The 115,343-nt window shown below is 30.4% G+C and carries 125 protein-coding genes, 1 tRNA gene, 1 riboswitch and 1 other annotated feature (1 of these 128 running past the window's edge); of the genes, 14 read left to right on the top strand and 112 right to left on the bottom strand.

Translation table 11 applies throughout. The features are described from left to right. On the bottom strand, positions 1-296 hold a 296-nt coding region (locus C7U55_RS05515; protein WP_146139611.1), incomplete at its 3' end, for a pyridoxal-phosphate dependent enzyme. 165 nt (positions 297-461) lie between these two features. Between C7U55_RS05515 and C7U55_RS05520 the strand changes: the two genes are divergently transcribed. Further along, positions 462-1,367, top strand: coding sequence for a serine O-acetyltransferase (locus C7U55_RS05520; protein WP_106987713.1), 906 nt, complete (start codon positions 462-464; stop codon positions 1,365-1,367). 44 nt (positions 1,368-1,411) lie between these two features. Here the strand turns inward: C7U55_RS05520 and C7U55_RS05525 are convergent, their stop codons facing one another. The 9 genes from C7U55_RS05525 to C7U55_RS05565 all read right to left on the bottom strand — a co-directional run bounded on the left by C7U55_RS05525 (position 1,412) and on the right by C7U55_RS05565 (position 9,414). Next, a complete protein-coding gene (locus C7U55_RS05525) occupies positions 1,412-2,362 on the bottom strand; it encodes an Rpn family recombination-promoting nuclease/putative transposase (RefSeq protein ID WP_162297418.1) in 951 nt (316 codons plus the stop codon). Between the two features lie 277 nt (positions 2,363-2,639). Continuing rightward, positions 2,640-3,800, bottom strand: coding sequence for a phosphoglycerate dehydrogenase (locus tag C7U55_RS05530; protein ID WP_106987715.1), 1,161 nt, complete (start codon positions 3,798-3,800; stop codon positions 2,640-2,642). A gap of 10 nt (positions 3,801-3,810) precedes the next feature. After that, positions 3,811-4,896 (bottom strand): 3-phosphoserine/phosphohydroxythreonine transaminase, encoded by a 1,086-nt coding sequence (serC, locus tag C7U55_RS05535; protein ID WP_106987716.1) that lies wholly within the window; start codon positions 4,894-4,896, stop codon positions 3,811-3,813. A gap of 138 nt (positions 4,897-5,034) precedes the next feature. Beyond that, a complete protein-coding gene (locus C7U55_RS05540; RefSeq protein WP_106987717.1) occupies positions 5,035-5,811 on the bottom strand; it encodes a hypothetical protein in 777 nt (258 codons plus the stop codon). Positions 5,812-5,862: 51 nt separating this feature from the next. Continuing rightward, positions 5,863-6,405: a DNA-3-methyladenine glycosylase I gene (locus C7U55_RS05545; RefSeq protein ID WP_106987718.1), complete on the bottom strand. Its 543-nt coding sequence runs from the start codon at positions 6,403-6,405 to the stop codon at positions 5,863-5,865. Beyond that, entirely contained in the window at positions 6,398-7,156 is a 759-nt protein-coding gene (locus C7U55_RS05550; protein ID WP_106987719.1) for a ChbG/HpnK family deacetylase, read from the bottom strand. Before C7U55_RS05550 ends, C7U55_RS05545 begins: the two co-directional genes overlap by 8 nt. Then, positions 7,134-7,910 carry an SseB family protein gene (locus C7U55_RS05555; protein ID WP_162297419.1) on the bottom strand — a complete coding sequence of 259 codons (777 nt, stop codon included), beginning with the start codon at positions 7,908-7,910 and terminating at the stop codon, positions 7,134-7,136. Before C7U55_RS05555 ends, C7U55_RS05550 begins: the two co-directional genes overlap by 23 nt. A 38-nt stretch (positions 7,911-7,948) precedes the next feature. Beyond that, positions 7,949-8,965 (bottom strand): A/G-specific adenine glycosylase, encoded by a 1,017-nt coding sequence (mutY, locus tag C7U55_RS05560; protein WP_106987721.1) that lies wholly within the window; start codon positions 8,963-8,965, stop codon positions 7,949-7,951. A 35-nt stretch (positions 8,966-9,000) separates the two neighbouring features. Beyond that, a complete protein-coding gene (locus C7U55_RS05565; RefSeq protein WP_106987722.1) occupies positions 9,001-9,414 on the bottom strand; it encodes an EamA family transporter in 414 nt (137 codons plus the stop codon). A 134-nt stretch (positions 9,415-9,548) separates the two neighbouring features. On the opposite strand from C7U55_RS05565, the gene tnpA reads away from it, so the two are divergent. Genes tnpA through C7U55_RS13775 form a run of 3 tightly spaced genes read left to right on the top strand, consistent with a single transcriptional unit; the run spans position 9,549 to position 11,032 of the window. Then, positions 9,549-9,941 (top strand): IS200/IS605 family transposase, encoded by a 393-nt coding sequence (tnpA, locus tag C7U55_RS05570; RefSeq protein ID WP_106987723.1) that lies wholly within the window; start codon positions 9,549-9,551, stop codon positions 9,939-9,941. A gap of 9 nt (positions 9,942-9,950) precedes the next feature. Next, positions 9,951-10,277, top strand: coding sequence for a hypothetical protein (locus tag C7U55_RS13770; RefSeq protein WP_204638404.1), 327 nt, complete (start codon positions 9,951-9,953; stop codon positions 10,275-10,277). A gap of 11 nt (positions 10,278-10,288) precedes the next feature. Continuing rightward, positions 10,289-11,032, top strand: coding sequence for an RNA-guided endonuclease TnpB family protein (locus C7U55_RS13775; RefSeq protein ID WP_239985170.1), 744 nt, complete (start codon positions 10,289-10,291; stop codon positions 11,030-11,032). 194 nt (positions 11,033-11,226) lie between these two features. On the opposite strand, the gene C7U55_RS05580 is transcribed toward C7U55_RS13775, so the two are convergent. From C7U55_RS05580 to C7U55_RS05600, 5 genes are all read right to left on the bottom strand, one after another. Beyond that, positions 11,227-11,625 (bottom strand): hypothetical protein, encoded by a 399-nt coding sequence (locus C7U55_RS05580; protein WP_106987724.1) that lies wholly within the window; start codon positions 11,623-11,625, stop codon positions 11,227-11,229. A gap of 19 nt (positions 11,626-11,644) precedes the next feature. Beyond that, the gene (locus tag C7U55_RS05585; protein ID WP_227279950.1) at positions 11,645-12,403 is read right to left on the bottom strand and encodes an ABC transporter ATP-binding protein; all 759 of its coding nucleotides are present in this window, start codon (positions 12,401-12,403) and stop codon (positions 11,645-11,647) included. Further along, positions 12,400-13,704 (bottom strand): hypothetical protein, encoded by a 1,305-nt coding sequence (locus C7U55_RS05590; protein WP_106987726.1) that lies wholly within the window; start codon positions 13,702-13,704, stop codon positions 12,400-12,402. The genes C7U55_RS05585 and C7U55_RS05590 overlap by 4 nt, the downstream gene beginning before the upstream one ends. 135 nt (positions 13,705-13,839) lie before the next feature. Further along, positions 13,840-14,580: an ABC transporter ATP-binding protein gene (locus tag C7U55_RS05595; RefSeq protein ID WP_106987727.1), complete on the bottom strand. Its 741-nt coding sequence runs from the start codon at positions 14,578-14,580 to the stop codon at positions 13,840-13,842. After that, positions 14,565-15,833, bottom strand: coding sequence for a hypothetical protein (locus tag C7U55_RS05600; RefSeq protein ID WP_106987728.1), 1,269 nt, complete (start codon positions 15,831-15,833; stop codon positions 14,565-14,567). Before C7U55_RS05600 ends, C7U55_RS05595 begins: the two co-directional genes overlap by 16 nt. A gap of 194 nt (positions 15,834-16,027) precedes the next feature. On the opposite strand from C7U55_RS05600, the gene C7U55_RS05605 reads away from it, so the two are divergent. Together C7U55_RS05605 and C7U55_RS05610 are read left to right on the top strand one after the other, a co-directional pair. Continuing rightward, complete coding sequence (locus tag C7U55_RS05605) at positions 16,028-16,657, top strand: hypothetical protein (RefSeq protein WP_106987729.1); 630 nt, start codon at positions 16,028-16,030, stop codon at positions 16,655-16,657. Further along, entirely contained in the window at positions 16,650-17,294 is a 645-nt protein-coding gene (locus C7U55_RS05610) for a LytR/AlgR family response regulator transcription factor (protein WP_106987730.1), read from the top strand. The genes C7U55_RS05605 and C7U55_RS05610 overlap by 8 nt, the downstream gene beginning before the upstream one ends. A gap of 148 nt (positions 17,295-17,442) precedes the next feature. Here the strand turns inward: C7U55_RS05610 and C7U55_RS05615 are convergent, their stop codons facing one another. Continuing rightward, complete coding sequence (locus C7U55_RS05615; RefSeq protein WP_106987731.1) at positions 17,443-18,729, bottom strand: DUF2812 domain-containing protein; 1,287 nt, start codon at positions 18,727-18,729, stop codon at positions 17,443-17,445. Then, the gene (locus C7U55_RS05620; RefSeq protein ID WP_106987732.1) at positions 18,719-19,039 is read right to left on the bottom strand and encodes a PadR family transcriptional regulator; all 321 of its coding nucleotides are present in this window, start codon (positions 19,037-19,039) and stop codon (positions 18,719-18,721) included. The genes C7U55_RS05615 and C7U55_RS05620 overlap by 11 nt, the downstream gene beginning before the upstream one ends. A gap of 179 nt (positions 19,040-19,218) precedes the next feature. Here C7U55_RS05620 and C7U55_RS05625 point away from each other — a divergent pair, with 179 nt between their 5' ends. Continuing rightward, complete coding sequence (locus C7U55_RS05625) at positions 19,219-20,382, top strand: EAL domain-containing protein (protein WP_106987733.1); 1,164 nt, start codon at positions 19,219-19,221, stop codon at positions 20,380-20,382. Positions 20,383-20,485: 103 nt separating this feature from the next. Further along, entirely contained in the window at positions 20,486-21,013 is a 528-nt protein-coding gene (locus C7U55_RS05630) for a GNAT family N-acetyltransferase (protein WP_106987734.1), read from the top strand. A gap of 304 nt (positions 21,014-21,317) precedes the next feature. Here the strand turns inward: C7U55_RS05630 and C7U55_RS05635 are convergent, their stop codons facing one another. The 13 genes from C7U55_RS05635 to C7U55_RS05690 all read right to left on the bottom strand — a co-directional run bounded on the left by C7U55_RS05635 (position 21,318) and on the right by C7U55_RS05690 (position 29,605). Next, entirely contained in the window at positions 21,318-21,995 is a 678-nt protein-coding gene (locus tag C7U55_RS05635) for a carboxymuconolactone decarboxylase family protein (protein WP_106987735.1), read from the bottom strand. A gap of 15 nt (positions 21,996-22,010) precedes the next feature. Continuing rightward, positions 22,011-22,466 (bottom strand): flavodoxin, encoded by a 456-nt coding sequence (locus C7U55_RS05640; protein WP_106987736.1) that lies wholly within the window; start codon positions 22,464-22,466, stop codon positions 22,011-22,013. 133 nt (positions 22,467-22,599) lie between these two features. Beyond that, complete coding sequence (locus C7U55_RS05645; RefSeq protein ID WP_106987737.1) at positions 22,600-22,947, bottom strand: MerR family transcriptional regulator; 348 nt, start codon at positions 22,945-22,947, stop codon at positions 22,600-22,602. Positions 22,948-23,057: 110 nt separating this feature from the next. Continuing rightward, on the bottom strand, positions 23,058-23,198 hold the full coding sequence (locus C7U55_RS13530) for a hypothetical protein (protein WP_155522378.1): 141 nt from the start codon (positions 23,196-23,198) through the stop codon (positions 23,058-23,060). 239 nt (positions 23,199-23,437) lie between these two features. Next, a complete protein-coding gene (locus C7U55_RS05650) occupies positions 23,438-24,244 on the bottom strand; it encodes an MBL fold metallo-hydrolase (RefSeq protein WP_106987738.1) in 807 nt (268 codons plus the stop codon). 160 nt (positions 24,245-24,404) lie between these two features. Next, a complete protein-coding gene (locus tag C7U55_RS05655; RefSeq protein WP_106987739.1) occupies positions 24,405-24,797 on the bottom strand; it encodes a pyridoxamine 5'-phosphate oxidase family protein in 393 nt (130 codons plus the stop codon). 63 nt (positions 24,798-24,860) lie between these two features. Then, a complete protein-coding gene (locus tag C7U55_RS05660) occupies positions 24,861-25,844 on the bottom strand; it encodes a Gfo/Idh/MocA family protein (protein WP_106987740.1) in 984 nt (327 codons plus the stop codon). Positions 25,845-26,082: 238 nt separating this feature from the next. Beyond that, positions 26,083-26,445 (bottom strand): hypothetical protein, encoded by a 363-nt coding sequence (locus C7U55_RS05665; protein ID WP_106987741.1) that lies wholly within the window; start codon positions 26,443-26,445, stop codon positions 26,083-26,085. 153 nt (positions 26,446-26,598) lie between these two features. Beyond that, positions 26,599-26,675, bottom strand: a tRNA-Arg gene (locus C7U55_RS05670). 42 nt (positions 26,676-26,717) lie between these two features. Then, positions 26,718-27,815, bottom strand: a complete 1,098-nt coding sequence (locus C7U55_RS05675) for an AI-2E family transporter (RefSeq protein WP_162297420.1) — start codon at positions 27,813-27,815, stop codon at positions 26,718-26,720. A 26-nt stretch (positions 27,816-27,841) separates the two neighbouring features. Then, complete coding sequence (locus C7U55_RS05680) at positions 27,842-28,024, bottom strand: hypothetical protein (protein ID WP_106987743.1); 183 nt, start codon at positions 28,022-28,024, stop codon at positions 27,842-27,844. A 23-nt stretch (positions 28,025-28,047) separates the two neighbouring features. Beyond that, complete coding sequence (locus C7U55_RS05685) at positions 28,048-28,632, bottom strand: phosphatase PAP2 family protein (protein WP_106987744.1); 585 nt, start codon at positions 28,630-28,632, stop codon at positions 28,048-28,050. A gap of 1 nt (position 28,633) precedes the next feature. Then, positions 28,634-29,605 (bottom strand): glycosyltransferase family 2 protein, encoded by a 972-nt coding sequence (locus tag C7U55_RS05690; RefSeq protein WP_048925072.1) that lies wholly within the window; start codon positions 29,603-29,605, stop codon positions 28,634-28,636. A 111-nt stretch (positions 29,606-29,716) separates the two neighbouring features. Between C7U55_RS05690 and C7U55_RS05695 the strand changes: the two genes are divergently transcribed. Continuing rightward, positions 29,717-29,998: a hypothetical protein gene (locus C7U55_RS05695; RefSeq protein ID WP_106987745.1), complete on the top strand. Its 282-nt coding sequence runs from the start codon at positions 29,717-29,719 to the stop codon at positions 29,996-29,998. 9 nt (positions 29,999-30,007) lie between these two features. Here C7U55_RS05695 and C7U55_RS05700 read toward each other — a convergent pair whose 3' ends face one another. Further along, positions 30,008-30,601: a ribonuclease H1 domain-containing protein gene (locus C7U55_RS05700; protein ID WP_048925074.1), complete on the bottom strand. Its 594-nt coding sequence runs from the start codon at positions 30,599-30,601 to the stop codon at positions 30,008-30,010. Positions 30,602-30,715: 114 nt separating this feature from the next. Between C7U55_RS05700 and C7U55_RS05705 the strand changes: the two genes are divergently transcribed. Continuing rightward, a complete protein-coding gene (locus C7U55_RS05705; protein WP_106987746.1) occupies positions 30,716-31,615 on the top strand; it encodes a diacylglycerol/lipid kinase family protein in 900 nt (299 codons plus the stop codon). Between the two features lie 54 nt (positions 31,616-31,669). Here C7U55_RS05705 and C7U55_RS05710 read toward each other — a convergent pair whose 3' ends face one another. From C7U55_RS05710 to C7U55_RS05725, 4 genes are all read right to left on the bottom strand, one after another. Further along, the gene (locus C7U55_RS05710; protein ID WP_162297421.1) at positions 31,670-32,584 is read right to left on the bottom strand and encodes an Rpn family recombination-promoting nuclease/putative transposase; all 915 of its coding nucleotides are present in this window, start codon (positions 32,582-32,584) and stop codon (positions 31,670-31,672) included. 249 nt (positions 32,585-32,833) lie between these two features. Further along, the gene (locus C7U55_RS05715; protein ID WP_106987748.1) at positions 32,834-34,684 is read right to left on the bottom strand and encodes an ABC transporter ATP-binding protein; all 1,851 of its coding nucleotides are present in this window, start codon (positions 34,682-34,684) and stop codon (positions 32,834-32,836) included. Further along, entirely contained in the window at positions 34,684-36,414 is a 1,731-nt protein-coding gene (locus C7U55_RS05720; RefSeq protein ID WP_106987749.1) for an ABC transporter ATP-binding protein, read from the bottom strand. Before C7U55_RS05720 ends, C7U55_RS05715 begins: the two co-directional genes overlap by 1 nt. A 43-nt stretch (positions 36,415-36,457) precedes the next feature. Continuing rightward, positions 36,458-36,901 carry a MarR family winged helix-turn-helix transcriptional regulator gene (locus C7U55_RS05725; RefSeq protein ID WP_106987750.1) on the bottom strand — a complete coding sequence of 148 codons (444 nt, stop codon included), beginning with the start codon at positions 36,899-36,901 and terminating at the stop codon, positions 36,458-36,460. 124 nt (positions 36,902-37,025) lie between these two features. On the opposite strand from C7U55_RS05725, the gene pepT reads away from it, so the two are divergent. Beyond that, positions 37,026-38,249, top strand: coding sequence for a peptidase T (gene pepT / locus C7U55_RS05730; protein WP_106987751.1), 1,224 nt, complete (start codon positions 37,026-37,028; stop codon positions 38,247-38,249). Positions 38,250-38,397: 148 nt separating this feature from the next. Here the strand turns inward: pepT and C7U55_RS05735 are convergent, their stop codons facing one another. The 15 genes from C7U55_RS05735 to pflB all read right to left on the bottom strand — a co-directional run bounded on the left by C7U55_RS05735 (position 38,398) and on the right by pflB (position 55,859). After that, positions 38,398-39,687, bottom strand: a complete 1,290-nt coding sequence (locus C7U55_RS05735; RefSeq protein WP_106987752.1) for a PTS sugar transporter subunit IIC — start codon at positions 39,685-39,687, stop codon at positions 38,398-38,400. Positions 39,688-39,699: 12 nt separating this feature from the next. Further along, positions 39,700-41,103 (bottom strand): 6-phospho-beta-glucosidase, encoded by a 1,404-nt coding sequence (locus C7U55_RS05740; protein ID WP_204638406.1) that lies wholly within the window; start codon positions 41,101-41,103, stop codon positions 39,700-39,702. Continuing rightward, positions 41,100-41,945, bottom strand: coding sequence for a MurR/RpiR family transcriptional regulator (locus C7U55_RS05745; RefSeq protein ID WP_162297422.1), 846 nt, complete (start codon positions 41,943-41,945; stop codon positions 41,100-41,102). The genes C7U55_RS05740 and C7U55_RS05745 overlap by 4 nt, the downstream gene beginning before the upstream one ends. Positions 41,946-42,285: 340 nt before the next feature. After that, positions 42,286-43,215, bottom strand: a complete 930-nt coding sequence (locus C7U55_RS05750) for an ABC transporter ATP-binding protein (RefSeq protein WP_106987755.1) — start codon at positions 43,213-43,215, stop codon at positions 42,286-42,288. Continuing rightward, on the bottom strand, positions 43,215-44,300 hold the full coding sequence (locus C7U55_RS05755) for an ABC transporter ATP-binding protein (RefSeq protein ID WP_048925083.1): 1,086 nt from the start codon (positions 44,298-44,300) through the stop codon (positions 43,215-43,217). The genes C7U55_RS05750 and C7U55_RS05755 overlap by 1 nt, the downstream gene beginning before the upstream one ends. 2 nt (positions 44,301-44,302) lie before the next feature. Beyond that, the gene (locus tag C7U55_RS05760; RefSeq protein ID WP_048925084.1) at positions 44,303-45,235 is read right to left on the bottom strand and encodes an ABC transporter permease; all 933 of its coding nucleotides are present in this window, start codon (positions 45,233-45,235) and stop codon (positions 44,303-44,305) included. Positions 45,236-45,237: 2 nt separating this feature from the next. Then, positions 45,238-46,182, bottom strand: coding sequence for an ABC transporter permease (locus C7U55_RS05765; RefSeq protein ID WP_048925085.1), 945 nt, complete (start codon positions 46,180-46,182; stop codon positions 45,238-45,240). A 90-nt stretch (positions 46,183-46,272) separates the two neighbouring features. Then, positions 46,273-47,892, bottom strand: a complete 1,620-nt coding sequence (locus tag C7U55_RS05770; protein WP_106987756.1) for a peptide ABC transporter substrate-binding protein — start codon at positions 47,890-47,892, stop codon at positions 46,273-46,275. Positions 47,893-48,196: 304 nt separating this feature from the next. Then, positions 48,197-49,819 carry a peptide ABC transporter substrate-binding protein gene (locus C7U55_RS05775; RefSeq protein ID WP_106987757.1) on the bottom strand — a complete coding sequence of 541 codons (1,623 nt, stop codon included), beginning with the start codon at positions 49,817-49,819 and terminating at the stop codon, positions 48,197-48,199. Between the two features lie 149 nt (positions 49,820-49,968). Further along, entirely contained in the window at positions 49,969-50,325 is a 357-nt protein-coding gene (locus tag C7U55_RS13935) for a hypothetical protein (protein WP_239985171.1), read from the bottom strand. A gap of 11 nt (positions 50,326-50,336) precedes the next feature. Further along, positions 50,337-51,407, bottom strand: coding sequence for a peptide ABC transporter substrate-binding protein (locus tag C7U55_RS13940; RefSeq protein ID WP_239985172.1), 1,071 nt, complete (start codon positions 51,405-51,407; stop codon positions 50,337-50,339). A 23-nt stretch (positions 51,408-51,430) separates the two neighbouring features. Further along, entirely contained in the window at positions 51,431-51,649 is a 219-nt protein-coding gene (locus tag C7U55_RS13945) for a lipoprotein (protein WP_239985173.1), read from the bottom strand. A gap of 120 nt (positions 51,650-51,769) precedes the next feature. Continuing rightward, positions 51,770-52,645: an ROK family protein gene (locus C7U55_RS05785; RefSeq protein WP_106987758.1), complete on the bottom strand. Its 876-nt coding sequence runs from the start codon at positions 52,643-52,645 to the stop codon at positions 51,770-51,772. Positions 52,646-52,773: 128 nt separating this feature from the next. Next, the gene (gene pflA, locus C7U55_RS05790; protein WP_106987759.1) at positions 52,774-53,529 is read right to left on the bottom strand and encodes a pyruvate formate-lyase-activating protein; all 756 of its coding nucleotides are present in this window, start codon (positions 53,527-53,529) and stop codon (positions 52,774-52,776) included. A gap of 65 nt (positions 53,530-53,594) precedes the next feature. Further along, positions 53,595-55,859: a formate C-acetyltransferase gene (gene pflB, locus C7U55_RS05795; RefSeq protein ID WP_106987760.1), complete on the bottom strand. Its 2,265-nt coding sequence runs from the start codon at positions 55,857-55,859 to the stop codon at positions 53,595-53,597. A 237-nt stretch (positions 55,860-56,096) separates the two neighbouring features. Between pflB and C7U55_RS05800 the strand changes: the two genes are divergently transcribed. After that, a complete protein-coding gene (locus tag C7U55_RS05800; RefSeq protein WP_106987761.1) occupies positions 56,097-56,786 on the top strand; it encodes a BglG family transcription antiterminator in 690 nt (229 codons plus the stop codon). Between the two features lie 28 nt (positions 56,787-56,814). On the opposite strand, the gene C7U55_RS14110 is transcribed toward C7U55_RS05800, so the two are convergent. The 22 genes from C7U55_RS14110 to gltB form a co-directional block, all read right to left on the bottom strand. Next, a complete protein-coding gene (locus tag C7U55_RS14110) occupies positions 56,815-56,943 on the bottom strand; it encodes a hypothetical protein (RefSeq protein ID WP_256276257.1) in 129 nt (42 codons plus the stop codon). A 57-nt stretch (positions 56,944-57,000) separates the two neighbouring features. Then, entirely contained in the window at positions 57,001-57,642 is a 642-nt protein-coding gene (gene deoC / locus C7U55_RS05805; protein WP_106987762.1) for a deoxyribose-phosphate aldolase, read from the bottom strand. Next, positions 57,629-59,086, bottom strand: a complete 1,458-nt coding sequence (locus C7U55_RS05810) for a UDP-N-acetylmuramoyl-L-alanyl-D-glutamate--2,6-diaminopimelate ligase (RefSeq protein WP_106987763.1) — start codon at positions 59,084-59,086, stop codon at positions 57,629-57,631. Before C7U55_RS05810 ends, deoC begins: the two co-directional genes overlap by 14 nt. Continuing rightward, positions 59,086-60,366 (bottom strand): tRNA (N(6)-L-threonylcarbamoyladenosine(37)-C(2))-methylthiotransferase MtaB, encoded by a 1,281-nt coding sequence (gene mtaB, locus C7U55_RS05815; RefSeq protein ID WP_106987764.1) that lies wholly within the window; start codon positions 60,364-60,366, stop codon positions 59,086-59,088. The genes C7U55_RS05810 and mtaB overlap by 1 nt, the downstream gene beginning before the upstream one ends. Before the next feature lie 8 nt (positions 60,367-60,374). Beyond that, positions 60,375-61,127, bottom strand: coding sequence for a hypothetical protein (locus C7U55_RS05820; RefSeq protein ID WP_106987765.1), 753 nt, complete (start codon positions 61,125-61,127; stop codon positions 60,375-60,377). After that, positions 61,124-61,864 carry an RsmE family RNA methyltransferase gene (locus C7U55_RS05825; protein ID WP_106987766.1) on the bottom strand — a complete coding sequence of 247 codons (741 nt, stop codon included), beginning with the start codon at positions 61,862-61,864 and terminating at the stop codon, positions 61,124-61,126. The genes C7U55_RS05820 and C7U55_RS05825 overlap by 4 nt, the downstream gene beginning before the upstream one ends. A gap of 117 nt (positions 61,865-61,981) precedes the next feature. Continuing rightward, entirely contained in the window at positions 61,982-62,593 is a 612-nt protein-coding gene (locus tag C7U55_RS05830) for an ECF transporter S component (RefSeq protein ID WP_106987767.1), read from the bottom strand. A 130-nt stretch (positions 62,594-62,723) separates the two neighbouring features. Further along, positions 62,724-63,692, bottom strand: coding sequence for a P1 family peptidase (locus tag C7U55_RS05835; RefSeq protein WP_106987768.1), 969 nt, complete (start codon positions 63,690-63,692; stop codon positions 62,724-62,726). A 16-nt stretch (positions 63,693-63,708) separates the two neighbouring features. Then, on the bottom strand, positions 63,709-64,332 hold the full coding sequence (locus C7U55_RS05840; RefSeq protein WP_106987769.1) for a pentapeptide repeat-containing protein: 624 nt from the start codon (positions 64,330-64,332) through the stop codon (positions 63,709-63,711). Continuing rightward, positions 64,307-64,831 (bottom strand): GNAT family N-acetyltransferase, encoded by a 525-nt coding sequence (locus tag C7U55_RS05845; protein WP_106987770.1) that lies wholly within the window; start codon positions 64,829-64,831, stop codon positions 64,307-64,309. The genes C7U55_RS05840 and C7U55_RS05845 overlap by 26 nt, the downstream gene beginning before the upstream one ends. A 28-nt stretch (positions 64,832-64,859) precedes the next feature. After that, positions 64,860-65,675, bottom strand: a complete 816-nt coding sequence (locus tag C7U55_RS05850; RefSeq protein ID WP_106987771.1) for a Cof-type HAD-IIB family hydrolase — start codon at positions 65,673-65,675, stop codon at positions 64,860-64,862. A gap of 111 nt (positions 65,676-65,786) precedes the next feature. Next, positions 65,787-66,653 carry a shikimate dehydrogenase gene (locus C7U55_RS05855; protein WP_106987772.1) on the bottom strand — a complete coding sequence of 289 codons (867 nt, stop codon included), beginning with the start codon at positions 66,651-66,653 and terminating at the stop codon, positions 65,787-65,789. A 43-nt stretch (positions 66,654-66,696) separates the two neighbouring features. Beyond that, positions 66,697-66,930 (bottom strand) — a binding site (T-box leader). Between the two features lie 86 nt (positions 66,931-67,016). Beyond that, a complete protein-coding gene (locus tag C7U55_RS05860) occupies positions 67,017-69,053 on the bottom strand; it encodes a hypothetical protein (protein ID WP_106987773.1) in 2,037 nt (678 codons plus the stop codon). A gap of 218 nt (positions 69,054-69,271) precedes the next feature. Next, positions 69,272-71,407, bottom strand: a complete 2,136-nt coding sequence (locus C7U55_RS05865; protein WP_106987774.1) for a hypothetical protein — start codon at positions 71,405-71,407, stop codon at positions 69,272-69,274. Between the two features lie 222 nt (positions 71,408-71,629). Continuing rightward, positions 71,630-72,028, bottom strand: a complete 399-nt coding sequence (locus C7U55_RS05870) for a GNAT family N-acetyltransferase (protein ID WP_106987775.1) — start codon at positions 72,026-72,028, stop codon at positions 71,630-71,632. A 9-nt stretch (positions 72,029-72,037) separates the two neighbouring features. Beyond that, positions 72,038-72,961 (bottom strand): AEC family transporter, encoded by a 924-nt coding sequence (locus C7U55_RS05875; protein WP_106987776.1) that lies wholly within the window; start codon positions 72,959-72,961, stop codon positions 72,038-72,040. A gap of 164 nt (positions 72,962-73,125) precedes the next feature. After that, positions 73,126-73,800 (bottom strand): Pr6Pr family membrane protein, encoded by a 675-nt coding sequence (locus C7U55_RS05880; RefSeq protein ID WP_106987777.1) that lies wholly within the window; start codon positions 73,798-73,800, stop codon positions 73,126-73,128. Between the two features lie 51 nt (positions 73,801-73,851). After that, positions 73,852-75,348 (bottom strand): Na+/H+ antiporter NhaC family protein, encoded by a 1,497-nt coding sequence (locus C7U55_RS05885; RefSeq protein WP_106987778.1) that lies wholly within the window; start codon positions 75,346-75,348, stop codon positions 73,852-73,854. A 46-nt stretch (positions 75,349-75,394) separates the two neighbouring features. Next, positions 75,395-75,563: riboswitch (Lysine riboswitch) on the bottom strand. A gap of 108 nt (positions 75,564-75,671) precedes the next feature. Continuing rightward, on the bottom strand, positions 75,672-79,922 hold the full coding sequence (locus C7U55_RS05890) for a family 16 glycosylhydrolase (protein WP_106987779.1): 4,251 nt from the start codon (positions 79,920-79,922) through the stop codon (positions 75,672-75,674). 245 nt (positions 79,923-80,167) lie between these two features. Then, the gene (locus C7U55_RS05895; RefSeq protein ID WP_106987780.1) at positions 80,168-81,601 is read right to left on the bottom strand and encodes a 6-phospho-beta-glucosidase; all 1,434 of its coding nucleotides are present in this window, start codon (positions 81,599-81,601) and stop codon (positions 80,168-80,170) included. A gap of 190 nt (positions 81,602-81,791) precedes the next feature. Further along, complete coding sequence (locus C7U55_RS05900) at positions 81,792-83,264, bottom strand: glutamate synthase subunit beta (protein ID WP_106987781.1); 1,473 nt, start codon at positions 83,262-83,264, stop codon at positions 81,792-81,794. Positions 83,265-83,267: 3 nt separating this feature from the next. Next, on the bottom strand, positions 83,268-87,773 hold the full coding sequence (gene gltB, locus C7U55_RS05905) for a glutamate synthase large subunit (RefSeq protein ID WP_106987782.1): 4,506 nt from the start codon (positions 87,771-87,773) through the stop codon (positions 83,268-83,270). 270 nt (positions 87,774-88,043) lie between these two features. On the opposite strand from gltB, the gene C7U55_RS05910 reads away from it, so the two are divergent. Both C7U55_RS05910 and C7U55_RS05915 read left to right on the top strand, forming a co-directional pair. Beyond that, on the top strand, positions 88,044-88,616 hold the full coding sequence (locus tag C7U55_RS05910; protein ID WP_106987783.1) for a PduL/EutD family phosphate acyltransferase: 573 nt from the start codon (positions 88,044-88,046) through the stop codon (positions 88,614-88,616). 68 nt (positions 88,617-88,684) lie between these two features. Continuing rightward, positions 88,685-89,320, top strand: a complete 636-nt coding sequence (locus C7U55_RS05915) for a DUF4230 domain-containing protein (RefSeq protein WP_106987784.1) — start codon at positions 88,685-88,687, stop codon at positions 89,318-89,320. A 28-nt stretch (positions 89,321-89,348) separates the two neighbouring features. Here C7U55_RS05915 and C7U55_RS05920 read toward each other — a convergent pair whose 3' ends face one another. From C7U55_RS05920 to rpoC, 40 genes are all read right to left on the bottom strand, one after another. Beyond that, complete coding sequence (locus tag C7U55_RS05920; RefSeq protein ID WP_048925113.1) at positions 89,349-89,624, bottom strand: HU family DNA-binding protein; 276 nt, start codon at positions 89,622-89,624, stop codon at positions 89,349-89,351. Between the two features lie 89 nt (positions 89,625-89,713). Continuing rightward, positions 89,714-90,730, bottom strand: a complete 1,017-nt coding sequence (locus C7U55_RS05925) for a threonine aldolase family protein (protein WP_106987785.1) — start codon at positions 90,728-90,730, stop codon at positions 89,714-89,716. Between the two features lie 35 nt (positions 90,731-90,765). Continuing rightward, a complete protein-coding gene (locus tag C7U55_RS05930; RefSeq protein ID WP_106987786.1) occupies positions 90,766-92,214 on the bottom strand; it encodes a glycoside hydrolase family 1 protein in 1,449 nt (482 codons plus the stop codon). Between the two features lie 11 nt (positions 92,215-92,225). Next, the gene (locus C7U55_RS05935) at positions 92,226-93,128 is read right to left on the bottom strand and encodes an alpha/beta hydrolase (protein WP_106987787.1); all 903 of its coding nucleotides are present in this window, start codon (positions 93,126-93,128) and stop codon (positions 92,226-92,228) included. After that, complete coding sequence (locus tag C7U55_RS05940; RefSeq protein WP_106987788.1) at positions 93,115-94,320, bottom strand: hypothetical protein; 1,206 nt, start codon at positions 94,318-94,320, stop codon at positions 93,115-93,117. Before C7U55_RS05940 ends, C7U55_RS05935 begins: the two co-directional genes overlap by 14 nt. Positions 94,321-94,392: 72 nt before the next feature. After that, positions 94,393-95,271, bottom strand: coding sequence for a histidinol-phosphatase (locus C7U55_RS05945; RefSeq protein ID WP_106987789.1), 879 nt, complete (start codon positions 95,269-95,271; stop codon positions 94,393-94,395). Further along, complete coding sequence (gene truA, locus C7U55_RS05950) at positions 95,264-95,998, bottom strand: tRNA pseudouridine(38-40) synthase TruA (protein ID WP_106987790.1); 735 nt, start codon at positions 95,996-95,998, stop codon at positions 95,264-95,266. The genes C7U55_RS05945 and truA overlap by 8 nt, the downstream gene beginning before the upstream one ends. Continuing rightward, positions 95,998-96,795: an energy-coupling factor transporter transmembrane component T family protein gene (locus C7U55_RS05955; RefSeq protein WP_106987791.1), complete on the bottom strand. Its 798-nt coding sequence runs from the start codon at positions 96,793-96,795 to the stop codon at positions 95,998-96,000. Before C7U55_RS05955 ends, truA begins: the two co-directional genes overlap by 1 nt. Continuing rightward, complete coding sequence (locus tag C7U55_RS05960; protein ID WP_106987792.1) at positions 96,788-97,639, bottom strand: energy-coupling factor transporter ATPase; 852 nt, start codon at positions 97,637-97,639, stop codon at positions 96,788-96,790. The genes C7U55_RS05955 and C7U55_RS05960 overlap by 8 nt, the downstream gene beginning before the upstream one ends. Next, entirely contained in the window at positions 97,615-98,445 is an 831-nt protein-coding gene (locus C7U55_RS05965) for an energy-coupling factor transporter ATPase (protein WP_106987793.1), read from the bottom strand. The genes C7U55_RS05960 and C7U55_RS05965 overlap by 25 nt, the downstream gene beginning before the upstream one ends. A gap of 95 nt (positions 98,446-98,540) precedes the next feature. Beyond that, positions 98,541-98,906: a 50S ribosomal protein L17 gene (rplQ, locus tag C7U55_RS05970; RefSeq protein ID WP_022001373.1), complete on the bottom strand. Its 366-nt coding sequence runs from the start codon at positions 98,904-98,906 to the stop codon at positions 98,541-98,543. A 32-nt stretch (positions 98,907-98,938) separates the two neighbouring features. Then, entirely contained in the window at positions 98,939-99,883 is a 945-nt protein-coding gene (locus C7U55_RS05975) for a DNA-directed RNA polymerase subunit alpha (RefSeq protein ID WP_106987794.1), read from the bottom strand. 52 nt (positions 99,884-99,935) lie between these two features. Next, positions 99,936-100,328, bottom strand: coding sequence for a 30S ribosomal protein S11 (gene rpsK / locus C7U55_RS05980; protein ID WP_048925122.1), 393 nt, complete (start codon positions 100,326-100,328; stop codon positions 99,936-99,938). A gap of 17 nt (positions 100,329-100,345) precedes the next feature. Next, positions 100,346-100,711: a 30S ribosomal protein S13 gene (gene rpsM, locus C7U55_RS05985; protein WP_048925123.1), complete on the bottom strand. Its 366-nt coding sequence runs from the start codon at positions 100,709-100,711 to the stop codon at positions 100,346-100,348. An 18-nt stretch (positions 100,712-100,729) separates the two neighbouring features. Beyond that, positions 100,730-100,843: a 50S ribosomal protein L36 gene (rpmJ, locus tag C7U55_RS05990; RefSeq protein ID WP_022001369.1), complete on the bottom strand. Its 114-nt coding sequence runs from the start codon at positions 100,841-100,843 to the stop codon at positions 100,730-100,732. 27 nt (positions 100,844-100,870) lie between these two features. Beyond that, on the bottom strand, positions 100,871-101,092 hold the full coding sequence (infA, locus tag C7U55_RS05995; protein ID WP_022001368.1) for a translation initiation factor IF-1: 222 nt from the start codon (positions 101,090-101,092) through the stop codon (positions 100,871-100,873). 19 nt (positions 101,093-101,111) lie between these two features. Further along, positions 101,112-101,858 carry a type I methionyl aminopeptidase gene (gene map / locus C7U55_RS06000; protein WP_048925124.1) on the bottom strand — a complete coding sequence of 249 codons (747 nt, stop codon included), beginning with the start codon at positions 101,856-101,858 and terminating at the stop codon, positions 101,112-101,114. A gap of 127 nt (positions 101,859-101,985) precedes the next feature. Further along, a complete protein-coding gene (gene secY, locus C7U55_RS06005) occupies positions 101,986-103,278 on the bottom strand; it encodes a preprotein translocase subunit SecY (RefSeq protein WP_106987795.1) in 1,293 nt (430 codons plus the stop codon). Position 103,279: 1 nt separating this feature from the next. After that, positions 103,280-103,720, bottom strand: coding sequence for a 50S ribosomal protein L15 (gene rplO / locus C7U55_RS06010; protein WP_048925126.1), 441 nt, complete (start codon positions 103,718-103,720; stop codon positions 103,280-103,282). Positions 103,721-103,734: 14 nt separating this feature from the next. After that, positions 103,735-103,914, bottom strand: a complete 180-nt coding sequence (rpmD, locus tag C7U55_RS06015; RefSeq protein WP_048925127.1) for a 50S ribosomal protein L30 — start codon at positions 103,912-103,914, stop codon at positions 103,735-103,737. 12 nt (positions 103,915-103,926) lie between these two features. Further along, a complete protein-coding gene (rpsE, locus tag C7U55_RS06020) occupies positions 103,927-104,487 on the bottom strand; it encodes a 30S ribosomal protein S5 (protein ID WP_022001363.1) in 561 nt (186 codons plus the stop codon). 12 nt (positions 104,488-104,499) lie between these two features. Then, entirely contained in the window at positions 104,500-104,856 is a 357-nt protein-coding gene (rplR, locus tag C7U55_RS06025; protein WP_022001362.1) for a 50S ribosomal protein L18, read from the bottom strand. A gap of 27 nt (positions 104,857-104,883) precedes the next feature. Continuing rightward, positions 104,884-105,429, bottom strand: coding sequence for a 50S ribosomal protein L6 (gene rplF / locus C7U55_RS06030; RefSeq protein WP_032089446.1), 546 nt, complete (start codon positions 105,427-105,429; stop codon positions 104,884-104,886). 28 nt (positions 105,430-105,457) lie between these two features. Next, on the bottom strand, positions 105,458-105,853 hold the full coding sequence (gene rpsH, locus C7U55_RS06035; protein WP_022001360.1) for a 30S ribosomal protein S8: 396 nt from the start codon (positions 105,851-105,853) through the stop codon (positions 105,458-105,460). 36 nt (positions 105,854-105,889) lie between these two features. Continuing rightward, a complete protein-coding gene (locus tag C7U55_RS06040) occupies positions 105,890-106,075 on the bottom strand; it encodes a type Z 30S ribosomal protein S14 (protein ID WP_003536834.1) in 186 nt (61 codons plus the stop codon). 14 nt (positions 106,076-106,089) lie between these two features. Beyond that, complete coding sequence (gene rplE, locus C7U55_RS06045; protein WP_022001359.1) at positions 106,090-106,629, bottom strand: 50S ribosomal protein L5; 540 nt, start codon at positions 106,627-106,629, stop codon at positions 106,090-106,092. Between the two features lie 17 nt (positions 106,630-106,646). Then, positions 106,647-106,985 (bottom strand): 50S ribosomal protein L24, encoded by a 339-nt coding sequence (rplX, locus tag C7U55_RS06050; RefSeq protein ID WP_048925129.1) that lies wholly within the window; start codon positions 106,983-106,985, stop codon positions 106,647-106,649. A gap of 13 nt (positions 106,986-106,998) precedes the next feature. After that, positions 106,999-107,367, bottom strand: coding sequence for a 50S ribosomal protein L14 (gene rplN / locus C7U55_RS06055; protein WP_022001357.1), 369 nt, complete (start codon positions 107,365-107,367; stop codon positions 106,999-107,001). Between the two features lie 25 nt (positions 107,368-107,392). After that, entirely contained in the window at positions 107,393-107,653 is a 261-nt protein-coding gene (gene rpsQ, locus C7U55_RS06060) for a 30S ribosomal protein S17 (RefSeq protein ID WP_048925130.1), read from the bottom strand. A 12-nt stretch (positions 107,654-107,665) separates the two neighbouring features. Next, positions 107,666-107,860, bottom strand: coding sequence for a 50S ribosomal protein L29 (rpmC, locus tag C7U55_RS06065; RefSeq protein ID WP_048925131.1), 195 nt, complete (start codon positions 107,858-107,860; stop codon positions 107,666-107,668). 2 nt (positions 107,861-107,862) lie between these two features. After that, positions 107,863-108,273 (bottom strand): 50S ribosomal protein L16, encoded by a 411-nt coding sequence (gene rplP, locus C7U55_RS06070; RefSeq protein WP_022001354.1) that lies wholly within the window; start codon positions 108,271-108,273, stop codon positions 107,863-107,865. A 2-nt stretch (positions 108,274-108,275) separates the two neighbouring features. Next, a complete protein-coding gene (gene rpsC, locus C7U55_RS06075) occupies positions 108,276-108,929 on the bottom strand; it encodes a 30S ribosomal protein S3 (RefSeq protein ID WP_048925132.1) in 654 nt (217 codons plus the stop codon). Positions 108,930-108,940: 11 nt separating this feature from the next. After that, positions 108,941-109,273 carry a 50S ribosomal protein L22 gene (rplV, locus tag C7U55_RS06080; protein ID WP_022001352.1) on the bottom strand — a complete coding sequence of 111 codons (333 nt, stop codon included), beginning with the start codon at positions 109,271-109,273 and terminating at the stop codon, positions 108,941-108,943. Positions 109,274-109,288: 15 nt separating this feature from the next. Continuing rightward, complete coding sequence (gene rpsS / locus C7U55_RS06085) at positions 109,289-109,567, bottom strand: 30S ribosomal protein S19 (protein WP_022001351.1); 279 nt, start codon at positions 109,565-109,567, stop codon at positions 109,289-109,291. 17 nt (positions 109,568-109,584) lie between these two features. After that, complete coding sequence (gene rplB, locus C7U55_RS06090; RefSeq protein WP_106987796.1) at positions 109,585-110,418, bottom strand: 50S ribosomal protein L2; 834 nt, start codon at positions 110,416-110,418, stop codon at positions 109,585-109,587. A 54-nt stretch (positions 110,419-110,472) separates the two neighbouring features. Beyond that, the gene (gene rplW, locus C7U55_RS06095) at positions 110,473-110,763 is read right to left on the bottom strand and encodes a 50S ribosomal protein L23 (RefSeq protein ID WP_106987797.1); all 291 of its coding nucleotides are present in this window, start codon (positions 110,761-110,763) and stop codon (positions 110,473-110,475) included. Beyond that, positions 110,763-111,386 carry a 50S ribosomal protein L4 gene (gene rplD, locus C7U55_RS06100; RefSeq protein ID WP_048925135.1) on the bottom strand — a complete coding sequence of 208 codons (624 nt, stop codon included), beginning with the start codon at positions 111,384-111,386 and terminating at the stop codon, positions 110,763-110,765. Before rplD ends, rplW begins: the two co-directional genes overlap by 1 nt. A gap of 22 nt (positions 111,387-111,408) precedes the next feature. Then, entirely contained in the window at positions 111,409-112,131 is a 723-nt protein-coding gene (gene rplC / locus C7U55_RS06105; protein WP_048925136.1) for a 50S ribosomal protein L3, read from the bottom strand. Positions 112,132-112,152: 21 nt separating this feature from the next. Then, a complete protein-coding gene (gene rpsJ / locus C7U55_RS06110; RefSeq protein WP_048925137.1) occupies positions 112,153-112,461 on the bottom strand; it encodes a 30S ribosomal protein S10 in 309 nt (102 codons plus the stop codon). A gap of 296 nt (positions 112,462-112,757) precedes the next feature. Next, positions 112,758-115,343: the 3' portion of a DNA-directed RNA polymerase subunit beta' gene (gene rpoC, locus C7U55_RS06115; RefSeq protein WP_106987798.1), read on the bottom strand. 1,065 nt of this gene lie beyond the right edge of the window; the window shows 2,586 of its 3,651 coding nt (coding positions 1,066-3,651); its start codon lies beyond the right edge, outside the window; the stop codon is at positions 112,758-112,760.

Genomic DNA, 115,343 nt, shown 5'->3' on the forward strand with positions numbered 1-115,343 from the left:
TCTGGCATAGTAATAATGATCTTTAGATTCAATGATGTCGCTACCGCTGAAAGTCCAATCCCTGTATTTCCACTTGTTGGTTCAATCAATGTTGTATTTTCATTGATCAATCCTTTTTCCATAGCATCTAGGATCATTTCTTTTGCAATTCTGTCTTTTACAGATCCTGCAGGATTGAAGTATTCTAGTTTTGCGAGTACATCTGCTTCTAATCCTTCTTTTTTAATTAAGTTATTTAATCTGACTAATGGTGTTTGACCTACAAGATCTAAAAAACCGTTTTTAATTTCGCTCATATTCACTACCCCTTTATTCCTATGGATTTAGTATGATTTAACTATAAACTAATTCATTTTGCTTGTCAATAAAAATTGTATACATTTTTCATAAATTATTATCCTTAAATTTGAACATAATCTCATTTTTTGATACTATAATGGTAATAAATTGGGAGGTTTATAATGAAATTAGATACTGTTATAGATGATATTGTTGAAAGTTATCAAACACATAATGAAATATCTAAAGTAGATGCTATCAGACAACCAGATAAGGCGGTTATTATAGATTTATTAGAACGTTTACAAGATATTATTTTCCCTGGTTTTTTTGGCAGAAAAGGTTTAAAGAGTGATTATGTTAAATATTATTTGGGAGATCAAATCCAAATTATTTATAATGATTTGAAAAATCAAATTTTACTCGCTTTTGATTATTGTGAAAACTGCAAAGACTCTTGTAAGGAAGAAGAAGCACGTGATAAAACACTTACCTTCTTAAAAACTATTCCACAAATTAGAGAATATCTTGCAACCGATGCTCAAGCAACGTTCGATGGTGATCCAGCAGCGATTTCAATTTCTGAAATTGTTTTATCTTATCCTGGATATTATGCAATTATGGTCAATCGTATTGCTCATGAGCTTTATAAATTGAATATTCCTCTAATACCACGTATTATGACTGAACATGCGCATAGTTTAACAGGAATTGATATTCACCCAGGAGCAACTCTTGGGAAATATTTGATGATTGATCATGGAACTGGAATTGTTATCGGTGAAACAACAGTAATTGGTGAACATGTTCAAATCTATCAAGGGGTTACGTTAGGTGCACTTTCTACTCATGGAGGACAAAGTTTAAAAAATGTAAAAAGACACCCTACCATTGAAGATAATGTAACCATTTATTCAAATGCAAGTGTTTTAGGTGGCGATACCGTTGTTGGTGAAGGTTCTATTATTGGCGGAAATACTTTTATCATTAAATCTGTTCCTAGTGGAACCATCGTTAATAATAAAGCAGTTATGAGATTTAAGTACTCAGATACAGCTGAGGATTTTAATCAAAATGAATTTAAATAGAAAAAAGTTGTTGCAAATGAAAATCATCTGTAACAACTTCTTTTTTAATTAATAATTCTTAAAACATCTTCTTCACTTGTTACATTAAATATATTTAATGTAAGTTCATTTAGTTTTTCTAGCGATGTATTTGTAAGTTGTTTTTCTAAAGGTCTTGATAAGGTCCCTAGTTTTACTTTAAGTAGGTCTTTTAAAGTGTCTGATTTTCCTTTTTCAATTCCAGAACGTTCACCTTTTTCAAATCCAATTGTTTCTCCTTTTTCCATTCCTTGATTTTCAAATCTTTGAAATAATCTGTCCATTGCTTCGCACATGTTGATTTCATCTCCTTCTGGTAAGTCTTCTCTTTTAATTTTCGTACGTGTAAATATTGCCGCCATCATGAAGCTTTCTGTTTCGATTTTACGATTTTCACTTAATTCATCATAATTTCCTGCAAACATACTTTGACTGATTTCTACAACTTCTTTTAATCGTTGATTGGTAAGTTTTCTTGCATCCATTGTTTTAAGTTCGACAACAGGTAACCTCCAATCATTGATATAAGGTTCCATCTCTGGTGGAATATTTTTCAATGTTTCTTTCAATGTTTCTGGTGATTTCCATTCTTTATCTCCCGTATAGAACACAAAGCTTCCTACTGGATAGACTTCTTGTTTGCTTTCAACCTGATTGATATAAATCGTTGCATCATAGTTGAGTATACGAAAGATCATTTTTTCATCAAAAGTACTTTGATGTTCAACTCCAATAATCACATATTCTCCATGAATACTTGCCTTTCTTACCACATCTCGATATCTTTTGATCTCTGTTGGCTTGTCGACCTTTCCTATCAGGGTCGACAGATCATTTTCTCTTGAAACAAGTTCTTCAGGTTGAATGACCTGTCTTCCTTGAAAAAAAGCATAATTACAAAGATCCGCAAAGCATCCTTTATCTCTGAGTAGTTTTTTACAGGTACTGTCACTAGGATTTCTTTCTTTAATGCACATCATCTTTCCTCCTTATATAATTTTTTTATATTAAGGTTTCATACATCGCTTTTTGTTTGTATTGTTTATCATATTTATAAGGAGTTTTTCTGATGTTATTGTACCATGTTATCAAAGATAATTTGTCTCAAATTTGTGTCAAATTTGTGCGTTTTCTGACCATGGCGACTTAACTTTTATCTATCATTATTTTAGCTTTCCTTTTTTTCTTCTTCAATGGACGTTTAGTCCAAAAAAAAGAAGTCCATTTAGGACCTCTTTAAATCACATATGAGTTCTATTTAATAACTCTTACATTAATAATTCCTTCAGCGGCTTCAATACGTTCAATGATATCCTGGCGTACATCATCATTTGTATCAATAAGTGTATAAGCATAATCTCCACGAGAACGGTTAACCATATTTTCTATGTTTAAATTGTGATCCGCGAACAGTTTAGAAATACGTGCCAAAATATTTGGCATATTTTTATTGGTAATACATAGTCTTACTTTTGATTCTCTTGGTTGATTAACAGCTGGGAAGTTCACTGAATTTTTAATATTTCCATTTTCTAAGAAATCTTTTAATTCTTGAACTGCCATTCTTGCACAGTTATCTTCACTTTCAGGAGTAGACGCTCCTAAATGTGGTAATACAATAATATTATCTTTTCCAATAAATTCTTGAGCAGCAAAATCTGTAATATATTTACTTAATTTTCCTGTTTCAACCGCTTCTAATAGATCCTCGTTTACAACTAAGTCCCCTCTTGCAAAGTTTAATAAACGTGCTCCATCTTTCATTAGTGCAAATTTTTCTTTATTTAACATACCCTTTGTATCTTTTGTACTTGGTACATGAACCGTAATATAATCACATGTTTTAAAGATTTCATCCATATCTTTTGCTTTACGCACATGTTTTGATAAAGCCCATGCTGAATTAACAGACATGAATGGATCATAGCCATAAACTTCCATACCAAGTTTATTTGCAGCATTTGCGACTAAAACTCCAATAGCTCCTAAACCGATAACCCCTAGTTTTTTTCCTTCAATTTCAGGACCTACAAAGTTTGATTTTCCTTTTTCTGCTGTTTTTCCAATATTTTCATCATCCTTTAAAGTATTGACCCATTCAATACTTTCAACAATCTTACGGCTCGATAAAAATAAAGCACATAAGACTAGTTCTTTTACGGCATTGGCATTTGCACCTGGTGTATTAAAAACAACAATTCCTTTTTCTGAACATTTTTCAACAGGAATATTATTGACCCCCGCACCAGCTCTCGCAATTGCTTTTACATTGTTTGTAAATTCATATTCATGTAAAGATGCACTTCTAAGTAAAATGGCATCTTCATTTTCTAACGTTTCCCCATATTCATAATCTTCATTAAAATAATCTAATCCTTCAGAAGATATCTTATTCATTAATTTTACTTTATACATAGTTGTCCCCTTACTGATTGTTTTGTTCAAATTCTTTCATAAATGCGACAAGTTTTTCAACACCTTCATAAGGCATTGCATTGTAAATAGAAGCACGAATTCCCCCTACAGAACGATGACCTTTTAAATTCGTCATACCTGCTTCAATACTTTCTTTTACAAACTTCGCATCTAAATCTTTATTTGGTGTCGTAAAAGTCACATTCATAAGTGATCTATTTTCTTTATCACTATGTGCTTTATAGAAAGTCGATTGATCTAAATAGTCATAAACTAATTTAGCTTTCTTTTCATTTCTTTCTTTCATGACTTCTAAACCACCTAAAGAATCAATCCATTCAAGAACAAGTCCTAAAACATAAATAGCATAAGCTGGTGGTGTGTTATACATTGAATCATTTTTAATCATCAATTTATAGTCTAATAAAACAGGTGTTGTTTCAGCTACATCTTGAAGTAAATCTTCACGAATAATCGCTACCCCTAATCCAGCGATTCCCATATTCTTTTGAGCACCAGCATAAATCATCCCATATTTACTTACATCTACTGGTTTAGATAAAATATTTGATGACATATCCGCAATAATTGGTGCACCATATGTTTCAGGAACATATTTCCATTCTGTTCCATAAATTGTGTTATTGGCGCAGATGTGTAAATAAGATGCATCTTTCGATAAATCTAATTCATCTTGTGTTGGAATGTGTTTAAAATCATTGCTACTACCATCATAAACAATATGAATATCCCCATATTTTTTTGCTTCTGCAGCTGCTTTTTTACTAAAAGCACCTGTAATTGCATAATCAGCTTTCCCATTCTTTAAAAGATTTAAAGGAACCATTGAAAATTGTTGAGTTGCTCCCCCTTGAATGAAAACAATTTTATAATTGTCAGGAACATTCATCACTTTCTTTAATAATCCTTTTGTTTTTTCAAAGATATCTAAGTAGGAAGAGGATCTATGACTCATCTCCATTACAGACATACCACTGTTTTCATAATTCAACATTTGTTTTGCTGCTTTTTCAAGTACAGCAACAGGCAACATTGAAGGACCTGCTGAGAAATTGTAAACTCTTTTTTCGGTCATATATAAAACCTTCCTTTCTTATTTGTATTGCTAACATTATATTGTATACAATCTTGTTTGTCTAGTGAAACGTGATGCGTTTATACAATTTATAAATAGTTATTAATTTAATAATTTTTTTATAAACAAAAAGATAGGTTACCCTGTCTTCAATATATGTCCTATCAATAAAAACATACCTACTGTTAAACATATAGTTGCAATCAACAAATAAGAACTTGTTTCAATCGAAGTAATAGGAATATTTAGCATCTTAATATAAAAAGTCTTAGATAATTCAATTGATAAAATCATTAAATAATCCACCAAACTCTTTACAATAAAAATAACTGTTAAAAATAATGAAAAAGCTTTTTTATTTAAAGCATAAATCTTTATAAACAATACTAAAATAAGAAGAATTAAAATCATCTTAAAGATTAAAGATTCAACCATTGAATAAATAAAAATAAACGCTTGAGAAAATGATTTCATTTTCTTTTTCATATTATGTGTTAATTTTTTCCAAAAATGATTCTCTTTAACAATTTTAGAAATATCAGATACTTTTACGTTTGTATCATGATTTTCTTTAATAATTGTATAACATGATTTAGAGAATTGATTTATTTTCTTTTGATCTAATTGGATTTTTTCATCATTTATATGACGTATCGTATAATCAAAAGCATAGCAATTAAAATTATAGAGTTCTTTATTCATTCTTAAATCTATTTGAAGTTGTTGTAATTGTTTAAATTGTATATTTTCATCTTGGTCAATAACCAAATCAACAATTTGATTGATTGTTAAAGCATCAAGATAATTATCACCAAGTGTTTTAACACATATTGTTTGAAAAGTGCTTGAAATTGTAAGTAAACACATCAAAACAATGGTAAGTGAACATAATAGTATTGGTCTCTTTTTTTTCATTTTTTTCACCTATTTTTATTATACCTAATAATACAAAAAAAGAAACTGTTCTTAAGGATGTAAGAAACAATTTCTTTGATGATGATTATAAATACCGATTGCTTCTAAATAAGAATAAATGGTAATACTTCCAACAAATGACATACCTCTTTTCTTTAAATCCTTCGATATTTTATCAGAAAGTGGACTTGTTGTAGCAAGTTCCTCATCTTCTAAATAGATAATTTTGTGATTTGTATAAGACCAAAGATAGTTAGAAAAAGAGCCAAATTCTTTTTGGATTTCAATAAAAATTTGTGCGTTTTTGATAGCCGCTTTGATTTTTCTTGAGTTACGAATAATTCTTGAATTATTCATTAACTCATTTACTTTCTTTTCATCATAGTAAGCAACTTTAAAAACATCAAAGTCATCAAAAGCTTCTTTAAAAGCCTCTCTTTTATGTAAAATCGTAATCCATGAAAGACCAGCTTGAAATGTTTCTAATAAAAACATTTCATAAAGCTTTTGATCATCATAAACAGGTTTTCCCCACTCATAATCATGATATTCTTGATAAAGAGGATCATCACTGACCCAAGAACATCTATCCATTTTTTACCTTTCTAAAATCCGTTAGTTCAATCTTATTATTCTTTAACCAATCTTTTAACCACTTTGAACATAGAAAATCACATTCCATCGCTCTAATGAGGGTAAATGATGAATGTTCTAAAATATATTGATCTAAATAACCAGGATGAAAGACCATAACGGATATATCATGATTTTTGATAAAATCTAAATTATTTTCTACATATTCCTTTGGATCATAAAGCATTTTTTCATTGAGTTTTGCCATGGTAATTCCATAAATATTGTTTTCTTTTTCAAATTCTTGATCAAAAAGAATATTTTCATAAAAGAGTCCATATTTTTTAGCAACATTTTTTAAAGCAGTAAAAAAGTTTTGAGAAATCACTGCATGACATTCAAAATAATCTGGATCTCTTCCCGTCATTTCTTTAAAGCGTAAATATTGAGCTTCAATTTCTCTTTCAGCTTCTTCGACAACAACAGTGTCTACCTGACGATTTCTTATTTCTCTTGAACTATAAAATTCACCATTTTCTTGTACTAATGAAGGAATAAGTTTTGGATCTGTAAGAGGTCTTCCTGCACAAATGTTGGTATGTTGTCCTAAAGCAATATCAAAATCTTTAAGAAGTTCATAGCCTGCATACGCCTGTTCCATGTTTGTCATAATTCCAACACTGGTAATGACACCATCTTTAACTGCTTTATAAATTCCTAAATTGACTGCTTCACTAAAACCTAAATCATCAGCTCTCATGATTAATTTCATATTTATGTCTCCTTTTTTTATCTTTTAAATAATTTTTTGCTTGAACATAAGTTTTCATATTTTTATTTTTTACCTGATCGATATATTGAATAACATCTTTATTTAAAGCAATACTACGTTCTTTATGATACGGATTTATGATGATTCCATCTATTTTCTCTTGATTTAAAAACATTCTGGAATAATCATCAAAACTATAAACAGAGCTTTTTTTATTTTGACATTTTTGATCTTTTTCCATTTCTAAAGTGCTTGTATAAATGGGATAATACTTTTTATCTCCTATTTGATAAATTGATAAATCTTGATAATCAAATACCGATAAAAAATAAGATCGTGTAGCCAATTGTTCAAATAAGATATCTAAATATTCATAATGTTGATGATTCACTTTTTCTAAAAGAAAATGAAGATAAGGATTAAAAACATCCTCTCTAGAATTCGCTAAATGATTATTTTTATTTGTGAAAATATAACCCTCATCTATGATTCCTGATAGTTTTTGATCAACAAGAAGTGCATAGAAATTATTTTGTGGATCAACTTCTATCCATTGGTTCACTTCTATTCTTTCTTCAAAGCCATAGGGACCTATTAAATACATCGATTCTTGTTCTTGTATTTTTCCATCAACTGTTCCTAAAACAAAGAGTTCTCCTTGTTTATGAGGATAAATTTGTTCAACGCAAAAAGAAAAGAACATTTCCTTTTCTTCATGATTTTCAATTTTATGTTCTCTATGAAATAATTTCATCTTATCACCCATCTTTATCTTATTCTTTTTATTTGTCTTTAAAATGAACTTAGATACGCTTTTAACACCTTCATATGTGCCGTTGATAAAGGTAATTGATTAATTTCTTCTAACGTATACATATTTTCTATTTCTTTATCTAAAATAAAATGATACACATGCATCCGCCATGTGCGATGACTAAAAACATGTTTAATATCTTTAATGTGTGCTTGAATTATTAAATTTTGTTGATATTCTTCTTGAAATGAAGAAACAAAACTATAAGGACTTTCAACGTCATATTGAACAAAACCATAAAGATTTTCTAAAAGCCCACCTGGTGGATTTTGTATCAAGAAATATTTATTTTGATATGTGATAATGCCTGTAATATAGCTTATTTCTTGTTTTTTGATCTTTTTTATATTAATTGGTAAAACATCCATTTGTTTCTTTTTAAAAGCTAAACAGCCTTTTTGAATAGGACATTCTAAGCATAAGGGATGAACAGGTTTACAAATCGTAGCACCTAAATCCATCATTCCTTGATTATAAGCAGAAGCATCATGATTTAAAATTAGCTCTTGTACAATTTGATAGATCTTCTTTTGAACTTTTGTTTCCGCAATATTTTCTTTTATTAAATAATAACGACTAATAATCCTCAAAACATTGCCATCAACAGCAGGAACTTGCTTTCCATAAGCAATAGAGCTAATCGCACCTGCTGTATATTCACCAATTCCTTTTAAAGATAAAATAGCATCATATTCATAAGGAAAAACACCTTGATACTTTTCTAAAATAATTTGTGCACTTTCATGTATATGCTTAGCACGACGATAATAACCTAATCCTTCCCACATTTTATAAACTTCTTCTAAAGAAGCACTCGCTAGTGCTTCTACATTTGGAAAGTTTTTTAAAAAACGATTATAGTAAGGAATAACCGTTTCTGTCGTCGTTTGTTGAAGCATAATTTCACTGATCCATATATGATAAGGATCTTGATCTTTACGCCATGGAAAATCTCTTTTATTTTCTTGATACCATTTAATTAATTGTTTTTGCATAATGTAACCTCAAAAATGAGTATACCATTAAATCCTTATAAAAGCATTAAAAGTGTCCCAGCAATTAAACAAATAAATCCACATAGAGATTTCTTATTAAGTTTTTCATGAAAAACAAAATAAGAGAAAATAACCGTTACTACTAAACTTAATTTATCAATTGGAACAACCACACTTGCTGGTCCCATTTGTAATGCCTTGTAGTAACAAAGCCATGAAGCTCCTGTTGAAAGTCCTGAAACAATCAAAAAGAACCATGTTCTCGTTGAAATTGATGATAAAGATTGATGACTTCCTCCAACCAATACCATTAACCATGAAAAAAATAACACGACAATTGTACGTAACGCTGTAACCACATGTGAATCTGTTTTTTTAATACCGCATTTAGCTAAAATAGATGTAATTTCTACAAAGAACGCAGAACCAAATGCACATAATACCCACATATAATCATCTCCCCTCAATGATTATAATACTTTTTACCAAATGTTGCCGTAAAGCTCCCAGCTTTACGGCAACTTTTTTAAGCTTTTATCAATAATATATATCATTAGATATCTTTTAGTAGTATAATGTATTCATGAAGTACAAATCGAATAATAATGTGATCTATTCCTGCAAATATCATGTTGTATTCTGTCCAAAATATCGACGTCCCGTTCTTGTAGATGGTGTTGATGATTGCTTAAAGGAGTTGATTAAAGAAACCTGCGATCAATTGAATGTCGAAATCATTGAAATGGAAATCATGCCCGATCATGTACATTTGCTTATGGGAGTAGATCCACAATATGGTATTCACAAAGCAGTTAAAAGAATCAAGGGTTACTCTTCCAGAGTGTTGAGACAGGAGTTTCCCTGGCTGAAATCAAGAATCCCAACACTATGGACCAATAGCTATTTTGTATCTACTGTAGGTGGTGCACCACTTTCTGTAATTAAGCAGTATATTGAAGATCAAAAAAACGTTTAGGTGATATCTATGCAATTAACAGAAACAGTCAAGCTTTATCCAAATAAATATCAAACAGAATTAATCAAGGCAACGATGTCGGAATATATTTCTACAGTCAATAAGCTTGTTTTTGATGCTGCTAATGGAAGATCTATTACAAAGATGACAACGGCAGATGTAAAGGCTGATCTTCCAAGTGCCTTATGTAATCAATGTATCCGAGATGCCAAGTCCATCATAAGAAAATATAATAAGGCTTTAAGAAATTCAAATACTAAAGTAAGACTTCCTGTTTTGAAAAAATGTGCTGTTATATCAACAATCAAAATTTTAGAATCAATGATGATTGTATAAGCTTTCCAGTAATGATCAATGGAAAGTCAAAACGTATATCAGTCAAAACAAAAATATCCAAAAGACAGAGATTGATATTTCCATCCAGTAAATTAGGAACGATGCGCATTGTTGTAAAAGGACATGATCTCGTAGCACAGATCGTTTATGATGCAAAAGAAGATGATGCTTTTTCAAATGACAATGTCATGGGCGTTGATCTTGGAATCAAATGTCCTGCTGTAAGCTATTGTCCAGATGGAAGTGTTAAGTTTTATGGAAATGGGAGAAAAAACAAATATATAAGAAGACACTACAATAATCTTCGAAAAAGATTTCAAAAAGCTAAGAAGCCAAAGGCAGTTGTTAAAATCAACAACAAAGAACAACGTATCCTGAAAGATATAGATCATAAACTAAGTCGCGAAATCGTAAATACGGCAAAAGCTCATGACATATCAGTAATCAAATTAGAGCGACTTCAAAACATACGCTCTACGACAAGAACAAGTCGAAAAAACAATCATAGCCTGCATACATGGTCGTTCTATAGACTTGCTACATTTATAGAATACAAAGCAAAACTGGCAGGCATAGAAGTTGAGTATGTAGATCCAGCGTATACAAGTCAGATCTGTCCAATATGTGGAAGTGTTCATCATGCAAATGACAGAAAATATACGTGCAGATGTGGATTTCATACACATAGGGATCTGCTAGGAGCAATAAATATATGCAACTCAACTGAGTATATTGGTAACAGATATACTGCCTAGAGAACTATAGGTTCTGCTCTAGGAGGGGTAATGGCATACCCCTATCTTGCACTGCGACCTATCAGAAATGAACTGGTCAGCCAACGATGTTGGCAGGTAGCAAGAATCCCCTGTCTTTAGACATGGGGAGTGTCAAAAATAATGCTTACAAATAACAAAAATTAAAAAAAATACTCCTCAATTGGAGCATTCTTTTACCAACTCATTTCTAATATTTCTTCATGTTTTTCTTTTAATTGTTTTAAACCTTGATAAGTCTTAACTATTTTATGATTTTTAATATAAAGTAAATTTGTTGGTTGTATAGTTTGCTTTTTAATCTTTATCTCCTTATCTTTCATTTCTACAAAATAAACACTATCTGTTGCTTTAGTTAAAGAACCGATTCCATTATCACTATTAATACTGTCCTTATTTTCTAGTGAATAAAAATAAACCCAATATTCATGTTGATTTTCTTTTAAAACTTCACTTACTTGGATATGATTGTACTTTTTATAAGGGTCTTTATTATTAAAACTATAAAATCCTATCACAATAAATACAACTAAAAATATAACTACGATCATTAATTTTTGTTTTGTCTTTTTCATAATCTTTTCTCCTCGTCTTTTAAACATGTGCTAAATCCATTTTTGTCGTTATCGCAATAATATCTCGATAATATTCTTCTTGTGTTTTATTATTTTTTTCTAAACATTTCGATATTTTTCCATCTTCTAAATAAAGTAATCTATTCGAATAAGAAGCAACAAGACTATCATGCGTTACCATTACAATGGTCGTATGATTTTCTTTGTTTATTTTTTTAAATAATTCCATTAGTTCTTTCGCATTTTCACAATCAAGATTTCCTGTGGGTTCATCCGCAAAAATGATTTTTGGTTTCATAATCAACGCTCTTGCGATAGCGGCTCTTTGTTGTTGACCTCCTGAACATTGAAGTGGATATTTATCAAGTATTTCTTCAATATTTAATTGTTTTGTTAATTGATTTAATCTTTCTTGTTGAATTTTTGGATCAATATTATTAATTCTAAGCGAAAATAAAATATTATCTTTGATTCTTAATGATTCTATTAAATTATAGTTTTGGAAAATAAAACCTATTTCTTTTTTTCTTAAAAGTGCTTTTTCGTTTTCTGACATTGTCATTAAATTATGAAGATTTATTTGTATTTTACCATTTGTTGCTTCATCAATCGTTGATAAAACATTTATCAATGTGGTTTTTCCTGAACCAGAAGTTCCCATAATACAAATAAATTCACTTTCTTCTACTTCTAAACTTACATCTTTTAAAGCCACTTTAGAAAAAGCACTATAAGGATTATAGACTTTCTTTAAGTTTTCCACTTTTATTGCTTTCATAATGTATTCCTCCTTTTACTCATATAAACAACAATTTGTGAAATTAAATAAGGAATCATGTATTCCAAAACAAGGCATAAAATGATTGATAGGCTGATTTGTATTTTCAAATAAAAGACACTTATTATACAAAACATATAAATCAAAGTAAAAATCCAAAATAAACCATAAAAATAATTTCCTTGTTGTGTAGAAACCTGTATAACTTCTTTTCTGTTTAATCCTATTTTAAATAAATTAGAATAATGATTTTTCTTTTCATATAAATCAATAAAGAAACGATTCATCAAACTTGTACTTAATAAAATATTAATTAAAATAAACGCAATTTGTAAGATCATAAAAATGAATGGTCTTTGAGTCGTTACAAGAATAAACGTAGGAAATAAAATAATTGATAACATAATATAAACTATTAAAGATTTTGATTGTTGCATAAAAATAGAAACATCTCCTAAAGATACATATTTTTCTCCTGATAATTTCAAATGATCAAACATATCTAATATTGTATGGGGAATAAAATAATAAAACATCCCATAAGCACCTATCGCTCCAATACAGGCCGCAATAGAAAATCCTGCATTTAATTCATAAGAAGAATACATGGTAAGGATTCCTAACATATAAGCAATAATATAAACGGTATCTGGTATTTTTAAGATGCGTTTATCTTCTTTATAGTGATTCATTGTATGATTTGTAAGAAGTTCACAAATATTTGTAGAAAGCGCATATCTTGTTTCTAAAAATACAATAAATATAAAGAGGATTCCTACAATCATAAAGAGAAATTCATAGAGTTCTTTATTGAGTAATATTAAAGGCATTTCTATTTTTAAATAGGATTTTATAAAATATAAAAACAATGGATTTAAAAATAAATAAACAAGATTTGAAATCAATAAGGAAATACTCATTACAACAACCATTTGAATCATCTTATAACCTATAATTTGTATTAGGTTATAACCTGATAATTTTAATAAACCTATCTCTCTTGAAGTCATTAAACAATGATAATAACAGCTATAACTTATAAGTGAGATGCAAATAACGAGTAAAACAAAAGATAATAGAATAACAATAAAATTATCATTGAGTTTGACTACATCCTCTGGTAAAGCATAAGCTGCATCAAAAACAACTTTATGGCCTATTTTAATGATCTTTTTAAGATAAGGATTTGTAAAAAACTGTATAAACAATAAACAAACAACGAATGTTGCACTCAAAGAATAAATAAAACTCATCAATTTTTTCTTTTCGACAAACAACATATGAATTGCCATCTTAATCATAAACATCACCTTCCCTTGTTCTTTACAATTTCATCATAGTCTTATTTTTTTTAATGTTTAGAAAAGAGGCACCAACAACCAAGATTACGTCATCAACAACAAAAAAGCTCCACATAAATGGAACTTTGTTTTCTTTTATAACTCCATAGATATTTTAACAATCTTAGAAAAATAAGTATCAAATGAATCATCATTTTTCATTAGATGATCTTTTATTTTTCCATCTTCAATGTAATACATTTGTGAAGAATAGGCTGCATCTAAAGGATCATGGGTTACCATAATAACCGTTATCTTATCTTCTTGATTTACTTTTTCTAAGTATTGCATGAGTTGTTTTGAACGAACGCCGTCAAGATTTCCTGTCGGTTCATCAGCGAAGATAATCTTTGGATGCATAATGAGTGTTCTAGCAACCGCTACTCTTTGGGTTTGTCCTCCTGAACATTCAAAGGGATATTTATCTAAAATATCGGTAATTTCCAATTCACCAACAATACGATCAAAATCATCTTGATCTATTTTTTTCTTAGAGAGTTTTAATGGTAATTGGATATTTTCTCTAATAGTAAGTGTATCTAATAAATTAAAGTTTTGAAAAATAAAACCGATGTTTTCTTTTCTAAAATGTGCTTTTTCACTATCAGACATTTCAAATATATTTTTACCATAAATAAATAATTTACCCTTTGTAAGATCATCAATTGTCGATAAAATATTCAACAATGTAGTTTTTCCTGAACCACTCTTTCCCATAATCGTAATAAATTCGCCTTCTTTAATACTTAAAGAAATTTGATCTAAAGCTAATTTAGGATTTTGACTTAAAGGATTATAAATTTTTGTAAGCATTTCTGTTTTTATGATTTCTTCCATGATAATACACTTCTCCCTTCTTTATAATCTGTGATAAGATACATCACAGTCATTGGAATAATATAAGCTAAACAAATAAATAGTGCTTTTAATGGTAATACTTCTTTGAGAATCAATGAAATAGATAACGTTAAAAGATAAATGCTGATACACATAAATAAAGTAAGATAGAATAAGAATATTTCTTTTTTACTATATTTTTTTATAGACTTTAAATCATACCCTAATGTGAATAACTTTTTATAAGAGTTTTTATTTTCTAATCTTCTGATATTAAGTCTTTGATAAATAATATAGTTTAAGATAAGATTTGTGAAAACATACATCAAGACAAATTCAATAAAAAATCCAGATATATCAACATAAACATAAATCATGACTGGCATCATTAAATTGATTAAAATACTTAATAAAATCAACATACTCATTTGATTAATAATAAAAATATAATTCTTTAAAACAACCATCATTTCACCAGAAACATTTTTTCTTTGAATAATTGTTTGAATTATCCTAGGAAGTGTATATTTTACAATTCCATTGACTCCAAAGACACATAATGAAAGTGGAACAATTAAATCAATCTTTAAAGTTGAGGTAGTCATAACATAAAGACCATAGATAAATAAAAACAAATAAAGAACTTCTTTAAATAAACTCTTTGTCTTAATCTTGTAAGAAATAACTTCATCACCTTTTACTAAATGTGTTGTTGGTGTTTGAATAATATATCTGAATTCAACAAAAATAATAACTAATATCGTTAGAAAGAAAAACGCTAACGTATCTGTATATCCTTTTCCAAAAAGGGCAGTATCTACATGTTCATGTAAATAAAATGAAATAAACTTAAATAATAAAGGTGTTACTACAATGCGTAATAAAGTAAATAATATAAGTGAAACAACTAAAATAATAACGAGTTGTATTACAAAAAATACAACTATTTCTTGATTAGTATGACCAAATATTTTTAATAAGCCTAAAATTCTTGAATGAACTTTATTATAGTAATTAGCAGAATAAACAATCAAATAAATACAAATAAGCATAAATACCAAAAGAACAGTTGATCTAAACAAATCCATAAAGAACGCTGTTAGATCATCCATATTTAAATTTGGATTAAGCGTTGTATTATAAAACATACTTAATATCAAACTAAGTAATAATAATGATCCTGTTATAACCCCTATCATACTTATATTCTTTTTCATCTCTTTAAAGAAATATTTAAAAGTAAAACCAATCATATATCTTTTCCCTTCTTTCTTTTCCTTACACCCTCAATGTAGACTATAGAGTAGGTTTATACTCAAGTATTTTTTTAATTATTGTTTAATTTCTTTCTCATTTAATTAAAAAAGGCACCAACAACAGTTAATGTGACATCAACAACAAAAGAAAATAGAAAAGAATATGTTATAATACAAAGCAGGAGGAAGTTATGAAAGTTACGGTTGGAAAAATAAAGAAAAGGAAAGTTATAAAATATTGCATTGGATTATTAGCTCCTTTATTTTTTTATCTCTTTTTATTAATGAATATTGATTTAGGGTATGATAACTATAAAGAATGTTTACTCTTTATTTTTATTACTACTTTATTTATAGTGATGATATTTGTTTTGCCAAGTTTAATATTTTTAAACTCTATGTGGGAAGTAAATCAAAATTCTTTAAAATATATTCATTTCGATCACAATTTAGATAAAACAAAATATCTTTATTCTTTTCTTTTTAGAAATAAATATCCTCGATATCAAATCAATTTAAGACTTTCGCAAATTGATTTTGTACAAATATCTTATTATCGTTACTCTTTTTATCCATCTAAATATTTAGTTGATGGTTCAGGATATAAAATTGTTTTTAAATTTAATATGTTGGATGGTTCACAATATATTATTGAAAACTTTGTAAGTCATGATAGAGAATCTTTTAAACAAGGAATTGAATTGATGAAAAAACAAGGTGTGCGTTTTGTTGATCCTTATCATTTATTAGAAGCACTTTGTTCTAATAAAGATATCAATCTACATATTGCCCTCGTTGAAAAGGAGAAAAATCATGATTAGAATTTCTCTTATTTCAAAACATTACAAACAAATAGAACCACTTATTCATCAATTCTTTGATAATTTACAAGTAGAATACATTCTTACAAATTATACACATCAATCCATTCAAGATATTTATTTTGTAGAAATAGAAAAAAAGGATGATTTAAATATTTTAAATCATCTCAAGAAATTAGAAAGTACACTTATTTATATTATTGGACCCAAAGATTTTGATTTAGTAAGTATATGTCTACAAAAGCAGACACATCTTTATTTTATTAATAGTGAATTAGAAAAACAGTTTATTCATTATCAAGATTTTATAAAAAAACAAATTCAAAAGAATTTTCAATATTATCTTTATCAAAGAAATGGGATTACTTCTAAAATAAGATTATCCCAAATCTATTATGTTGAATCACTAAGACATCAAATCATTCTTCATTCAATCAATGGCGAAATGATTGAAAGAAAAACATTAAGTCAATTTATTAAAGAAATACAATCTCTCGATTTTATTCAAATTCACAAATCTTATGTTGTTAATAAACAATTTATTCAAGAAGTAAAAAATCAAGAAGTTATTTTAAAAGAACAAACTCATCTTCCTATTGGAAGAAGTTATAAAGAAAGCTTAAAGGAACAAGATTAATGTTCCTTTTTAGCTTTAAAATAAAAGCCCCTCACTTAATAGTGAAGAACTACTACTTACAACCCAACCATTTTTATTTTGCCTATTGGTAACGGTATACTTTCTTTACACTTGAATTTTATCAAGAAAAAATAATAGATTCAATCGTTTATTTTTTTATAAGATTTAGATAATGACTATAAAAATAATCAATATCTTCATCATAAACAACAAGTATATTTTTTTCTTTAATTCCTAATTTATATTGTCCAATTTCAATAACTGTATCAAAATATTTTGAGTGATTACTTTTATATTTCTTTAAAACATTTTGATACGTATCATATTTAACTTCATCACTACTCCATGAACCTTTTTCATCCGTTATCTTATTTATTTCTTCATCACTTGGCATTCTTTCTTCTCTTTCATGTTCAACCACTAATTCTTTAAAGATATTCTTTGAAATAAAAGCATTAGCACATTGATAATATCCTTCATAAGAATAAACAGGTTCATCTACTTCTTGATCGTATCCTATTTTTTGATTAAATGTTGTAATATCAACAAGAAGATTTGAATCTTTTACATCAATCTTTTTGTTTTTTGGTAAAGTTATTGTTACTTCTTGTTTATCTAAATTAGAAAAATCTATTTCTCCATAAAGATTAAAAATACCAACATAAATTACCACTGTCATAATTATAATTATTTTCTTCTTTGCGGTATCTTTTATTAAAGGAATTCTTGTATTTACGATTTTCACATATGTCATAGTAATAATAAGATATCCGCCTATTTTCAATAATGTACTTAAACGATTCATCTTTAATACAAAAAACATGAGAATTGTAAAAACAGCTAAAATAATTGTTACTAATTGCACAATACCATCTAAATATTTAAGTTTTTGATAAGAATACGTTCTTTTCTTTAACGCTCTTCTTTTCACAAAGAGAGATAATGCACCTAAAACACATAGAAAACTACATGCATACAACAATAATGAAGTAAAATACATATCTAAGTTTAAAAGCAACGAACCCCACGTATATCGATAAAGCCATGATAAAAACTTTGTGACGCCATAAAAGAAAATTGCTGAAAAAAGGCAAAAAATAATCATCCATAGTTTAAACAATTTTAATTTTGTTTCACATAAAATATCTTCATCACTCGATAAATCCTCTGCATTTAAATCAAGATTACGATAAATATGCATATCTTGCACACAACAAACATGTTCATACCCTAAATAATTTAATGTTTCTAAATATTCATCCGTTAATGGATTATAATCGACTTGATATTTATAAGTTTGTGGTGTCTTTTCAAACTTAAAAAATGTATTCATAGAAACCAGATTCCATCCTTCTTTAGACATTCTCTCTAAATAAGGAACAAGTATTTCATCATAATATAATCGATTGCGTAAAAATGTATATTTATATTTCATCTTCGTAATCCCTTTTCATAAACAAAATAATTTGTTTTTGCATCCTTTCTTTTTCCGATTCAAGTTTTCTTTTTCCATTATTTGTAATAAGATAAACCTTTCTTTTATTTTCTTCTTTTACTAATTTTATATAACCTTCATTTTCAAATCTTGGCAAAAGTGCATAAAGTGTACCAGCTCCAACTTTTACATCTCCTTCGCTCATTTCATTGACTTTTTCCATAATTTCTAAGCCACAAAGTGGATCATAAAGTGCAAGTAATATATAAAACATTTGTGGTGTCAATGTTTCAAATTCTCTTCTAGCCATTCTCTCACCTCTTTTATTATCGAATATCGATACTTATCTCACTTTCATTATATCGATATTCGATAATAAAAACAATACTTTCTTTTCTTTACTTATTTTTAACCTTTTTATTATTGAATATTGATAGAAACTCTTTTCATATTTCTATATATTCTAAAAAAGAATAGAGGATTAAAAAAATGAAATTAAATGAAAAAAAGATTAGTGATTTCTTTAAGATTATTAATGAAAAGAAAATAAAAAGTGTTTTTCAACCTATTGTTTCCTTAAAAACAGGAGAAATAGTATCTTTCGAAGCCTTAAGTCGTATTACTTTAGAATCATGCCCTATAAATATTGAAGAATTATTCAAGATAGCTAACACGCTTGAACAATCATGGAAGTTAGATCAACTATGTCGTAAATGTGCAATTAAAACAAGTCAACAAATGCCTTTAGGTAAAAAGTTATTTATTAATGTGGATGCTAATATTTTACTTGATCAAGATTTTGTTCAAGGATTCACAAAAGAATATTTAAAGAAATATCATTTAGATTCTAATAATATTGTTTTTGAATTATCTGAAACAACATCTATAGAAGATAAACATTTATTTAAACAAGCTGTTAGACATTATCGCAGCCAAGGTTTTGAAATTGCGATTGATGATGTTGGTTCAGGATATTCTAATTTAAATAGAATCAATCATACACAACCCGAGTATCTAAAGCTTGATCGAGAGCTTATTCAAGATATTCACTTAAATAAAGATAAACATACAATGGTTGAAGTTATGGTAAATTATTGTAAGGAAATGAATTATAAGTTAATTGTTGAAGGAATTGAAACAAAAGAAGAACTTGAATGTTTAATTCAATTAGGGGTTGAATATGGTCAAGGTTATTATTTAAAGAAACCTATTGATAACTTTGAGGATCTTTTACCAGATATCAAGGAAACTATCAAAAAATTATACAAGAAATATAAGAAAACTTTAGACATTCCTACAATAGATTCACTTTGTCATTTCCCTTGTACATTAAAAACTTATCAAAATATAAACAATGCTTATCAACTTTTTGAAGAAAATAATACCACTCAAAGAATTTATATCATCAATGATGAAGGACATTATTTAGGTTATTTAAAAAGAGAGAATATGCTTTGTAATTTAGATGCAGCTGAATCTAATCTTTTTAAAGACTCTCTAATTGTTCCTTCCCATTTACCTATTAAAAATGTTTGTCAACTTTTTCTTGAAAATGAACATTCACGTTTTTATGAAGATATTATTGTTTTAAAGAACCAATGTTTTTATGGTATTGTCACTATTAAAGATTTATTAAAATATTTGATAAAATAGATAATATGCACTTTCCTCTATTAAGTACAACTTAATAGAGGGTTGTACTATATTCTACAAATGTTATAATAATAGAAATATTTTAATAAAAGGAGATTATATTATGTCAATTAAATTAATTAAAGCGTCATATGAATATCAAGATTTAATTGTAGATATGTTGAAGGAGTGGATTGATTATAATAATAATCATCCTGAAGCTAATACTTCTCCAGCTTCTATTTTTAAAAATGATTATCATAATTTTGATTATTATATTAATAGTCTTGATTTAAAAAATCCAAAACCTGGTTTGGTAGAAGATTCAACATTTTTCGCCTTAGATGTAGAAAGAAATAAAATGGTTGGAGCCATCAATATTCGTCATAAACTTAATGATTATTTATTAAATTACGGTGGACATATTGGTGATGGGATAAGACCAAGTGAAAGAAAAAAAGGTTATGCAACTAAAATCATCGGTTTAGCTTTAAAAGAATGTCAAAAGTTAAATATTGATAAAGTACTTCTTGTTTGTGATAAGGATAATATTGGTTCTGCAAAATCAATTAAAAACAATGGTGCTATTTTAGAAAATGAAATTGTTAAAGATGGTAAAACAATTCAAAGATATTGGATAGAAATTAAATAAGGGTTCAGCTAAACCCTTTTTTGTTATAAAATCCTATATTTGTACATAAAGAAATCATTACGTAATAATGATTTCTTTATAACCCCAGGCAACCCAACCAAGATAAGGTTTAATATTCATTTTCGAAACCTTAAAACTTCTTACTTCATACCTCTTTTCATTTGCTCACTTGATAAAGTTTTCAGAGGATATTCGTTGATCATTTACTAGTAAACTTCCTTGTAATACAATAGTTTTCATCGTTTTCCCACCCCTCTATATATGAAAAGTGGTATTGCTTTGCAATACCACAAATATTCAATATTTAATCTTCTACTTTATTAATACAAGCAAGTGCATTTAAGCTACGAGGATATCCCATATATGGAACACATTGTAAAACAACATTTGTAAGGAAAGCTTTATCATTTCCTAAATTTAAGTTTCCTTGAATATGGGCCATAACTTGAGGTTCACATCCACCTTGTCCATATAAGAAACAGAAAGTAATCATTTCTCTTTGTTTTAAATCTAACCCAGTTCTTGTATAGTAATCACCAAAACAGTTAGAAGCTAACCATTTATTGACTGTTGCTTTTTTCCAAGCTTCATTCATATGTTCACCAAAAATATCTACTTGTGCTTGGATTCCTTTTTCTAATCTATTTTCAATTGTCGTTGTTGTTTGTGATTCTAATGGAAGTTCGATTCCTTTTTTATTAAATACTTCATTTGTAACTTTTAAGAATTCTAGCATTCTTCCATATCCTAAATAGTCAGTTGCTTGATAAACCATTTCTTTTACTTGCACAGGCGACAAAACATCTAAAGCTTTTTCAAGAACTTCTTCATAAGCACAAATTCCTTGATTTCCCATTAAAACGGATAAAACAGCTAAATAACGCGTTGGTTCATCTAATTTATTTCCTTCATCATTTTTAACTTCTTCTAAAAAATAATCAAATCTTTCTTTGTATTCTTTATCTGTTGCATATAAATTCATCTTTCTTCTCTCCTTTTATTTAATTTCATTTACCCATTCTTTTACATCACTTGTAGCCTCTTTTGATGCTAACTTTGAAACATACAATCCTTTTACCATTGGAGCACTTGGTTCAAGTACTTGAATTGTTTTTTCAGTATCTGACAATCCACTTTCACCACTTGTACAAAATAGTGCAATTGTTTTGTTAGATAAATCATAATCTTCAAAGAATGTATAAAGAATCATAGGCATCTCTCCCCACCAGTTTGGATACCCTACGTAAATGGTTTCGTATTCATCAATATTTTCAATTTTATTTTTAATCTTTGGTCTTGCTTTTTCTTGTTGTTCCTTTTTCACATCATCAACAACCATATCATAATCATCACTATAAGCAACTTCAGGAACAATCTCAAAGATGTCTGAATTGGTTTGTTTTTGTATTTCCTTGGCAATATTTTGAGTACTTCCAACCCAAGAGAAATAAATAACTAATGATTTTGAATAGACTTCTTTTAAATCTGTTTGTGTTTTGTTTTCTTTTTAGCGGTTGCTTTTTTACTACTGCAAGCACTACAGATAAAAACTAAAATTAAAGGTTACATCAATGTACAAATCTTTTTCATTCCTTATTTTCCCAATCCATCTCATATCTTAAATAATCAATTCTTGATAATTGTTTTTCTTTTAGATGAACTTCATCTAAGATTCCTTTTCTTTTTTTATTTAAAAGCTTTAAACATTCTCTTTCATTTTTTTCCAAAGAAAGTTTCATATATTTTTTTATTTCTTCAACTGTAAAATCTAAATCATATAACATCATAATCAAGTTTAATCTTTCAAAATCTGTTTCATCATATTGCCAAGATCCCATTACTTTTTTAACTTCTTGACACAATCCCCAAATTTCATATTCTTTAAGGATATGAATTGGAATATTATATTTTTTACTTGCTTCTTCAATTGTCATAAGTATCATTCTTTCTTTACAACTTCATTATAATTCACTTTATTTTAAATATCTAATACTTATAATTTATTAATAATGATACCTTTTAGGTATTAAAATAGATGATATTTCTATCCTCTCTTAAAGTATTCTCTTGCACATTTGATAAAAACAGTTGTTGCTGGAAAAAAGAATTGTTCTTTTTTCCAAGCAAGTGGCATTTGTTGATGAAGTGATGATTTTAAAGCTAAAACATAAATCTTTATAACCATAACTTAGCTTGATACCTAAAACAACACTCACTTTGCTTTGTACAAAGAGGGGTTCTACCACGAGAAACATTTCCTGCATCTTTGCATGATATATTGAAAGATAACAAAATCATCTATATAAATTCTAATCGCAAAAAGTTCTTTATGTTTATCATGTTTTTCGCAATTAAACATCAAAATTTAAAACAATCATCATAATTAAAATCTTTAACTTCACTGTAGCTCATGATTTCTACTTCTTAATCAACAACATATTCTTCACCAGGTGCTAAAACAACAACTCTCTCAGGATTAACGACATTGTCTAAAATATCTTGTGGATTTCCATTAAAAGCACTTGCTTCAGGTGCATCAACACTTCCCCAATGAATTAAAACAAGTTTTGTATTTGGATAAGTATTAGCCAGTTTATAAGCATTTTCTAAACCAATGTGCACAGGATTATCCGCAAAGTCAAAGAACATTACATCTGGTGGGTCCATATGTAATTGACAATTCAGCAATTTAGAATCTCCTACATACCAAATCTTTTTTGTTGGTGTTTTTACATAGAAACCACAATATTCACGATCTTCCCATATACGATAATTATATTTTGCGACTTGGTTTTGCCAAGCATGATCAGCAGGTGTAAGTTCAACATCAATATCATTAATTTGAATATGATCTCCAATATCATGTCCAATTCCATCCAAACCACATTCTTCTTTCATTAAAGAAGCAACATAATAAGAAGTATGATATTCTTTACAAACATCCTTTAAATCTCTACACGTTGATCTTGAATAATGATCATTATCTACATGAGATACTAAAATAGCATCCACATGAGGTACATCTTTTACATCAATTGGCATTTCAATCAATAAGGTCATATCAAAGCCTTCTAAAAGGGGATCAATCATAATCACTGTTCCATGATCATTGATCATGGCTCCTCCGCCACCTAACCAATAAACACGGATGTTTCCTTGATCTTCAAAATCTTTTTTTGTCATTGTGACTGTTTTTGGTGTAACTGCTTGTCCTTTTTCATTCTTTAACATCGATATTTCATCCTTTCTTTTATCTAATTTTATTATATTAAATGAAATATTAACAACAATGCATAATCCTCTTTATCTATCCATATATTGACAATTTATCTTATTTGTCTATTTATATAAAAAATACCTATTAAAAGCTTCTTTAATAGGTAACTTATGATTAAAATTTAATAATTTGTGGTTCGTGAGTAAATGATGAAAAAATAGCTGTAGCATTTTCAAAATAGAAAACTTCCGTATTTCCATCATCTGCTTTATACATCTTTTGTAAACTTGGATAAGCATCTAACATAGATTGTCTTGCTTCATTACGATCATCTTCGATTAATTTTCCACTTACTCGTAACCATTCTCCATTTTTAAAAGCACAAATTTCTGCTTTAGGATTTTGATGAAGTTGTTTCGAAATATCTTTGACTTTTCCTGTTTGAATATAAAGCTTTCCTTCAAAAACATGTGCTGTTCCAAAGGGTCTTACTCTTGGTTGATCACCTTCTACTGTTGCTAAATAATAAGTTTCTGCATCTTTTAAAAATTTTAATACTTTATCCATAATGATCCTCCTTTATTTCCTTTATTTTATCACTGCATAAAGAAAAGGACAAAAAATTTGTCCTTACCATTTTTCTCCTGGATATTGCATTTTCCATTCTTTACGAAGTTGACTCATAATATCCATGACATCCTTTGTATACTCTAAATTTAAATGTGAATCATCTTGATTTCTAACAGCTTCTTCCATATCACACATTTCATAATAAAGTGCATTTTCAGTATTTCCTTTTTCAATAACTGTTTGTTTTCCTGTTACAGCATCCACAATCGTTGCTTTTTGTCCGCGAGGAAATTCATAAACTTCAATATACCCTTTTTCTAATGAAATCATAATTCTTTTAGGTTGTTTTGAATGCATTGATAAAGCAATCGTTGCCATTTGTTGATCTTCATTTTTAAGCAAAATCGTTGCTTGTTCATCAGAGCCTGTAGGTGCAAACCTCACTTGACTTACTATTTCATTTGGCTGTTTAGACATAAAGCTACGTACTGCAGAAAGAGCATAAACTCCAATATCTAATAAAGCTCCACCAGCAAGATTCATATTAAAGAAACGATTATTCATATCATATTCTTTAAAACTTCCAAAGTTTACTGTCATGATTTGCATTTTACCAAGTTCACCGCTTTGCATAATTTTCCATAATTCTTTATAGATTGGCATATGCCAAATGGTCATGGCTTCTGCAAGAATTAAATTTTTCTCTTTAGCAAGTGCCATCATTTCATCTAATTCACGACTATTTAACGTAATTGATTTTTCTACGAATAAATGCTTTCCATGTTCTAACGCCTTTTTCATAAATTGATAATGCGTATTATGTGATGTTGCCAAATAAATAATATCAACATTTTCATCATCAAACACTTCATCAATTTCATCATAGACTTTTTTAACACCATACTTCTTTGCAAAATCAATAGCCTTTGTTTGTGTTCTATTGGCAACTCCATAAAGTGTTTTACCCATCTTTTGTAAAGCTTGTGCCATTTCGTTAGCAATCACACCTGTTCCTATGACTGTCCAGTTCAATTCTTTTTCCATACAAATCCCCCTTGTGACTTTATTTTATCATATTTGTGTATAAATAAAATCAACAAATGTCATATTATTTCATGTTCTCATTACAGAACAAAAGCTTTTGAATAACATTTTGTGTTCTGATATCAGAACACAAACATAAACGTTAGGAGTTTTGTTCTAATACTAGAACAAAAAAGATTGTAGATACTGTCCTACAATCTTTTTTTGCATCAAATCTTAATGAATATCATATCCTCTTTTATATGTACAAAAAAATTATTCTTAATCCAAATAAAAATAAAAATATTCCTAAAATCATATAAGAAATAACATATTCTTCATCTTCATAAACAATATGCAATCTTTCATCATAATAAAAGAAATCAATATCTCCTACTTCTTTTTTATAATCATGTCCTTTGGTTTTATATTTTACATTCGTTCCTTGATGAATAGATTGATAACAATATATATACGTAATTTCATGAACACTAACAGGTGATTTATATACAGATGTTAATTCCATAGTAATCATTTTAAAATTATCTTTGAAAATAAAATAGTTTAACCCCTTCAATATATTAAATGCACCCTTTATAGTAAATAAAAAACCTATTATCATATTCAACCTCATCTATTGTAATTAATTGAACTATTTAAACAATCATCTACATGACACATTTCTTTCTATCACCTTTTATTTATTATTTTCACTTCTATTGCCAAATTTCAATTAATAAAAAAGTCTTAGAAAATCAAGACTTTTTAATCATATTGGCGTCCTCGAGGTGATTCGAACACCCGATCTATCGCTTAGGAGGCGATTGCATTATCCAGCTATGCTACGAGGACAAAGCCTCTATTATCCTAACAAATATTTATTTAAAATACAATCTATGTATCTAATTCTTTCATTTTATTACGAAAGTCAATGATATCATTAAAAAGCATACGAATGACACAAATCATTGGTACTCCAATGAACATTCCAATAAAGCCAAAGAAATGTCCAAAGACGGTAATAGAAAGTAAAACCCAAAATGGTGAAATACCAACAACATCTCCTAAAATCTTTGGTCCTAAGAATAAACCATCAAATTGTTGTAAAGCAAAGACAAAAACTAAGACTGCTAAAGCATGGAATAAATCTCCTGTCATCAAGGCTACAAGAACAGCAGGAAACCCACCGATAAATGGTCCAAAGTAAGGAATCATATTCGTAATCAAAATAAAGGCAGCAAGAATTGGGAAGAATTTTACTTTTAAAATAGCGAGTCCAATAAATGCGATAATTCCAATAATTAACGAATCTAAGAATTTTCCATAAATAAATTGTCCAAAGATTTGATGTGAGCGTACTGCATAATCATGAATAAGTTGTATTTTTTCTTTTGACATAAAAAGTGAACATAAGCGATCAAAGATACTTACAAGCCTTTTTGCTTCAATTAAAACATAAGGTGTAAAAATCAAACCTAAAACAGCTGTAATAATCGTACTTCCTGCTTTAAAAAGAGTCCCAAGTGTCGTAATAGGATCAATAGCTTCAATTGAATTAACATATTTAACAACCATTTCATCTATCTTAATAATAACTTCACTGGCAAGATTACTTCCTAAATAAGTTTCCAATGTTTTTTCAAAGTTTTTAATATACAAGGTTAAATTATCCGCAATATTGACAACATAATTGACAAGTGCTGGAATGATTGCAATCATTAAAACAACAATAATTAAAACAAAGACAACAAAAACAAAAATAGAAGAAATTGTATGACTATATTTAATAAGCTTTTTATTTTGAAAAGAGTCTAAAAACATTTCAAATTTATAAACCAATGGTTGTAAAAAATAAGCAAGTATTGCTCCTACAATCAAAGGAATAAAAGCTGATAAAATATTGGAAAATAATGAAATATCAAATGTTTTATAAATAAAAATAATAACACACGCACACAAAATAATTCCTACATAATTCTTTACTGTCCTCATTTTAAACCACCTCAAACTTTTTTCCATTATATCACATTCTCTATATTTTTACGATGCTTATTCCAACTTCTTAATAATCTTCTTATATAATAAATACTCATTTTTTCATAAACTTCTTGAGTCTTTAAATCTACTAAACAATAATCTTGTTCATATTTTATAATGGTCAAACCATAATGATATAAACTACTAATGATATCAATATCCAATAAAAAAACCTCCTTTACACATTCTATGTATAAAGTGAGGTATTATAATAAATAAATAATAAATAGCTTAAAGACAACAAAAAGCCACCTATAACATCAGAAAAATAATGTACACCTAAATAGATACGACTTAATCCTATTAAAAAAATCATCATCATTAAAAATATTTCTATTACTTTTTTATATTTTAGAGAGCTTTTTTGAACTTCAAGAACTAATAATCCATAACCAATCATTGCTGACATACTATGACCACTTGGGAAACTATAGTTTGTTTCTTTAACTAAATGATATATTTGAGGTGGTCTTGGTCTTTTAACCAAAGCTTTAATTATACGATTCATTCCTTGAATAATTAACAAGTGAATTCCTACCCAAATATCTTTTTTATTTTTTAGAATCACTAAAGTTAAAACAAGAATTACATAAAACCAAGTACTTCCAAGGGTTGAACAAAGTGTAAAAAAGGATGTCATCAAATCACATTTTAAATTTTGAACCAAATGATAAATGAACCAATCTATTGGTTGAATGACTTGATATTTAATCAAAAAGTAATCAATGATAAATAAACAAAGAGGAATCATAAATAAAAATTTCTTTTTCATCTTATTCTTCTATTTCTAATTGATAAACTTTTTCAAAGACTTTAATAAGCATACCATAAAGCTTTTCATTACTACTACTAATTAAAAAACCATAAACACGCTTTGTGAGTGCTTTATATAATTTAGGATCATTGAATCCTAAATGTGCATTTAAAAGTTCAATTTGTTCCTTTTGATTTGATCTTAATAACAAATAAACAGTAATAACATATACCTTAGATAAATATTCAATAACATAACTTCTTTGTCTTCGGCTCTTTAAAGAATAAACATCATATAAATCCCATAAGCTTTTCATTAAATCAACATAACTATTTGATTTAGAAATATGAATTTTTCGACGTGTTCCATAACAATGGAAAGGAACATTTAAATAATACATTGATTTAATATAAGGAATTGTTCCATAAACTGTTAATTCATTATAAAAAATATTTTCTTCATCTGTATTTATCTTTTTTAAAGTACTTGTTTTAATAATGACTGAACCTAAATCAATTTGAAAATGTTTATGAAATGCTTTAATATTATGCCATTCAAAAATTGTTTCCATTGGAAAAACATTTTTATAAGAGACACGTTTTTCTTTTTCTTGGGGAATAACATATTTATAATCAGTAACAAGCACATCTAAATTAGCTTGAATTCGAATAAAGTCACGAATCGTTTCAATAACACTTACGAGTGAAGGTTGATCTAAATAATCAAAGCATTGAAGTATTTTGAAATAAAGGCCCTCACTATGTTCTAGAGCTATTTTTAAAAAAGGAACATCTTCCCTTGTTGTAATAACTTTTACAGTTTCAGGATAAGCTTCTTCATATTCTTTAGCTACTTGTAATGTTTCGTCATGTGAATGACGATCGACAATTAATACTTCTACTTCATCTTTCATTAAAAGACATGAATTAATGGCTTTATGCATTTCCATGATTGAGTTATAACAAGGTATACATACTGTTAATAATTTCATAATTTAATCCTCCAAAAATATTTTATCATAATTCATCTATTAGTACACGTATTATTGCATTTCCTTTGATTTTGTGCTATTTTATTAAAGTATTTATAAGGAGGAAATAATATGCATTTTGTCATTAATGTATTTGTTGCTGGAGTATGTTTTATCTCTCTTATTTTATTTAAAGAGATTTTTAATAAAATCATGAAAGTCTTATTAAGTGTTGTTGGATGTGGAACTTTATCATATGCACTTTCTATTCTTATTAAAAAATGCGGTGAATGGTTCGGGTGTTGGTCTGGAGACGCTAAATATATTTTTAGTAATTTCTTATGGATCTTACCAATCGTTCTTGTTGTTTATATTATTATTTGTTTTATTATTACAAAGAGAAATAAAGCTTAAATCAAAGCTTTATTTTTTTATACCCACAGCTTTTTTTGCAAGTCCATCGGCTACTTCATTATAATAATCGCCACTATGTGCTAAAACTTTTTGAAAATAGATATCAATATTTTTCTTCATTGCCTGTATGGTTTTTACATAGTTTTGCGTTTGTTCCTTATTTGCTTTCCATAAACCTGTTGCCCACTTTTCAATACCTTCATAATCATAGTAAATACAAATAGCTTCATAATGATGATCGATTGCATATTGAATAGCTTTTAAACATCCTAGTATTTCCCCTGAAACATTTCTCATAGAAGCATACTCTGGTTGACTTCCCTTACCTAATAACTGTTTGATAACCTGTTGTCCTTCAATTAAAACACAACCATATCCATATTCTTTCGTTTTTATGTTAAAACTTCCATCAACATAGGCAAGTAATCCTAAATCATCACTTGCTTTCTTTACTTCTTTTCCTATAAATACTTTTGCTTCCTCTTCAGTTGTAAATGATTTATAAACAGCTCCCGAATAACCATTGACTTGTTCTTTACATTCATCCCAAGTATGATAAATTCCTGGCTTTCTTCCTTCTTTAACTGCATAAAATTTTGCCATAGTTTACTCCTTTATTTATTCTTTTTTATTATAATCATTGAAACAATAATTGTATATCTTTTTCAATTGTTTTAAAATAAATATAGTCTATTTTAAACAAGTGAGGTAAAGTGTATGAAACGATGTCTTATTATTATCAATCCATCATCTGGAAAACATATTATTCAAAATAAACTTGATCGTATTATCGGTCAACTAACTTTACAAAACATTGTAGAACATTTTGAAATATTTTATACAAAGAAAAAAGATGATGCTTATTATAAAACAAGAGATTGTGATGAGAATCAATATGATTTTATCATGTCTGTTGGTGGTGATGGTACTTTAAACGAGGTTATTTCAGGAATGGTAGATAGTCATAAAAAAATACCATTATGCATATTAGCGGCAGGCACAGTAAATGACTTTGCAAATTATTTAAATATTCCAAATTCAGTAAATGGGATTGTAGAAATGATTAAAAACTTTAATGTTGTTTCGAGTGATGTAGGAAAAATTAATAATCAATATTTCATTAATGTTGCTGCTGCAGGAATGTTTTCAGATATTTCTTTTGTGGTATCAAAAGAAGAAAAGAAAAAGTTTGGTCCATTAGCTTATTATTTTAAAGGCATGACCCAACTCCCTCAACAGTTATCTACAAATCTACATCTTAATGTAACGGTTGATGATGAAAGTTTTGAAGAAGATGCTTACATATTTGCCATCACAAATACCAATCGTGTCGGTGGCTTTGATGGTATCATTCCTTTTGCGGATATTAATGATGGAAAACTCGATCTTGTTATTGTAAAAAGATGTTCTGTTACGGATTTAATTGCTTTGATTAAAGATTATCGTTTTGGTAAACATGATAAAAGTCCTTTTATTCACTATGTTCAAGGACAACATATTCACATTACTTGTGATCAAGATCTCACAATGGATATAGATGGTGAAGAAGGAACCCATCTTCCTATTGATGTACATAACTTACAAAAATCAATTCAATTATTAGTTCCTTCAAAATAAATAATCATATAAAAAGATTTCACTATTTTATAACAGTTGAAATCTTTTTTTATTCTAATTAATAATTTTTAAAACATCTTCTTCATTTGTTACATTAAATATATTTAATGTAAGTTCGTTTAGTTTTTCTAGCGATGTATTTGTAAGTTGTTTTTCTAAAAGTCTTGATAAGATTCCTAGTTTTACTTTAAGTTGTTCTTTTAAAGTATTTTGTTTTTCTTCTCGTTTTCCTTTTTCAATTCCTTGATCTTCAAATCTTTGAAATAGTCTGTCCATCGCTTCACACATATTGATTTCATCTCCTTCTGGTAAATCTTCTCTTTTAATTTTCGTACGTGTAAATGTTGCCGCCATCATGAAGTTTTCTATTTCGATTTTACGATTGTTTCTTAAATTATCATAATTTCCTGCAAACATGCTTTGACTGATTTCTACAACTTCTTTTAATCGTTGATTGGTAAGCTTTCTTGCATCCATTGTTTTAAGTTCGACAACAGGTAATCTCCAATCATTGATATAAGGTTCCATCTCTGGTGGAATATTTTTCAATGTTTCTTTCAATGTTTCTGGTGATTTCCATTCTTTATCTCCCGTATAGAACACAAAGCTTCCTACTGGATAGATTTCTTGTTTACTTTCAACCTGATTGATATAAATCGTTGCATCATAGTTGAGTATGCGAAAGATCATTTTTTCATCAAAAGTCCTTTGATGTTCAACTCCAATAATCACATACTCTCCATGAATACTTGCCTTTCTTACCACATCTCGATATCTTTTGATCTCTGTTGGCTTGTCGACCTTTCCTATCAAGGTCGACAGATCATTTTCTCTTGAAACAAGCTCTTCAGGTTGAATGACCTGTCTTTCTTGAAAAAAAGCATAATTACAAAGATCTGCAAAACAACCTTTATCTCTGAGTAGTTTTTTACAAGTACTGTCACTAGCATTTCTTTCTTTAATGCACATCATCTTTCCTCCTTATATAAATTTTTTTTATTAAGGTTTCATACATCGCTTTTTGTTTATATTGTTTATCATATTTATAAGGAGTTTTTCTGATGTTGTTGTACCATGTTATCAAAGACAATTTGTCTCAAATTTGTGCGTTTTCTAACCATGGCGATTTAATTTTTATCTATCATTATTTTAGCTTTCCTCTTTTTCTTCTTCAATGGACGTTTAGTCCAAAAGAAAACAAAAAAAGCTATTGATGGATTAATCCATTTCAATAGCTCCTGTATATAATTGATAATATTTACCTTTTTCTTTAATAAGTGATTGATGATTTCCTCTTTCAATAATATGTCCTTGTTCTAAAACCATAATACAATCACTATTTTTAATGGTTGATAAACGATGGGCAATAACGAGCGTCGTTCTACCATGCATTAATTTATCCATTCCATCTTGTACAAGTTTTTCTGTACGAGAATCAATAGAAGATGTTGCTTCATCTAAAATAAGTGCTGGTGGATTAGCAACAGCTGCACGCGCAATCGCTAATAACTGTCTTTGTCCTTGCGATAAGTTCGCCCCATCTCCTGTAAGCATTGTTTGATAACCATCTGGCAAATGTTTAACAAAGAGATCGGCATTGGCAAGTTTTGCTGCTTCAATACATTCTTCATCCGTAGCATCAAGACGCCCATAGCGAATATTATCCATAACTGTTCCAGTAAATAAATGTGTATCTTGTAATACCACACCTAATGATCTTCTTAAATCGTCTTTTTTAATGAGTTTAATATCAATCCCATCATAAGTAATTGAACCTTTTTGAATATCATAGAATCGATTAATTAAGTTTGTAATCGTTGTTTTACCAGCACCAGTCGCTCCAACAAAAGCAATTTTTTCACCAGGATTAGCATAAACATCTACATTGTGTAAAACCATACGATCATCAAAATAACCAAAGTCAACACCTTCTAGACGAATGTCTCCCTTCATTTCAACAAGTTCAACATGTCCATCACTACGAGGATGTTTCCAAGCCCAATGTCCTGTTCTTTTATCTGTTTCAACCATTTTTCCATCAACAGTTTCTACACGACATAAAGTCACAACACCTTGATCTTCTTCACTTTCTTGATCTAATAAATCAAAGATACGTCCTGCTCCTGCTTGTGCCATAGCAACAGCATTGATTTGTTGAGAAATTTGTCCAATAGGTTGGTTGAAACTTTTATTCAATGTTAAGAAAGCAACAAGTGTCCCAATTGTTAATGCAAAATGTCCATTTAAAGCAAGAATAGCACCTACAATTGCACAAATAATATAGGAAATATTTCCAAGTTGTACTGTAACTGGCATTAAGATATTCGCAAATTTATGTGCTTGATAAGCACTTTCTCTTAATTCATCATTTAATTTTCTAAAATCAGCGATTGCTTGATCTTCGTGATTAAAAACTTTAACAACTTTTTGACCAGAAATCATTTCTTCAATATATCCATTAACTTTACCTAAATCGCTTTGTTGTTTAACGAAGAATTTACCTGATAAAGAACCAAGTTTTCTTGAAACAACAAGCATCACCATAAGCATACATACACTTAACACAGTTAAAGGAATATTTAAAATAATCATGGATATAAATGTTGTCACAATAGTCATACAACTTGAAATAAGTTGAGGAATTGATTGTGAAATTAATTGTCTTAAGGTATCAATATCATTTGTATAAACAGACATTGTATCACCATGAGGTGTTCTATCAAAATAACGAATTGGTAAAGATTCCATATGTTCAAACATATTAATTCTTAAATCTCTTAAAAAACCTTGTGTTACATAAACCATAATACGGTTAAATGTAAAGGCACAAACAACACCACAGGCATATAGTGAACCTACTCGAATCAAAGCATGGAACAATCCACTAAAGTCAGGTGAAGAACTTTTTAAAAGGGGAACAATATAATCATCGATTAATGTTTGCATAAACATTGTTCCTTGAACATTAAATAAAGCATTTCCTACAATACATAGAAAAACAATAATTAAATGAATTTTATATTTACTCCATAACATTTTAAGTAAACGTTTCATTGTTCCTTCTTTCATTATTCTTCCTCCTTTCCTTTCATTTGTGTTTCATAAATTGTACGATAAATTTCATTTGTTTCTAATAATTTTTCATGTGTATCGAAACCATCCACAACACCATCATTTAAAACAATAATACGATTTGCATTTTGAACTGATGAAATACGTTGTGAAATAATAATTTTTGTTGTATCTGGAATACGTTCATTGAATGATTCTTGAATACTTGCATCTGTAGCCGTATCAACAGCACTTGTTGAATCATCTAAAATTAAAATCTTAGGATTTTTAAGTAACGCTCTAGCAATACATAAACGTTGTTTTTGTCCACCTGAAACGTTTGAACCACCTTGTTCAATATACGTATTATAACCATCTTCAAAACGATCAATAAATTCATCAGCACATGCTAAACGACAAGCTTCTTTACATTCTTCTTCTGTTGCGTTTTCATTACCCCAACGTAAGTTTTGTAAGATTGTTCCACTAAATAAAACGTTCTTTTGTAAAACAACAGAAACTTCATCTCTTAAAACTTCAAGATCATAATTACGAACATCTTGTCCACCAACAACAACACTACCTTCGTCAACATCATATAAACGAGAAATAAGGTTGACCAAACTACTTTTAGCACTTCCGGTACCACCAATAATTCCAATTGTTTCACCACTTTTAATATGAAGATCAACATCTTTTAAGACCGCTTCTCCACTACCATGTTTATAAGAAAAAACAACATGATTGAAATCAATGGAACCATCTTTTACTTCAGTTAAAGCTTCTTGAGGAGAGACTAAATCAGATTGCTCATTAATAACTTCTGCAATACGTCTTCCCGAAGCAAGTGACATCGTAATCATAACAAATGCCATAGAAAGCATCATAAGTGACATCATAATATTCATAACATAGCTAAATAAACTTGTAAGTTCACCTGTAGTAAGAGTCCCACCTACAATTGCTTTAGCACCTAACCATGAAAGCATTAAAATTGAACCATAAACAGCTATTAACATAGCTGGGTTATTATAAGATAAAACGGATTCTGCTTTAACAAAAAGTTTATAAATGTTTTGTGCTGCTTTTTTAAATTTTTCATTTTCATATTTTTCTCTAACAAACGATTTAACAACACGAATACCAACAACGTTTTCTTGAACACTTTCATTTAAAGTATCATATTTAGGAAAAACATCATTAAAATATTTTGTGGCATGATACATAATTGTTGTAAGGACCGCTACTAAGAAAAAAATGGCAACAACAAAAATCATACTTAATCTAAAGTTGATCATCATGGCCATCGCAAGGGCACAAACAAGTGACATTGGTGCACGAATACACATACGAATAATCATTTGATAAGCCATTTGCACATTTGTCACATCTGTCGTTAAACGTGTAACAAGTCCTGCGGTACTGTATTTATCAATGTTTGAAAAAGAGAATGTTTGAATGTTTGTATACATGGCATCTCTTAAATTTGCTGCAAAACCTGTTGAAGCCTTAGCTGCATGGTTACCAGCTAAAAAACCAAGTGATAATGTTCCAATTGCAATAACAAACATGAATGTTCCATATTTTGTAACATTAGACATATTACCTGCCTCAATTCCTTTATCAATAAGACTTGCCATTAATAAAGGAATAATGATTTCTAAGATAACTTCTAATGCCGCAAATAACATTGTAAGTAATGAATCTTTTTTATATTCTTTGATTTGTTTCATTAAAGTTTTTACCATAATTGACTTCCTTTCCTATTCATTTACCGAACTTCATGAATATTTATAAATCTTCTTTGATGTTATTAATTAATTTATCGGATATTTTAATAAACGTATTTATTTCTTCTTCAGATAAATCTTTAATAAGTTTTTGATGCATTTCTTTCATCTTATCTTCAATTTGTCGATTATGATTTCTTGAAGATTCTGTTAAAACGATTTTCTTTAATCTTGCATCATACTCTACTTCTTCTCGTTCAATCATTCCCTTTTTACACATCAGTTTCAACATTTCTGATGTCGTAGAACGATTGATTGAAAATTCTTTTTCTATATCTTTAGGAAATGTATCAAGCCCACTATCTTCTCTATCTTGAACAAACCCAATGATCCAACAATGCATTAAAGTTGCACGATCAGGCCTCTGACCTGTTTTCTTATCCATTGTTTTTCTCATTAGGTTATTTATGGTCTTAATACGATGTCCAATGGGATCTCTGTACATATCATTCCTCCTATATTGTTCGGTTACGAATTGTATGGTAACATACAATTTAAAATTTGTAAACTCTTTTCATAGAAGTTCTTTATAAGTCGTTGTATAATAGAAAAGAAAGTGAGGAAGACAAATGGAAATTAAAGAAAGGTTTTTAAATTATGTGAGTTTTGACACACAATCAGATAGTTATTCACATACTGTTCCTTCAACTTCAAAACAATTAAAATTAGGAAATTATTTAGTTGAAGAATTAAAATCATTAGGAATTGAAAACGCAAAAATAGATGAATTTGGTGTAGTTTATGGAACAATTCCTAGTAATAATAATCATCAAGGAGATGTCATAGGTTTTATTGCCCACATGGATACTTCTCCTGACGCAAGTGGTAAAGATATTCATCCACAAATTATCAAAGATTATCAAGGTCAAAAAATTACTTTAAATGAAGATAAAGAACTTTATCTAGACCCTGAACAATATCCTCAACTCTTACAACTTATTCATCATGATTTAATTACTACAGATGGAACAACTTTATTAGGAGCTGATGATAAAGCTGGTATTGCGATCATTATGCAAATGGTGGAATATATTTATAATCATCCAGAATTTAAACATAATGATATTCAAATTGCTTTTACACCTGATGAAGAAATTGGACATGGTAGTGATCACTTTAATGTTGATTACTTCAATGCACAATATGCTTATACCATTGATGGTGGGGATATTCACATTGTCGAATATGAAAACTTTAACGCATTTAGCGCCGAAGTGAAAGTCCATGGAAGAAGTATTCATCCAGGAAGTGCTAAAAATAAAATGATCAATTCAACGCGTGTTGCCTATGAATTTGATTCACTTTTACCTGTGCATATGCGCCCTGAATCAACAGAAGGTTATGAAGGATTTAATCACCTTCACTCGATTCAAGGAACTTGTGAAGAAACAGTTGCCGAATATATTATTCGTAATCATGACTTACAACAAGCAAATAAACAATGTCAAGATTTTAAAGACATTGCAGAGTTCTTAAATAAAAAATATGGTTATCAAATCGTTGAAGTAACGATTACAGAAAGTTATTTAAACATGAAAGAAGCTCTAAAAGATCATATGTTCATTGTTGAACAAGCTTTAGCTGCCATTAAAGAAAATGGTTTGGATGCTTATTGTTCACCAATTCGTGGTGGTACAGATGGTGCACGTTTAACATTCAAAGGACTTCCTTGTCCTAATCTTGGTACAGGTGGTTTTAACTATCATGGACCTTATGAATATTGTTCACTTACTATGATGGAAAAACAAGTTCAAATCTTACTTTATATTTTAAAAAACACTGCTTCTAAATAAGCAATAACAAAAAATCGTGTGGATTTCTTAGACAATAAATAAAGCAAAAGTATTATCTTAATTTCTTAACTTAGTAGCATTACAAAAAAAAGCCGTGATTTTTCACGACTTTTTGATATTAAGATTAAATATTTGTATTTCTTATAATTTACTTTTGATTTTCTTTATTTAATTCCAAAGTATCTATTTTTTTAATAAATGGTAAATAAATAACAAAAGATACAACAATCATCACAAATTGCCATAATGCAACACGCCATCCACCAATCAAAAGTCCTGATATAATTGGTGGTGTTGTCCAAGGAACCATAACCCCGCTAAATAATGGTAAAATTCCCATATACATTAATAAGTAGCTACTTATACCTATAATTAAAGGAACAAGAACAAATGGAATTAATAAATATATATTAAGTACAATTGGTGTCCCAAAAATAATTGGTTCATTAATGTTAAAGATATTAGGTACAATGGATAATTTACCTAAGCTACGTAATGACTTTGATTTGGCAAAAAATGTAATATAAATCACTAACCCAATCACAATTCCAGCACCAGACATACATAAGAAATTGTCCCAAAATTGTTGTGTAAAAATATGTCCACCATTTTGAATTGTAAGAGGCAATCCTGAATCTATAATTTTTTGATTAGCTGCCATATTTGCTTGTAAAATTGGTGAAAGAATTCCTCCACATATAGAACCACCATGGACGCCTGTCCACCATAATAAAGACATAACAACTGTCATAATAATAACGCCAAAGAACGAATCTGTAATTCCTTGTAAAGGAATTTGAATTACCGAATAAATAAGTTCTGCAAATGTTGTATTAAATATAAAGTGACATATAGCATAAATAATTGCACAAATAGTAATAATAATTCCAGTTGGTAATAGTGACGAAAATGAATTTGCAACACCACTAGGCACACCATTTGGCATTTTAATGCTAATATCTTTTTTTACACATAAAGAATAAATATATCCAACTAAAAAACCAATTAAAATAGCACAAATCATTCCTTGACCAGCAGTCCAATCTTTAGAAATAATTCCTGTAACTGATTCCCCACTGTCTAATACCTTAGAAGATGGAGTTAATAAAATAAAAGCTGCTAAACCAGTTAAAGCGCCATTTATAGCTGTTATTACTTGATCATTCTTCAAATAAGAATAAGTAATTCCTATTACTGTAAAGAAGGCCATTAATGAAAACGTAGAAGAATATACTTGAGAACATACATCTCCTATTCCACTTTCACTAATTACTTTACTTACTGATTCAATTGGTAAGTTGGCAATCAACAGGAACAATGATCCTATCATTAAAAACGGTAAAGAAAACATCATTCCATCCTTTAAAGCCTTTATAACTTTTGTATTTGTAAACTTCGATATATAAATAACTAATGTTTCATTTATAAATTTGTTCATATTATTTATCTCCTATAAAATTTCACCATTTGATGAAATAACTCTTTTATACCATTCAAAAGAAGCTTTTCGATATCTTCTTCCACTACCTTTAGCTTGGTCATCTAAATCAACATAGATAAATCCATATCTTTTTGCCAATTCACCAGTAGAAGCACTTACAATATCGATTGCTGACCAAGGAGTATATCCCATGACTTCTACACCATCTAACTCAATTGCTTTTTTCATTTCTGAAATATGGTTTCTTAAGTAATCAATACGATAATCATCATTAATGATTCCATTTTCTAATTTATCATAAGCTCCAAAACCATTTTCAACAATAAACATTGGTTTTTGATATCTTTCATAAACTTCATTTAAAATAATCCTTAATCCTGTAGGATCAATAGCCCAACCCCAATCACTTTTCTTTAACAATGGATTTTGTACTTCAATAAAGTCTTGTATTTTATCATATTCTGCAATCGTTGATTTATAATAACTAAACCCTATATAATCCACAGTACCTCGTTTTAAATCTTTTAAATCTTCATCAGTTATATCTAATTGAATATTACTCCTTTCCCACTTTTTTAAAGTATAGGTTGGATAATATCCCCTTACATGAACATCACTAAAGAAATACCTCTTATCCATTGCTTTGATTCCTGCAAGAATATCTTGTGGATTACAAGAAGAAGGATAAATTGGGCCAAAATGCAACATGCAACCTACTTGCATAGAGGCATTAATTTCTTTGGCTCTTTGAACTGCTCTAGCACTTGCAACAAACTGATAATGAGATATTTGATACATTGTTTGTTCAATATTTTCATTATCTTCATATAAAACACCTGCTCCAGTCCAAGCATTAAAAGGATTATCGGTATCTATAAGATTATTAATTTCATTAAATGTCATCCAATATTTGACCTTTTTGCTATATCTTTTAAAACATGTAATCGCATATCTTTCAAAGAATGTAATTAATTGTCTATTTCTCCAACCACCATATTTTTTTGCTAAATAAAGAGGCATTTCAAAATGAGATAAAGTAACAATAGGCTCTATTCCATATTTTAAACATTCATCAAAAACATGATCATAATACTCTAGCCCTTCTTCATTAGGCTCTAATTCGTCACCTTGAGGATAGATCCGTGGCCATGAAATACTTAAACGGAAACATTTAAAGCCCATTTCAGCAAATAATTTAATATCTTCTTTATAATGATGATAAAAATCAATTCCATAATGGTTAGGATAATATTTATCATCTAATATTTCATAAGAAATTTCTCGAGGGTGATCAACATCACCAGCTGACATAACATCGGTTACACTTAATCCTTTATGTCCTTCTTGATAGCCACCTTCGTATTGATTAGCAGCAACAGCACCACCCCATAGAAAACTTTTATTCATAATCATTCTCCCATTTTAAATTTATCAACTGCTTTTGTTGTTTCTTCTAAATAAGAATAATTACTTATCAATTTTAACGAAGTAAATATATTAAAAACATACTGTAAAGAAGCAATATAAACAGCATTAGATAGTTCAGTTGTATTTTGAGTGGTCATAATTACAATTGTTTCATCACAATATTTACAAATTTCTCTTTTTTTATGATCACAAATCACAATTGATTTAGCATGATATTTGCGAATATCCTTTGCTATTTTTAACATTTCCTTATTTTGACCTGTATGTGTTAAATAAATGCAAACTGTATCATTTGGTTTCCTTTGCTTTAAGTATTGAAGATGCATTGGATTTAAACTGTTATATGCTTTAGAAATAACCCCTTCTTCTTCAAAATTCAAACTATAAATTTCTGCTAAAGAAAAATTAATACCAGTTCCATAAATTTCAATATATTTAGCATTTTTAATAAGTTGATAAATTCTTTCTATAACTTGTCTATCTAGTAAACTTTTTGTATACTCTATCGCTCTTTTATGTAAAAGTTCGATTTTATTTAAAGCATCATCAATTGAACTCTCACTTGAAAAAGGTTCAATTTTAAAATCATTTTTCAATTCAAGTAAATGAGAATATTCAGCCGCATATTGATATTTAAATTCTTTATATCCATTAAATCCCAGTTTCTTACACAACCTAGAAATCGTTGCACTACTGGTATAACTTAATTTTGCCAGTTCATTAATATTCTTTTTTAAAATATCTTCTTGATTATTTATTATATAATCCACTAAATACTTTTCTTGAATTGTTAAATGGTCTAATATTTTCATTTTGTCAATAATCATCATATTTCCTCTTTTCACCGGTTAAAAGATAAAAATTAATTATCTTCTTATCTAGAAGACATCTTCATCATAATTAACAACAACTTGTAAGTCAATCTTCTGTAAGCATTTACAATTAAATCGAAAAAAGCTTCCAATTTCACAATTATTATTAATAAAAATTGAAAGAAATTATCAAAAAAGGTTGTTACGAAATTCAATAATAAATAATTTCATAACAACCTTTTTATTTTGTATTATTTTTTATTTATATAAAAAGAGAACAACATTTCGCATTCGTTCTCTTTTTTTGAAGATTTTCTTACAATATTTTAGGTTGCCTTCTTAAGTGCCTCCTAAACTATTTTTTTGTCCATTTTTCAAATTCTTCATCAGTAGCTAAAACATAATGAGTTCCTTCTACTAAATGTTCAGTACCTTTTGTATAATCGACTCCACTTTCTTTATAATCGTAAGTAAATGATTTACGTACTTTTTCTACACGTGGATTAGGATGAGGAATAGCACTTAATAATGATTTTGTATATGGATGAATTGGATTATCAAAGATTTCTTCAGTAGTTCCTGTTTCTACTAAATGTCCTAAATGTAATACCCCAATTTTATCACTAATATATTTAACCATTGATAAGTCATGTGCAATGAATAAATAAGCAATTCCTGTTTCTTTTTGAATCTTTTTCATCAAGTTTACAACTTGTGCTTGAATCGATACATCTAACGCTGAGATTGCTTCATCAGCAATAATTAAATCAGGATTCATAATTAAAGCTCTTGCAATACCAATACGTTGTCTTTGTCCACCTGAGAATTGGTGTGGATAACGTGTAGCATGTTCTCTTGATAAACCAACAAGTTCAAGCATTTCATAGATTTTTTCATTTCTTTCTTCCATAGAAGAATAAGACTTATGAATATCTAATCCTTGACCGATGATATCAATGACTTTCTTTCTTGGATTTAAACAAGCCATTGGATCTTGGAAAATCATTTGCATCTTTGTATGTAATTCTTTAGATGTTTCCTTATTTAATTTTCCACCAATTTCTTTTCCGTTGAAAACAATTGATCCAGAAGTTGGTTTATATAAACGAATAATACTTCTACCAGTAGTTGATTTACCTGAACCAGATTCACCTACTAAACCATAAGTTTCACCTGGCATAATATCAAATGAAATACCATCAACTGCTTTTACAGTAAAGTTACGATTAATTTTAAAATGTTGTTTTAAATCTTTAACGACAAGGATAGGTTCTTTATTTTCCATTATTCAACACCCTCCTTTTTCATTTTTTCTAATCTGTTTTTTAATTCAACTGGCATTTCAACTTTTGGAGCTTTTTCATGCATTAACCATGAAGCAACTTTATGAGTTGTACTACCAGGTACTTTAAACATTGGAGGTTCAATTCTTAAGTCAATATTTAAAGCATACTTATTACGTGGAGCAAAAGCATCACCTTTTACTTCATGTGCTAAGTTTGGTGGTGTACCAGGGATCGTGTATAATTCATCATCATCAGTATCTAAATCTGGCATAGATGATAATAATCCCCAAGTATATGGATGACGTGGATCATAGAAAATTTCATCAATGGTTCCAGTTTCTACGATTTTACCAGCATACATAACGTTTACATAATCAGCTACTTTAGCAACAACACCTAAATCATGTGTGATGTAAATAACTGATAAATCTTTTTTCTTTTGAATATCTTGAATTAATTCAAGAATTTTAGCTTGAATAGTAACATCCAATGCAGTTGTAGGCTCATCACAAATTAAAACATATGGATCACAAGATAAAGCAATTGCGATAACAATTCTTTGTCTCATCCCACCAGATAATTGGTGAGGATAGTTTTTCATACGTTTTTCCGCATTAGTAATACCTACTAATTGTAATAATTCAACTGCTTTTTTATAAGCTTCTTCTTTTGGTGTATTGTAATGATGGATCATTGGTTCCATAATTTGATTTCCAATAGTCATTGTAGGGTTTAATGATGTCATTGGATCTTGGAAAACCATGGCAATTTTACGACCACGAATTTCACTTTGCATTTCTTTTTCACTTAATTGACAAATGTCTTTTGTGATTCTCTCACCTGTATTTTCATCTGTCCAAGTGTAGTTAATAGAACCACCATCAATTGAACCATTTCCAGCCATGATACCCATAATTGCTTTAGTAGTAACTGACTTACCTGATCCAGATTCACCAACGATAGCGATTGTTTCACCTTTGTATAAATCTAAGTTAACGCCACGAATTGCATTAACAATACCACTATCAGTTTTAAAAGAGATATTTAAATCTCTGACTTCTAATATTTTTTCTCTTTCTGCCATAATTACATCTCCTTCATAGTTGGATCAAGTGCATCACGAAGTCCGTCACCAAATAAGTTGAAACTTAACATTAAGATAGAGAAAATAATAACTGGAATTACCATCATGTAAGGGTAAATAGTAATTGAGTTAAATCCATCATTAATTAATGTACCTAATGAAGCCATTGGAATTGGTAAACCTAAACCAACGAATGACAAGTATGCTTCATAGAAGATAGCATTTGGAATAGACATCATAATCATAATAATCATTTGACTATAAATATTTGGTAAAATTTCTTTAAAGATAATAAACATGTTACTAGCTCCTAAAGTACGTGAAGCTAAAACGAATTCTTCTTCTTTTACTCTTAAAACTTGAGCTCTTGTAATTCTTGACATACCAATCCATTCAGTAAATGATAAAGCCATGATAATTGTGAATAATGATGCTTTCATCACCATTAATAACAATGTTAATATTACTAAAGTTGGGATAGAGTTAATGATTTCTTGAATTCTTTGCATTACTGAATCAACTTTACCTCCGAAATAACCAGAGATCAGTCCGTATGTCATACCTACAATCACGTCAATAAAGATTGCAACAACGGCAATGAATAATGAATATCTTGTACCTGTCCAAACACGTACAAATAAATCACGACCATAAGTGTCTGTACCAAAGAAATGTTCAGCACATGGTGAGATACTTGCAATTTTTGTATTGATTGCATCAAATTCATATGATGAAAGCATTGGGGCAAAAATTGCGAATACCGCGATAACTAAAATACAAATTAAACCAATAACGGCACCTTTATTCTTTTTAAAACGATTTAAAGAATCTTTCCAAGCAGGAAGTGATGGAGCAACAACGTCTTTAGTAATGTCTTGTTTATCTCCAACGAATTCAAAATCGTCTGGTAAAAATTCAATCTTTTCTAAATCCATTATTAATCATCCTTTCCTAATCTAATTCTTGGATCGATAATTCCATAAGAAATATCAATAATTAACATCATGAAGATGTACATTGCAGCATATAAGAATGAACAAGCTAAAATGATGTTGTAATCATTTGATAAAATACTATTAATTAATAATTTACCTAATCCAGGAACAGAACAAATCTTTTCAACAACCATAGTACCTGTCATTAAGTTTACTAAAATAGGTCCTAAAATTGTGATTACTGGAATTAAAGCATTTCTTAATGCATGTTTGAAAATTAAAGTTTTACGATCTAACCCTTTTGCTTTTGCAAGAGTCATATATTCACTTGTTAAAACTGAAACCATTTCAGTACGTGTAAAACGTGCAACGTTTGCAATAACCCCAACAGATAAAGCTAAAATTGGCATAATTGATGATTTAATTGCATTCGATGAACTATATGAAGTTGGTAACAATCTTAATTTTGAAGCAAATAATAATAAAATTAACATTGCAAATACGAATGATGGGATGGAAACCCCAATTACAGAAATAACTGTAGCAATTGTATCCCAAATTGTATTTTTATGTAATGCAGCAAATACTCCTAAGAACATACCAATAACTGTTCCAATAATTACTGCACATAAACCGTAAATCATAGATAATTTTGCAGCACTTCCTACAAGTGAAGATACTTGCATATCTTTATATAAGTTAAATGAAACACCGAAATCCCCTGTTAACATATTTTGAATATAACGTACGAATTGAACTGGTATTGGTTTATCCAATCCGTATTGAGCTTCAATAGCCGCTCTGGCTGAAGCACTTAATTTTTCATTGTTAATTGGAGAACCAGGTAAAAATTTAACCATTAAAAATAATACCATTAAAATAACGAATAATGTAATTAACGAAATAACTAAACGTTTTCCGATATATTTTAAGGTTGAATTACTCATCTTTTTTCCTCCTATATTTATTTAAAAAAGAAACACAATACAGAATACTATATTGTGTTGTCTTCTCTATGTTCTTTTTTCTAATTTGAACTATTTTGAAACATATTCGAATGTATATGGAACACCAACTGCTTTAATAACTAAGTTTTTAACTTTTGTATTTTGTAAAGTAGCAGTTCCTTTTTCGAATACTGGGATGTAACATAAATCATCCATCATAATTTTTTCTGCATCGATCATTAATTGCCAACGAGCATTAGCATCAGTTTCACTGTTAACTTTTTCCATGATTGAATCAAATTCAGTATTTGACCAATGACCATAGTTGTTGTTGTTGTTAGTTAAAGCTAATGTTAAATAAGTTGTAGGATCACCATAATCAGGTCCCCAACGAGTTACTGATAAATCGAAATCTCCATTTTTTTGTTTGTTGTAGATACGATCTTGTTTAGTAGTAGCAACCATTTCAATTTTTAATCCTTTTAAGCCAGAGAAAGCATTTTGTAAATAAGTTGCAAATACATCCATTGGAGATTCATCTGTACCATAAGTTAATCTTAAAGTGATTTCAGATTTTCCTAATTCTTTTAATCCTTCATCTAATGCAGCTTGAGCAGCTTTTTTATCATATGAAGTATAAGTATCTGCTTCATCACGGAAATCTTTTCCTTCTGGAGAAATAGATAATCCTGATGGAACAAATCCTGAAGCAGCTTGTGAACCATCTTTTAAGACGTTTTCACATAAATCTTTTCTGTTAATAGCTAATGATAAAGCTTTTCTTACATTTAAGTTAGCTAAATCACTATTTTCTAAATTTGGTTGAATGTAGAATAAGAACCCTTCAGAAATATTCTTGAATGATTCATCTTTTTTATATTTATCAACTAAGTCAGAGTTGATGATAGCGAAATCAGTTTCACCTGCTTCGAATGATTGAGCAGCAACTTTTGGTTCTTGAACTAATTTCATTACTAATTTGTCGACTTTTACATCTTTAGCAGCATAGAATTTATCATTTTTTTCGAATTCAGCTACTGAACCTGGTTCCCATTTTGTCATAGTGAAAGCACCGTTAGCTAAAATAGAATCAGCGCTCTTACCATATTTATCACCTTGTTTTTCAGCGAATTTTTCGTTGACTGGGTAGAAACATGGGAATGACATTAATTCATCAAAGAATGAAACACGAGTAGTTGTTGTAACTTCTAATGTTTTGTCATCAACAGCTTTTACACCTAAAGAATTTAAATCATCATCAGTTAAATCTTGTTCTGCATCGATTTTGTCTGATAATTCTTGTGCACCTGCGATGTTAGCAATTCCATCACAGAACATGTAATAATAGTTCCCTTTGTTTTTGAAAATTCTGTGCCATGCATAAACGAAATCGTTCGCAGTAACAGGATCTCCATTAGACCATTTAGCATCTCTTAATTTATAAGTGTGTGTTAAACCGTCTTCTGAAACTTCTGAAGATTTAGCAATACCATATGTAGTAGTACCATCTTTAGCAGGTTTCATTAGCCCATCAATAATTGCATGTAATGCAGTAAATGAGCATCCGTCTTCGGCATCTGCTGAGTCTAAGTTCTTGATATCTAGTTCACTTGAATAAGTGTATGTAGAAGAATCATCACCAGATCCTCCACAACCAGCAAGAGTTAGAGCCATCATAGCACAAAGTACCATAGAAAATAATTTTTTCATTTTTTCTCTTCCCTTCTATAAATCGCCTTTGTATACACTAATACGTATACAATAAAAATTTATGCTTTAATATTAGTACAATGCGTTATAGAAGTCAACAAAAAAGACGAACTTTGTATACAAAATTGTATTATTGTTTATACAAAAAATATATTTTTCAATCTACATTCAAGAATAAAATAGAACAATTGTTTTTTATACATTTATTTTTGGCGTTTATATTAATTGGAAGACAACATATTTTTTATTCTTTTTTAAGAAGAAACACAATACCGAAATATTGTGTTTCTGTTGATTTTATCGACTATTTTGATACATATTGGAATGTATATGGAACACCTACAGGTCTAATTACTAAACCTTTTACATCTTTATTTTGTAAAGTTGCAGTACCTTTTTCAAATACTGGGATGTAACATAAATCATCCATCATAATTTTTTCTGCATCAATCATTTCTTGCCAACGAGTATTAACATCAGATTCATTAGCAACTTTATCCATTAATGCATCTAATTCACTGTTTGTATATTTTCCATAGTTGTTACCATTAGTAGAAATACCCATTGTTAAGTAAGTTGTAGGATCACCATAGTCAGGTCCCCAACGAGTTGTAGCTAAATCAAAATCTCCATTTTTTTGTTTGTTGTAAATACGATCTTGTTTAGTAGTAGCTACCATTTCTACTTTAATACCATCTAATTTACTTAAAGCGTTTTGTAAATAAGTTGCAAATACATCCATTGGAGATTCATCTGTACCATAAGTAACTCTTAAAGTAATTTCAGATTTTCCTAATTCTTTTAATCCTTCATCTAATGCAGCTTGAGCAGCTTTTTTATCATATGAAGTATAAGTATCTGCTTCATCACGGAAATCTTTTCCTTCTGGAGAAATTGATAATCCTGATGGAACAAATCCTGAAGCAGCTTGTGAACCATCTTTTAAGACATTTTCACATAAGTCTTTTCTATTGATTGCTAGTGAGATTGCTTTTCTTACATTTAAGTTAGCTAAATCACTATTTTGGAAATTTACTGAAATATAGAATAAGTAACCTTCATTAATTTGTTTGAATGAATCATCTTTTTTGTATTTATCAACTAAGTCTGAGTTGATTGGAGCGAAATCAGTTTCACCTGCTTCGAATGCTTGAGCAGCAACTTTTGGATCTTGAACTAATTTCATTACTAATTTGTCAATTTTAACTGTTTTAGCATCATAATATTTATCATTTTTTTCAAATTCAGCTACTGAACCTGGTTCCCAGTTTGTCATAGTGAAAGCACCATTTCCTAAAATAGTTTTAGCACTCTTACCATATTTGTCACCTTGTTTTTCGCAGAACTTTTCATTGATTGGATAGAAACATGGAAATGACATTAATTCATCAAAGAATGAAACACGAGTAGTTGTAGTAACTTCTAATGTTTTATCATCGACTGCTTTAACACCCATTGCATCTAAATCAGCATCTGTAATATCTTCTTCATTGTCAATTTTATCTGACATTTCTTGTGCCCCTACAATACTTGCAATACCATCACAGAACATGTAGTAATATTGACCTTTCTTTTGGAAGATTCTATGCCAAGCATAAACGAAATCATTTGCAGTAACAGGATCACCGTTAGCCCATTTAGCATCTTTTCTGATTTTGTAAGTATGAGTTAACCCGTCATCTGAAACTTCAGAAGATGAAGCAACACCATTTACGATATTACCTTTCTTATCTGTTTTCATAAGCCCATCAATAACAGCATGCATTGCTGTAAATGAGCATCCGTCATCGGCATCTGATGAATCTAAGTTTTTGATATCTAATTCACTTGAGAAAGTGTAAGTAGATGAATCTCCTCCTGATCCCCCACAACCAGCAAGAGTTAGAGCCATCATAGCACAAAGCACCATTGATAATAGTTTTTTCATATTCTCTCTTCCCTTCTTAAATTATCTTTTGTGCAATAAATCGACATGTTGTATACAATTTATCGATTTATTAACTTCATAATAGAGGATTAGTCTTTAAAAGTCAATACTATTTTGCATATTTGTATACAATACAATATATTAATTTATCAACGTGATAGTTTTTTTATTAAAAAAAGACATAATATTTTATTATTATGCCTTTTCAGTTTTTTTTCTACATATTCAAAAGAAATTGTTCTACATGGTTTAATAACTAGATTTTTTAATTTTGGATTTTGTAATGTTGCCGCTCCTTTTTCAAAAATAGGAATATATGCATAATCATCTAATAAGATTTTTTCTGCATCAATCATTTCTTGCCAACGTTTAGTCACATCTGATTCAACCCCTACTTGACCTACAAGTTGATCATATTCACTATTAGACCATTTTCCATAGTTGTTACTATTTGTTGATAATGCAATTGTTAAATAAGTTGTAGGATCTCCATAATCCGGTCCCAAACGAGTTGTAGCTAAATCAAAATCACCATTTTTTGTTTGTTGTAGATACGATCTTGTTTAGTAGTAGCTACCATTTCTACTTTAATACCATCTAATTTACTTAAAGCATTTTGTAAATAAGTTGCAAATACATCCATTGGAGATTCATCTGTACCATAAGTAATTCTTAACGTAATTTGCTCTTTTCCTAATTCTTTTAATCCTTCATCTAAAGATTCTTGTGCTTTTTTCTTATCATAAGATGTAAAGTTTCCAGAATCTTTTCTAAAATCAACGCCATCTGGACTCGTTGCTAAACCAAAAGGAATAAATCCTCCAGCAACTTGTGAACCATCTTTTAAGACATTTTCACATAAGTCTTTTCTATTGATTGCTAGTGAGATTGCTTTTCCTACATTTAAGTTAGCTAAATCACCATTTTGGAAGTTTACTGAAATATAAAATAAGAAACCATCATAACCTTGTTTAAAAGCTTCATCATCTTTATATTTATCTACCAAATCCGAATTGATTGGTGCATAATCTGTTTCTCCTGCTTCAAAAGCTTGTACAGCCACTTTTGGTTCTTGAACAAGTTTCATGACAAGTTTATTTAATTTAACATGTTTTTGATCATAATAACTTTCGTTCTTTTCAAATTCAGCCACTGATCCTGGTTCCCAATTTGTCATTGTAAAAGCCCCATTTTCTAAAATTGTTTTAGCACTTTTACCATATTTATTTTCTTGTTTTTCAGCAAGCTTTTCATTAATTGAGTAGAATGGTGGAAATGCAAGTAATTCATCTAAAAACAAAACGCGTACTGTTGTTTTTACTTCTAAAGTATAGTCATCATTTACTTTTACACCCATAGAATTTAAATCATCATCTGTAAGTTCTTCACCTGCATCAATTTTATCTGATAATTCTTGAGCCCCTTCAATGCTTGCAATTCCATCTGCAAACATATAATAATAACTTCCCTTTTTTCTAAAAATACGTTGCCATGCATAAGCGAAATCATGAGCTGTTACAGGATCTCCATTTGTCCATTTAACATCTTTTCGAAGTTTATAGGTATGTGTTAAACCGTCTTCAGACAATTCTTCACTTTTAGCAACCGCATTTACGATATTTCCTTTTTATCTGTTTTTGTAAGTCCATCGATTACTGCATGAATTGCCTTGAGTGAACATCCATCATCTGCATCTGATGAATCTAAATTTTTAATATCCAATTCACTTGAATACGTATAAGTCGTTATGTCGTCTCCACTTGATCCACCACATCCCGTTAATGTTAAAACCATTAAACAACATAAAAATAATGAGAGTATTTTTTTCATATTCCCATTCTCTTTTTTTATCTTCTCCTTCAACCATATTCCATTTTCTACACACCGTCAACAAAATTATGTATTCGCTTATATTTTTTATCAAAAAAAGAAGTAGATTTCTCTACTTCATTATTTTACTACACTCATGGCAAGTGCTAAAGCACCAACAGCCCCAGCATTATCCCCTAATTCTGGATAAACGATATAATCTTTAATTTTATCAGTAGTCACTTCTTCTTTTTGAATATAACCATTTAAGAATTCTTGAGTATATTTATGAATCATTGGAAAAAGTTGTTTTTGATGCATAACACCACCACCTAGAATAATTTTCTTAGGTGAAAGAGTTAAAATATAATTTGCCATCGCTTGTCCAATATAATAAGCTTCTAAATCCCATGCCGGATGATCTTCTGGAAGTTCACTTCCTTTTACTCCCCATCTTGCTTCAATGGCAGGACCAGCTGCTAGGCCTTCAAAACATGTTCCATGATATGGACATTTTCCTGAATATTTATCATCTTCTCTAACAATCATTTTCATATGTCCCATTTCTGGATGAAGTAACCCGTGTACAAGTTTACCACCAACAACGGCTCCTCCACCAATTCCTGTTCCAATTGTAAGATAAAGGGCACTGTCTAATCCTTTTGCCGCACCAAATGTTGCTTCACCTAAAGCAGCCCCATTAACATCTGTATCAAAAGCCATAGGAATGTCATATCTTTCTTTTAAAGCACCCATAATATTATAATTATTCCATCCTGGTTTAGGTGTTGTTGTAATATAACCATAAGTTGGACTTGTAAGATCTGGATCAATAGGTCCAAAACTTCCTACACCTAATGCTTCAATTTCTTTTCCATCAAAGAATTTAAAAACATTTTCCATTGTTTTTTCAGGTGCTTCTGTAGGAAATGATTCTCTTTCTAAAACTTCTCCTTTTTCATTTCCAATACAAACTACAAATTTAGTTCCACCTGCTTCAATTGCTCCTAGTTTCATTATTATATCTCCTTTTTCTTTTACTCTTATTTTAAACAACTCTGATTATAAAGTAAATATGCAATTATAAATTGAAAAAGAGTTACATGATTTAGACGATAAACCTAAATTCATGAACTCTTTTTTCATTAATTATCTAAATATCTTGTATAACGATCTACATGTAATAATCTTTTAGCATTATCTACACGTTCTTTAGTTGGAGGTTTTATTCCTTCTAATTGATAAGGAATCTTCAATTCTTCCCACTTAAAGACACCTAAAGTATGATAAGGAAGTATTTCTACACGATAAACATTAGAAAGGGTAGAAATAAAATGATCTAATTCAATTAAATCTTCATCATAATCACTTCTTTCAGGAACAAGTACATGTCTAATCCAAATTGGTTTATCAATTTCAGATAAATATCTTGCCATATCTAAAATATTTTCATTACTTCTTCCTGTTAAAGTCTTATGTCTTTCATTATTGATTTCTTTAATATCAACAAGTAATAAATCTGTATACTCCATCAATTCTTTAAATTTTGAAAAGAACGGTTCTTCTCTAGTAAAACATCCACCACTGGTATCAATACAGGTATTAATACCTTCTTTTTTTGCAAGTTTAAATAATTCTAAAACAAAATCTATTTGAGCTAAAGGTTCACCACCACTAATAGTAATACCACCTTTTTTACCCCAATAGGTTTTATATTTCATTGCTTGTTGAAGCGCCTTTTCAGGGGTATATTCTTCATATTTCTTTGAACCCCATGTATCAGGATTATGACAAAACTGACAACGTAAAGGACAACCATGTAAGAAATAGATATAACGAACTCCCGGTCCATCTACTGACCCAAAGCTTTCAATTGAATGAATTCTGCCAATTGTTTCCATTTTTCCTCCGTAACAAAACAACCTCATAAGAGGTTGTTTTAATAAATATTTGATTGAATTATTGATTACATACGTTCATGACAAGTTCTTGCGATAACGTCTAATTGTTGTTCACGAGTTAAATCAATGAATTTAACAGCATATCCAGATACACGAATTGTGAAGTTTGCATATTCTTCTTTTTCTGGATGTTCCATAGCATCAATTAATTTTTCTGTACCAAATACGTTAACATTTAAGTGATGAGCACCTTGTTCAAAATATCCATCCATAACTTGTACTAAGTTATTAACTCTTTCACCTTCATCATGTCCTAAAGCATCTGGGTTGATTGTTTGAGTATTAGAAATACCATCTAATGCCCATTCATATGGTAATTTAGCAACTGAGTTTAATGAAGCTAATAAACCATTTTGTTCTGCACCATAAGATGGGTTAGCACCTGGTGATAATGGTTCACCTGCTTTACGTCCATCAGGCAATGAACCTGTAGCTTTACCATAAACAACGTTTGAAGTGATTGTTAAGATAGAAGTTGTTGGTTCTGAATCTCTATAAGTATGATGTTTTTTGATTTTAGCTAAGAATTCACCTAATAACCATACAGCGATATCATCAGCACGATCATCATCGTTACCATATCTTGGGAAGTCACCTTCAACTTCGTAATCTACTACGATGCCATCTTCATCTCTGATTGTTTTAACTTTAGCATATTTGATTGCGCTTAATGAATCTACTACATGAGAGAAACCAGCGATACCAGTTGCGAAAGTACGTTTTAAATCAGTGTCAATTAATGACATTTGTGCAGCTTCATAATAATATTTATCATGCATATATTGAATTAAGTTTAATGTATTAACATAAAGATCTGCTAACCATTCCATCATTTGGTCATAACGTTCCATAACTTCATCATAGTCTAAGTATTCAGAAGTAATTGGACGATATTTTGGAGCTACTTGATCTTTAGTTTTTTCATCAATACCACCATTGATAGCGTAAGTTAAACATTTAGCTAAGTTAGCACGTGCCCCAAAGAATTGCATTTCTTTACCAGTTTGAGTAGCTGATACACAACAACAAATTGAGTAATCATCTCCCCATACAGGACGCATTACATCATCATTTTCATATTGGATTGAGCTAGTATCTACTGAGATTTTAGCAGCAAAACGTTTGAAGTTTTCTGGTAATGCTTTTGTATATAAAACTGTTAAGTTTGGTTCTGGTGAAGGACCCATATTTTCTAATGTGTGTAAGAAACGGAAACAGTTTTTAGTAACCATTGAACGTCCATCAGTTCCTAAACCAGCAACTTCAAGTGTAGCCCATACTGGGTCACCAGAGAATAATTGGTTGTAAGAAGGAATACGTGCGAATTTAACCATTCTACATTTCATAACGAAATGGTCAACTAATTCTTGTGCTTCTTCTTCTGTAATTGTTCCGTTAGCTAAATCTCTTTCTACATAGATATCTAAGAAAGTAGAGATACGTCCAACTGACATTGCAGCACCATTTTGAGTTTTAATTGCAGCTAAGTAACCAAAGTATAACCATTGGAATGCTTCATGAGCATTTTTAGCTGGTTTAGAAATGTCACATCCGTAGATAGCAGCCATTTCTTTCATACCTTTTAGTGCTTTAACTTGTTCAGCGATTTCTTCTCTTTTACGAATAATGTCTTCAGTCATTGATCCACTACCACAATGATTGAAATCATTTACTTTTTGTTCAATTAAGAAATCAACACCATATAAAGCAACACGACGATAGTCACCAACAATACGTCCACGTCCGTATGTATCAGGTAAACCTGTAATTACTTTATTATGACGAGCTTTTTTAATTTCTGGTGTATAAACATCGAATACTGCTTGGTTATGTGTTTTATGATATTTTGTGAAAATTTCATGTAATTTTTCATCTGGTTCATATCCATAAGTTGCAGCAGCTTGTTCTGCCATTTTGATACCACCATAAGGCATGAAAGCTCTTTTTAAAGGTTTGTCAGTTTGTAAACCAACAACTTTTTCTAAGTCTTTCATATCTTCATCGATATATCCTGGTCCATATGCAGTAAGTCCACTTACTACTTTAGTTTCACATTCTAAAACGCCACCTTTAGCTCTTTCTTCTTTTTGTAACTTTTGAAGTTTTCCCCAAAGCTTATTAGTTGCTTCAGTAGGATCAGCTAAAAATGATTCATCTCCATCATAAGGTTTATAGTTATCTTGAATGAATTGACGAGTGTTTACTTCTTCTTTCCAAAGTCTTCCTTTAAATCCGTTCCATTCTTCATTGAATTTATCTGTTAAAGCCATTTTGTTTATTTCCTCCTAAATCAAAATTCCTTCATAATTATAGCACTTACATTTTGCATAGACAACAAAAACTTCAAGAAAATGATTAGCGCTTACATAATTACTTTACATGTTTACTATAACAGGAATCATTCCTAAAATCTACTCATATGCTCTTATAAATATTATTTATTTTTTCCTAGCTTTTCTAATTGATTTAGTATATAGTTTACATAGACATTTTAGGAGGCTTTTTTTATGACATTATCAAATCAAGCTTTATCAAGCGCCGCTGATAAAGATTTAGAATTATCAAAGCAAGCATGTCAAGAAGCTGTAAATGAGGTTATTCAAAAAAATAATTTATCATTATCTACCCAATTTACACAAAATCTTGTTGTTCATCTTGCAATTGCAATACTTAGAATCAAAACAAATAATTACATTCCTTTAAGCCAAGGACAAATTACATCATATAAAGCAAATAAAAACTACGATTCAGCAGTTGAGATTTGTAACATTCTTTCTAAAGAATTCAATATTGAATTTCCTGAATCTGAATTAGCACTTATTTCGATGTATTTATCTAAAAATAATGTATTAGATGTTGAATTTAATGCCGGTGTTAATTTATTAGATGATGAAATTATTGAAATTTTACAAAACACTTTAGATTCTTTATTTGAACAAAAAGGAATTGATTTAAGACATAACGAAAAATTGCTTGTCTCTTTAGGATTACATTTAACACCAGCACTTGATCGTTTATTAGAAGATTCACAAATCGAAAATCCTTTAACAGAAAAAATCAAAGAAAGACATCCTAAAGAATTTGCAATGGCAGAAATCTTAAATGATGCTATTGAAACAATCTATCATAAAAGATTCACAGAAGATGAAGTTGCATACTTTGCTTTACATTTCATTGTTTCAGCAAGACAAAAATAAGAAGCTTAATCAAAAGCTTCTTATTTTTTTATAAATATCTACCCGTTATACTTTCATTATTATTTTTAATTTTGTCAATCGTTCCAGAAGCAACAATTCTTCCACCATCTTTGCCACCACCTGGTCCCATATCAATAATATAGTCTGCATTTTTCATCACATCAATATCATGTTCGATAACATTTAAAAAAGTTGAATAGCTTTACTATCCAACTTATTTGTCAACCAATGAACATCCTGCACTTGTACCGATACGATCTGCCCCTGCTTCTACAATTTTAACCATGTCTTCATGCGTTCTCACTCCACCAGCAGCTTTTACTTTTGCTTTTCCTTGAACCGCTGCTTTCATGATTTGAACATCTTCAATTGTAGCCCCTCTTGTAGAGAATCCAGTACTTGTTTTTACATAATCAGCTTTTGCTTCAACACATAATTCACACGCTTTTTTAATTTCATCTTCTGTAAGTAAACATGTTTCTAAGATAACTTTAACAAGTGTTCCATTAGCAGCTTCTACAACAGCTTTTACATCATTTCTTACTAAATCATAGTTTTTATCTTTTAAAGCTCCGATATTCATCACCATATCGATTTCATCTGCACCATTAGCAATGGCATCTTTCGTTTCAAACGCTTTAACTGCACTTGTATTAGCTCCTAGTGGAAAACCAATAACTGTACAAACATTAACATCACTGTCTTTTAAATAATCTGCACAATAAGCCACATGACAAGGATTAATACAAACACTCGCAAATCCATATTCCATTGCTTCATCACAAATTCTTTTTACTGTTTCTAAAGGTGTATCTGCTTTTAAAACAGTATGATCAATCATTTTATTGTAGTTCATTTTCTTCTTCTCCTTCATAAACTCTTTTTATTGCTTTTAAAGCTATTGCTTTATCGCCTTCATAATCTCTTTGCCCAACTTCCAAAGATATAAACTTCTCATGTCCTTTTCCAAGTAATAAAATCACATCCCCGGGACTTGCTTGTTCGACTGCTTGTTCAACTGCAATCGCTCTATTAGTAATAATAATACTTGGAATGTCCGTAATTGCTTCTTGAATTTCTTCACAAATATCTTCTACTTTTTCACCTCGATCATCTAATTCTGTTAAAATAACATGATCTAGATAACGATTAGCAAGTTCACCTATTTTCTTTCTTCTAGCAATATGCCTTTTACTTGGTGCTCCCAATACTGCAATGATTCTGCCTCTTGAAACACGATCTGCAAATTTAAACACATTTTCAAAATCTTTTGTATGGCAACAATAATCTACAATAATCGTAATATTATGACGATTTGGAATAATTTCCATACGTCCATCAACCGGTTTAAGTTCTCCAATGGCTTCAATAATCATACGATCATCAAAACCAAGCCCTACTAAAGCACCAACTGTAGCTAATACATTATAGATATTAAAATCGGCAATCACTGGACAAATAATATGATATTTATTTCCTTTTAATAACAAATCAAATTCACTATGGTCAATATAAAGTTCAATATTTTTAGCCATGATTTCACTTTCATTTTTAATACCATAGGTCATAATTCTTGCTTTTGTTGCATCTTTAAATTCTTCAAAAACTTCTTCATCTTTATTCAATACAGCAATTGAATTTGTAGATAACATTGAAAATAATTTCTTTTTACTTTCAATATATTGTCTTCTTGTTCCATGAAAATCTAAATGTTCATCTGAGATATTCGTTAACACCGCAATATTAAAATCTACCGCATCAATTCTTTTTAGTGCAAGACCATGACTACTTGCTTCCATGGCTACCACTTTGACGCCACGTCTTGCCATATCAAAAAGTTTTTTTTGGACATAGAGTGTTTCTGGTGTTGTATAAGGACATTCTTCTTTAACGCCATCATACTCAAGTGATATTGTTCCCATATAAGCTGCTTTACAATAATGATCCATAACACTTTTAACCATTGAGGCAACCACCGTTTTTCCACTTGTTCCCGTTACCCCAACAATACGCATTTTCTTACTTGGATAATCATAAAAAACATTTGATACACGATTCAATTCATCTAAAGGATCCGCTACACGAATGTAAATAATTCCTTGTTGCTTGTCAATATCCTTACTATGAACAATAACCTTTGCCCCTTGAAAAATTGCATCATCAATATAACGATGTCCATCTACACTTAATCCTTCAATACAAAAGAAAATAGAATAGGGTTTTACATATCTTGAATCACTATGAATTGAATAGATTTTCATATCATTATCAATATCAAACAGCTCATTTAAACGTTTCATTATACCACTCTTCCAATTAATATTTCATCATATGAATCAATTATAACATTCTTCAATTGACCTATCAATTGCTTGTCACTTGGAACCTTTACAAGTAAATAATTATCACCATGTCCAACATAGTAACCATTTTCTTCTTTTTCAAAAAGAACTCTTAAAGTCTTTCCAATTTGAGACTTTGCATAATTTTCATTTAATTCATGAGATAAAGCAATCAAACGATTTACTCTTTCATGTTTTATTTTTTCATCCACTTGCACCATACGTGCTGCTGGTGTTCCTTTTCTCATTGAATAAGGGAATACATGAAGTTGCGTATAACCTACTTTTTTAATAAATTCGTATGTTTTTTCAAATTCCTCTTCACTTTCTCCTGGAAAACCAACAATAACATCTGTGGTAAAGACAATATCTGGAACAAGTTTTCTAATTTTAGATAACTTTTCATAATATTGTTCACAATTATATTTACGATTCATACGTTTTAAAGTCTCATCACAACCTGCTTGTAATGGCACATGTAAATGATCAACGATAATTTTAGATTTTGAAATTAAATCAATAATCTCATCAGTAATTTGACTTGTTTCAATAGAAGAAATACGAAGTCGCTTTAATCCTTCAATTTTCACAAGATCAACAAGGAGATCATAAAAACTATAATCTGCTAAATCTTCCCCATAACCTGCTGTATGAATTCCTGTTAAAACAATTTCTACATACCCTTTAGCCACAAGATCTTTTGCTTGTTTAACAACGCTTTCTGGTTTTCTTGAACGTACTCTTCCCCTTGCATAAGGAATAATGCAATACGTACAGAAATTATTACATCCATCTTGAATTTTTAAATAAGCTCTTGTATGTAAAAAACGATCAATATTTAAATCTTCAAATTTTCTTAATTGTTTTACTTCTGATACTTTCACAATTCTTTCATGAGTTTCTTGAAATTGTTCAACTAAATTCACAATTTCATTTCTAAATTGTGTTCCTAAAATAATACTAACTCCATCAATCGCTTCAATATCTTGAGGAGCCACTTGACTATAACATCCCACAACACAAATTGTTGCGGCAGGATTTTTACGAATCGCTTTACGAATCATTTGACGCGACTTACTATCACCTGTATTAGTAACGGTACATGTATTAATCACATAAACATCTGCTTCTTCTTTAAAATCAACTTCTTGATAACCTGCTTCTTCAAACATATTCAACATTGCTTGAGATTCATAAGAGTTGACTTTGCATCCTAATGTATGAAATGCTACTTTCATTTTTTCACCTACTTTAATTTCTTTATTATTTTTTTATGTATTTTATCACTTATATAATTTAATTCATGGAGTTGTTCAATAAATTGTTGAGGTTGATGATAATATGTCATAACTTCTCTGACATCTTCTAAATTGATATTTCCTTGGAAATATTTATCAACAATTGGAAAACAATCGACCATATGATATGTTTCCTTATCAAAAAGATAGATTTTCTTTAATTCATCATAATAGTAATATTCATAATTTTCATCTTCCGCAATTCCTTTTAAAGAAGAAAAAGCAGAACGTAATACTATTAATCCATATAATTGATAAGGTTGTTCAATATCTCTTGGATATTCTTTTACATAAAGTTTATGTTGTTTTAAAGTCATCAACATATAATTCTTTAAATATTTTTCATTAATAAAGGGTTCTAAATGAGGAATCATAATAATTTGATCTTCATGCTTCATTAACTTTAGTTCCTTTAAAACATCACTTAAGATACTATTAAACATTTTTTGTTTTTCTTCATAATTTAAATATTGAATAGCATCTTGTGTTTCATAGGCAAATCTTTTATATTCTTCCTCTATTTTATTTTTATTAAATATACTATTTAAGACAACTTCATATTTAAACATCTCTTCTTCATTTGTCATTTTAAAAGGAAAGCCATCTTCTACAAAAACTTCTTTTTGCCCTTCAAGAAAACGAAACAAATCACATTTTTTATATTTCAATTCTAAACCATATTTCTTTAATAATTTCATCATTTAACTAGCTCCCTTGTATAACCTATCACACTCATTAAATACAGTGGAGCTGTTTCGCTTCTTAAAATACGATTACCTAAAGAACAACATTTCACACCCATTTCATTAAGTTCTTTGATTTCACTTTCATCAAATCCCCCTTCACAGCCAACAATAATCATAAGGGAATTCCCTGTTTGAATTTGTTGGAGAGTATGAAACAATTCACCATGTTGATGTTGTTTAGCTGTTTCTTCATAAGCTACTAAATTATAATCTTTTAAATACGGTTTTAATTCTTTGATTGTTTTTACTTCTTCAATAGAAGGAATTTGATTTCTTCCTGATTGTTCACTTGCTTCTTTTAGGATTTTTTGATAACGGGGAAGTTTTTTATTAAATTTTTCTTTTGTAAGTTTGACAACACATCTTTTTGAACTTAATGGAATAATATGATGAGCCCCTAATTCACAGGCTTTTTGTAATACAAATTCAAATTTATCCCCTTTAGGAAGAGCATAAACCAATGTTACCTCAATATCTAATTCATTATTAATATCTAATTTTTCAATTGGTAAGATAATTCCTGCTTGAACATCTTCAATCGTACATAGATATTGGATATGATTTAAATCGACACATATAATTTGATTGCCACTTCTATTTCGCATCACTTTTTCAATATGATGTTGATCTCCACTTTCAATTTCAAAAGTTTTATTTACTTCAATACTTTCATTTACAAAATATTTTTGCATTGTCTTTCACCCCAACATATTCTAGCATAATATTCTCCTAAGACAAACATTTTTATTTCGATTCAGAAAATGTCAAAAAAACCTCCTTGTCTTTAGACAAAAGAGGTCTTATTCTCATTATTTTTTTAGTAAAGGTTTCATTGCTTTATAAACGGCCAATGAAACAACTGCTGCCAAGATAGCTTCTAGAATACCATTCGTTGTAACAACACCTAAAAGTAATCCAATAAGTCCTGAATAGGCAACATTTAAAGAACTTGCATAAGCATTTCCAAAGAATACATAGATTCCCGATAAAACAAGAACTGTATTCGTCAGTGCCCCTACCAGTGCACCTGCTAGAACACCGCTATTTTCATGTCCTTTATTTTTCATTATTTCAAAAATTAAACCGGCTAGATAGCCTAGTAAAATACGTGGAACAAAAGCAATCAACAAACTTTTATAATTTCCACTAATTGTACCTATTGTCACAAAAGGTGAAAAACAAAAAGAAGTGATTCCTGGTTGAATGGTTGCCCTGATCATACTTGTCAGACCAAAAACAAAACCTAATTCAGCCCCCGCTTTCTTTCCTAAAATAATACCCGCAATAATAACAGGTATGTGCATCGTTGTCGCATTAAGTGGTCCAATTGGAATATAACCAAGTGGTGTGACAACAAGGATGATTTCAATCGCTAAAAATAAAGCCATTGAAGTCATGTACTGTGTCTTTTTTGACTTCATCATTTCCTCCTACTGTCGCTCATAAAAGATGCAACGTTTTTTTGGTATTCACCATTTCGAATGTCTTAATAAAAGTCTTTCGATCTCTTTTAATATCAAAATAAGTGAACGAGAGAATTATATGACAAAATCATCTATTTTTCAAATCAGAAAAAGCTTTTAAGCCATAAGCACTTTTTGCCTTTAAAATGGCACGTTTAATACACATCGATGTCACTTCACTTGCAAGAACACCCACCGCATCTACCATTCCTTCAACTTCATTGGTACTTAGGACAAAAATAGTATCCCCATCACTCATAGTATGAACAGGTTGAATAGAGCGGGCATAACCATCATGACAAATTCCCGCCAGTTTTGTACATTGTGCTTTATTTAACTTGACATTAGTAACAATACAACCAATTGTTGTATTACCATCAGGAAGTTTTCGAATTTGATCCATTTGTTTCAATAAAACATCTTTAGTAGAAATAACTTGTTGTGTCTTTTTATCATAAATCCCTGCCAACATTTTATGACTCTCATGATCGACTACATTTCCACAGGCATTGACAGCCACAAGTCCTGCCACTTGAATAGCACCTACTTGTAAACCATAAGTTCCAATACCACCTTTCATGGCATGATCGAAACCTAAAATTTTACCAACACTGGCCCCACAACCAGCACCATAGTTTCCTTCTTTGATTTCATTATTTTCACTATCTTTACAAGCTAAATAGCCCATATGTTTATCCGGTCTTACTTGAGGATTTCCTACTGATAAATCAAAAAGAGAAGCCCCACAAACAATCGGTACTCTCGCAACCGACATATCAAAACCAACATCATGTTCTTCTAAATACTGCATGGCTCCACTTGCAGCATCTAAGCCAAAAGCACTACCCCCACTTAACATCACCGCATGAATTTGTTGAACCATATTAATTGGATTAAGTAAATCGGTTTCTCTTGTTGCTGGTCCACCACCACGAACATCAACACCCGCTGTAGCTCCTTTTTCAACTATTACGACACTGCACCCTGTTGCTGCTTGTATATCTTCAACTTGTCCTACTTTAACACCAGAAATATCTGTGATTTTTATTTCTTTCATTGTTTCACCTTTTTTCTTATTTTACTTTAACACCTAAAATTCCAATTAAATCAACTGCTTGAAAATCATTAATAACAAGATTCTTTAAACTTTGTAAATCAAACAAAGCTCCTTGAATTTGACAACTTGATACATCTAAACCTTTATGATGTAAAGAAGTAAGTTCACATCGTATTAAAGATGTGTCTTTTAATTCTATTTTTTTACAATGCGTATCATAGAAAGAAGCTTCTTGTAAATCAGTATGTTTAAAATAAACATTTTGAAGTGATGAAGAAGCATAATTACTGTATCGTCCTTGACAGTTTTCAAAAAGCACATCTTTTAAATTTGTTTCAATAAAAGTGGTTCCTGTAAGTTTACAGTTTTTAAATTGAACACGATTTAAATATTGATGATCGAAGTTTTGATTTGATAAATCACATTTATCAAAAGTCACATCAATTAAATCAATATGATTTAATTGAATGGTATTAAAATCAATATTTTCAAAAAGACAACCATCAAAAGTAAGATGATCTAAATTCATTTCTCTTTCATAATTTTCATCAATATGAATATCTTGAAACTTCATTTCTTTCAAACATTCATCAAATGTTGTCTTTTCAATATAACTAAGCTTTGGTTCTATTAATTTCATCCTGTCTCCTTTTTAAAGAATTCCAAAAACTCCAAAATTCCTTATCACCAATCATACCATTTTTACATAAAATAATATAATCTTCTTTTTGCCATGTATAACATACTTTCGTTTCTTGAAATCCATTTCTTAAATAGAATTGTTTTCTTTTAATTCTTTGTTCCTTGTTTTTACATTCTTTAATTTGTTCAATATCAAGCATGATCCTATTTGAAACATATTCTTTAGAAAGATCTTCTAAAATCATACTACCATATCCAAGATTTCGATATTCTTCTTTAACCGCAAGATAGAGAATACTTACAATTTGATGATGGATACATAATATGGTAAAGCCAATAAGTTTTTCTTCTTGATAATAACCATAAATAATTCCTTTATGAAGATCATCAAAAAGCCAAGTAAGATTCGTTTGTTCATTTTTAGGAAAAGCTTGTTGGTAAAGTGTTCTTATTTCATTTATTTCTTCACTATGGAAATCAATTTGTTTTCTAATCATTTTAAAAAACTCTTAATTTCTTAAGAGTTTAAATAAGACCTTTTTCTTCTAGTTGTTTTAAGCAATAAGCAATCCCATTATCATTATTTGATAAAGTAATGTAGTTTGCTCTTTCTTTTACTTCATCAACTGCATTTTCCATAGCAACACCATAACCACAATATTCAATCAAAGATAAATCATTATATCCATCACCAAAAGCAATTGTTTCGTCTTGTTTAATTCCTAATTTCTTACATAAAACATCTAAAGAAGCTGCTTTATCAATTCCATTAGCCATACATTCAATAAAGTAAGGATCACTACGATAAATAGACATTTTACCTTCATAAGGTGCTTTAAATTCATCAAGAATTTGTGCAACATATGCGGGTTCTCCAGTAATTAATACTTTATTGACATCAAAGTTCACTTCTTTTTTAAAATCTTGAACATGTTTGATATTCATTTTTGTTGTAAAGCTTTCTAATTGAATCCAATGATCACCAATATCTTCTGTAATAATTTCAGTCGCATTGTATGTAAGTGGTGATAAACCAAAAGCTTTTGCACGATCATACATTTCATGAGCTACTTCACTTGAAAGAGTTTGTTCATAAACAACTTCATTTGTTTTATAATCTAAAACTCTTGCCCCATTGAATGATAATAAATATCCTCCAACTTTATCTAAAGTTAATTCTTTTGCTTCTTTAAAGATACCAGCTGTTGGTCTTCCTGAAGCTAAAACAATGATAATTCCTTTTTGTGCTAATTTAATAAGTTCTTGTTTTGTTTCTTCTAAAATATTTTTATTTTTATCTGTTAATGTTCCATCTAAATCTAATGCTATTAATTTATACATTTTTATACCTACCTTTTGCGTTTATTATAACAAAGACACTAAAAAAACAAAACTTATTTCTTAAAAAGAAAAAGAAGTCTAACATTGTGTTAAACCTCTCAAATAACTTTCTTAAAAGTCTAAAGCTTCTTTCACTTTATCAATTGGCATATCTTGATCTGTCCATAATTTAAATGAAGCAGCTCCTTGATAAAGCATCATTCCTAAACCATTAATTGTTTGACATCCAACTTTTTCAGCTTCTTCTAGTAATTTTGTTTTTTCCGGCATATAAATAACATCAGAAACAATTAAATCTTTTCTTAAATAAGAAGTATCTGGTAAAACCATTTGTCCTTCTAATTTACCCATTCCTACATTTGTCGCATTTGTGAAGATTGCTGATTCATTAATTTCTTTTCTTAATGTTTCATGATCATTTAAATCAAATAATTGTGCTTTACATTTTGTTTGTGAATTAATTTTTTCAACATTTTCTAAAGCACGATTCCATGAAGCGTCTTTAATATTAAAAATACTGATTTCTTTAACACCATCTAATGCAGCTTGCATGACGATTGCTGTTGCTGCTCCCCCAGCACCAACAATTGTCATCTTTTTACCAATGATATCAATTCCTTGATCTTTTAAAGCATTCATATAACCTGTACCATCTGTAATTGTTCCAGTTAAAACGCCATTATCATTAATAACTGTATTGATAGCTCCACACATTTTCGCAATTGGTGTAATATGATCTAAATATTGACCAATAGATGTTTTATAAGGCATAGAAACATTCCATCCTCTTACATTTAAAGCTTTGAAACCCTTAACCGCATCTTCTAATTGATCTGGTTGAATATCGAAAGCTAAATAAGCATAATCTAAACCTAATGCACGGCATGCAGCATTGTGCATCACTGGTGATTTAGAATGTCTAATTGGTGTAGCAATAAGTCCTAATAATTCTGTATGTCCTGTAATTCTTTTTTCCATTTTTATTTCCCCCATATATACTAATAAAAAAGTCTCTTCATCCCATAAGGACGAAAGAGACCATCGCGTTACCACCTTACTTCGTTATTATCTCACAATAATAACCTTACTAAGTACCTACATACTCATACACGTTAACGGGTGTCACCGGAGATATCTACTTACTTCAATATTCTACTCCAAGAGGAATTCAATCATCAAACATAACTTTTTTTCACCAACCAAAAGCTCTCTACCTATATTTTAATCATCTACTACTTCTTTTCACTGTATTTATTTGTATTAAACCACTTCATCATTTATTTGTCAAAGATTTTTATAAGCATATTGTAAAATATCGCCCCTCATGGGACGATATTTATTTTATTCTATTTTCTTTTTTCTAATATAAGTTAAAACAACTAAACTTCCTATCAATAATAAAACAACACCTATAATATTTTCATCATCCCCTGTTTTTACTTTTTTAACTTCTTGTTTATTTTCAGCTTTTACTACTGGTTTTACTGTTTCTTGATTATTTGATGTTGAATCATTCTTTTTATTATCATCTTTTGTTTGTTCTTTGATGAGTAAAGTTGTTGTAGCTATACCATCTTCAAATGTTACTTTTACATGATGTGTTCCTACAGCAAGTGTATTTAAATACATATCATCAAAAGTAATAATTGTAGAACCTTTTGTTACTTTATAATGTACTTTATCAACTTCTTGATCATCTACTTCTACTTTTACATTTTCTGTATATTCATGATCTATTCTTATTAAAATATCTTTTCCACTTTCTTTAACAAAAGTTTCTCCTTCACCTTCAATAACTTTATAAGAAATATTTTTCTTTACAAGTCCTTCAATAGCTTTATTAATTGCATCTGCATAACCATCTACTGTTGTTTGTTCCGTAATATTCTTTCCTTCTTCTACTAATGCAAGTGCATCTTTTAAGGCTTTTACTGTTTCATCTGTATAGATACTTAAATCACTTGGTACTTTAGCTTTTGCTTCATTGACTTTTGTATAATCAGCATCTTTATATTTTAATTCACTTATTGCCTTATTAATTGCATCTGCGTAACTATCTACTGTTACTTGTTCTTGTTTACTTTTTGCATGATCAACTGCATTAATTGCATCTTCTACAATAGAATAGTTAGAATATAAATTAGCATCTATTTTTTGAGCATTCGCAATCGCTTCATTTACTTTTGTGTAATCAGCTAAAATATTTAATTTATCCCATATAAATGTTGGATGATTAATTCCTACTACCCATTCAATTCCTGTACTTGCATTATTTCGAAGATCAGTAAGTACGTTAGCAGAAGAAAAATTAGAACTTTCTCTTCCACAGATAGACTGATCAAAGTTTGGATCTGCGGATGCAGTACCTGCATCCCAGTCTACAACAAGTTTTACAATTGCATTATAATTATTATCCGGATCATCAAGTGCTCTATCTGGCCAAATACAATTTGTAATATTAGCTACTGCAACAGCTGCAATCCAAGTGATATTGCCTGGTTCTGCACAATTAATATTTTTTGTCGCTACCATACAATTTTTAATTATTACACCTGGATTCCCATTAAAATCAAAATTTGCGCCGAGAATGCCACCGACAGCTGAATAAATATTTTGGCAAGAAACAGAACCTCCAAACCAGCAATCGATAATTTGTGAACTACTCTCAGAGTTTTCCCATTGTCCAATTAATCCTCCTACAGTATCGACACTATCCTCGCTAGGTTCAGTACTAATAACTGTAGCATTTGAAGCACAACCTTTTACCTGTGTACTCCAAGTGCATTGCCCTATTAAACCACCTAGCATCTTATCACCAACATCATTTTCAATTTTTCCACTTGTATAACAGTTTTCAACTATACCACCATTGACCCAATCTGCCAAAATACCAGCAAGTAGAGAACAATCATTCGAAACAATATCAGCATTCGTAACCATCAAATTTTTCACAATTCCACCAGAAGATATAACGCCAAACAATCCATTTCGTGTTAAATCTTCTCCTGTATAGTGATGATACAAATTCATTATTTTGTGATATTGACCATCAAAAGTACCGCCAAAATATTGACTAAAATTACTACCATTTCCAATAGATATCCATTGATGCCCTGAAAGGTCCAAATCATTATCTAAATAGATCGTTTTATCTTTAAATAATATATTACCATTGACTAGTTGAGCCAACCCCGCAAGTTGTTCTGCGGTTGTAATATGATATTCACTATCTACTTCATGCCCGACATACCAACTTGTATCAGCTGTCCCATCCCATATATCTACTGCTTCTACCGCAAATACATTCATAGGCACAAATGACACAACCATGGATAATGATAATAATACTGCAACCATTATTTTCTTAATTGCTTTCATACGCTTTCCTCCCAATAATTATTTTCAATGATACCTGCAGTCTCAAATTAAATTATTAAATAATTGCTGTCTTTTAACAACAATTATCATTTTTATTGAGACTACATATCTCTTCTATATTTATTATATTTTCTTCTATTTTGTTTGTCAATTTTATGCAAAATAAGTTTTTTATAAGCATATTGCAAAATATCGCCCCTCATGGGACGATATTTATTTTAATCTATTTTCTTTTTTCTAATATAAGTTAAAACAACTAAACTTCCTAACAATAATAAAGCAATACCTATAATATTTTCATCATCACCTGTTTTTACTTTTTTAACTTCTTGTTTATTTTCAGCTTTTACTACTGGTTTTACTGTTTCTTGATTATTTGATGTTGAATCATTCTTTTTATTATCATCTTTTACAGGTATTTCCACCACATTTGATTCAATAATAAATTCAGTAGATGCACTTCCTGTTGTTGAATTAATACTTATTGTATGTTTTCCAACTGATAAAGTATTTAAATAATCACTTTTTAATGTGATAATCGTACTTCCTTCTTTAGATACATAATTCTTTGAATCAATTATCTTACCATCAATAGATACACTTACAAAATCAGAATAATCTGCATCTGAAACAAATACAAAATCTATTTTGCTATCTTTTTTCCATTTACTATTTTGACCTTTTATAATTTTAGGCGTTTTGATATTTACCATTCTTTCATATCCACAAACATTACAAACAGTATCTTTATCATCATCAAATATATGTTTCGATTCATCTTTATGATTATGACATACTGTACATTCTTGCCAATGAATTTCTTCATTATTCATCCATTTTGTAGAATAATTATGTTCTAATAAATCACCATATTCTTGATTACAAAGTTCACAAACAGCTTTTTGTATGCAAGTAGCTTTTCCACCTGAATGATTTGTACAAGTAATTTGCCCATTATTTATAATTGTGCCATTTACAACAACCGTACCATTGTTCGTAAATTTAGCTTTATCGGGAATTGTTAATGTTGTTCCTTCTGATATTATTAAAGTTTTTTCAGATGAAACCGTTTCTTCACCGATTACAGTGACATTACCAATAACTTTACCATCATTACCATTGAAAAGAACACTATCATTAATAGAATCATAAGATTCATCTCCTGTTGTTGTTATCCAAGATTGATTAATTGTTGTTGTTTTTCTAGCTTTTATTCCTTTTTTATCTTGTGGAGCATTAGCTTCTACTTTACTGTTTTCTATAGAAAGATTACCTCTTGTAAAGATTGCGATATCACCTGTACTAGTTGCATTAATTGTACTATTTGAAATAGATAAAGCATTTTTTCCAAATAAAGCAGGATAGTATCCTTCAGCTTCAATTTGTGCATTTTCAATTTTTAAATTATTCGCATAAATACCGTTGCTTTCTTTACTTACTACCTTAATAGCTCCACCATTAATTTCTAAATCATTATCTACGCTTAAAGCAGCATCATAGCCTTTAGCCACTACTTTAGAATTTCCAAGCACTTTCATAGGAGAAGAAGAAATAATTCCAAAACCAGCATATTTTCCTGTTGATGATTTTGCTTCCGCTTCTAAATAACTATTATCTTTTAAAGTTATAGGTGCACCAAATGATTCTAGTCCTGAAACAGAATATTCCGATGGCGTTTCAGGATCATCTTGTAAACAAATAAGTTTCGCGTTATCTTCTAATAAAACCGAATGAGTTGTATCCCCATTCTTTACTCCCAATTGTAAAGGCGCGTATGTTCCATTTCCTGTATATGTAAGAACCGCATTTCCTGATATCACACATTTTCCATTCCATTCAGCCGAATTTCGTGCCACATTTACATTGATTGTTGTATCCGTAACATGAAGTGCACTATCCATATAAGATGTTTTTTGTGTTACAGTAAAACCTTCTGTATTCAATACTCCTGATCCATATATAGTTAAATCATTAGCTGAAATTCTTTTTAGTTTATTATTTGTATCTTTAGGCACTTCAACTACCATCTTCACAGGGCTATTTTGTACTATAAAGCCCCCATTACATACTAAATTATTAAGTTTTAAATAAAAAGCTTGATCAACTTCATTAGGATTATTACTTCCCCAAAAATTAATTTGTTTATCAGTCGTACCTGTCAATTCATAATTAACATCTCTTTTACGAATATTAATGCCTGTATCTGTAATTTTATAGTTTTCATTTTCAACATTTGCACCTCCTACATCAATGACGATTGGTGCATTCGTTGGTGTTACCGCCATTACTGAAACTGGCGCTAATAGTAGCATAAAGCAAAATGTTACAAGCATTGTAATGAGTTTCTTATTCATATTTTTTCCTCCTTCACCATTAAATGTTGATACCGCATGTCTCATATAAAACTAATAAATAATCGTTACTTTAAATTGAGCAAGCAACGTTTTTTTGAGACCACAAGTCTCATCTATCTATAATATACTTCTTTCCCTCTTATTTGTCAATTTCACATACAAAAATTATATGCAAAATAAAAACACCAACTTAAGAATATAATCTTAAAGTTGATGTCTCTTTTATTTTTTCATCCATGTATGGGGACAATCTTCATCATAATCTATTTCACCATATGCTTTAAAGCCTAGTTTTTCATAGAAGCCTTTTGCTTGTAGTTGTGCATGTAAACATACTGTTCCTTTTAATAATGAACAAGCACTTTGTACAATATATTGTCCTACTTTTTTACCTCGATATTCTTTAATAACTGCTATTCTACCAATGACATTGGCATGTAAAGAATCATCATAATAATAGCGACATGTTCCAATGGGTTTATTTTGATCAAAGACAACTAGATGTCTACATTCTTGATCTAAATCATCAAATTCATCTTTAAAGCCTTGTTCTTCCATAAAGACTTTTATTCTAATATCTTTTGCTTCTTGAGGTAATTGTTCATAAATTTTATAATTCATAGACTTCTCCTATAACAACATTGTTGCAACAACAATTGGAATAGTAATAACTGATAATAAAGTTGAAACAACAATATTTTTTGTTACGATTTTGACATTTGCATTATATTGTGTTGCAAGCATTAATACCATTGATCCTACTGGCATAGCATTAGTAATGATTGTAATGTTTGCATAGTAAGGATTGATATGAAGTAAACGACAAACTATCATTGTCACAAATGGTACAATGATTAAACGTACAAAAGCAAAGACATAACTACGCCAATCTGTAAAACTATCTTTAATTGGGTAAACTGCTAATGATGAACCAATCATCATCATTGAAAGTGGTGCTGTCAGTGAACCAACACTATTAATGGTATCCATTAGTACACTTGGAAGTTGCATATCAAATAAGTAAATTAAGATTCCTATAAAAATCAAAACAATTCCTGGTGTAAGTAATTGTTTAAAATTTAATTTAAATTCACTATCATCACTTTTTGTAAGACACATAATCGCATAAGTATACACAAAGAAATTAAATGCCATGTGAATAAGCGATGCGTAAAAAACAGCTTCTTGTCCAAAGACATCTAATAAAACAGGATATCCCATAAATCCTGTATTCGCAAAAACAACCATACATTCATAAACAGGCCAATCTTTTTTAGGAAATGGGAAGATACGATTTATAATCTTTCCAAGAATAATAAATCCTATGTACATTAAAATACCTGCCCCTATCATTAAAAAGACAATACTTTTATCATTTCCTTCTACTCCTGCAATAGAACTAATAATAAGCATTGGTGATGCCACATTGACAATTAATGCTGATATTTTTTTATTTGTATATTCATCAAAGATATGACATTTAAATAAAACAAATCCTAAAACAAGTAATAAAAATAATTTTAACATCGTTTGGAAGACAACCATGATGTCCATAAAATCCCCTCCTAAACCTTTACCATCTTATCATATTTCTTTTTATGCTCAATTCATTTTCATATTATAAAAATAATTCATTAAAGCTTGACTATCATAACAAAAAAATTGTAATAAATGGTCAATTCCCAAATTATTACAATTTTTTAGATAAATATCTTTAATTAATAAAAATCTTTCTTTGTTTTCTTGATTTTTAAAAAGAGTTTTCCTAATCCAATAAAAATAATCAATAAAACTACAATCATATAAAATGTCCCAATTCCTAATGTTTTAGAACCTAATAAAGATAAATCAAAACCAAACCATCCTGTAGAAGCACCATAGTTTAAAAAATTATAGGGTGCTAACATATCGCCATACCAACGTACACGAAATACTTGTCCTAGAATAATAACATAACCAACATAAACAAGTGGTGGAATAACTGAATAAAAGACATGTCTTTTTTCAGGAAGATATTTTTCACTAAAGAAAATAAAATCAATGATTGCTAGAACTGGGGTTATAAAATGTACACATAAACTTCCTGCACCATTATTTAAATAAGCACCGATAAAACCATGACTATTGGTTGGTGCTAATAAAAGCAGATAGACAAAGAATGTAAGGGTAATGGATATTGTTCCCATAAATTTAATCAAATACATTCCTTGTGAAATATATTTTGTTTTCTTTAAATCATAAATCAAAAAGATTAAAAGACAAAGATCAATAAAGATATTTGATAAATTCGTAAAGTACGTAAAAAACATCCAATGGTCTAAAGATTGCAACATTCCATAAACAGAAGAAAGTATTGCAATGAATTTTATAATTAGAGAAATCTTTCTTTTCATTTTTATCACCGGCAACACTATAACATATTATATTTTGAAGTTCAAAAGTTTTTAATACTTTCTTTTTTGATAAATACGTATTCCTAAAATAATCAATCCTAAAGAAACAAACGAAACAACTAAAGTAAGTAACATATTTTGTGTAAATCCAGCTACTAAATAACCTATAAAACATGCACTTGAAACAATTAAAGCATATGGAATCTGTGTTGTAACATGATATAAATGATTACATTGTGCTCCTGTTGAAGCCATAATTGTCGTATCAGAGATAGGTGAAATATGATCTCCACAAACTGCCCCCGCTAAAATAGATGCAATAGAAATAACTAACATTGTTGAACCTTCTGGAAATAAAGAGGTTGCCATAGGAATTAAAATACCAAACGTTCCCCAAGATGTTCCTGTTGAAAAAGATAACCCTGCTCCAACAACAAATAAACATGCCGGTAGAATTGCGGTTGAAATTGAAGCTGATTGTAATGTATTATAAACAAATGTTCCAGCCTGTAATTGATTTGATACAAGGTCTCCTAAAGACCAGGCAAGTACAAGAATTAAGATAGAGGGTACCATGGCTTTAAACCCTTCTGGAATACATTCAACAAATTCATTATAAGAAACAACTTTACGAGGAATATAAAGAACAAAGACAAAAATAATAGTAAAGAATGTTCCATAAACAAGTCCTCTTGATGCTTCACATTGACTAAAAGCCGTAATTAAATCTTTTCCATCAAAAAAGCCACCTGTATAGATCATCCCAACAATACAACTAAAAATTAAAACAATAACAGGTAAAATAAGATCTATTACTTTACCATTTTTATTATAAGAAATTTCTTCGCCTGTTTGATAAGAATCATCCCCAAAATGAATATCACCTTCTTTAGCGGCAAGTTCATGTTTTCTCATTTTACCTACAAGAAATTCACTTTTTATAACATAACATACCATTACAACTGTAAGAAGGGCATATAAATTAAAGGGAATCGTATTTAAAAAGAGTTGAAATCCATCTCCCGAAGTATAGCCACTGACAGCAGCAGCCCATGATGAAATTGGTGCAATAATACAAATAGGTGCTGCTGTACTATCAATAATATAAGCAAGCATTGCACGAGAGACTTTAAATTCATCGGTAATTTCACGCATAACACTTCCTACTGTTAAACAGTTAAAATAATCATCAACAAAGATCACCACACCTAAAACAAAAGTAGAAAAAAGTGATTGCTTTGAGGATTTCATTTTCTTCTTTGCCCATTTTCCATAAGCTTGACTTCCCCCACTTTTAGTCATTAAAGTCACAATCATTCCTAGCATCACTAGAAACATTAAGATACCAATATTAGAAGGTTTGCTCAAGCAATTAACAACCGTATCAAATAACAAATTCATACTTTCTACAATATGAAAATTCGTTAATAAAAGTGTCCCTGTCACAATACCTAATAATAAAGATAGATATACTTCTTTGGTTTTTAACGCAAAAACAATCGCAATAATTGGCGGTAATAACGCCCATACTGTACTTACAAAATTCATCTTTTCCTCCATAAAAAAAGCACTTTGAGGCAATCAAAGTACTTACATACAAGATAGCTCTCCACTAAAAAGTGACAAGAAATTACATATTCTATAATTTCCCAGATAAATAAAAGTTGGTGCTTTTATTCTCTTCGGCACGTTTCCCTTTCCTCTTTAACTGTCACCAAACATTATTAAAGAGTACTCTTGATTCATGCACCTCTACCATTTATTCATTTTTCTTTCAAAGAATATCAAACTCTTGTTATAAAGTCAATTAAATTGTTTCTATTTTAATACAAAAAGCCAGATTATGTTCTGGCTTCTGTATGACTATATTTCTATTTTAATGCTTTTTTCTTTTTTAATGCGATAATTGCGATAAATGATACTAAGCAACAACCAATGAAGATTTCAACTGGTGCTTGATCACCTGTTTTTGTACTCTTTTGAGTTGTTGTTTGTGCGTTTTTAGTAGTTTCATTATTTGTATTTGACACACCTTCAACACTTTCGTTTTTCTTATTATCTACATTTGTTTGACTATCTTTATTTTCTGTACCAGTATTTGGTTTTTGATTATCATCACTACCTGTTCCTGGGTTTGGTTTTTCATTATCATCTTTTCCTGTTTCTGGATTTGGATTTTCGTTATCATCTTTTCCAGAATTTGATTTAACAACTGTAAATATTGTATCTACATTTCCAGCAGTTGTTTGAATTTCTACTTTATGTTCTCCACTACTTAAAGTTTTTAAATATTCATTAGTTAATACAACTTTTGAATTACCATTGACTGCTCGTGAAATATTTTCAATTGTGTAGTATTTTGTATCAATTTCTTTTCCATCTACCAATACTTTTTGAATATTTCTTGCAGATACATTGATTGTAATTTCTAATGGCTTTGATGCATTATATTCTAACTTAGTATTTTCACCACTTACAATAACTGCTTTTTCATAACCATTAATAATAGCTTTACCTACTTTTCCACCAATTGCTGGATAAATAACATCTACTTCTTGAGATTCTTCTGAAATTTTATCTTTTGGATTTAAAAATTCCCATCCAGCAGGTAATTTAATTGTTTCTAATGTGCTACCGATAGCCCCATTTAATTCTAATTGTGATTTTGCTAAATCTTTTTCAAAAGTTCTTTCTTCAACAGTAAGTGAAACTTGTCTTCTTGTTCTTGCACTAACTGTATCTCCTTCTTTATAAGCTGTATAGTATAAATTATATGATCCTGGTTTTAATGATTTTAGTGATTCTGTATCATTTTTTCCTGTACATAATAGTGATACATGTGTGTTTCCACCAACATTTGTGAACATTGGTTCGTCATTAATAGAATAATCGACTATGCTTTCCTTATCAGAAGTAATTCCAGCTAATAAATCTGGTGTTTCACCTTCTGTCATTGTCACATCTTTTTCACCATTAATTTTATAAGCATTTGCATAGAAAGTATCTGCATCTTTTTGTTGTTGCTCATTTCTAGCATAGCGAACATAATCAACTTCATATTTTGTTCCCGCTAAGTTTTCACCTGCAGCACCAGGCCAAGCTCCACCTAAAGCCAAATTAAATTCAATATATTGTGGTCTATCAATACATTCTAAAGCTCTTTGATCATCACTATAATCAACTGTTCTAACAATTTGATCATCTACATACCATTCTATTTTACCTTTAGACCAATTAATTCCAAATACATGATAATCATCATTGAAAATTCCACTTGGTAGTGTATAGCAAGTACCATGTCCAGCATACTTTCCATCATCTTCACCATTAGTACCATAATGAAGCGTTTGATAAACTTGTCTATTACCATTAAACCCACCAGCAGTTCCATTACCAATTAATTCCATGATATCTATTTCACCACTATCAGGCCATCCAATACCTTGAGCAATATTACCATCTAAATGAAAATCAGAACCTAATGTCCAAAACGCTGGGAATACTGCTTGACCTTTAGGTAATTTAGCTTTCATTTCAATTCTTCCATATAAGAATTCTTGTTTACCATGAGTTCTTACACTTCCCGAATCATAAATAACTTTTCTTGTTGTATCTCCTTGTGTTACTTCATATTGATCTTCTGTTTTTCTATTTGTTGCTTTAATAACTAAATTTCCATCCTCAAGATAAACATTATCTTTACTATTTGTATAATGTTGTTGTTCTAAACCACGGATATGTCCTAATTCATAACCCCAATTATTTTTATCTAATTCAGTTTCATTAAATTCATCAGCCCATACAAGATTATAATTGTCATCTTCATTTCTAACTTCTGTCAATGAAACATCATCAACAAATACTTTTCCTCTATATGTAGCATCGCTTGTTGATTCCGTCCATTTCATGAAACAAACTGTTAAATTTGCAGTATTTGCATTTCCAAATATGCTTTCTTCATTTCCTGTATCAATATTTAGTTCTACATCTTGATATTGTCCTTTATTTTCTTCTGTACATTTTACTGTAACTTCATTGCCATTTACAAGATTTTGTGCGTTCTTTTTTAAGTTGACAAACATTGTTTGTCCTACTTCTGTTAATTGCACTTTAGCTTTTAATTTATATTTTGTATTTTTCTTTAAATTAACAAATTGGTAAATATTCGCATTTCCACTATTTTCTGGTAAAAAACCACACCAATCTCCTTCACTTGCACATCCTGGATATTTTGTAAATTGGGCATTTGTAACATCCCATGATGTACGACTACTAATTTGATAACCTGTCGAAGGATTATCTCCATCTTCAAAAGAACCATTTTTAATAAGTTCTCTATCTAATTCTATTAAATCTTGTTTACCATTTGGTAAAACAGTAAGAATAACCGTTCTTCTTGTGGCTGGTTTTGTAGAATCTGTACTACTTCTTGCTGTGTAGTATAAGTTATATTTTCCAGGTCTTAATTTCTTTAAACTTTGTTTATCATTTTTACCTGAGCATACTAAATCAACCGAAGTTAAACCACCTTTTGTTTTAAATGAATATTCATTATCAATAGAATAATCTAAAATACTATCTTGATCAGAAGTCACACCTTCTAATAAATTAGGCATTTCTCCTTCTGTCATTGTCACATCATGTTCTCCACTAATTTTTATCGCATTTTTATAATATTCTTCTGAATCTGCTTTTTGTTGAGCATTTTGTCCATAATAAACATAATCAACTTCATATTTTTGACCTGCAAGATCATTTCCAGCATCTCCAGCCCAGTTTCCACCAGTAGCTAAATTTAATTGAATATATTGTGGGCGGTTAAAACATCTTTTATATTCTTCATTGTCACCGTAATCGAAAGAACCTACGATTTTATCATCCACATAAAATTCTAATTTATTTTTTGACCAGTCAACACCAAAAATATGATAATCATCATTGAAGATTCCTTCTGGCAAGGTATAAGTAGATACCGATTTTGAATGATCTACATCAGCAACCGATCCTGCATGTAAAGTTTGGTAAACTTTACGATTACTATTTCCACCTGCGTCACCATCTGCAGCACCTATCATTTCCATAATATCAATTTCACCACAAACAGGCCAAGGAGCACCTTGTTCACTACTAATTCTTCCATCTAATGTAAAATCAGAACCTAATGTCCAAAATGCTGGGAAAGCACCTTTTCCTTTAGGAAGCTTCGCTTTCATTTCAATTCTTCCATATAAGAATTCTTGTTTACCATGAGTTCTAATACTTCCTGAATTATAAATAACTTGTCTATTTCCTCTAGGATTTTTATATTGGTCTTCTTTATCGCGATTAGTAACTTGTAATACTAATTGCCCATCTTTAACATAGACATTTTCAGGATCATTAACATAATGTTCTTGTTCAACTCCTCTAATAGATCCTAATTCATAATCCCATTTTGATGTATCTAATTCTGTTTTATTAAAATCATCTGCCCAAACCATTTCATAGTTATCATCTTCTGTAGCTTCATTTTTCGCTTTAACAGATACATCATCAACCCATACTTCTTCATTAATAATATCTTGATTTCCATTTGTTTCTGTCCATTTAATAAATGCAATAGATCCAGATGTGTTATCTCCAGAATTAAAAGTAAATTCTACATCTTGATATTGACCAGCTTTATCTTCTGATGAAGAAATTGTTGTCTCAATAGCATTTCCATTAATATCTTTTAATCCTGCACTTAAATCATTATCTTTTACTGCTAAAAATACTTGTCCTTTACCATTTGAAATCTTTACTTTTGCTCTAACGACATAATCTGTATTTTTCTTAAAACTCACATTTTGAAAAACTGCTGCATTATTAGAATTTGATGGCAATTTTCCATAATAATTACCATTATCATTTTCAAATGTTCCTGTACCCGATTTTCTCCATGAGGATCCATTATTGTCAAAGCCACCATTAATAATTAAATCATTATTACGATTTAATTTTACCAAATCATGTTCATGAGTCACTTGTGACGTTGTACCTTGATTTGTATTCCCAGCAAATACCATTGCTGAATAAGAGCTAAGCATTGACATTGATGTCAATACGGATAAAACAACTTTTGTAACTTTTTTATTTTTCATACATTTTCCCTTTCCTTTTTAATTGTTACCGCTTACAAATAAGTATTATTACATATTTTTAGTAAATGTCAATACATACATTACTTATTTATACGTATATTTTCACTAAATTTAGCTATTATAAGTATATTTACAATTATTGTATAGTGTTAATTTTATTTTTATTTACTAAATTAAATATGTTATTTAGTAAATATTTGTCAATAAATAAAAAACTTCCTAAACTTAATTAGGAAGTTTTTCTTTTAAAGTTCTTCACCGTTAGAAGCAATAACTTTCTTATACCAATCATAAGAATCTTTTTTGCTTCTTTCAAGTGTACCATTACCTTCATTATCTCTATCTACATAGATAAATCCGTAACGTTTTTTCATTTCACCTGTTGTAAATGAAACACAGTCAATACATCCCCAAGGAGTGTATCCCATTAAATCAACACCATCTTCTTCAACAGCTTTTTTCATTTCTTCGATATGTGCTCTTAAATAATCAATACGATATGGATCATGACAAGAACCATCTTCTTCTTTAACATCAATAGCACCAAAACCATTTTCTACAATAAATAATGGTTTTTCATATCTTTCGTAGAACATATTTAAAGCATATCTTAATCCTTCTGGATCAATAGCCCATCCCCAATCAGATTCTTTAATATATGGGTTTTTAACTGAATGTTCACTTGAACCATCTGTTGCTTTTGAAACATCTTTATTTACTGTTGAATCTACAACATTTGTCATATAATAACTAAATCCAATATAATCAACAGTACCTTCCGCTAATGCTTTTTTATCTTCTTCTGTAATATCGATATTGAATCCTTTTCTTTCAAACATTTTTAAAGCATAAGCAGGATAATGTCCACGGCATTGTACATCGCAAAAGAAGAAACGATCATGCATTTGTTGTTGTGCTAATACTTGATCTGCTGGACGACAGCTAAATGGATAAATTGGAACCATCGCAATCATATTTCCAATTTTGAAATCAGGATTGATTTCTTTACCAATTTTTACTGCTTTAGCTGAAGCGACTAATGTATGATGTCCACAGATATACATTGCTTCTTCTGGATTATCATAGTTTCCAAAATGAGCGCCACTGTTTGTCCAACCAAAGATATCATTTTTAAAGTTCATTTGGTTATTGATTTCATTGAAAGTCATCCAATATTTAACTTTGTTTTTATATCTTTTGAAACATTCTTCTGCAAATTTAACAAAGAAATCAATTGTTTTACGGTTCATAAATCCACCGTATTCTTTAGCTAAATGATAAGGCATTTCAAAATGTGATAATGTAATAACAGGTTCAATACCATATTTTAATAATTCATCAAAAACATCATCATAGAATTGTAATCCTTCTTCATTAGGTTCTTCTTCATCCCCTAATGGGAAAATTCTTGTCCAAGCAATAGAAGTTCTAAAACATTTAAATCCCATATCCGCAAACATAGCAATATCTTCTTTATAATGTCCATAGAAATCAATTCCAATATGGTTAGGATAATATTTACCTTCTACTACACCATCTGTGATTTCTCTAGGTACTCCATGTGCTCCTGCTGTCATAACATCCGCTACAGAATATCCTTTAGAAGTATTCAATACTCCTCCCTCAAATTGGTGAGCAGCTAACGCTCCACCCCATAAAAAGTCTTTTTGTAAAGCCATATATTACCTCCGTCTTCTTTTTTAACATTATATCATAAGAATTCTAAGCGAGAAACTTCCTCATTTCATTTAAAAGAATATTCACAAAATTATCCTTATAAAATGAATGCCTTGTAAATTCTATTTACAAAAGAAAACCTTGAGTTTCCTCAAGGCTTTCTAAAAATGATTGTGAGTCTATTTTGATATTCTATAAATTAGAATATCCCATTAAATCTTCATCAACAGCACGTGCAACTTCACGTCCTTCTCTTATTGCCCAAACAACAAGAGATTGTCCTCGACGCATATCACCAGCAACATAAAGTTGATTTTGATTTGTTTGGTAATTTTCATCAGCCACATTTCCTCGTGGTGTAAGTTTTACATCAAATGCTTTAGCAACATGGTCTTCGCACCCAATGAAACCTGCTGCGATTAAAACAACATCAACATCAAGTGTTTTTTCGCTTCCTTTGACAGGAACCATTTGTCTGCGACCTTCAACTTGTTTTGATTCAAGTGAAACAATAATAGCTTGTTTGATATTTCCTTTATCATCTTTGATAAATTCTTTAACTGTTGTTTGATAAAGACGTGGATCATTTCCAAAAACAGCAATGGCCTCATTTTGTCCATAATCTGTCTTTTTAACACGAGGCCATTCTGGCCATGGATTTGAATCTAAACGTTCATGGGGTGGTTCTGGCATCATTTCTAATTGAATAACTGATTTACATCCTAAACGGATGGCTGAACCAACACAGTCATTTCCTGTATCTCCACCACCAATAACAAGAACATTTTTATCTTTTGTTTCAACAAAATCCTTATCTTCTAATTGGCTATTAAGTAATGATTTTGTAATTCTTGTAAGATAATCTACAGCAAAGTAAATTCCTTTAGCATCTCTACCAGGTACTTGTATATCTCTTGCTTTTTTACTTCCACAAGCTAAAACAACACGATCAAATTCTTTGTAAAGTTCTTGAACTTGTTTTTTTGTTTCAATACCTGCTTTTGTTTTGAAAACAACACCTTCTTCTTCCATTAAATGCACACGGCGATCAATGATATGTTTTTCAAGTTTCATATTTGGAATACCATACATTAATAATCCACCAATACGATCTTCTCTTTCAAAAACAGTTACTTGGTAACCTCTTTTATTTAATTGATCCGCTGCTGCAAGTCCTGAAGGCCCTGAGCCAATAACCGCAATCTTTTTATCAATACGATGTTTTGGTGGTTGTGGTTGCATCCAATTAGAAGCATAGGCTGTTTCAATGATGGCATTTTCATTTTCTCTTACAGTAACAGAGTTTCCATTTAAACCACATGTACAGGCTGCTTCACATAAAGCAGGACAAACACGTGAGGTAAATTCTGGAAAATTATTTGTTTTTAGAAGTCTTTTAAGGGCTGCTTTATAATTTTTATGGAAGATCAAGTCATTCCATTCAGGAATCAAGTTGTTAAGTGGACAACCTGATACCATTCCTTGAATGACTTTTCCATTTTGACAGAAAGGAACTCCACAATCCATGCATCGAGCCCCTTGGCATGATTGTTCATCACGAGATAATGGTTTATGAAATTCATTAAAGTTTTTAATACGTTTTAATGGTTCAATTTCTGTTGATACTTGTCTTTCTATTTCTAAAAATCCTGTTGGCTTTCCCATAATCTACATTCCTTTCTTAAAAGCATTAAATGCTTCTACTTTTGCTTGTTCATTTGTAAGTCCCTGTTGTTCAAATGAACTAATAAGTGACATCATACGCTTATAATCATGAGGAACAACTTTTTTAAAGTGAGCAACCTCATTACCAAAATCATCTAAGATTTTCTTTGCTACATTTGAATTTGTGTATTTGTAATGCTTTTGAATCATTTCTCTTAATTGATCTTCATCATAACGTGACTTCACATTTTTATATTCTACAAGTTCTTTATTAACATGTTCATAGAATGTATTATCTGGATCATAAACATAGGCAATACCTCCAGACATACCAGCTGCAAAGTTACGTCCTGTTTTTCCTAGAACAACAACCATACCACCTGTCATATATTCAAGACCATGATCTCCAATACCTTCAACAACGGCATGAGCTCCTGAGTTACGTACAGCAAATCTTTCACCTGCAACCCCATTAATATAAACTTCACCCGAAGTTGCTCCATATAAAGCAACGTTACCAATGATAATATTATCTTCTGGTGTAATTGTAGAATCTTTTGGTGGAACAACAATCAATTTACCACCTGATAATCCTTTTCCAAAGTAATCATTACTATCTCCATAAAGATGTAATGTTAAACCTTGAGGAATGAAGGCACCAAATGATTGACCTCCAGCTCCATAACAATTAACTTTAAAAGTATCTTCTTCTAAAGAAGTTCCATATTTCTTTGTGATTTCAGATCCAAAGAGTGTACCAAATGAACGATCAATATTTGTCACACGGACATCAATTTCTTTATTTTGATGTTTATCTAATGCATCTTTTAATTGTTTATAAAGTACTGTTGTATCTTTTACTTCATTAAGTTTGAAATCATATTCATTATTTTTTTCATGATGACTATGTTTACTAGAAGTATATGGATTATTTAAGATTCTTGATAAATCAATATTTTCAATATCATCTCTTGCTTCTAATAAATCACTACGACCAACCATTTCATCAACTGTTTTAAAACCAAGTTGAGCCATGTATTCTCTTAATTCTTGAGCAACAAAACGCATAAAGTTTTCCACATATTCAGGTTTACCTTTAAAACGTTTTCTTAAAATTGGATTTTGTGTAGCAACTCCAACTGGACATGTATCTAAGTTACAAACTCTCATCATAACACATCCCATCGTAACAAGCGGTGCTGTCGCAAAACCAAATTCTTCTGCCCCAAGTAATGTCGCAATTGCAAGATCTCTACCTGTCATTAATTTACCATCAGTTTCAATAACAACACGACTTCTTAAATCATTCATAATCAAGGTTTGATGAGCTTCAGCTAAACCAAGTTCCCAAGGAAGTCCAGCATTGTAAACAGAGTTTTTAGGAGCAGCTCCGGTTCCTCCATCATATCCTGAAATAAGGATAACACCCGCACCGGCTTTAGCAACACCAGCTGCAACAGTACCAACTCCTGCTTCAGATACAAGTTTGACTGAAATACGTGCATCTTTATTCGCATTTTTTAAGTCATAAATTAATTGCGCTAAATCTTCAATTGAATAAATATCATGATGTGGTGGTGGTGAAATTAAACTTACTCCTGGTGTTGAATGTCTTGTTTTAGCAATCCATGGATAAACTTTACCACCTGGTAAGTGTCCACCTTCTCCTGGTTTTGCCCCTTGTGCCATTTTGATTTGAATTTCATTAGCACTACATAAGTATTCACTCGTAACACCAAAACGTCCTGAAGCCACTTGTTTAATGGCAGAACATTTACTATCACCATTAGAAAGTGTTTCAAATCTTTCTGGATCTTCTCCACCTTCTCCACTGTTTGATTTACCATGGAGTCGATTCATCGCAATAGCCATTGTTTCATGAGCCTCTTTTGAAATTGATCCATAAGACATTGCTCCTGTTTTAAATCTTTTAACAATTGATTCAACAGGTTCTACTTCATCAATTGGAATAGATTTTGTCTTTTTAAATTTCATAAGACCTCTTAAATTTAAATGAGATCCTTCTTCATCAATCATTTTTGAATATTCTTTAAATAATTGATAATCACCTAAACGTGTAGCTTGTTGTAATTTATGAATTGTTGCTGGATTATAAAGATGTTCTTCTTTTCCTGATCTTTCTTTATGATCTCCAGCACTATCTAGAGTAACATCAACATCTAATCCTAATGGATCATAAACTTGATTATGTCGATATTCTACATCGGCTTCAATATCTTTAATTGTTTTTCCTTCAATACGACTTACTGTTTTTGGGAAGTATTTATTGACTAAATCACTTGATAATCCAATTGCTTCAAAGTTTTGAGATCCACGATAAGATTGAATTGTACTAATACCCATTTTAGAAGCAATTTTAACAATACCATGTAAAATACCACTATTATAATCATCAACAGCTGCATAGTAATCCTTATTTAATAAACCTTGATTGATTAAATCAAAGATTGTATCTTGAGCTAAATAACCATTGATAGCAGAAACTCCATAACCAAGTAAAGTTGCATAATGATGGACTTCTCTTGGTTCAGCAGATTCAAGAATTAAAGCTAAACTATTACGTTTTTTTGTTCTTACTAAATATGAGTTAACAGCTCCAACAGCAAGTAATGATGGAATTGGTAAGTGGTTATCATCAACTGTTCTATCAGATAAGATAACAATATTACATCCTTCATGATAACGTTTATCTACTTCTACAAAGACACGATCAATAGCTTTTTCTAAAGATGTGTTTTTGATATAAGTAATATTCACTTCACCAACTTTAAATCCTTCTTTTTTCAAGTTTTTGATTTTTAAAATATCGGTATTACTTAAAATAGGATGATTGATTTTTAATAAGTGACAGTTTTCTGGTTTATCTTCCAACATATTTCCATCACGACCAATACAAATACTTGTAGAAGTAATGATTTCTTCACGAATCGCATCGATTGGTGGATTGGTTACTTGAGCAAATAATTGTTTAAAGTAATTGAATAATGGTGGATGTTTTGTTGATAAAGCAGCAATTGGTGTATCATTTCCCATTGCGACAATATTTTCATTTCCTGTAAGTGCTAAGTTTTTAATATAGTTTGTATCTTCATAACTATAGCCATGAATTTTTTGAAGTTTTGTAAGTTCTTCCCCTTCATATCTTTCTACACGCACACTAGGAATACGCATATCTTTTAAATTAATTAAATTGCTTTCTAACCATTCTCCATAAGGTTGTTTTATAGCATATGTTTCTTTTAAAACATCATCTTCAATAAGTTCGCCTTTGACTGTATCGACAAGTAACATTTTTCCTGGTCTTAATCTTTCTTTTAAGACGATATCACTTGCGGGAATATCTAATGAACCTACTTCTGAAGATAAGACAAGATAATGATCTTTAGTAATATAATAGCGTGATGGTCTTAAACCATTTCTATCTAAGATAGCCCCCATGATATCTCCATCGCTAAATAAGATTGAAGCTGGTCCATCCCAAGGTTCCATTAATGTCGCATTATATTCATAGAAGTCTTTCTTTGTTTGTGACATACTTTTATCATTTTCATAAGGTTCTGGAATACACATCATGACAGCACGTGGCAATTCCATCCCTGACATAACTAAGAATTCTAAAGTATTATCTAACATTGCTGAATCGGAACCATTAACGTCTACTACTGGATAAACTTTTGTAGTATCGACCGCATCTGTTGCCATGTTTTCTTCACGGCATAACATATTATTGGCATTTCCTTTAATTGTATTGATTTCACCATTGTGAACAATAAATCTATTTGGATGTGCTCTTCTCCATGATGGCATTGTATTCGTAGAGAAACGTGAGTGAACTAAAGCAATCGCACTTTTATAATCTTTGTTTTGTAAATCTTTAAAGAATAGTCTTAATTGTTGAACTAAGAACATTCCTTTATAAACAATTGTACGACTTGAAAGTGAACAAACATACGTATCTTCAAATTGACTTTGTTCAAAGATTCTTCTTACTTGATAAAGTTTTCGATCAAAATCTAATCCTGCTTCTACATCACTTGATTTTTCTACAAAAGCTTGGACAATAAATGGCATTGCATCAAGTGCTTTCTTCCCTAATACTTTAGGTACTGTAGGTACTTCACGCCATCCTAAAAAAATGAGTCCTTCTTTTTTTACAATTGTTTCAAACATCTTTTTCACACGTAAACGAATTTTTTCGTCTTGTGGCATAAAGAACATACCAACCCCATAATTTCCTTTTTTAGGTAATTGAAATTCTTTAATAACTTTTTGGAAATAATCATCAGGAATTTGTGTCAGAATTCCAACACCATCTCCTGTTTCTCCAGCGGCATCCTTTCCTGCACGATGTTCTAATTGTTCAACAATTTTTAAAGCATCATCCACTGTTTTATAAGTTTTTAATCCTTTGATGTTAACAACGGCCCCTATTCCGCAGTTATCATGTTCAAATGACTGATCATATAAACCTCGATTTTCTTTGTTCATAAAGGTTCCCTCCTTTTTTAGTATAGTTAGAATAGCACATTTAGTAATATGTGTAAAGACTTTGGTATTTTTTAGGATTTTTCTAAAAAGTAAGCGGATTGTATACATTTTTTAATGTTTTATCACTGTTTTGATAATCTTTTTTTACTAATTTAATAAATTTATTTCAGTTTGTAAATGAAAAATTTTTAAAATTTTTTTAATTTATTGGAAATAAAGAGTAAAAAGAGTAGAATAAAGATAGTATTAATATGGAAAGAGGAGAAAAATATGGAAGATATGTTTATTGTCGAAACTTCTGCTAGACATATTCACTTAAGTGAAAAAGATTTAGCAACTTTATTTGGTGAAGGTCATCAATTAACAAATAAAAAAGATTTATCTCAACCAGGTCAATTTGCTTGTGTTGAAAGAGTAAAAGTAATTGGACCTAAAGGAGAATTAAATATGTCTGTTTTAGGACCTACTAGAAAAAAAACTCAAGTAGAAATTTCTTTAACAGATGCAAGAAGCATTGGGGTTCAAGCCTTAATTAGAGAATCAGGAGATATCGAAGGAACTGCTGGATGCAAACTTGTTGGACCTGCTGGTGAAGTAGAAATCCCATGTGGTGTCATCGCCGCTAAAAGACATATTCACTTAACACCTGAAGATGCTGAAAAATTTGGTGTTAAAGATAAAGAAATCGTTAAAGTTGAAATCAATACTGAAGGACGTTCTTTGATTTTTGGTGATGTTGTTTGTCGTGTAAGCGCTTCATATGCTACAGCAATGCACATTGATACAGATGAAAGCAATGCAGCTGCTTGTGGTAGAGAAGTTTACGGTAAAATCGTAAAATAATAAACATTTAAGGTTCTGTAAATAGAGCCTTTTTTGTTATTTATGATATAATGATGTCGGGTGATGATATGAAAGTATTAGATACACTTGGAAAATCAAAAAAGGCAATTGGTGGAATTATCGCAATTCTTTTATGTATTGTAGCTATTTTCTTTGCTGGCATGAAATTTGCGGATGGTAAAGAAAATGATAAGATTACTTCAACAACAATTAGAAATCAATTAACTGAAATTAATGAACTTGCGGTTTATTCTTATGATTATAGTAAGGTTGGTAAATTTTCTAATAAACTTTCTTTCAATGGTTGGGATATTCCTCTTACTCAAAAGAACTTTATTATTACATATGATGGTACAATTAAAGCAGGAATTAATTTAGATGAAGCTAAAGTAGATATAGATCAAAATAATTTAAATATTACTTTACCTGCTACAAAGATTTTAAGTCATGAAATTGATGAAAACTCAATTGAAGTCTATGATGAATCTTCAAATATCTTTAATCAAATAAGTATTAATGATTATAAATCTTTTGCAACAAAAGAAAAAAAGAAAAATGAAAAAGATGCTATATCTAATGGAATCCTTACAAAGTCAAAAGAAAAAGTTGTGCAAACTCTCACAACTTACTTACAGGCTATTCCAGAAATTAAAGATAACTACCAATTAAACATTACAATCCAAGATGCAAAAACCGATGAATAAAATCATCGGTTTTTCTATTATAATTGAATTATTTATTTACAGCTTTTTTTAATGCTGAGCTTGCTTTGAAAGCAGGAGCTTTACTTGCAGCGATTGTCATTGTTTCACCAGTTCTTGGGTTTCTACCAGTTCTTTCACTACGAGTACGTACTTCGAAGTTTCCAAATCCTTTTAATGAAACTTTATCTCCTTTAGCAAGAGCATCTGTTACAACGTCTACTAATGCTGTAACTACTTTATCTACATCAGTTTTTGTTAATTCTGTACTTGAAGCAATTGCTTCTACTAATTCAGTTTTATTCATCTTTTTTAATCTCCATTTCTTGAAATCTAGGATTAAATCCTAGAATTATTTTACTACTTTATACGTGTATTTACAATAAAATACGTTCTTTACTTTTCTAAATCTTTCACAAATTCATAACATACTTCTTTAGAGGTTGCCCATGATGTAACAAGGCGAATACAGGAATGATTTTCATCGACTTCAAACATTGGTGTTGTGATATATTTTTGATGAATTTTTTTCAACGTTTCATGATCAATGATTGGAAATAATTGATTTGATGGACTTTCAATATACATTGAGTAACCATTTTTCTTTAAACCTTCTTTTAAAATATTAGCACATTCATTTTCATGTTTTCCAATTTCTAAATAAAGATCACCTTCAAATAAAGCATCAAATTGAACACCTAACAATCTTCCTTTAGCAAGCATAGCCCCTTTTTGTTTAATATGATATCTAAAATCAGTTTTAAGTTCATCATTGATAATTACTAAACATTCACCAAATAAAGCTCCCATCTTGGTACCACCAATATAGAAAGCATCACTATACATAGCCATTTCTTGTAAGGTTGGTGCATCATTTAAAACAAGTGCACTACCAAGTCTGGCTCCATCAATAAATAGATAAAGGTGATGTTTTTGGCAACATTGATAAATTTCTTTTAATTCATCTAATGTGTAATATGTTCCATATTCCGTTGTTTGTGAAATATAAACCATTTTAGGTTGTACCATATGTTCATCAGTATGCCCACTTACAATTTCTTCAATCATTGCACAATTGATTTTACCCTCTTGATGTGGTTTCGTTAAAACTTTATGTCCGGTAAATTCAACAGCTCCTGTTTCATGCACATTAATATGCCCACTATCAACCGCAATAACTGCTTGATAATCTTTTAAAGCAGAAGAAATCATAATCATATTTGTTTGGGTTCCACCTACTAAAAAGTGAATATCCACGTTTTCATTGTTTAATATCTTTTTGATTTTATCTTTTGCTTTTTGACAGTATTCATCCTCCCCATAGCCTACTGTTTGTACAAAGTTTGTTTGATTCAAGGCTTCCATCACTTTAGGATGTGCCCCTTCTAAATAGTCACTTGCAAAATTATACATCTTAACCCCCTAAAGAAAATAGGAAACGATGTTTCCTATAGTTCTTCTCCATTTGTTTCAATAACTTTTTTATACCAATAATATGAATCTTTTTTATATCTGTTTAATGTACCTGAATTTTCATCTTCTTCACGATCTACATAAACAAAACCATAACGTTTTTGATAACCATTTAACCAGCTTAATAAATCTGTATAAGACCATGTACAATAAGCAAGTACACGACAACCATCATCACATGCTTTTTTAAGTTCTTCAATATGGCGTTTTAAATAATCAATACGATATGGATCATGAATTTGTCCATCTTCTAATTTATCAAAGGCACCTAAACCATTTTCAGAAATAACAATTGGTAAATCATAGCGTGAAGTAATTTCACGACAACACATTCTAATTCCCATTGGATCAATTGTCCAATCCCAATCAGTTGTTGGTAAAAATTCATTTTGTGGTTTTTTATAAAGACCAGGTACACCTTGAACTTTAGCTGTTCCTTTTTTACCAGTATTATTCATTGTATGATCACTACCAACACCATTAATATCATTAAATTCAACAACACATGTTTGATAATAGTTCACACCCATGAAATCAATAAGTGAAGCTGCTTTTTTCATAAGGGCTTCATCGCCTTCTTCAAAAACAGGCGCACATCCTAATGATTTTAAATATTGAATAGCCGCACGTGGATAACGTCCATAAGCATATGCATCCATCCAATAATAGTTTTGTAAATCATCATAATCCGCTTTAGCCATTGCATTTTCAGGTTTACGATCATAAGCATAACTTGGACTATAAGCAAATGAAGCTCCTACTTTCGCTTCTGGATAAAGTTCTTTTAAAGCAATAACACTTTTTGCATGAGCAATATTAGCATGATGATTGACTTGATAGAATGTTTTCATATCATCTACTTTTCCTGGTGGATGCATTCCTTCTAACCATCCATGTCCTGTAAAAATATTTTGTTCATTCATTGTAATCCAATATTTTACACGATCACCATATCTTTTAAATAATGTTGTTGCATAATTTACATAATCATCTACGATTTTTCTGCTTTCCCATCCGTGATATTGGTCTTCTAAAGCTTGTGGCATATCCCAATGATAAACTGTAACCATTGGTTCAATTCCATATTTTAATAATTCATTGATAAGATTATCATAGAACTCTAAACCTTTTTCATTGACTTCACCATTACCATTTGGATAAATACGTGTCCAAGCAATTGAAAAACGATATGTTTTCAATCCCATTTCTGCCATCAACTTTACATCTTCTTTGTAACGATGATAGTGATCAACCGCTTTATCACCTGTTGTTGCTTTAAAAGTCTTTCCTGGAATTCTTACAAATTGATCCCAGTTGGAAACACCTTTACCATCTGCATCCCAGCCACCTTCTACTTGGTAAGCAGCTGATGCACTTCCCCAAAGAAAATCCTTAGGAAACCCTTTTGTTTCTTTAAAATACATTTTTTTTCTCCTTATTTCATATATTTTTTGATAAACTGACTTAATGTTTGTTTAAAGTCATCGTTTTCAACAAGTTCATATAAGTATTTTTCATCTTTTAAGACAAACAATACTTTTTCCCCTCTATTTTTATTATAAAGAGGATAAACCATTTTAAGTGGTACAAATTCATCTTCTTTAGCATGGAAGTAGAGTGTAGGAATATCATTGTGTCTAACATATTTGGCTGTGTTTTCTTTTAAATCAATATGAACAGCTTTTTTAATATGTCGCGCAATAATAGAAATTGCAGGATATTTTGAAATCTTATAATCTGCTTCTAAGCGATAACCAATAATATCATATGGAGATGTATAAGCTCCATCTGAAATAATTGCTTTAACATTTTTTAAAACATGTTTACCTGCTGCATTTAAAATAGTATTTGCCCCTTGTTCTTTACCATAAAGTAAAATCTTATGATCTTTTCCATAAGTATCTAAAAGATAGTTATTCCAACAAACAAGATCATTGATATCCTTGATACCAAAACCTCTAATATAACCATCACTTTGTCCATGAGCACACGCATCAACTAATAGAATTTGTGCTTCTGGTAAATGTTCTTCAAAATAAGGAACATAAAGTTGCATGTCTTTTGCTTGTAATCCAAATGGATGTAAAATAACGACTGTTTCTTGAGAATTTTCTTTTGGAATTAAAATTCCTCTTAATTGAATATCTTGATCATTTTTAATTGTAATATTTTTACTACTGTATTTTGCTTCTAAGATACTTGGACGATCTTCTTGTTTATGATGTCTATAAAGTAATTTTTTAGCATACTTTTTAGAAATCGTATAAACTGAAACTGCTGCTGTTCCAACACCTCCTAATACAAGTAATCCTTTAACTGCGTTTTTATTCTTTACCATGACCGTATACCTCCTTAAATTCTTCCATTAATAATCGATTAATATTTGCGACTTGTTCAAATGAAGTTAAACGATATTCATCATGATTCATTCTTGCTGCATAAAAACGAATCGCTTTTTCTAGTTCCAGTCTCATAATCTCTTTATACTCTGGTGGGAATGTTGAGATAGGGAAACATACAAATAAAAATGTATTATAGTCCTTTGAGAAAAGATCTATGAGTAAATCATACCCTTCTTTTGTAACAATTTTATTACCAATTTCTTTTTGTAAGTCATGATTTGCGAATGTAAGAACATCATTCATGACAAATCTTAAGATATTTTCGCAAGCTTCAATATAAAGATCATGATTATTTAAATAAAGAGATTTTAAATAATCAATAACAATGTTATTTTTTAAATGTTCTGGACATAACTTGTCACAATAGATAAAAAGTTTTGATGCAAGTTCATCATTGCCTAAAATAAAGTTTCCAAATTCATTAATGATTGATAATGTAAAACGTGGCATTTGGCATACTCTACCAAAGATTTCTAACATTTCATCTTTAGTATGTTTAAAGAATCCATCTACATGTTGATTCATTTTTTTTATGATTTCTTTAAAATAATCTAAATGGAATTGATATTCTGTATCTAAATATTTTGCGTTAACACCATCCCATTCATATTCATAGAGAATCTTGTCTAAAAGTAAAGCAATAGAATCCATGAATTTCTTATAATTTTTATTATAAAGTAATCGATCAAGATAAGGATTAAAAAATGTATAAAACTCATCAACTGTTTCTTGATTTGTACCAGAATGATATTCTAGATAATCTAAAATATTACGATAATCTAAAGGTTCGAGGATCGTATCAACAGCATGCGTTTCAATAAAATGTTCAAAAACATGACAATGTAAGATTGTTTTAAATTTGTTAAAATAAAGAATTTTATTTAAAGCATCTTTTATAATATATTCTTGTTCCTGTTCGTGAAGATTTACAGAAAATGTTGGAACAATTTCTTCTCCTGAGTAATCAATTGTGACAAAAACATCAATGGCTTTAAATTGAATGTCTAAAATATAATAATGAAATTTATGTTCAAATTTTTTTGTTTGTACTGCACTATGACATCTATATTTACCAATATAGTTGCTTTTATGTGTTTCTAAATACTTTTCAATACATTTTCTTGCCATAAGTACTCTCCTTTGTATCTCCATTTTACCATTTTTAAATATTGATGAAAACAAAAAAAGAAAATTACTCTTTTAATGAGAATTACCTTTTTTAAAAGTTAATTTGTTTATTTTGTTTAAATGATGTTTTTCAACAAATTGATTTAATAATTCAATATCTTTTGTATTAAATTGTTGAGGATGGTGTGCATCGATTCCTAAAATCACTTTATTGTCAATTTCCTGGGAAATATGAAAGAAATGATCATTATTATAAGGATAAACCATTTCATCATTTCGACAAACAAGACCTTTACGAATACCACCCGCATTAACTTCTAAAGGTACATCATATTTTTTAGCTTCTTTACAAATAGCAAGAGAGACTTCTTTGCATAAGTCATCAAACTTATTTCTTCCCATCATAAATAAATCAGGATGAGCAATATAAGAAAATAGATTTGTATGAATAGCTTTTATAACATCTTGTTGATAATGTTTCAACATTTCATCATCGACTTTCTTTTTTCCATAATAATAAGAATGTATTGGATAACGATCAAAATGATTTCCTAAAATTAAATAATCTACTTCCTGATTATCTAGAAGCCTTTGATAGTAATCAAGATATTCTTTAAAGTATTCACATTCATAACCTTGATAAATCGTTATTTGATTTTTGTATTTTTGCTTTAATTCTTGTACAACTTTTTGATGTTCTTTTCTTTTTTTATAAGGCATACGCATTCCTGGACCATTCAATATAAATGCTTTACACCAAGATAAAAAAGAATGAAGTGAGCCCAAGGTATGTGGCAAACTTTTTAAAAGGAATAAACGATAAAAAGGTAAAGGAACATGTTCAGAAAAACCTAATTCTTGCATGTTTAAATCAATTGCTGCCTTTACCATATCTTCTTCACTTCCATAGCCATGCCCACAACGATAGGTATGTGTATGGTAATTATTCATAGAAAACCTCATGTAAATAAAGTCCTTGAGGTTTTGCTTTAAATAAACATTTCTTTTCGCCTTTACTTTCTAAAAGTTCTTCTAGCTTTGCTTTATCTATACGATGTGCTCCTACTTGAATAAGTCCACCAACAATATGTCTTACCATATATCTTCTAAAACCATTACCAATAAGTTTAAAAGTTACAATGCCATTTTTTTCAATAATATCAAGGTGATAAAGCGTTCTAATGGTATTTCCATAAGGATCAATGGCACAAAAAGAAGCAAAGTTATGTTCACCAATGAAGATTTTTGCGGCTTCTTTCATTGCTTTTATATCTAATGATTTTCCATATTGATAAATATAATTTGTTTCAAAAGGTGAATATTCATTCATACTTAAAAGATAATGATACTCTTTCTTGGTAGCACTATAGCGACTATGAAAATCATCATCTACAAGAAAACTATCTAAGATATAAATATCATTTGGTAAGAAATGATTGATTGCTCTTTTCCATTGTTTTTCTGGCATATCACGTTTTGTATCAAAATGAAATACTTGTTTTCTTCCGTGAACTTTTGCATCTGTGCGTCCACTAGCATGAATAACAATTTCTTCATCTTTACAAATATTATGTATTGCCTTTTGGATTTCTCCTTGTACTGTTCTTAATTTATTTTGTACTTGAAATCCATGAAATTTACTTCCATCATAACTAACAATGCATTTAATTCGATTCATTACATAAAACTCATTATAACCACACTAACGCATACAATAATTGAAACGCTCATAGCAAGCGTATCTGTTGTTTGCCAAGATAATATTTTGTATTTTGTACGTTTTGCTTCTGGGTTATAATTTCTACTTTCCATAGCATTTGCTAAATCTTCTGCTCTTTGAAAGGCAGAGATAAATAAGGGAATAATAAGAGAAATAATTGATCTTATTTTTTCCATAAATGATCCTTCGTTAAAATCTGCCCCTCGACTGGCTTGAGCTTTCATAATACGTTTTGCTTCATCTAAAAGATCTGGAATAAATCTTAAAGCAATCGATATCATCATAGCAAGCTCATGAACAGGAAAATGAAATCTTTTTAAAGGATTTAATAAATTTTCAATTGCGAGTGTTAACTCTAACGGTTTTGTTGTTGATGTCATTAGCGTTGTTAAGGTAATGATCAAAACAAGTCTTATAAAAATATAGGCTGTTTGTAATAAAGCTCCTGAATAAATTGAAATACTTCCTATTTTTACAAGTACATCTCCTGTTTTTAATAAGAAAATGTTAAAAATCATTAAAAAGAGCATCATAAAAACCATTGGTTTAACTGCTTTTAATATATGAGATACTTTAATTTTTGATAAAAGAATGCACACTAATACATAGATTGCAAGAATACCATAACCGATAAATCCAACATCAAAAAAGACAGCAATTAAAAATATAAGAACTGTGCATATTTTTAATCGAGGATCCAAACGATGAATAAGTGAATTCCCTGGTATATATTTTCCAAATGTCATATTATCCATGAAGTTCACCACCTAACGCCTCTACTAAATCATCAATATTATTAATCGATGTATCTAGCTGAAAACCTTTTTTATTTAAATCAATAATCATATTTGTAATAAGAGGTAAATCTATTCCTAAATTAAGTAAATAATCACTATCTTTAAAAACATCTTTAACTTTTCCTTTTCTTTCAACACAGCCTTCATTCATTACAATAACTTCATTACAATATTCTAAAACGTGATTCATATCATGTGTTACTAAAATGACTGTTTTTCCTAATTGATGAATACTTTTAAATAAATCCATCATTTCTCTAATCCCTTGAGGATCTAATCCTGCTGTTGGTTCATCTAAAACCAAAATATCAGGATCCATTGCTAAAATTCCTGCAATCGCAATTCTTCTTTTTTGTCCTCCTGATAAATCAAAAGGCGATTTTTGAAGATAGGTTTCATCTAAGCCAACCATTTTAATTACTTTTTTAGCAATTTCTTTTGCTTCTTCCTCACTTGTACCAAAATTCATAGGTCCAAAAATAATATCTTTTTCAATGGTTTCTTCAAATAATTGATATTCAGGAAATTGAAAAACAAGTCCTGATTTTTTACGTAATTGTTTTAATTTTTCTGGTTTTTCTTTCGATGAAATCGTATATTTATCAATTGTTATTTGCCCATCTGTAGGTAATAATAAAGCATTAATATGTTGAATAAATGTTGATTTTCCGCTCCCGGTTTGTCCTATGATTGCAGTAAAACTTCCTTCTTGAATATCTAAATTCACATTTTTAAGTGCATAATATTCAAAAGGTGTTTTTTCACCATAAATATGACTTAAATTTTTGCATGTAATTGACATAATTGTTTCTCCAATTCTTCAACGTTTAATGTTTCATTTATTTGAATACCTTGAGCTTTAAGCTTACGTGATACTTTTAAAGCAAATGGTGTATCTAAATGTAAATCTAGTAAAAGCTTTTCGTTCATTAATAGTGTTTCAGGTTGATCATCACCAACAATTTCACCTTTATTTAATAATAAAATACGATCTGCATTTTTAGCTTCTTCAATATCATGAGTAATAGAAATAATGGTCATTTCTTTATCTTCTTTAAGTTCTCTAATCAATTCATTGATTTCTTTTCTCCCACGAGGATCTAACATACTTGTAGATTCGTCTAAAATAATAATAGAAGGACTCATAGCAAGAATTCCAGCAATAGCTACACGTTGCTTTTGTCCACCAGATAATTTTGTAGGTTCATGATCTAAAAATTGATCCATACGTACTCTTTTAGCATAACGTTCAATAAGTTCATCCATCTTTTCGCGTGGAATACAAATATTTTCTAAACCAAAAGCAATATCATCTCGCACAGTGGCACCAATAAATTGATTATCTGGATTTTGAAAGACAATTCCGATTTTTTCTCTTATTTTATAGAGATTTTCTAGATTCAATTCTTTATGATCAATAATGATATTACCTGATTTTTTTTCTAATAAACCAATCAATAACTTAGCAATTGTACTTTTACCACTTCCATTATGTCCTAATATCGCCACATATTCCCCTTTTTTTATTTGAAAAGAAATATTGTGAATTGTTTTTAACCCAGGCTCATATTCAAAACATAAATTTTCTACCTTAATTATATTTTCCATTTTTTTCTCCTCATGAATGCGTTTAGTTAATTCTATAATTAATGATGAAACAAGTCAAATAAAAAAGGACTGAATTTCTTCAGTCCAAATAATCATTACTTAGTTAATGATAAGATTGCCATTGGTGCATTATCACCTTTACGGTTATATGTTTTTAAGATAGTAGTATATCCACCATTAACATCTTTGAATTTAGGTGCAACGTCATCAAATAAGATTTGAACAGCTGTTTTTCCAGTTGCTTCATCAACAACTTTATGCATATCTGCAGCAGCTTGTCTTCTTGCATGTAAGTCTCCACGTTTACCTAAAGTAATTAATTCATCAACAACACTACGAACTTCTTTAGCTCTTGTTACAGTAGTTTCAACTTTTCCGTATACAATAACTTCAGTAGCTAAACTACGTAACATAGATTTTCTAATATCTGAAGTGCGTCCTAATTTTCTATTTTTAGCCATGAGATTAACGCTCCTTTTCGAGTTTCTTCAAATTAATCGATAGGTTTAAATCCTAAACCTAATTCAATTAATTTTTCTTTTACTTCTTTTAATGATTTTTTACCTAAGTTTCTTACTTTAATCATATCATCTTCTGATTTAGAAGCAAGATCTTGAACTGTTTGAATACCAGCTCTCTTTAAACAGTTGTATGAACGAACTGATAAGTCTAATTCTTCAATTGTCATATCTAAAACTTTATTAGTAGTATCACTTTGAGCTTCTGACATAACTTCCATGTTCATAGCTTTATCAGATAATTCAACAAACATATTTAAATGTTCAACTAAAACTTTTGCAGCTAATGAAATAGCTTCAAATGGTTTTAATGAACCATTAGTTTCAATTTCTAAAGCTAATTGATCATACTTAGCACTTTCCCCAACACGAGTTGGTTCTACAGAGTAAGCAACTTTTTCAATTGGTGAGAAAATTGAATCTGTTGGAATAACACCAATAGTGTTAATATTTACTTTATTTTGATCTGCAGATACATATCCACGATCTTTTTTAGCAAATAATTCCATGTATAAATGACCACCTTCTGCAACGTGAGCAATTACCAAGTCGTTTGAAATCATTTTAACTTCAGCTGGACATTGGATATCTGCACCAGTTACAGTAGCAGGACCTTTTACATCAATAATCATAGTAGCAGTGTCTTCACTATCTACATCAAAAACTAATTTCTTTAAATTTAAGATCATTGTTGTTACATCTTCAACAACACCGTCAATTGCAGAGAATTCATGGATAGCTCCTTGAACTTTGATTGCATAAACGGCAGAACCAGGTAAAGAAGAAAGTAAAACTCTTCTTAAGGCATTACCTAAAGTAGTTCCAAATCCTCTTTCAAGTGGTTCAATGACAAATCTTCCATAATTTTCAGTTTCATCATATTGATCTATATTAAAGTTTGCTTTTTCGAATTTATGCATATGTTCCCTCCTCTATAGGAATGTTTTTGTATTTTAGTTTACTACAATAATACTATCCACGAGGACGTTTTGGTGGACGACAACCATTATGTGGAATTGGTGTTACATCATTAATTGAAGTAACTTCTAATCCAGCAGCTTGTAAAGCTCTAACTGCTGCTTCACGTCCTGGTCCTGGACCTTTTACGTTTACATCTACAGTTTTAACTCCATGTTCCATAGAAGCTTTAGCTGCAGCTTCTGATGCCATTTGAGCAGCAAATGGTGTTGATTTTCTTGATCCTTTGAAACCTAAAGCTCCAGCACTTGACCAAGTTAATACGTTTCCATGTTCATCAGTAATAGTTACAATAGTATTATTGAAAGTAGAATGAACGTGTGCTACACCTTTTGCAATATTCTTTTTTACACGTCTTTTACCACGTGTTTGTTTTACTTTAGCCATTTCCTTTCAACCTCCTATTATTTTTTCTTTCCTGCGATTGGTCTTGCTTTACCCTTACGAGTTCTAGCATTAGTTTTAGTTTTTTGACCACGAACAGGAAGTCCTTTACGGTGACGCATACCTCTGTAGCTTCCGATTTCCATTAAACGTTTAATGTTTAATTGAACTTCTCTACGTAAGTCACCTTCAACTTTAATTTTTTCTACTTCTTTTCTGATTTTTGTAATTTCTTCTTCAGTTAAATCTTTAACTCTTACATCTTCGCTGATACCAGTAGCTTTTAAGATTTCTTTAGCTGTTGATTTACCGATACCATATACATAAGTTAATGAGATAACAACACGTTTATCACGTGGGATATCTACACCTGCAATACGAGCCATAATTTTTCCTCCTAAATACTAACCTTGTCTTTGTTTATGTTTTGGGTTTTCGCAAATAATCATTACGCGCCCTTTTCTTTTAATTACTCTGCATTTATCACACATTGGTTTTACAGATGGTCTTACCTTCATCCTGTCTACCTCCTTTTGGAAGATTTTTTATTTATGTCTAAATGTAATTCGCCCACGTGTTAAATCATATGGAGATATTTCAACGGTAACTCTATCCCCCGGTAAAATGCGAATGTAGTGCATACGGATTTTACCAGAAACGTGAGCAAGAATTTCCACTCCATTTTCTAAAGCTACTTTAAACATCGCATTTGGTAATGTTTCTAAAACTGTAGCTTCAACTTCAATAACGTCATCTTTTTTTGCCATCGTTCTTCAACTCCTTTTATTAAAGTTTTGTAAGAATTCTATAACCGTCATCAGTGATAACGATTGTATGTTCATAATGAGCAGCTAATGAATGATCCTTTGTGATAACAGTCCATCCATCATCAAGAGTAACTGTTTCTTTCTTTCCTAAATGAGCCATTGGTTCAATGGCTAAGCACATTCCCTTTTTTAGTCTTGGTCCTCTTCCAGGTGCGCCATAATTAGGAACTGCTGGATCTTCGTGAACACTTGTACCAATACCATGACCTGTATAATCTAGTGGTGTTGTACAACCATTCTCTGTAAGATATTCTTCAATTGCATGTGAAATATCCGAAAGTCTTATACCAGGTTTAACTTGAGCTAAGCCCGCATATAAAGCATTTTCACAAACATTCATTAAACGAGCAGTTTCGCTAGATACATGTCCAACAGCATAAGTCCAAGCACTATCACCATGATATCCTTTATAACAAGCTCCTACATCAACTGAGATAACATCTCCATCTTTTAGCTTTCTATTACTTGGTATTCCATGTACTACTTCTTCATTAACAGAAGTACAAACACTATTTGGAAAACCATAAAGATGTAGAAAGGAAGGTGTTGCACCATGATCCCTAATTATTTTATCACAAATTTGATCAATTTCACTAGTAGTTATTCCCGGCACAATAACTTCTTTTAATTTTTCATGAACTAAAGCAACAATTCGACCTGCTTCAGTCATCAATTCTATTTCTCTATCATCTTTAGTAATTATCATTATTAAACCTCCAGGCTTTCATCATATCTTAAAGACGTTATATAAATAACTTCTTAACTTTGATAACTGCTTCTTCAAAATTAATTATCTTCTTTAGATATTCATGAATCCATAAAAGAAATCATTATTATTTACGAATATAACCATGATATTCTTTTCTAGTAATATATGTTTTGATTTGTTTTACTGTTTCTAGTGCAACCCCAGTTACGATAATCAAACCAGTTCCACCTAATGAAAGGCTTGCATTTTCTGTTTGTGTCCAAATAATTGGAGTAATAATTGGAATTGCTGCGATAATACATAAAGTAAGTGATCCAGCAACAGTAACTTGGTTAAGAACTTTTTTAATATAGTTCTTTGTTTCAATACCTGTTCTTACGCCAGGAATTGAACCACCATTTTTCTTCAAATCATCACTAATTTTTTCAGCATCAATTTGTAAGTTAGAATAGAAGAATGTAAATCCAACAATCATTAGAATATATAAGCAGAAACCAATTGGTTCTTGATAATTAAATATTGTATTGATCATTTTTGTTACATCTGTTGTTTTCATAAAACTTACAATTGTTCTTGGTGCTGCTAGTACTGAAGAAGCAAAGATAACAGGTAACACACCTGAACTATTAATTTTAATAGGCATATGTGTTTGTTCTCTTGTTCTCATTGTTACACTTGTACTAGATGCATAATTAATTGGGATTTTTCTAATTGCACCTTCAGTAAAGACTACGAAGACAACAATTGATAAATAAACCACAACAAATAATACATACCAAGCTATATCTAACCACATTCCACTATCATAAGTGACGAGGTTATCATAAGTTGTTAAGAATGCATTTGGTAAGTTTGACACGATACCAGTGAAGATCAATAATGAAACACCATTACCAATCCCTTTTTGAGTAATTTGATCACCTAACCAAATTGCGAACATACTTCCAGCCATCATAATAAGCACTACATAAATGTATGACCAGATTGAGTTATCAACTAAAATATTATAACTTGTATCAAAGGCATAAGTTAAAACCCCACCTTGTAATGCAGCTAATAATAATGTTAATACTCTCGTAACACGGTCTTTTTTCTTTTTACCAGTGTTACCTTCTTTGCGCCAGCGAGTTAACGCTGGGATTACATCCATTGATAATAATTCAATAATAATTGATGATGTAATGTATGGTGAAACACCTAATGCGAAAAGTGAAAACCTTTCTAAGGTACCTCCACCAAGTAAATTCATGATTCCGAAAATACCATTTGTAGCATCACTTCTGCTTAATGAACCTACATCAACACCTGGAATTGTAATTCCTGCACCTAAACGGTACACGAATAAAATTCCAAGTGTGAAAATGACTTTTCGACGAAGTTCACCCTTTTTGAATACATTCTTCAAAAAAGTTAACATCTTAAATCACCTCAGTTTTTCCACCTGCAGCTTCAATAGCGGCAACAGCTGATTTAGAGAATTTTGCAGCTTGAACAGTTAATTTCTTTTCAATAGCTCCATTTCCTAATACTTTAACACCATCTAATTCTTTTTTGATGATTCCTGCTTCTTTTAACGCAGCAGCGTTAACTGTTGCACCATCTTCAAATTTATTTAAAGTTTCAAGATTTACAATAGCATATTCTTTACGATTAATATTTGTAAATCCTCTTTTTGGTAATCTCATGAATAATGGAGTTTGTCCACCTTCGAATCCTGGTTTTTTACCTCCACCAGATCTAGCTCCTTGACCTTTTTGACCTCTACCTGCTGTTTTACCATTTCCTGAACTTGTACCACGTCCAACACGTTTTCTTGCTTTACGAGCACCTTCAGTATATTGTAATTCGTGAAGTTTCATTGTTACACCTCCTACTATTTTTCTTCTACTGTTACTAGGTGTCCAACTACTCTAATCATACCTTGAGTAGTAGGGTTAATTTCTAATTCAACAGTTTTATTAATTTTAGTTAAACCTAAAGCTTTAAGAGTCTTTTTTTGGTTTGGTAAGCAACCAATTGGACTCTTTTTAAGTGTAATACTTACTTTTGCCATTTTGTTTGCCTCCTATCCAAAAATTTCGTCTACTGTTTTTTCTCTTAATTCAGCAACTTCATTAACTGTTTTTAATGAAGCTAATCCTTGCATTGTTGCTCTTACCATATTGATTGGAGTTCTAGAACCAATACATTTAGATAAGATATCACGGTAACCTGCTAATTCGACAACGGCACGAACAGGACCACCTGCGATAATTCCAGTACCTTGAGATGCTGGTTTAATAAATACGTTTCCTGATCCGTAAACACCGTTTACTTCATGAGGAATAGTACCATGTACAGAAGGTACTTTGATAACATTACGTTTAGCATTTTCACATGCTTTTCTAATTGCATCAGGTACTTCGTTAGCTTTACCAGTACCAAATCCAACTCTACCTTTTCTATCTCCAATAACAACTAAAGCAGCAAAACGCATTCTACGTCCACCTTTTACTACTTTTGTTACACGGTTAATAGTAACAACACGTTCTTCAAATTCTTTTTCTTCTCTTCTTGGTGCTCTTCTTTGACCATTTCTTCTTGGTTTTCTTTCACCATTGTTAGTTCTTGGTTTACGTTGTTCCATATTGACCTCCTTCTAGAATTCTAATCCAGCTTCTCTAGCAGCTTCTGCTAATGCTTTTACACGACCATGATAAATATATCCACCACGATCAAATACTACATTTTTAATTTCTTTTGCGATTGCTCTTTCAGCAATTTCTTTACCTACTGCAGTTGCAGCAGCAATGTTTCCACCGTTTTCTAATTTCATTTCAACACTTGATGCGCTAACTAATGTTACACCATTGACATCATCAATAATTTGAGCGTGAATATGAGCATTTGAACGGAAAACATTTAAACGTGGACATTCTGGAGTTCCACTAATTTTTCTACGAACTCTAGCATGACGTTTTAAACGTACATCATTACGAGATTGTAATTTAGCCATAAAGATAGCTCCTTTCTTACTCTTAAACTACTTCTTACCAGCAGTTTTTCCTTCTTTTCTGATGATTCTTTCATCACTATATTTAATCCCTTTTCCTTTATAAGGTTCAGGTTTTTTCTTAGATCTAATTAATGCAGCCATTTGACCAACACGTTCTTTATCAATTCCAGAAACTACGATAGTATTTGGATTTGGAGTTTCAACTTTAACTCCTTCTTCAGCTTCGATTTCAACTTGATGAGAGAAACCGATATTTAATACTAATGTATTTCCTTTCATTTGACCACGGTACCCAATACCAACGATTTCTAATGTTTTAGAGTATCCATTGTGAACACCTTCGATCATGTTAGCAAGTAAAGCTCTTGTTGTACCATGTAATTGTTTTACATGTTTTTCTTCACTACTTCTTACTACAGTAATTTCATTACCTTCTTGTTTGAATGAAATTGCTGGAGAAAATTGTTTCACTAAAGTCCCTTTTGATCCAGTAACTGTTACTGTGTTATCATCAGCGATTTCAACAGTTACTCCTTCAGGTACAGTGATAATTTTATTACCGATACGAGACATCAGTTATACCTCCTGTATAATTTTTTTATTACCAGATATATGCTAATACTTCTCCACCAACTTGTTTAGCTCTAGCTTCTTTATCAGTCATTAAACCTTGTGAAGTTGATAGAATAACAATACCTAAACCATTTAATACTCTAGGAATTTCGTTTACTTTTGCATATACACGTAATCCTGGTTTAGAAATTCTTTTTAAATCAGTGATTACTTTATCTTTTCCTCTATATTTTAAAGTGATAATAATGTTTGATTCAGCACCTTCGCCTTCAACTTTATATCCTTTAATGAACCCTTCATTTTTTAAGATTTCAGCAATTCCAACTTTTAATGTTGAAGTAGGAATACTTACTTCTTCTTTTAACGTATTATTTGCGTTACGGATTCTTGTTAACATATCTGCAATTGGATCTGTCATTACCATTTGCGCGTCCTCCTTCCAATACGGATTATTTTATAATTACCAACTTGCTTTTTTTACACCAGGAATTTCACCTTTGTAAGCTAATTCACGGAAGCAAATTCTGCAAAGTTTGAACTTTCTAATTACTGAATGTGGTCTACCACAACGTTCACAACGTGTGTATTCACGTACTTTATATTTTTGAGGACGTTGTTGTTTCACTTTCATTGATGTTTTAGCCATTTATTAAGTCCTCCTTATTTATGGAAAGGCATTCCTAATTGAGCTAATAACTCATGACCTTCTTCATCAGTTTTAGCTGTTGTTACGAATACAATATCCATTCCTCTTAATTTGTTTACTTTATCAAAATCAATTTCAGGGAAGATTAATTGTTCTTTAACACCTAAAGTATAATTTCCTCTCCCGTCGAATGAGTTATTTGATACACCTCTAAAGTCTCTTACACGAGGTAAAGATACATTTACTAATTTATCTAAAAATTCATACATTCTTTCACCACGTAAAGTGACTTTACAACCGATTGCTTGACCTTCTCTTAATTTGAAACCAGCAATTGATTTTTTAGCTCTAGTGACAACTGGTTTTTGACCAGTAATTAATGTTAATTCATTAACTGCATCATCTAATAATTTTGAATTAGATACTGCATCACCAACACCAATATTTAATACGATTTTTTCGATTTTTGGTGCTTGCATTTTAGAAGAATAATTGAATTTTTCCATTAACGATTTAACTACTTCGTTTTCATAACGTTCTTGTAAACGATTCATTTGCTATCTCCTTTCAATTATTTCTTTTTCTTAGAATCAACTTCTGCACCTGTTTTTTTATTAACACGTACTTTAGTTTTCTTTCCATTTTCATCTACAGATACTTTATATCCTAATTTAGCTGCAGATTTTGATTTTGAATCATAGAATGCAACATTAGAAACATGAATTGGAGCTTCTTTGTTAACAATTCCACCTTCAGGATCAGCTTGTGAAGGTTTAACATGTTTTGTTACCATGTTTACTCCTTCAACGATTACTCTTTCTTCTTTAGCAAGAACTTGTAACACTTCACCTGTCTTACCTTTATCTTTACCTGCGATAACTACAACAGTATCACCAACACGGATTTTCATGTGCCACGCCTCCTTATAATACTTCTGGAGCTAATGATACGATTTTCATGAAATCAGCATCTCTTAACTCTCTTGCAACTGGTCCAAAGATACGAGTCCCTCTTGGAGACTTATCATCTTTGATAATAACACAAGCGTTATCATCGAATTTGATGTAAGATCCGTTTTCACGTCCTACAGCATATTTAGTTCTAACGATAACAGCTTTTACTACTTCACCTTTTTTAACAGTACCATTTGGAGCTGCTTGTTTAACTGTTGCTACAACAACATCTCCAATACTACTTGTTTTTCTATTTGACCCACCTAAGTTACGGATTACTAATACTTCTTTAGCACCAGTATTATCAGCAACTTTAAGTCTACTTTCGTTTTGAATCATTCCGGTTACCTCCTTTTAGAGTTTATTAAACTGTTTCTGCTTTTTTAACGATTTCTACTAAACGGAAACGTTTTGTAGCAGATAATGGTCTTGTTGACATGATTTTAACTGTATCTCCAACTTGAGCTTCGTTATTTTCATCATGTGCATGAAATTTTGTAGAAGATTTCATACGTTTACCATATAACTTATGTTTTACATGTGTTTCAACTAGCACTGTAATAGTTTTATCCATTTTAGTAGATACAACTGTACCAGTATAAACTTTACGATTATTTCTTTCCATTTGTATCTCCTCCTATTGGTTTAATTCTCTTTCTCTAATCACTGTTTTAATACGAGCGATTGTTTTACGAACTTGTCTAATACGTGCAGTGTTTTCTAATTGTCCTGTAGCTTGTTGGAATCTTAATCCAAAAAGCTCTTTTTTGTATTCTTCAACTTTAGCTAATAAAGCTGGAGTATCTAATTCTCTAATTTCTTGCGCTGTCATAACTATTCACCCTTTCCAATGATTTTACATTTAATAGGTAATTTATGAGATGCAAGTCTTAAAGCTTCTCTTAATGTAGCTTCATCTAAACCAGCAACTTCAAATAATACTCTACCAGTTTTTACTACTGCTACCCATTCTTCTGGAGAACCTTTACCTGATCCCATACGTACTTCTAATGGTTTTTTAGTTTTAGCTAAGTGAGGGAAAATTCTAATCCATACTTTACCACCACGGTTCATATAACGGTTGATGGCAATACGTGCTGCTTCAATTTGACGAGAAGTAATCCAAGCACCTTCAGTTGCTACTAAACCAAATTCACCAAATGATACTTTGTCTCCACCTTTAGTTCTACCTTCGTAGCTAACACGGTGAGGTCTTCTGTATTTTGTTCTTTTAGGCATCAACATGATTATTTATCCCCTTTCTTCTTTTCAGGAAGGATTTCTCCCTTACAAATCCAAACTTTAACTCCTAATTTACCATAAGTTGTATCTGCTTCTGCAGTCGCATAATCGATATCAGCTCTTAAAGTATGAAGAGGGACATTCCCTTCAGAGTAACCTTCAGCACGAGCCATATCAGCTCCACCTAAACGTCCTGAAACATTAGTTTTAATTCCTTTAGCTCCAGCTCTCATTGCTCTTTGAATAGCACGTTTTTGAACTGTTCTAAATGATGCACGATTTTCTAATTGTTCTGCGATATTGTTAGCAACTAATTGAGCAACAACATCTGGGTTTTTAATTTCAACAATGTTAATGAAAACTTGTTTACTGCTTACTAATTTTGATACTTCTTTTCTTAAAGCATCAACTGATTCACCATCTTTACCAATAACTACACCAGGTCTAGATGTGTGAACAAAAATTGTTACACGGTTTTTAGATCTTTCGATTTCTACTTTAGCTACTGAAGCAGTTTTAAGTTTTTTAAGGATATATTCACGAACTCTAATATCTTCATGTAATAAACCAGCGAAATCTTGATCATTTGCGTACCATCTTGAATCCCAATCACGGTTAACACCAACACGTAAACCTACTGGACTTACTTTTTGACCCATTCTAGTACCTCCTATCTTTCATCAACCACACAAGTAATGTGGCATGTTCTTTTTAAAATTCTTGTTCCGCTACCTTTAGCTCTTGCAGCGAATCTTTTTAAAATTGGACCTTCATCAACGAAGATTGCTTTAACATATAATTTTTCTGCATCTGCATCATTGTTGTATACTGCATTTTGAGCTGCAGATTTAACAACTTTTGAGATTGCAGGAGAAGCAGCTTTATTAGTATATTCTAAGATACCAAGTGCTTCTTTAACTGTTTTACCTCTTACTAAATCAACTACTAATCTTGCTTTTTGAGGTGATACACGAATTGTTTTAGCTACTGCTTTTGCTTCCATGTTCTATTCTCCTCTCTATTTCTTTCCTTTTTTATCGTCAGCATCATGACCATGGAAAGTTCTAGTAGGAGCGAATTCTCCTAATTTATGACCAACCATGTCTTCAGTAACGTAAACAGGAATATGTTCTTTTCCGTTATATACTGCAAATGTATGTTCGATAAATTGAGGGAAGATTGTTGAACGTCTTGACCAAGTTTTGATAACTTCTTTTTTACCTGATTCATTTAATGCTTCTACTTTTTTCATTAAATGAGCATCAACAAATGGTCCCTTTTTTAAACTACGTGCCATTTTTTCTTTCCTCCTTATTATTTACCATTGCGACGACGTACGATTAATTTAGTCGAAGCTTTTTTGTTCTTTCTAGTTTTAACACCCATAGCTTTTTTACCCCATGGAGTCATTGGAGCTTTACGTCCGATAGAAGTTCTACCTTCCCCACCACCATGAGGGTGATCGTTAGGGTTCATTACAGAACCACGAACTGTAGGTCTAACACCTTTCCATCTCATACGTCCAGCTTTACCATAGTTTACTAAACCATGATCTTCATTTCCGACAACACCAATTGTAGCTCTACATACAGATAATAATTTTCTAACTTCACCTGATGCAAGTCTTACAATTACATATTTGTCTTCTTTACCTAAGATTTGAGCAGACACACCAGCAGATCTTGCGATTTGTCCACCTTTTCCAGGTTGCATTTCGATATTGTGAATTACAGTACCTTCAGGCATATTTCCCATTGGTAATGCGTTACCAACTTTGATATCTGCGTTTTCACCAGAAATGATTTCCATTCCTACTTCTAACCCTTTTGGAGCTAAGATATATCTTTTTTCACCATCTACATAGTTAATTAATGCGATGTTTGCTGATCTATTTGGATCATATTCAATAGTTGCAACTTTCCCTGGAACATTATCTTTATTTCTTTTGAAATCGATAATACGGTATTTTTGTTTATGTCCACCACCATGATGACGTGTTGTGATAACACCTTGGTTGTTACGACCACCGTTTTTAGATTTTTTTGCAACTAAAGATTTTTCAGGTTTATTTGTTGTAATTTCTTCATAAGTTAATGAAGTCATATTACGACGACCGTTAGTCACTGGCTTATAAGTTTTAATTGCCATCTTTAGTTTCCTCCTAATTTCTTATCTGGAATGAGTTTTCCAATATTTTATCAATTAATCTTCATCAAAATAATTGATTGTGCTTCCTTCAGCTAATTTAACGATAGCTTTTCTTCTTTTATTAGTTTTACCTTCATATCTACCCATTCTTTTAGCTTTAGGTTTAACATTCATAATGTTAACTTTTTCAACTTTTACATTGAATAATTTTTCAACTGCGATTTTAACTTCTGTTTTATTAGCGTTTAAATCTACATCGAATGTATATTTATTTTCTTCAGTTTGAAGGGCTAATGACTTTTCAGTAAGTACTGGTTTTTTTAATACATCTGTAATGTGTGCCATTATGCTAATACCTCCTCAACAGCTTTAATTGCAGCTTCAGTCATAATTAACTTATCGCTGTTTAAGATATCATAAACATTTACATGTTTAGCATCTAATAATTTAACTCCTGGGATATTGCTTGCTGATTTTTCAACATTTAATGTGATTTCATCAACAACGATTAATGTTTTTGCAGGAGCATTTAAGTTTTCTAATACTTTAACCATTTGTTTAGTTTTTGGAGCTTCGAATGAAATTCCATCGATTGCTGTAAATTCATTATCTTGAACTTTTGAAGATAATGCAGATTTTAAAGCTAATCTTCTAACTTTACGGTTTAATTTGAATTTGTAACTTCTTGGTGTAGGACCAAAGACAACTCCTCCGCCTCTCCATTGTGGAGCACGAATAGAACCTTGTCTAGCTCTACCTGTACCTTTTTGACGCCATGGTTTTTTTCCACCACCAGCAACTTCAGTACGGTTTTTAACTTTATGTGTACCTTGTCTTAAAGATGCTCTTTGTAATAAGACCATATCGAACATAGCTTGTTTATGTGGTTCAATACCGAAAACTGCTTCGTTTAATTCTAAGTCTTTAACTTCTGCACCTTCTTGGTTAAATACTTTTACGTTAAGCATTCTCATTTCCTCCTTCTTCAAATTATTCTGCAGCAGCTGTTTCTACAGCTTCTTCTACTACAGTTTCTTCAACTTCTTCTGGAGTGTAATCTACTAATTCATGTACTGGATTTACTTTACCAGCTTTTTTGATAGCAGTTTTAACAACAACTAAACCTTTTTTAGGTCCTGGTACTGAACCTTTGATTAATAATAAGTTGTTTTCTGGATCTACTGCTACAACTTCTAAGTTTTGAATTGTACGAGTTACATGTCCCATTTGTCCTGGTAATTTTTTACCTGGAGCGATTCTGTTTGGAGCGATTGGTCCCATTGAACCAACAATTCTATGAGCTCCTGAACCATGTCCTTTAGGACCAATGTGTTGTCCATGTCTCTTAATAACACCTTGATAACCTTTACCTTTTGAAGTTCCTGTTACATCTACGACTTCACCAGCTACGAAGCTATCAACAGTAATTTTATCTCCAACTTCATAACTCATCATTTCGTCATAACGAAATTCTTTAATGAAGCGCTTAGGAGCTGTGTTAGCTTTGTTTGCAATTCCTTTTTCAGCTTTGTTTGCTAATTTTTCTCTTTTATCTTCAAAACCAACTTTTACTGCATCATATCCGTCAGTAGCAACTGTTTTCTTTTGTAAAACTACGTTTTCAGTAGCTTCTACAACAGTAACTGGGATTAATACACCATCTGTAGTGAAGACTTGAGTCATTCCAATCTTACGACCTAAGATTCCTTTCATGAGTTACACCTTTTACCTTTCTTATAATTTAATTTCAATGTCTACACCACTAGGTAATTCTAATCTAGTTAAAACATCAACTGTTTCTGGTGTAGGGTTCACAATGTCGATTAAACGTTTGTGAGTTCTAATTTCAAATTGTTCACGTGAATCTTTATATTTGTGAACAGCTCTAAGGATTGTATATATTTCCTTTTCAGTAGGTAATGGTACTGGACCAACTACTTGAGCACCTGATTTTTTTGCAGAAGTAATAATTTTTTCTGCTGAAGCGTCTAGAATTTTATGATCAAATGATTTTAATCTAATTCTAATTTTGTTATTTGCCATGATATTCTCTCCTTTCAAAATTCATATAGGATTTGATTCACTCATTGCGAATTACCTGAAACATGCCGTTTCATGACAACGCTTTTCGGTGTTTCAGCAACCTCGCACTTCTACGTGACATCAACATTTGTATTATATGTTAAATTATGCCTAAATGCAATACTTTTTTACTATTTTTTTAAATTTTTTTATTAAATTATTTTCTCGAAAAAGTACGATTCTAAAAGCATTATTTTTGCTCTTTTCTTTTATAAAAAAGAGCTAACCCCTTAAAGTTAACTCTTCTAAATATATTTTTAATAATTGTTTTCTACATAGCTTTCTTCACCATCTAATTTAGCTAATTCTGCTTGTCTTGCTTCTTCAGCTTCTTTAGCTAATGTTTCAGGCGATTTTAAAGGACCTCTAAATCCAGTACCTGCTGGTAATAATTTACCAATAAGTACATTTTCTTTTAATCCTTTTAACATATCTTTCTTACCTTTAATAGAAGCATCAGTTAAGATCTTAGTTGTTTCTTGGAAAGATGCTGCTGATAAGAATGAATCAGTTTCAAGTGAAGCTTTTGTGATACCTAATAAGATTGGTCTACCTACAGCTGGATGTTTTCCTTCTTTTAATGCTTCTCTATTTAATTCAGTAAATTGAGTAACATTAACATGAGTTCCAGGAAGTGTTCCAGTATCTCCACCTTCAACAATTCTAATTTTCTTCAACATTTGTTTTACGATAATTTCGATATGTTTATCTGAAATTTCGATACCTTGGATACGGTATACTTTTTGAACTTCTTTAATAATATAGTTTTCAACAGCTTCTGTATCAGCTACATTTAATAATTCTTTAGGATCGATAGAACCTTTAGTAATCTTATCACCAATGTTAACATGATCACCAACATTAACTCTTAATTTAGCACCATAAGGAGTTAAATAACTTCTTGTTTCTAAATCATTAGAAACAACAACTTCCATTCTTCCTGAATTATCAATGATATTCGATACTTCACCTTCTATTTCAGAAATAATTGATTTAGCTTTTGGATTACGTGCTTCAAATAACTCTTGGATACGAGGTAACCCTTGAGTGATATCGGCACCACCGGCAACCCCACCATCATGGAAAGTACGCATTGTTAACTGAGTACCTGGTTCACCGATTGATTGTGCAGCCATAACTCCAACAGCTTCACCTAATTCAACAACATTACCTGTTGCTAAGTTACGACCATAACATTTTTTACAAACTCCGCCTTTAGCAACGCAGCCAAGAACTGAACGAATTTCAACTTCTTTAATACCTGCATCGCATACAACTTTAGCGTTTTGTTCTGTAAAAATTTCACCAGCAGCAACTAATAATTCTTTAGTTTCTGGATGGTAAACATCTTTTTGTGAATAACGACCAACTAAACGGTCATATAATGGAACGATAACTGTGTTGTCATCTGTATTATATAATTCAGTAACAACGAAACCTCTATCTGTTCCACAATCTTCTTCAGAAATAATAACTTCTTGAGCAACGTCTACTAAACGTCTTGTTAAGTAACCTGAATCGGCAGTCTTTAAGGCAGTATCTGTAGAACCTTTACGGGCACCATGTGTCGAAATAAAGAATTCTGATGCTGTTAAACCTTCACGGAAGGCAGACTTGATTGGTAACTCGATTGTTTCCCCTTTTGGATTGGACATCAATCCACGCATACCTACTAACTGAGTGAAGTTAGAAAGTGATCCACGGGCACCCGAATCAGACATGATGAAGATTGGGTTACGATCATCAGCTTCGAACTCTTGACGTACGACTTCTTGTACTTCATCTTTAACACCAGTCCATAATTTGATTACGCTTTGATATCTTTCTGCTTCAGTTAATTTACCTTTATTGTAGAATTGTTTAATTTGTTCAAGTTTATGATCTGCTTTATCAAAGATTTCAAATTTAGCTTGAGGTACTTGGATATCATAAGCAGATACTGTAATACCAGCAATTGTTGAATATTTAAATCCTTGATCTTTTAACTTATCAAGCATTAAGCTTGTATCAGTTAATGCAGATTGTTTGAATACTTCATCAATGATATTTCCTAAAGCTTTTTTACCTAGTGGTTTTACTACTTCTTGAGCAGTGATATGTGCTTTAATATCAGTTCCCATTGGTACGAAGTATTTATCAGGAGTTTTAGTTAAATTTTCTTTACCTGGTTCATTGATAAATGGGAATTGTCCATCAAAGATATCATTAAAGAAAATTTTACCTACAGTTGTAATTAAATAACTGTTATTTTGTGCTTCTGTAAATGTTGCATTGTGTAATGCAGATGCTTTAATAGCAACTCTTGTATGAAGAGTAACAGTTTTAGCAAAATAAGCATGATCTACTTCATTTCTATCCGCAAAGACAGTACCTTCACCAATTGCTCCAACATCTTCTAATGTTAAGTAGTAATTACCTAACACCATATCTTGGGATGGAGTAACGATAGGTTTACCATCTTTAGGACCTAAGATATTTGTTGATCCTAACATTAATTGTCTTGCTTCTTGAATTGCTTCTTCACCTAATGGTACATGGACAGCCATTTGGTCACCATCGAAATCGGCGTTGAACGCTGGAGTTACTAATGGATGAAGACGAATAGCACGTCCTTCTACTAATTTAGGTTCGAATGCTTGAATACCTAATCTATGAAGAGTTGGCGCACGGTTTAATAATACTGGATGTGCTTTAATAACTTCTTCAACAATTGGCCAAATTTTATCATCCATTTTATCAATTAATCTTTCAGCTGCTTTAATGTTTGTAGCGATTTCTTGATCAACTAAACCATGGATAACAAATGGTTTAAATAAGCTTAATGCCATTTCACGTGGGATACC

The organism is Faecalibacillus faecis (genome assembly GCF_003024675.1).
Taxonomy (GTDB): Bacteria; Bacillota_I; Bacilli_A; order Erysipelotrichales; family Coprobacillaceae; genus Faecalibacillus; species Faecalibacillus faecis.

Excerpts from the sequence above, each read along its gene's own strand:
- C7U55_RS05890 (WP_106987779.1), bottom strand. The coding sequence starts at position 79,922 with ATGAAAAATAAAAAAGTTACAAAAGTTGTTTTATCCGTATTGACATCA.
- C7U55_RS05650 (WP_106987738.1), bottom strand. The coding sequence starts at position 24,244 with ATGTTAAAGAATGAAAAAGGACAAGCAGTTACACCAAAAACAGTCACA.
- mtaB (WP_106987764.1), bottom strand. The coding sequence starts at position 60,366 with ATGAAAGTAGCATTTCATACATTAGGATGCAAAGTCAACTCTTATGAA.
- C7U55_RS13770 (WP_204638404.1), top strand. The coding sequence starts at position 9,951 with ATGCAATTAACAGAAACAGTCAAGCTTTATCCAAATAAATATCAAACA.
- C7U55_RS05710 (WP_162297421.1), bottom strand. The coding sequence starts at position 32,584 with ATGTGCATTAAAGAAAGAAATGCTAGTGACAGTACTTGTAAAAAACTA.
- rplB (WP_106987796.1), bottom strand. The coding sequence starts at position 110,418 with ATGGCAATTAAAACTTATAAGCCAGTGACTAACGGTCGTCGTAATATG.
- C7U55_RS05720 (WP_106987749.1), bottom strand. The coding sequence starts at position 36,414 with ATGGTAAAAACTTTAATGAAACAAATCAAAGAATATAAAAAAGATTCA.
- rplE (WP_022001359.1), bottom strand. The coding sequence starts at position 106,629 with ATGAATCGTTTACAAGAACGTTATGAAAACGAAGTAGTTAAATCGTTA.
- C7U55_RS05825 (WP_106987766.1), bottom strand. The coding sequence starts at position 61,864 with ATGCAAAAATATTTTGTAAATGAAAGTATTGAAGTAAATAAAACTTTT.
- map (WP_048925124.1), bottom strand. The coding sequence starts at position 101,858 with ATGATAATTACTAAAGATGATAGAGAAATAGAATTGATGACTGAAGCA.
- C7U55_RS05525 (WP_162297418.1), bottom strand. The coding sequence starts at position 2,362 with ATGTGCATTAAAGAAAGAAATCCTAGTGACAGTACCTGTAAAAAACTA.
- C7U55_RS05690 (WP_048925072.1), bottom strand. The coding sequence starts at position 29,605 with ATGAAATTATTAACAGTATGTATACCTTGTTATAACTCAATCATGGAA.
- C7U55_RS05685 (WP_106987744.1), bottom strand. The coding sequence starts at position 28,632 with ATGAAAAAGAAATTTTTATTTATGATTCCTCTTTGTTTATTTATCATT.
- C7U55_RS13530 (WP_155522378.1), bottom strand. The coding sequence starts at position 23,198 with ATGGTTATAAAGATTTATGTTTTAGCTTTAAAATCATCACTTCATCAA.
- C7U55_RS05975 (WP_106987794.1), bottom strand. The coding sequence starts at position 99,883 with ATGCATAAATTCGAAAAAGCAAACTTTAATATAGATCAATATGATGAA.
- rpsM (WP_048925123.1), bottom strand. The coding sequence starts at position 100,711 with ATGGCTCGTATTGCAGGTGTAGATATCCCACGTGATAAACGTGTTGTT.
- C7U55_RS14110 (WP_256276257.1), bottom strand. The coding sequence starts at position 56,943 with ATGAAAAATGCAGACTATATTATTGATATGGGACCAGGTGGTGGCAAA.
- rpmJ (WP_022001369.1), bottom strand. The coding sequence starts at position 100,843 with ATGAAGGTAAGACCATCTGTAAAACCAATGTGTGATAAATGCAGAGTA.
- C7U55_RS05580 (WP_106987724.1), bottom strand. The coding sequence starts at position 11,625 with ATGAAAAAGACAAAACAAAAATTAATGATCGTAGTTATATTTTTAGTT.
- C7U55_RS05840 (WP_106987769.1), bottom strand. The coding sequence starts at position 64,332 with ATGAAATTAATAGAACCAAAGCTTAGTTATATTGAAAAGACAACATTT.
- C7U55_RS05940 (WP_106987788.1), bottom strand. The coding sequence starts at position 94,320 with ATGGCAAGAAAATGTATTGAAAAGTATTTAGAAACACATAAAAGCAAC.
- C7U55_RS05605 (WP_106987729.1), top strand. The coding sequence starts at position 16,028 with ATGAAAGTTACGGTTGGAAAAATAAAGAAAAGGAAAGTTATAAAATAT.
- C7U55_RS06040 (WP_003536834.1), bottom strand. The coding sequence starts at position 106,075 with ATGGCTAAAACATCAATGAAAGTGAAACAACAACGTCCTCAAAAATAT.
- C7U55_RS05590 (WP_106987726.1), bottom strand. The coding sequence starts at position 13,704 with ATGATTAAGATGGCAATTCATATGTTGTTTGTCGAAAAGAAAAAATTG.
- rplR (WP_022001362.1), bottom strand. The coding sequence starts at position 104,856 with ATGGCTAAATTACAATCTCGTAATGATGTACGTTTAAAACGTCATGCT.
- C7U55_RS05645 (WP_106987737.1), bottom strand. The coding sequence starts at position 22,947 with ATGACAATTGAAGAAGCAAGTAAAAAATATAATATTCCAATTCATATC.
- C7U55_RS05935 (WP_106987787.1), bottom strand. The coding sequence starts at position 93,128 with ATGGTAAAGAATAAAAACGCAGTTAAAGGATTACTTGTATTAGGAGGT.
- pflB (WP_106987760.1), bottom strand. The coding sequence starts at position 55,859 with ATGGCTTTAACAGATAAATTCAATGAAGAATGGAACGGATTTAAAGGA.
- C7U55_RS05630 (WP_106987734.1), top strand. The coding sequence starts at position 20,486 with ATGTCAATTAAATTAATTAAAGCGTCATATGAATATCAAGATTTAATT.
- C7U55_RS05770 (WP_106987756.1), bottom strand. The coding sequence starts at position 47,892 with ATGAAAAAATTATTTTCTATGGTACTTTGTGCTATGATGGCTCTAACT.
- C7U55_RS05520 (WP_106987713.1), top strand. The coding sequence starts at position 462 with ATGAAATTAGATACTGTTATAGATGATATTGTTGAAAGTTATCAAACA.
- rplV (WP_022001352.1), bottom strand. The coding sequence starts at position 109,273 with ATGGAAGCAAAAGCAGTAGCTAAAACAATTCGTGTATCACCTCAAAAA.
- rpsK (WP_048925122.1), bottom strand. The coding sequence starts at position 100,328 with ATGGCTAAAGTAAAACAAACACGTGGTAAAAGACGTGTAAAAAAGAAT.
- C7U55_RS05565 (WP_106987722.1), bottom strand. The coding sequence starts at position 9,414 with ATGTGGGTATTATGTGCATTTGGTTCTGCGTTCTTTGTAGAAATTACA.
- rpsC (WP_048925132.1), bottom strand. The coding sequence starts at position 108,929 with ATGGGTCAAAAAGTAAGTCCAGTAGGTTTACGTGTTGGTGTTAACCGT.
- C7U55_RS05735 (WP_106987752.1), bottom strand. The coding sequence starts at position 39,687 with ATGAACAAATTTATAAATGAAACATTAGTTATTTATATATCGAAGTTT.
- rpsQ (WP_048925130.1), bottom strand. The coding sequence starts at position 107,653 with ATGGAAAGAAATAATCGTAAAGTTTATACTGGTACAGTTGTATCTACT.
- rplX (WP_048925129.1), bottom strand. The coding sequence starts at position 106,985 with ATGAAAATCCGTGTTGGTGATACTGTTGTAGTTATCGCAGGTAAAGAT.
- C7U55_RS05615 (WP_106987731.1), bottom strand. The coding sequence starts at position 18,729 with ATGAAATATAAATATACATTTTTACGCAATCGATTATATTATGATGAA.
- pflA (WP_106987759.1), bottom strand. The coding sequence starts at position 53,529 with ATGGAAACAATTGGCAGAATTCATTCAATTGAAAGCTTTGGGTCAGTA.
- C7U55_RS05965 (WP_106987793.1), bottom strand. The coding sequence starts at position 98,445 with ATGGAAAATATAATTAAGGTAGAAAATTTATGTTTTGAATATGAGCCT.
- C7U55_RS05820 (WP_106987765.1), bottom strand. The coding sequence starts at position 61,127 with ATGATGAAATTATTAAAGAAATATGGTTTAGAATTGAAATATAAAAAA.
- gltB (WP_106987782.1), bottom strand. The coding sequence starts at position 87,773 with ATGAACAAAGAAAATCGAGGTTTATATGATCAGTCATTTGAACATGAT.
- tnpA (WP_106987723.1), top strand. The coding sequence starts at position 9,549 with ATGAAGTACAAATCGAATAATAATGTGATCTATTCCTGCAAATATCAT.
- C7U55_RS05810 (WP_106987763.1), bottom strand. The coding sequence starts at position 59,086 with ATGAAACGTTTAAATGAGCTGTTTGATATTGATAATGATATGAAAATC.
- C7U55_RS05920 (WP_048925113.1), bottom strand. The coding sequence starts at position 89,624 with ATGAATAAAACTGAATTAGTAGAAGCAATTGCTTCAAGTACAGAATTA.
- rpmD (WP_048925127.1), bottom strand. The coding sequence starts at position 103,914 with ATGGCAAAAGTAAGTATTACACTTAAAAAGAGTCCAATTGGTTGCTTA.
- rpsJ (WP_048925137.1), bottom strand. The coding sequence starts at position 112,461 with ATGGCAAATAACAAAATTAGAATTAGATTAAAATCATTTGATCATAAA.
- C7U55_RS05600 (WP_106987728.1), bottom strand. The coding sequence starts at position 15,833 with ATGATTGGTTTTACTTTTAAATATTTCTTTAAAGAGATGAAAAAGAAT.
- C7U55_RS05930 (WP_106987786.1), bottom strand. The coding sequence starts at position 92,214 with ATGTATTTTAAAGAAACAAAAGGGTTTCCTAAGGATTTTCTTTGGGGA.
- C7U55_RS05755 (WP_048925083.1), bottom strand. The coding sequence starts at position 44,300 with ATGGCAGAAAGAGAAAAAATATTAGAAGTCAGAGATTTAAATATCTCT.
- rplD (WP_048925135.1), bottom strand. The coding sequence starts at position 111,386 with ATGCTTAACGTAAAAGTATTTAACCAAGAAGGTGCAGAAGTTAAAGAC.
- secY (WP_106987795.1), bottom strand. The coding sequence starts at position 103,278 with ATGTTAACTTTTTTGAAGAATGTATTCAAAAAGGGTGAACTTCGTCGA.
- rpsE (WP_022001363.1), bottom strand. The coding sequence starts at position 104,487 with ATGGAACAACGTAAACCAAGAACTAACAATGGTGAAAGAAAACCAAGA.
- rplO (WP_048925126.1), bottom strand. The coding sequence starts at position 103,720 with ATGAAACTTCACGAATTACAATATACTGAAGGTGCTCGTAAAGCAAGA.
- C7U55_RS05835 (WP_106987768.1), bottom strand. The coding sequence starts at position 63,692 with ATGAAAGAAATAAAAATCACAGATATTTCTGGTGTTAAAGTAGGACAA.
- pepT (WP_106987751.1), top strand. The coding sequence starts at position 37,026 with ATGGAAATTAAAGAAAGGTTTTTAAATTATGTGAGTTTTGACACACAA.
- C7U55_RS05655 (WP_106987739.1), bottom strand. The coding sequence starts at position 24,797 with ATGGATAAAGTATTAAAATTTTTAAAAGATGCAGAAACTTATTATTTA.
- C7U55_RS05675 (WP_162297420.1), bottom strand. The coding sequence starts at position 27,815 with ATGAGGACAGTAAAGAATTATGTAGGAATTATTTTGTGTGCGTGTGTT.
- C7U55_RS05800 (WP_106987761.1), top strand. The coding sequence starts at position 56,097 with ATGACATTATCAAATCAAGCTTTATCAAGCGCCGCTGATAAAGATTTA.
- C7U55_RS05900 (WP_106987781.1), bottom strand. The coding sequence starts at position 83,264 with ATGGGAAAGCCAACAGGATTTTTAGAAATAGAAAGACAAGTATCAACA.
- rplN (WP_022001357.1), bottom strand. The coding sequence starts at position 107,367 with ATGATTCAAAACGAAAGTAGACTTAAAGTTGCTGATAATACTGGTGCT.
- rplP (WP_022001354.1), bottom strand. The coding sequence starts at position 108,273 with ATGTTGATGCCTAAAAGAACAAAATACAGAAGACCTCACCGTGTTAGC.
- C7U55_RS05715 (WP_106987748.1), bottom strand. The coding sequence starts at position 34,684 with ATGAAAGAAGGAACAATGAAACGTTTACTTAAAATGTTATGGAGTAAA.
- C7U55_RS05960 (WP_106987792.1), bottom strand. The coding sequence starts at position 97,639 with ATGTCAATTACATGCAAAAATTTAAGTCATATTTATGGTGAAAAAACA.
- rpsH (WP_022001360.1), bottom strand. The coding sequence starts at position 105,853 with ATGGTAATGACAGATCCAATTGCAGATATGTTAACAAGAATCCGTAAC.
- C7U55_RS05945 (WP_106987789.1), bottom strand. The coding sequence starts at position 95,271 with ATGAATAATTACCATACACATACCTATCGTTGTGGGCATGGCTATGGA.
- infA (WP_022001368.1), bottom strand. The coding sequence starts at position 101,092 with ATGGCAAAAAAAGATGACGTTATTGAAGTTGAAGCTACAGTTTTAGAA.
- C7U55_RS05665 (WP_106987741.1), bottom strand. The coding sequence starts at position 26,445 with ATGATAATAGGTTTTTTATTTACTATAAAGGGTGCATTTAATATATTG.
- C7U55_RS13945 (WP_239985173.1), bottom strand. The coding sequence starts at position 51,649 with ATGAAAAAAATACTCTCATTATTTTTATGTTGTTTAATGGTTTTAACA.
- C7U55_RS05545 (WP_106987718.1), bottom strand. The coding sequence starts at position 6,405 with ATGGATAGATGTTCTTGGGTCAGTGATGATCCTCTTTATCAAGAATAT.
- C7U55_RS05625 (WP_106987733.1), top strand. The coding sequence starts at position 19,219 with ATGAAATTAAATGAAAAAAAGATTAGTGATTTCTTTAAGATTATTAAT.
- rpmC (WP_048925131.1), bottom strand. The coding sequence starts at position 107,860 with ATGACAGCGCAAGAAATTAGAGAATTAGATACTCCAGCTTTATTAGCT.
- C7U55_RS05865 (WP_106987774.1), bottom strand. The coding sequence starts at position 71,407 with ATGAATAAGAAACTCATTACAATGCTTGTAACATTTTGCTTTATGCTA.
- C7U55_RS05550 (WP_106987719.1), bottom strand. The coding sequence starts at position 7,156 with ATGAAATTAATCATGAGAGCTGATGATTTAGGTTTTAGTGAAGCAGTC.
- mutY (WP_106987721.1), bottom strand. The coding sequence starts at position 8,965 with ATGCAAAAACAATTAATTAAATGGTATCAAGAAAATAAAAGAGATTTT.
- C7U55_RS05925 (WP_106987785.1), bottom strand. The coding sequence starts at position 90,730 with ATGTATAATTTTGCAAGTGACTATTTAGAAGGGGCACATCCTAAAGTG.
- C7U55_RS13775 (WP_239985170.1), top strand. The coding sequence starts at position 10,289 with ATGATCAATGGAAAGTCAAAACGTATATCAGTCAAAACAAAAATATCC.
- C7U55_RS05955 (WP_106987791.1), bottom strand. The coding sequence starts at position 96,795 with ATGGATAATATGACATTTGGAAAATATATACCAGGGAATTCACTTATT.
- C7U55_RS05915 (WP_106987784.1), top strand. The coding sequence starts at position 88,685 with ATGAAAGTATTAGATACACTTGGAAAATCAAAAAAGGCAATTGGTGGA.
- rplC (WP_048925136.1), bottom strand. The coding sequence starts at position 112,131 with ATGAAAGGAATCTTAGGTCGTAAGATTGGAATGACTCAAGTCTTCACT.
- C7U55_RS05555 (WP_162297419.1), bottom strand. The coding sequence starts at position 7,910 with ATGAAATTATTTCATAGAGAACATAAAATTGAAAATCATGAAGAAAAG.
- C7U55_RS05880 (WP_106987777.1), bottom strand. The coding sequence starts at position 73,800 with ATGAAAAGAAAGATTTCTCTAATTATAAAATTCATTGCAATACTTTCT.
- C7U55_RS05850 (WP_106987771.1), bottom strand. The coding sequence starts at position 65,675 with ATGTATAAATTAATAGCATTAGATTTAGATGGAACATTAACAGATAAA.
- rplW (WP_106987797.1), bottom strand. The coding sequence starts at position 110,763 with ATGGCACACATTACAGATGTATTAAAAAAACCAGTACTTACTGAAAAG.
- C7U55_RS05540 (WP_106987717.1), bottom strand. The coding sequence starts at position 5,811 with ATGAAAAAAAAGAGACCAATACTATTATGTTCACTTACCATTGTTTTG.
- C7U55_RS05530 (WP_106987715.1), bottom strand. The coding sequence starts at position 3,800 with ATGTATAAAGTAAAATTAATGAATAAGATATCTTCTGAAGGATTAGAT.
- C7U55_RS05830 (WP_106987767.1), bottom strand. The coding sequence starts at position 62,593 with ATGAAGTCAAAAAAGACACAGTACATGACTTCAATGGCTTTATTTTTA.
- rplF (WP_032089446.1), bottom strand. The coding sequence starts at position 105,429 with ATGTCTCGTATCGGTAATAAAATTATCACTGTACCTGAAGGAGTAACT.
- C7U55_RS05740 (WP_204638406.1), bottom strand. The coding sequence starts at position 41,103 with ATGATTATGAATAAAAGTTTTCTATGGGGTGGTGCTGTTGCTGCTAAT.
- C7U55_RS05760 (WP_048925084.1), bottom strand. The coding sequence starts at position 45,235 with ATGGATTTAGAAAAGATTGAATTTTTACCAGACGATTTTGAATTCGTT.
- truA (WP_106987790.1), bottom strand. The coding sequence starts at position 95,998 with ATGAATCGAATTAAATGCATTGTTAGTTATGATGGAAGTAAATTTCAT.
- C7U55_RS05885 (WP_106987778.1), bottom strand. The coding sequence starts at position 75,348 with ATGAATTTTGTAAGTACAGTATGGGCGTTATTACCGCCAATTATTGCG.
- deoC (WP_106987762.1), bottom strand. The coding sequence starts at position 57,642 with ATGAACTACAATAAAATGATTGATCATACTGTTTTAAAAGCAGATACA.
- C7U55_RS05785 (WP_106987758.1), bottom strand. The coding sequence starts at position 52,645 with ATGAAACTAGGAGCAATTGAAGCAGGTGGAACTAAATTTGTAGTTTGT.
- C7U55_RS05595 (WP_106987727.1), bottom strand. The coding sequence starts at position 14,580 with ATGGAAGAAATCATAAAAACAGAAATGCTTACAAAAATTTATAATCCT.
- C7U55_RS05660 (WP_106987740.1), bottom strand. The coding sequence starts at position 25,844 with ATGGAAAAAGAATTGAACTGGACAGTCATAGGAACAGGTGTGATTGCT.
- C7U55_RS05750 (WP_106987755.1), bottom strand. The coding sequence starts at position 43,215 with ATGGAAAATAAAGAACCTATCCTTGTCGTTAAAGATTTAAAACAACAT.
- C7U55_RS05895 (WP_106987780.1), bottom strand. The coding sequence starts at position 81,601 with ATGGCTTTACAAAAAGACTTTTTATGGGGTGGAGCGTTAGCTGCTCAC.
- C7U55_RS05775 (WP_106987757.1), bottom strand. The coding sequence starts at position 49,819 with ATGAAAAAACTATTATCAATGGTGCTTTGTGCTATGATGGCTCTAACT.
- C7U55_RS05585 (WP_227279950.1), bottom strand. The coding sequence starts at position 12,403 with ATGAAAGCAATAAAAGTGGAAAACTTAAAGAAAGTCTATAATCCTTAT.
- rpsS (WP_022001351.1), bottom strand. The coding sequence starts at position 109,567 with ATGGCACGTAGTTTAAAAAAGGGACCATTTGTTGATGCTCATTTAATG.
- C7U55_RS05860 (WP_106987773.1), bottom strand. The coding sequence starts at position 69,053 with ATGAAAGCAATTAAGAAAATAATGGTTGCAGTATTATTATCATTATCC.
- C7U55_RS05705 (WP_106987746.1), top strand. The coding sequence starts at position 30,716 with ATGAAACGATGTCTTATTATTATCAATCCATCATCTGGAAAACATATT.
- C7U55_RS05725 (WP_106987750.1), bottom strand. The coding sequence starts at position 36,901 with ATGTACAGAGATCCCATTGGACATCGTATTAAGACCATAAATAACCTA.
- C7U55_RS05700 (WP_048925074.1), bottom strand. The coding sequence starts at position 30,601 with ATGGCAAAATTTTATGCAGTTAAAGAAGGAAGAAAGCCAGGAATTTAT.
- C7U55_RS05910 (WP_106987783.1), top strand. The coding sequence starts at position 88,044 with ATGGAAGATATGTTTATTGTCGAAACTTCTGCTAGACATATTCACTTA.
- C7U55_RS05635 (WP_106987735.1), bottom strand. The coding sequence starts at position 21,995 with ATGAATTTATATGCAACAGATAAAGAATACAAAGAAAGATTTGATTAT.
- C7U55_RS05875 (WP_106987776.1), bottom strand. The coding sequence starts at position 72,961 with ATGGACATCATGGTTGTCTTCCAAACGATGTTAAAATTATTTTTATTA.
- C7U55_RS05695 (WP_106987745.1), top strand. The coding sequence starts at position 29,717 with ATGCATTTTGTCATTAATGTATTTGTTGCTGGAGTATGTTTTATCTCT.
- C7U55_RS05745 (WP_162297422.1), bottom strand. The coding sequence starts at position 41,945 with ATGATTATTGACAAAATGAAAATATTAGACCATTTAACAATTCAAGAA.
- C7U55_RS05845 (WP_106987770.1), bottom strand. The coding sequence starts at position 64,831 with ATGATTAGAAAACAAATTGATTTCCATAGTGAAGAAATAAATGAAATA.
- C7U55_RS05870 (WP_106987775.1), bottom strand. The coding sequence starts at position 72,028 with ATGAATTATAAAATTTATGAACAATTACCTCAAGAAGCAAAAGATATT.
- serC (WP_106987716.1), bottom strand. The coding sequence starts at position 4,896 with ATGACCGAAAAAAGAGTTTACAATTTCTCAGCAGGTCCTTCAATGTTG.
- C7U55_RS05610 (WP_106987730.1), top strand. The coding sequence starts at position 16,650 with ATGATTAGAATTTCTCTTATTTCAAAACATTACAAACAAATAGAACCA.
- C7U55_RS05620 (WP_106987732.1), bottom strand. The coding sequence starts at position 19,039 with ATGGCTAGAAGAGAATTTGAAACATTGACACCACAAATGTTTTATATA.
- C7U55_RS05855 (WP_106987772.1), bottom strand. The coding sequence starts at position 66,653 with ATGGAAAAAAGAATTACAGGACATACAGAATTATTAGGACTTATTGCT.
- rplQ (WP_022001373.1), bottom strand. The coding sequence starts at position 98,906 with ATGGCTAAAAATAGAAAATTAGGACGCACTTCAGATATTAGAAAATCT.
- C7U55_RS05765 (WP_048925085.1), bottom strand. The coding sequence starts at position 46,182 with ATGAGTAATTCAACCTTAAAATATATCGGAAAACGTTTAGTTATTTCG.